General features: G+C 55.0%; 77 protein-coding genes, 1 pseudogene and 1 riboswitch (1 of these 79 cut by a window edge). Of the genes and pseudogenes, 66 read left to right on the forward strand and 12 right to left on the reverse strand.

Annotated features, from left to right (window positions below; genetic code table 11):
• Positions 1-5 precede the first annotated feature (5 nt).
• From ACKGJP_RS03265 to ACKGJP_RS03290, 6 genes are all read left to right on the forward strand, one after another.
• On the forward strand, positions 6-4889 hold the full coding sequence (locus ACKGJP_RS03265) for a DUF2341 domain-containing protein (protein ID WP_409344260.1): 4884 nt from the start codon (positions 6-8) through the stop codon (positions 4887-4889).
• 66 nt (positions 4890-4955) lie between these two features.
• Positions 4956-7709, forward strand: a complete 2754-nt coding sequence (locus tag ACKGJP_RS03270) for an FG-GAP repeat domain-containing protein (protein ID WP_409344261.1) — start codon at positions 4956-4958, stop codon at positions 7707-7709.
• Between the two features lie 104 nt (positions 7710-7813).
• Positions 7814-8437 carry a carbohydrate ABC transporter permease gene (locus ACKGJP_RS03275; RefSeq protein WP_409344262.1) on the forward strand — a complete coding sequence of 208 codons (624 nt, stop codon included), beginning with the start codon at positions 7814-7816 and terminating at the stop codon, positions 8435-8437.
• A 10-nt stretch (positions 8438-8447) separates the two neighbouring features.
• Positions 8448-9929 carry an arylsulfatase gene (locus ACKGJP_RS03280; RefSeq protein ID WP_409344263.1) on the forward strand — a complete coding sequence of 494 codons (1482 nt, stop codon included), beginning with the start codon at positions 8448-8450 and terminating at the stop codon, positions 9927-9929.
• 699 nt (positions 9930-10628) lie between these two features.
• Entirely contained in the window at positions 10629-11438 is an 810-nt protein-coding gene (locus ACKGJP_RS03285; RefSeq protein WP_409344264.1) for a Cof-type HAD-IIB family hydrolase, read from the forward strand.
• A 21-nt stretch (positions 11439-11459) separates the two neighbouring features.
• Entirely contained in the window at positions 11460-12065 is a 606-nt protein-coding gene (locus ACKGJP_RS03290) for a phosphoribosyltransferase family protein (RefSeq protein WP_409344265.1), read from the forward strand.
• Positions 12066-12414: 349 nt separating this feature from the next.
• On the opposite strand, the gene ACKGJP_RS03295 is transcribed toward ACKGJP_RS03290, so the two are convergent.
• Positions 12415-14250: a right-handed parallel beta-helix repeat-containing protein gene (locus ACKGJP_RS03295; RefSeq protein WP_409344266.1), complete on the reverse strand. Its 1836-nt coding sequence runs from the start codon at positions 14248-14250 to the stop codon at positions 12415-12417.
• Between the two features lie 333 nt (positions 14251-14583).
• Here ACKGJP_RS03295 and ACKGJP_RS03300 point away from each other — a divergent pair, with 333 nt between their 5' ends.
• The 9 genes from ACKGJP_RS03300 to ACKGJP_RS03340 all read left to right on the forward strand — a co-directional run bounded on the left by ACKGJP_RS03300 (position 14584) and on the right by ACKGJP_RS03340 (position 25212).
• Positions 14584-15345 (forward strand): DeoR/GlpR family DNA-binding transcription regulator, encoded by a 762-nt coding sequence (locus ACKGJP_RS03300; RefSeq protein WP_409344267.1) that lies wholly within the window; start codon positions 14584-14586, stop codon positions 15343-15345.
• 38 nt (positions 15346-15383) lie between these two features.
• Positions 15384-16478: a zinc-binding dehydrogenase gene (locus tag ACKGJP_RS03305; protein WP_409344268.1), complete on the forward strand. Its 1095-nt coding sequence runs from the start codon at positions 15384-15386 to the stop codon at positions 16476-16478.
• Between the two features lie 233 nt (positions 16479-16711).
• Positions 16712-18322 (forward strand): hypothetical protein, encoded by a 1611-nt coding sequence (locus ACKGJP_RS03310; RefSeq protein ID WP_409344269.1) that lies wholly within the window; start codon positions 16712-16714, stop codon positions 18320-18322.
• A gap of 72 nt (positions 18323-18394) precedes the next feature.
• Positions 18395-19294, forward strand: a complete 900-nt coding sequence (locus ACKGJP_RS03315) for an ABC transporter permease (RefSeq protein WP_409344270.1) — start codon at positions 18395-18397, stop codon at positions 19292-19294.
• 13 nt (positions 19295-19307) lie between these two features.
• Positions 19308-20183 (forward strand): carbohydrate ABC transporter permease, encoded by an 876-nt coding sequence (locus tag ACKGJP_RS03320; RefSeq protein WP_409344271.1) that lies wholly within the window; start codon positions 19308-19310, stop codon positions 20181-20183.
• Positions 20184-20196: 13 nt separating this feature from the next.
• Positions 20197-21708: a CehA/McbA family metallohydrolase gene (locus ACKGJP_RS03325; RefSeq protein ID WP_409344272.1), complete on the forward strand. Its 1512-nt coding sequence runs from the start codon at positions 20197-20199 to the stop codon at positions 21706-21708.
• Between the two features lie 45 nt (positions 21709-21753).
• Complete coding sequence (locus tag ACKGJP_RS03330; RefSeq protein ID WP_409344273.1) at positions 21754-22536, forward strand: sugar phosphate isomerase/epimerase family protein; 783 nt, start codon at positions 21754-21756, stop codon at positions 22534-22536.
• A gap of 103 nt (positions 22537-22639) precedes the next feature.
• The gene (locus ACKGJP_RS03335) at positions 22640-23404 is read left to right on the forward strand and encodes a glycerophosphodiester phosphodiesterase family protein (protein WP_409344274.1); all 765 of its coding nucleotides are present in this window, start codon (positions 22640-22642) and stop codon (positions 23402-23404) included.
• Between the two features lie 122 nt (positions 23405-23526).
• A complete protein-coding gene (locus ACKGJP_RS03340; RefSeq protein WP_409344275.1) occupies positions 23527-25212 on the forward strand; it encodes a ribulokinase in 1686 nt (561 codons plus the stop codon).
• Positions 25213-25476: 264 nt separating this feature from the next.
• Here the strand turns inward: ACKGJP_RS03340 and ACKGJP_RS03345 are convergent, their stop codons facing one another.
• Entirely contained in the window at positions 25477-27054 is a 1578-nt protein-coding gene (locus ACKGJP_RS03345) for a hypothetical protein (RefSeq protein ID WP_409344276.1), read from the reverse strand.
• Between the two features lie 254 nt (positions 27055-27308).
• Between ACKGJP_RS03345 and ACKGJP_RS03350 the strand changes: the two genes are divergently transcribed.
• Positions 27309-29558 carry a helix-turn-helix domain-containing protein gene (locus ACKGJP_RS03350; protein ID WP_409344277.1) on the forward strand — a complete coding sequence of 750 codons (2250 nt, stop codon included), beginning with the start codon at positions 27309-27311 and terminating at the stop codon, positions 29556-29558.
• A gap of 256 nt (positions 29559-29814) precedes the next feature.
• Positions 29815-31287 (forward strand): ABC transporter substrate-binding protein, encoded by a 1473-nt coding sequence (locus ACKGJP_RS03355; RefSeq protein ID WP_409344278.1) that lies wholly within the window; start codon positions 29815-29817, stop codon positions 31285-31287.
• Between the two features lie 86 nt (positions 31288-31373).
• Here the strand turns inward: ACKGJP_RS03355 and ACKGJP_RS03360 are convergent, their stop codons facing one another.
• Positions 31374-33344 carry a glycosyl hydrolase family 28-related protein gene (locus ACKGJP_RS03360; protein WP_409344279.1) on the reverse strand — a complete coding sequence of 657 codons (1971 nt, stop codon included), beginning with the start codon at positions 33342-33344 and terminating at the stop codon, positions 31374-31376.
• A gap of 562 nt (positions 33345-33906) precedes the next feature.
• On the opposite strand from ACKGJP_RS03360, the gene ACKGJP_RS03365 reads away from it, so the two are divergent.
• From ACKGJP_RS03365 to ACKGJP_RS03420, 12 genes are all read left to right on the forward strand, one after another.
• The gene (locus ACKGJP_RS03365; protein WP_409344280.1) at positions 33907-35364 is read left to right on the forward strand and encodes an ABC transporter substrate-binding protein; all 1458 of its coding nucleotides are present in this window, start codon (positions 33907-33909) and stop codon (positions 35362-35364) included.
• A 55-nt stretch (positions 35365-35419) separates the two neighbouring features.
• Positions 35420-36493, forward strand: coding sequence for a Gfo/Idh/MocA family protein (locus tag ACKGJP_RS03370; protein ID WP_409344281.1), 1074 nt, complete (start codon positions 35420-35422; stop codon positions 36491-36493).
• A 76-nt stretch (positions 36494-36569) separates the two neighbouring features.
• Entirely contained in the window at positions 36570-37517 is a 948-nt protein-coding gene (locus tag ACKGJP_RS03375; RefSeq protein ID WP_409344282.1) for a carbohydrate ABC transporter permease, read from the forward strand.
• A gap of 21 nt (positions 37518-37538) precedes the next feature.
• The gene (locus ACKGJP_RS03380) at positions 37539-38375 is read left to right on the forward strand and encodes a carbohydrate ABC transporter permease (protein WP_409344283.1); all 837 of its coding nucleotides are present in this window, start codon (positions 37539-37541) and stop codon (positions 38373-38375) included.
• 102 nt (positions 38376-38477) lie between these two features.
• On the forward strand, positions 38478-41261 hold the full coding sequence (locus tag ACKGJP_RS03385; RefSeq protein WP_409344284.1) for a DUF4838 domain-containing protein: 2784 nt from the start codon (positions 38478-38480) through the stop codon (positions 41259-41261).
• A 304-nt stretch (positions 41262-41565) separates the two neighbouring features.
• Positions 41566-45093, forward strand: a complete 3528-nt coding sequence (locus tag ACKGJP_RS03390; protein WP_409344285.1) for an Ig-like domain repeat protein — start codon at positions 41566-41568, stop codon at positions 45091-45093.
• A gap of 312 nt (positions 45094-45405) precedes the next feature.
• A complete protein-coding gene (locus ACKGJP_RS03395; protein WP_409344286.1) occupies positions 45406-45603 on the forward strand; it encodes a hypothetical protein in 198 nt (65 codons plus the stop codon).
• Between the two features lie 29 nt (positions 45604-45632).
• The gene (locus ACKGJP_RS03400; RefSeq protein ID WP_409347060.1) at positions 45633-46883 is read left to right on the forward strand and encodes a Gfo/Idh/MocA family protein; all 1251 of its coding nucleotides are present in this window, start codon (positions 45633-45635) and stop codon (positions 46881-46883) included.
• A gap of 445 nt (positions 46884-47328) precedes the next feature.
• Complete coding sequence (locus ACKGJP_RS03405; protein ID WP_409344287.1) at positions 47329-47514, forward strand: hypothetical protein; 186 nt, start codon at positions 47329-47331, stop codon at positions 47512-47514.
• Between the two features lie 26 nt (positions 47515-47540).
• Positions 47541-47738, forward strand: a complete 198-nt coding sequence (locus tag ACKGJP_RS03410; protein ID WP_409344288.1) for a hypothetical protein — start codon at positions 47541-47543, stop codon at positions 47736-47738.
• A 341-nt stretch (positions 47739-48079) separates the two neighbouring features.
• Positions 48080-48952: a sugar phosphate isomerase/epimerase family protein gene (locus ACKGJP_RS03415; protein WP_409344289.1), complete on the forward strand. Its 873-nt coding sequence runs from the start codon at positions 48080-48082 to the stop codon at positions 48950-48952.
• A 233-nt stretch (positions 48953-49185) separates the two neighbouring features.
• Positions 49186-49335 carry a hypothetical protein gene (locus tag ACKGJP_RS03420; protein WP_409344290.1) on the forward strand — a complete coding sequence of 50 codons (150 nt, stop codon included), beginning with the start codon at positions 49186-49188 and terminating at the stop codon, positions 49333-49335.
• A gap of 478 nt (positions 49336-49813) precedes the next feature.
• On the opposite strand, the gene ACKGJP_RS03425 is transcribed toward ACKGJP_RS03420, so the two are convergent.
• Entirely contained in the window at positions 49814-50860 is a 1047-nt protein-coding gene (locus ACKGJP_RS03425) for a bifunctional transcriptional activator/DNA repair enzyme AdaA (RefSeq protein WP_409344291.1), read from the reverse strand.
• Between the two features lie 207 nt (positions 50861-51067).
• On the opposite strand from ACKGJP_RS03425, the gene ACKGJP_RS03430 reads away from it, so the two are divergent.
• The 3 genes from ACKGJP_RS03430 to ACKGJP_RS03440 all read left to right on the forward strand — a co-directional run bounded on the left by ACKGJP_RS03430 (position 51068) and on the right by ACKGJP_RS03440 (position 59334).
• Positions 51068-51409 (forward strand): zinc ribbon domain-containing protein YjdM, encoded by a 342-nt coding sequence (locus ACKGJP_RS03430; RefSeq protein ID WP_409347061.1) that lies wholly within the window; start codon positions 51068-51070, stop codon positions 51407-51409.
• A 1189-nt stretch (positions 51410-52598) separates the two neighbouring features.
• Positions 52599-55313: a beta strand repeat-containing protein gene (locus tag ACKGJP_RS03435; protein WP_409344292.1), complete on the forward strand. Its 2715-nt coding sequence runs from the start codon at positions 52599-52601 to the stop codon at positions 55311-55313.
• A complete protein-coding gene (locus ACKGJP_RS03440) occupies positions 55234-59334 on the forward strand; it encodes an immunoglobulin domain-containing protein (RefSeq protein WP_409344293.1) in 4101 nt (1366 codons plus the stop codon). The genes ACKGJP_RS03435 and ACKGJP_RS03440 overlap by 80 nt, the downstream gene beginning before the upstream one ends.
• 146 nt (positions 59335-59480) lie before the next feature.
• Here ACKGJP_RS03440 and ACKGJP_RS03445 read toward each other — a convergent pair whose 3' ends face one another.
• Both ACKGJP_RS03445 and ACKGJP_RS03450 read right to left on the reverse strand, forming a co-directional pair.
• Positions 59481-61049, reverse strand: a complete 1569-nt coding sequence (locus ACKGJP_RS03445) for a sigma-70 family RNA polymerase sigma factor (RefSeq protein WP_409344294.1) — start codon at positions 61047-61049, stop codon at positions 59481-59483.
• Between the two features lie 204 nt (positions 61050-61253).
• Positions 61254-62108 (reverse strand): helix-turn-helix domain-containing protein, encoded by an 855-nt coding sequence (locus ACKGJP_RS03450; RefSeq protein WP_409344295.1) that lies wholly within the window; start codon positions 62106-62108, stop codon positions 61254-61256.
• 163 nt (positions 62109-62271) lie between these two features.
• Between ACKGJP_RS03450 and ACKGJP_RS03455 the strand changes: the two genes are divergently transcribed.
• Complete coding sequence (locus ACKGJP_RS03455; protein ID WP_409344296.1) at positions 62272-63102, forward strand: phytanoyl-CoA dioxygenase family protein; 831 nt, start codon at positions 62272-62274, stop codon at positions 63100-63102.
• A gap of 109 nt (positions 63103-63211) precedes the next feature.
• Here the strand turns inward: ACKGJP_RS03455 and ACKGJP_RS03460 are convergent, their stop codons facing one another.
• Positions 63212-64780: a glutathione ABC transporter substrate-binding protein gene (locus ACKGJP_RS03460; RefSeq protein WP_409344297.1), complete on the reverse strand. Its 1569-nt coding sequence runs from the start codon at positions 64778-64780 to the stop codon at positions 63212-63214.
• 193 nt (positions 64781-64973) lie between these two features.
• A riboswitch (cobalamin riboswitch) is annotated at positions 64974-65182 on the forward strand.
• A 193-nt stretch (positions 65183-65375) separates the two neighbouring features.
• Here ACKGJP_RS03460 and ACKGJP_RS03465 point away from each other — a divergent pair.
• The 19 genes from ACKGJP_RS03465 (at position 65376) to ACKGJP_RS03555 (ending at position 92465) form a co-directional block, all read left to right on the forward strand.
• Complete coding sequence (locus tag ACKGJP_RS03465) at positions 65376-70532, forward strand: S-layer homology domain-containing protein (protein ID WP_409344298.1); 5157 nt, start codon at positions 65376-65378, stop codon at positions 70530-70532.
• An 8-nt stretch (positions 70533-70540) separates the two neighbouring features.
• Complete coding sequence (locus ACKGJP_RS03470; RefSeq protein WP_409344299.1) at positions 70541-71485, forward strand: DUF4430 domain-containing protein; 945 nt, start codon at positions 70541-70543, stop codon at positions 71483-71485.
• Positions 71482-72375 carry an energy-coupling factor transporter transmembrane component T gene (locus ACKGJP_RS03475; RefSeq protein ID WP_409344300.1) on the forward strand — a complete coding sequence of 298 codons (894 nt, stop codon included), beginning with the start codon at positions 71482-71484 and terminating at the stop codon, positions 72373-72375. The genes ACKGJP_RS03470 and ACKGJP_RS03475 overlap by 4 nt, the downstream gene beginning before the upstream one ends.
• Positions 72348-74033: an ABC transporter ATP-binding protein gene (locus ACKGJP_RS03480; RefSeq protein WP_409344301.1), complete on the forward strand. Its 1686-nt coding sequence runs from the start codon at positions 72348-72350 to the stop codon at positions 74031-74033. The genes ACKGJP_RS03475 and ACKGJP_RS03480 overlap by 28 nt, the downstream gene beginning before the upstream one ends.
• The gene (locus ACKGJP_RS03485) at positions 74015-74743 is read left to right on the forward strand and encodes an ECF transporter S component (protein WP_409344302.1); all 729 of its coding nucleotides are present in this window, start codon (positions 74015-74017) and stop codon (positions 74741-74743) included. Before ACKGJP_RS03480 ends, ACKGJP_RS03485 begins: the two co-directional genes overlap by 19 nt.
• 223 nt (positions 74744-74966) lie before the next feature.
• Positions 74967-76259, forward strand: a complete 1293-nt coding sequence (locus ACKGJP_RS03490) for a maltose ABC transporter substrate-binding protein (protein WP_409344303.1) — start codon at positions 74967-74969, stop codon at positions 76257-76259.
• Positions 76260-76272: 13 nt separating this feature from the next.
• A complete protein-coding gene (locus tag ACKGJP_RS03495) occupies positions 76273-77589 on the forward strand; it encodes an ABC transporter permease subunit (RefSeq protein ID WP_409344304.1) in 1317 nt (438 codons plus the stop codon).
• A complete protein-coding gene (locus ACKGJP_RS03500; protein WP_409344305.1) occupies positions 77590-78423 on the forward strand; it encodes a sugar ABC transporter permease in 834 nt (277 codons plus the stop codon). It abuts the gene before it with no gap.
• 67 nt (positions 78424-78490) lie between these two features.
• Positions 78491-80254, forward strand: a complete 1764-nt coding sequence (locus ACKGJP_RS03505; RefSeq protein WP_409344306.1) for a glycoside hydrolase family 13 protein — start codon at positions 78491-78493, stop codon at positions 80252-80254.
• Positions 80255-80295: 41 nt separating this feature from the next.
• The gene (locus ACKGJP_RS03510) at positions 80296-81213 is read left to right on the forward strand and encodes a LacI family DNA-binding transcriptional regulator (protein ID WP_409344307.1); all 918 of its coding nucleotides are present in this window, start codon (positions 80296-80298) and stop codon (positions 81211-81213) included.
• A 24-nt stretch (positions 81214-81237) separates the two neighbouring features.
• On the forward strand, positions 81238-82581 hold the full coding sequence (locus tag ACKGJP_RS03515) for an alpha/beta hydrolase (protein ID WP_409344308.1): 1344 nt from the start codon (positions 81238-81240) through the stop codon (positions 82579-82581).
• Between the two features lie 5 nt (positions 82582-82586).
• A complete protein-coding gene (locus ACKGJP_RS03520; protein ID WP_409344309.1) occupies positions 82587-83654 on the forward strand; it encodes an alpha/beta hydrolase in 1068 nt (355 codons plus the stop codon).
• A 220-nt stretch (positions 83655-83874) separates the two neighbouring features.
• On the forward strand, positions 83875-84267 hold the full coding sequence (locus ACKGJP_RS03525; RefSeq protein ID WP_409344310.1) for a VOC family protein: 393 nt from the start codon (positions 83875-83877) through the stop codon (positions 84265-84267).
• A 50-nt stretch (positions 84268-84317) separates the two neighbouring features.
• The gene (locus ACKGJP_RS03530; protein ID WP_409344311.1) at positions 84318-84833 is read left to right on the forward strand and encodes a DinB family protein; all 516 of its coding nucleotides are present in this window, start codon (positions 84318-84320) and stop codon (positions 84831-84833) included.
• Positions 84834-85219: 386 nt separating this feature from the next.
• Entirely contained in the window at positions 85220-86092 is an 873-nt protein-coding gene (locus ACKGJP_RS03535) for a phosphotransferase (protein WP_409344312.1), read from the forward strand.
• Between the two features lie 236 nt (positions 86093-86328).
• Complete coding sequence (locus tag ACKGJP_RS03540) at positions 86329-87246, forward strand: amidoligase family protein (protein ID WP_409344313.1); 918 nt, start codon at positions 86329-86331, stop codon at positions 87244-87246.
• A 79-nt stretch (positions 87247-87325) separates the two neighbouring features.
• Positions 87326-88096: an alpha/beta fold hydrolase gene (locus tag ACKGJP_RS03545; RefSeq protein WP_409344314.1), complete on the forward strand. Its 771-nt coding sequence runs from the start codon at positions 87326-87328 to the stop codon at positions 88094-88096.
• Positions 88093-88545 carry an effector binding domain-containing protein gene (locus ACKGJP_RS03550; protein ID WP_409344315.1) on the forward strand — a complete coding sequence of 151 codons (453 nt, stop codon included), beginning with the start codon at positions 88093-88095 and terminating at the stop codon, positions 88543-88545. Before ACKGJP_RS03545 ends, ACKGJP_RS03550 begins: the two co-directional genes overlap by 4 nt.
• Before the next feature lie 323 nt (positions 88546-88868).
• Complete coding sequence (locus ACKGJP_RS03555) at positions 88869-92465, forward strand: DUF4855 domain-containing protein (protein ID WP_409344316.1); 3597 nt, start codon at positions 88869-88871, stop codon at positions 92463-92465.
• A 398-nt stretch (positions 92466-92863) separates the two neighbouring features.
• Here ACKGJP_RS03555 and ACKGJP_RS03560 read toward each other — a convergent pair whose 3' ends face one another.
• From ACKGJP_RS03560 to ACKGJP_RS03570, 3 genes are read right to left on the reverse strand one after another with little or no spacing between them, the layout of a single operon-like run.
• Positions 92864-94084 (reverse strand): amidohydrolase family protein, encoded by a 1221-nt coding sequence (locus ACKGJP_RS03560; protein WP_409344317.1) that lies wholly within the window; start codon positions 94082-94084, stop codon positions 92864-92866.
• Between the two features lie 29 nt (positions 94085-94113).
• Entirely contained in the window at positions 94114-95601 is a 1488-nt protein-coding gene (locus tag ACKGJP_RS03565; protein ID WP_409344318.1) for an amidohydrolase family protein, read from the reverse strand.
• The gene (locus ACKGJP_RS03570; protein ID WP_409344319.1) at positions 95598-96824 is read right to left on the reverse strand and encodes an amidohydrolase; all 1227 of its coding nucleotides are present in this window, start codon (positions 96822-96824) and stop codon (positions 95598-95600) included. The genes ACKGJP_RS03565 and ACKGJP_RS03570 overlap by 4 nt, the downstream gene beginning before the upstream one ends.
• Before the next feature lie 187 nt (positions 96825-97011).
• Here ACKGJP_RS03570 and ACKGJP_RS03575 point away from each other — a divergent pair, with 187 nt between their 5' ends.
• From ACKGJP_RS03575 to ACKGJP_RS03640, 14 genes are all read left to right on the forward strand, one after another.
• The gene (locus ACKGJP_RS03575) at positions 97012-97911 is read left to right on the forward strand and encodes an ABC transporter permease (RefSeq protein WP_409344320.1); all 900 of its coding nucleotides are present in this window, start codon (positions 97012-97014) and stop codon (positions 97909-97911) included.
• A gap of 412 nt (positions 97912-98323) precedes the next feature.
• A complete protein-coding gene (locus tag ACKGJP_RS03580; protein WP_409344321.1) occupies positions 98324-99244 on the forward strand; it encodes an ABC transporter permease in 921 nt (306 codons plus the stop codon).
• Between the two features lie 274 nt (positions 99245-99518).
• Positions 99519-100559 carry an ABC transporter ATP-binding protein gene (locus ACKGJP_RS03585; RefSeq protein ID WP_409344322.1) on the forward strand — a complete coding sequence of 347 codons (1041 nt, stop codon included), beginning with the start codon at positions 99519-99521 and terminating at the stop codon, positions 100557-100559.
• Positions 100556-101548 carry an ABC transporter ATP-binding protein gene (locus ACKGJP_RS03590; RefSeq protein ID WP_409344323.1) on the forward strand — a complete coding sequence of 331 codons (993 nt, stop codon included), beginning with the start codon at positions 100556-100558 and terminating at the stop codon, positions 101546-101548. Before ACKGJP_RS03585 ends, ACKGJP_RS03590 begins: the two co-directional genes overlap by 4 nt.
• 220 nt (positions 101549-101768) lie before the next feature.
• On the forward strand, positions 101769-102545 hold the full coding sequence (locus tag ACKGJP_RS03595; RefSeq protein ID WP_409344324.1) for a sensor histidine kinase: 777 nt from the start codon (positions 101769-101771) through the stop codon (positions 102543-102545).
• Positions 102542-103240, forward strand: coding sequence for a response regulator (locus ACKGJP_RS03600; RefSeq protein ID WP_409344325.1), 699 nt, complete (start codon positions 102542-102544; stop codon positions 103238-103240). Before ACKGJP_RS03595 ends, ACKGJP_RS03600 begins: the two co-directional genes overlap by 4 nt.
• A gap of 1 nt (position 103241) precedes the next feature.
• A complete protein-coding gene (locus ACKGJP_RS03605; protein ID WP_409344326.1) occupies positions 103242-104561 on the forward strand; it encodes a transporter in 1320 nt (439 codons plus the stop codon).
• A gap of 123 nt (positions 104562-104684) precedes the next feature.
• The gene (locus ACKGJP_RS03610) at positions 104685-105623 is read left to right on the forward strand and encodes a DMT family transporter (protein WP_409344327.1); all 939 of its coding nucleotides are present in this window, start codon (positions 104685-104687) and stop codon (positions 105621-105623) included.
• Positions 105624-105702: 79 nt separating this feature from the next.
• Positions 105703-107502: a sensor histidine kinase gene (locus ACKGJP_RS03615; RefSeq protein ID WP_409344328.1), complete on the forward strand. Its 1800-nt coding sequence runs from the start codon at positions 105703-105705 to the stop codon at positions 107500-107502.
• On the forward strand, positions 107474-108967 hold the full coding sequence (locus ACKGJP_RS03620) for a helix-turn-helix domain-containing protein (RefSeq protein ID WP_409344329.1): 1494 nt from the start codon (positions 107474-107476) through the stop codon (positions 108965-108967). The genes ACKGJP_RS03615 and ACKGJP_RS03620 overlap by 29 nt, the downstream gene beginning before the upstream one ends.
• A 301-nt stretch (positions 108968-109268) precedes the next feature.
• Entirely contained in the window at positions 109269-110129 is an 861-nt protein-coding gene (locus tag ACKGJP_RS03625; protein WP_409347062.1) for an ABC transporter permease, read from the forward strand.
• Positions 110123-110983 carry a carbohydrate ABC transporter permease gene (locus tag ACKGJP_RS03630; protein ID WP_409344330.1) on the forward strand — a complete coding sequence of 287 codons (861 nt, stop codon included), beginning with the start codon at positions 110123-110125 and terminating at the stop codon, positions 110981-110983. The genes ACKGJP_RS03625 and ACKGJP_RS03630 overlap by 7 nt, the downstream gene beginning before the upstream one ends.
• Before the next feature lie 139 nt (positions 110984-111122).
• Entirely contained in the window at positions 111123-112691 is a 1569-nt protein-coding gene (locus ACKGJP_RS03635) for an extracellular solute-binding protein (protein ID WP_409344331.1), read from the forward strand.
• Between the two features lie 98 nt (positions 112692-112789).
• Positions 112790-114088 (forward strand): FAD-dependent oxidoreductase, encoded by a 1299-nt coding sequence (locus ACKGJP_RS03640; RefSeq protein WP_409344332.1) that lies wholly within the window; start codon positions 112790-112792, stop codon positions 114086-114088.
• Between the two features lie 271 nt (positions 114089-114359).
• On the opposite strand, the gene ACKGJP_RS03645 is transcribed toward ACKGJP_RS03640, so the two are convergent.
• Together ACKGJP_RS03645 and ACKGJP_RS03650 are read right to left on the reverse strand one after the other, a co-directional pair.
• The gene (locus ACKGJP_RS03645; RefSeq protein ID WP_409344333.1) at positions 114360-114686 is read right to left on the reverse strand and encodes an AzlD domain-containing protein; all 327 of its coding nucleotides are present in this window, start codon (positions 114684-114686) and stop codon (positions 114360-114362) included.
• Positions 114677-115343: pseudogene (locus ACKGJP_RS03650) on the reverse strand (AzlC family ABC transporter permease) (it continues 70 nt past the right edge of the window). Before ACKGJP_RS03650 ends, ACKGJP_RS03645 begins: the two are co-directional and overlap by 10 nt.

Raw genomic sequence — 115343 nt, forward strand, 5'->3', positions numbered from 1 at the left:
GAATCATGGTTGGCAAATGGCCTATGCGCAAAATGTTTCGAAAGCTTCAGCTGTTCGTTTGCGCCATCTTGGTTTTGGCTCTGCTCGTACCGGAAGCTGCCGCCGCATCGGCTGGGCAGCCGGAGGCAGGAAACGCTTCAGGGGCGGGGGCCGTGCAGCAGTCGGTGTACGGGTCCGTATATGACAGCGGCCCGGCATCGTCAGGTCTGCTTCCGTCGGCAGCCGGTTATACGGAGAGGGACTTGAATCCGGAAACCGGACAGCTCGGCGGCTTCGGGTATGCGTACGGTTTCCAGTTGGACTACATGTACCGCAGTATCGGAGTCGATCTCGGCTTCAGGACTACCGTCAATACGATCGAGCTTGATGTGAAGAACGAGGCGAATCGCGTCGAGAAGGTCGATCTGTCGCTGTACGTCAGCGATGACAACATGACATTCCTTAAAGTGAAGGATTGGGATTTTGTCAAAGTTGGCGGCAAAGCCATTTTGTATAATTTTTCGGAAATGGCGCGCTATGTGAAGGTGCACAATCATTTCGACGATACGACGGGTACCTTCTATGCCGACAATCTGCAGGATATGGTCAAGGCATACCATCTGCCTCCGGGCCGGTTCACGGCAGGCGGGGGCAAGAGCTGGCTGTTCCGCAAGCCGGTAACGGTGGCCAATCCGAATAACGAGACGCTATACGACCGGGCCGTTTACTTGACCAAGGCGGAACTCGGCACGGAGGAGCTGATCGCGGCGGGCAAGCTGCAGGCGGATTACCGTGATGTGCGGTTTGCGGATGCCGGCGGCAAAGAGCTTCATTACTATATGGACGACAACGGCTTCTTCGTCCGTATTCCGCAGCTGCAAGCGTCGGCGAGCGAAACCGTTTATTTCGTGTACGGCAACCCGGCGGCATCCTTCCGCGGCCATGCGCAGGAGGCGCTGCAGGTCGAATACGGCAACAAGACGCTCGTTGCTCAAGACGGAGAGATCAAGCCCGTACGGCTGAAGGACGGCACCTTGATGATGCTTGCGGGGTCGAACGACAAAGGCGTAACCGCCAGGTATTCCTATGACGGCGGCAAAAACTGGACGAACGCAGAAGCGCTTGTCCCTGCGGTGAGCAACTCCGGCATGTACCAGTTCCCGGGCGGAGCGTATGTGGATGAAGAGACGGGCGACGTCTACTTGTTCTTCGGGGTTCATTACTATTTCGGCGTATGGAGCGGCGGCAGCACCTGTCTGGACAAAAGCGTGTGCCGCAACGATATGTATTTCGCGAAATCGTCGGGCTTTAACGGGAAGAAACCGGTATTCGGAGCGACGCGGCAAATTACCGGAATCAACACGGCGTCCGGCCACCCGATTCATTATGCGCTCTCGTATACGAACCCGATCCGGTTGAGCACAGGCCGGCTTCTGGAGCCGTTCTCCTATGTAATCGGGGATGACGGCACGTTCGGCGTCGGTATCCTGTATTCGGACGATGACGGAGCGACCTGGCAGAAGAGCGTCTCCGAGCTGTCCATCCCTTCGGTCGGCGGAGAAGGAGGCGTAACGGAGGTCGCTATCATCGAGCTGGCCGACGGCACGGTCAAAACGTATATGCGCCAGCAGCGGGCGGATTTGTTCTATTTGGGTACGAGCTCATCGACGGATAAAGGAAAGATATGGTCCCAGGTGACAAACAGCGAAATCATGAGCACGAATACGTTTCCGGCTATGATCCGGGACGGCAACAAGGATATTCTGCTTACATGGTCCGGGCATAACGCGATGGGGGGCAGCAGCTATCAGCGCAGCAATCTTACCGTAGCCTACAGCAGCGACGAGACGGCATCCTGGCAAGCGTACAGGGACGTGCTCGGCCGCACGAGACTTTCGAACCCGGGATGGTTCAACGGCAACGATGCCAGAACGGTCGTGCAAGCGGATAAAGTGCCGGCGGGTGAAGACGGCTGGCTGTTCGCCTGGTCCGGACCGAACGGGGTGTATTCCTTGCTGGTAGAAGATTTCGACCGGTATTTGCGCCGCAGCCACGGTGCGCTGGACGACTTCGAGTACGAGAAGCCGGCGGCGGCTACGGATAACGGAAGCAGACTGGCGTATGACTACTGGTGGAAAACGACGGATTCCGGCGTGGTCGCGACCAGCGATGCTCGTGTCAAGCAAGGAAAGCGTTCTCTGCATCTTAACGATACGGTGAACGACAAAAAAAGAACGGCGGCATCGCGACTATTCCCGGCCGCCCGGAAGGCAAGCGTACAGTTTTCCGTATACGGAGCCAGCTTTGCGAATGAGCTGTACGTCTCGCTCCAAGAAGGCTTCTCGCAAAACTGGAACGCGCTGGGCGCAGGCTTCATTTTACAGGTGTCCCCTGACGGGAAGCTGAAGTACACGGATACCGCGGCGGATTCCTCGACATCCGATACCAAAGTAGGGTTCGTCAATCCGGATTCCGATCCGACGAAGGGGAATCTGATCTCGATCGGCGATACGGGGTCGTTTGCGCTGGATTATGTGAACAGGAGCGTCGGCGCCGATCTTGGCCGTCTTACGAAGATTAATGGCATTAAACTGACGGATAGTAAACAGTACAACAAGCCGCAAGCGGGCGGCGTACTCGGAAACCGCGTCAATAAAGAAAATCTTGAGGTATATATAAGCAATTCGAATAAAGGCGATTGGACCAAGGTGGAAGGATGGTCCTATAACAAAACGGACGGCAGCATTACGATCGGTCTGGAGGGACTGTCCGTTTCCGCGCGGTATGTAAAGGTGCATCAGAGCTTCTCCGATACGGCGTTTACCTTCGGAGGACCGCTGCAGGAAATTATGACGGTCGTGACCGATCAGAGCGCGCCGATCGTATTCCATGAGCTGCCGACACCGACAGTTCTGGCCAAAAATGCATGGTCGGCTGTCAAGCTCGACTACGATATGGATGCGGGCTCGGCGGGTGTTTATGTGAATGGCGAATTCAAAGGAACGATTGCGGATGCGCATCCGGGAAGGACGATCAATCACTTGATGCTGTCCTCCGGCACGGGAATGGGAACGGATGTCTATATCGACGAAGTGATCATTCAAGACAAGTCGCTTTCTCTCCCTCTGGCGGGCTCCGTCGGAGCCGAGGAGCAGGGACCGGAGGGCAAGGATGCGATGCCTCCGACTGTTTCTTTCCAGCCGGACGGCAATGAAGCATGGTTGAACGGAGCATCCCCCGCCGTGACTGTGAGGGATGATTGGAGCGGCGTCGACGAAGCCAAGCTCGCATACAAATGGTCGCAGAGCGAAGCGATCCCGGGCGAGGGCTGGGAGCCCTTCGTGAATGGGGCTGCGCTCATCAAGGCGAATGTATCCGGAGACTGGTATTTGCATGTGCGTGCCGCAGACCGTGCTGGAAATGAGACGGTTGTCCATTCCAAGCGCTTCCGGCTGCTTAGCCGGACGGAGTGGAATCCGGCGGCCGCGAGCATTGTCCTGACCATACCGGGGAGTGTACCGCCCGGACAGACTGCTGTTTTGTCCGGTACGGTTTATGACGTTCGGCACGCGCCGCTGGCCGGCACGACCGTTTTCTTGACGGCAACGAAGGGCGTAATCGCCTCCCGCGCGGTAACGGGCGGCGACGGCACGTTTACGGCGCAGTTCCAAGCGCCCGTTTATGGCGGAGAGATCGTGATTTCCGCATTCGTACCGGGCTCGACGGCGTTCCAAACGATCTCGACCTATCTGGCTGCCGCAGGCGGAGGCACCGATCCCGTCTACACCGGAAACGGAGGCAGCGGCACGTCAACCCCTGCACCGGCGCCAAGCGTTATCATCGATGTGAAGCCTGCCGACCTCAAGGCGGAGAACGGCGCGGTTACGCTGACTTTGGCAGCCGGCAAGGAAGGCGTTTCGCTTCCGGGCAACGTCGCCGACCTGATCGGGAAAGAGGCTTCCGTCGTTGTGCAGGCAGGCGCTATGAAGCTGGCGATTCCTGCCGACGTGCTCGCTTCCGCAGCCGCACTGCTGCCGGAAGGCGAGCGGAAGAACGGCTCGATTGTCGTAAAGGCGAAGCCGGTTACCGGATCGGCCCACCCTGATTTGGCCGCCGGCGGGCAAGCGTATGAATTGACGATTGAGGCGATCGGCATGGACGGTAAAGCTTTACGCTTAAGCTCGTTCGCCAAGCCGGTTACGATAACGATTTCTGCGCCGGATGTACGCAATCCGAAGCTGGCGGGCATTTATTACATCGATGAAAGCGGAGCGTTCCGGCTGATCGGCGGAACCTACGGGCAAGGCAGCTATACGGCGGAGGTGCGCCACTTCAGCAAGTACGGCGTGTATGCGTATACGAAGTCCTATCTGGATGTGCCGGAAAGCCACTGGGCTCATGCCGTCATTCAAGAGCTCTCGTTCAAGGGAATTGCGAACGGGATGACCGACAAGACGTTCGCGCCGGATCAAGCGCTGACCCGCGCCGAATTGACCGCCTTGCTGGTGCGGGCGCTTGGCGCCAAAGCGGAAACGGGAGCGCCGCAAGCGAAGTTTCAAGATGTGAAGAACGGGGACTGGTACGCGGAAGCCGTTCAGACCGCTCATGCGCTGGGTCTCGTACAGGGCACAAGCGAGGGGACGTTCGAGCCGGACCGTACGGTTACGCGCGAAGAAATGGCGACCATGATCGTCCGCGCCGTCGAGAAGCAAACGGGCCGTACGCTGCCGGAAGCGGACGCGGCATTTGCGGACTGGATCCAGGTCAGCGCCTGGGCGCAGCCGGCGGTCGGCAAAGCGTTCGCGCTGAAGCTGATCGAGGGCCGAACCGAGGGCCGCTTCGTGCCGAACGGAACCGCAACGCGCGCGGAAAGCGCCAAGCTGATTTTGCTGCTGGGCGAGCAAAAATAAAGAAAAGTTCAGGGGTTGTCCGAACAGGCAGCCCCTGGGGCTTTTTCTATAAACGGAGGGAACAGGATGGGCAGTGTGTGGAGAGAACGAGGCTTTGAGGAATTCGCCGATGGGACATTCGGCAATGGCGGACAAAATATTTACGTTTCACGCAAGGGCGTCCTGCAGCGTATTTTTCGTTTTGACGTAAACCGGGACGGGTATGCGGACGCTTTATTCGTAAACAGCCAGGACATGGACGAGCGTCCTCCGGTTTACGTGTACCCGAATCCTTATCGTCCGGAGGAACGGATCGAGCTGCCTTCGGCCGGCTCCTTCCATGGCGCGATCGGCGACTTGAACGGCGACGGCTACGACGATCTGGTCGTTGCCAATCAACATAACGGAACGCACTCCGACGTAACGGCTTTTATTTATTACGGCTCGCCCGAAGGGCTCAGCGAGCGTTATAAAACGGAGCTCCCCGTCCCCGACTGCAGGGCTGTGGCGATCGGCGACTTCAACGGAGACGGACTGCCGGATATCGCGTTCGCAAGCAGCGGCAAGCTGATCGTCTACTACCAGACCGCTGCGGGCTTTCGCCACACGGACAGCGTTACGCTTGACCTCGAAGCGACGCATATGACGGCCGGGGATATCGACCGCGACGGCTTTGCGGATTTATATGTCCGGGTCAAGGATAAAGAGCCGCTTGTCTTGTGGGGGAGCCGCGAAGGACTGCGCCCGGATGCTTGCACGCGGATCGGCGGGGGAGACATCGGAGAGAAGCAGCTGGACAGCACGACTGCCGGGCTGCTCGCCTCGGTGGAAGGCTGGACGCCGAAAATCGTCGAGCTTGGCGGCAAGCTGCACCTATTCCGTCAGGAGCGGGGAGCCGCATGCTTTTATCCTTGCCTTGCCAGGCGGGCGCTCGGCGAACCGCTTATAATCGGCTGCCGCGATGCCGTATCCGCAGCCGCCGCGGACTTGGACGGAGACGGCTATGACGATATCGTGCTCGCGGTTTGCGCCGACCGGGATGCGAACGAGCTGTCGTGGATTTACTGGGGCGGGCCGGACGGCTGGGGAGACGGCCGCCGAACGGGATTGCCGACGATAAGCGCGCGCGATCTGGCCATCGGCGATCTGAATGGCGACGGGCTGCCGGAGATCGCCGTCTGCCAGGGGCGGACGAATATTATGAATACGACGGAATCGCTGGTTTACAGCGTCCGCAGCCAAGAGGGCGAGGCCGGCGAACCGGTGCGGCTCGTTACGCACGACGCGCAAACCGCTTTGATCGGGCGAACGGCGGACGCCGGCCATTCCCAGCTTATTTTCATTAACCATATCTCGAGGAGAGTCAGAGGCGACGTTTCCGCTTATGCTTATCTGGGCGGCCCGGACGGCTTCGATGCAAACCGGCGGATCGAGTTCCCGGGCTGGGCGGCCGTCGACTCCATCTGCTGCGATTTCAACGATAACGGGTGGGGCGACGTGTTTATCGCCAACTGCGCGGAGAACGCCCCCTATCTGGATCCTGGTTCGTTCCTGTATTGGGGCGGGGAGAACGGGTTTCACCCGGATAACAAGCTCATTTTGCCGACGATTCGCGCGCATGGCAGCGCAGTCGGCGATTTTCGCCGCAGCGGGTATCTGGATCTGGCGGTTGTCGGCATCAGCAACCCGGAATTGCTTATTTTCAGAGGCGGCCCGGACGGTTTTGATACGGACAACCCGCAAAGAATCATGATGGACCCGAATATGACGGCTTATGTCCCTAGCAAGGAAATCCGCTCGTATAGCGACCCTGACGGGGTAGGGTACCGGGAGCCCAGGTGGCTGCTGGCTGCGGATTTCAACAACGACGGCTGGCTGGATTTGTTCGTTTCGCAAATTTTCGGCCAGAGCTTTATTCTCTGGGGCGGCCCGGACGGCTATTCGATGGAGCGCTCGCAGCGCCTGGGCTGCGACGGGGGCATTTGCGCGCAGGCGGCCGACTTGACCGGCAACGGCTGGCTCGATCTGATCGTAGGCGGACATCTCGTTCCGGGCAAGAGCGCCAGGTACGAGTCCTACGTCTACATCTATTGGGGCGGCCCGGACGGCTACCGGGAGGAGCGCCGCGCTCAGCTGCCGGCCCATACGGCTAACTCGCTTACGGTTGCCGATTTCAACCGGGACGGCATCCTTGATATTTTCGTAACCTCCTATAATACGGGACGGGAGCGCGATATCGACGCTTATTTGTACTGGGGACAGCCTGGCGGGCTCTATACCGCCGAGCACCGCTCCCGCATATTTACGCATTCGTCATGCGGCTCGGTGGCGATCGATTTCAATGAGGACGGCTGGGTGGATCTGGCGATCGCCAACCACAAGACCTACGGTGATCATGTCGGGGAATCGTTCATCATGTGGAACGGCCCGGAAGGGTTCTCGCCGCAGCGGATGACGAAGCTGCCTACGATCGGTCCGCACGGCATGATGTCGGTCGACCCGGGCAATATTGCGGACCGCGGTCCGGAGGAATTCTACGTATCCGGCGCGCACGAGCTTTCGGAAGGGGAGAACGTCACCCGCATTTCATGGGAAGCGGAGCTTCAGCCGAAAACATGGGTCAAAGCACAGCTGAGGCTGGCGGCCAGCCGGGAGGAGCTGGAGCATGCGGAGTGGCAAGGCCCCGACGGCTCGCCGGATACATGGTTCGGCAATGGCCAGCAGGCTGCGAATATGCGGCAGAACGGCCGGTTCGTGCAATACCGGCTGGCGCTCGGCGCCGTCAACGGCGGCAACAGCCCGCGAGTTACCGAGGTGGCGGTCGAGTCGGAGAACAGGTAGCAGACCGGAAGTCTGTAAGGGAACAGCGCGGAGCGGGGAGAGGAGAGGAGAGGAGGCGTCTAGGCGTCTGCCCTGCGCGGAACGATCCCGGGAGCGGGAGCCGCGTGAAAGGAAAGCGTTCGGATAGGAGCCGGTCTCCTGTCCGAACGCTTTTTTGGCGCTTTTTTGCAAACCAGGCGTATGCGATCGCGACGATGTATTTTCCCGGCAAAAATATCATCTTCCTGCTTATCTTATCTGTTATGATGATTCCAAGCCAAATCATCCTCATTCCGATGTATATCATCATGAGGGATTTGGACTGGCTGAACACGTACCAGGCGCTGATCGTCCCGGGTATCGCGAGCGCATTCGGCATCTTCCTGCTTCGCCAGTTTTTCATGTCGACGCCCAGAGAGATCAACGAGGCGGCGCGGATCGACGGCTGCTCGTTCTTCATGATTTATTGGAGAATCTTTTTGCCTCTGTCGGTTCCGGCTCTCGTGTCTCTATCGATTTTTGTTCTGATGGCTTCCTGGAACGATTTCATCTGGCCGCTGATTCTGACGAATACGACGGAAATGCATGTGCTGTCGATCGCGATATCGAGCTTTGTCTACGAATACGGGGCTGATTTTCCTTCGATGATGGCCGCCGCCTGCTTGTCCGTTCTGCCGCTCATTACGGCTTTCTTGTTTTTGCAGCGTTATTTTATTGAAGGTATCGCCATGACAGGAGTCAAAGGCTAGGAGGCAGCGAATGAAACGACCTAATGTAATTCTCTTAATGACCGATCAGCAGCGGGCGGACGCCATGGGCTGCTACGGCAATCCGGCGGTCGAAACGCCGAATTTGGACTGGCTGGCGTCGCAAGGCACCGTTTTCCGCCATGCGTACAGTCCGTCCCCTTCCTGTACGCCGACACGGGCCTGCCTGCTGACGGGTCAGGATCCGTGGAACACGGGCATACTCGGCATGGGAGCGGGACAAGGCCCGATGGGCGTCGGCTTTTCCCACACGCTTCCCGGCGAGCTGACCAAAGCCGGCTATCAGGCCGTCGGCGTTGGGAAAATGCACTTCTTCCCGCAGCGCTCCCGAAACGGGTTTGAGGAAACGATTATCGACGAGTCCGGCCGCGAGGAGGATCCGAATTTCGTCTCCGATTACCGCCAGTGGTTTCTGGAGCAGCGCACGGGGCCTTACGATATCGTCGATCACGGCATCGGCTGGAATTCCTGGATGGCTCGGCCTTACCATGCGCCGGAGCATTTGCATCCGACAAATTGGACGGTCAACGAGGCGCTGCGCTTCCTGAAGCGGCGCGACCCGTCCCAGCCTTTTTTCCTGAAGGTGTCGTTTGCCCGGCCGCATTCACCGTACGACGCTCTTCCTTACTATTTCGACATGTATATGAAGAAAGAGCTGCCTGAGCCTTATGTCGGCGATTGGGCCGCCATGCACGACAAGCCGGAGGAAGCATTCCGCCCGGATACGTGGAGAGGCGTACGCAGCAAGGAGGAGATTCACCGCGCCCGCGCGGGGTACTACGGCTCCATTACGCATATCGATCACCAGATCGGCAGGCTGTTCGAATATTTAATGCGCAAGGGGCTGTTCGGCAACACCATTTTCGTCTTTTTGTCGGATCACGGGGATATGCTCGGCGACCACAATCTATGGCGCAAAACCTACGCATACGAAGGCTCGGCGCGAATTCCGCTGATCGTCAAGCTGCCTTCTTCATACGGGGTGGCTGCAGCCAAAACGGTCGATCACCCGGTGACGGTACAGGATGTCATGCCGACGATACTCGATTTGCTCGGGCTGGACGTTCCCGCGCAGGTGGACGGAATCAGCATGAAGGGACTGATCGGCGGTGAAGCGGACAACGGGCGCGATTATGTGCACGGGGAGCACTCCACCTGCTATTCGGAAGAGCAGGAGATGCAGTATTTGACGGACGGGAAAATGAAATACATCTGGTTCCCGAGGTTCGGCACGGAGCAATTGTTCGATCTGCGCGGCGATCTGTCCGAGACCTGCGATTTGTCGGGCGATCCCGCGTACGAGCAGGAGCTGCTTCATTGGCGCGGCAGGCTGGTCTCCATCCTGGAACGGCGCGAGCTGGGCTTGACGGACGGGGGTGACCTCGTTTGCCAAGCGGGCAAGCCCTTCATCGTATCGCCGAAGTATCAGGAGCGCTTGGAGCGCTCCGAATTCAAATGGAACAAGCCGTTTTAAATATGTGGAGACACCCTTGCTTGGCGGGGGTGTCTATCTCTATGTTCGGTGCAGGTAAGCGGTAAGCGGCTGAGTGGCTGAGTGGTGGAGGCCGGCGGTGGGCAACGGAGCGCGGTTGAAGGATGGAGGGCAAATGGCTAAATGGCAGACGGCAGACGGAATACGGCAGATAGCAGATAGTAGATAGCAGAGGGCAGATAGCAGATAGCAGATGGCAGATAGCAGATAGCAAATGACAGGTGAGGGTGGAGATAGAGATGGAGATGGATGTGGGTGTAGAGAGCGTGGGGGAGCAGCGAAACGGGAATAGTGAATCTACCCTCACTATTAGTGAACCTAAATTCATTAAATCCTCCTCGGGAGTACCTAGAAGAGGAGTTAGTGAAGTTAACTTCACTAATAGTGAACCTAATAAGCCAAATTGTCTTACGAGGTTCACTATCGGCAGTAGAAGCTGCGATGCGCAACCGAATAGTGAAGTTTGATTCACTAATAATGAACCTAGGTTCATTAAGTGTGCGGAAAACCAAGGTATAGGGGAGGCTTGCTTTAGCAGTAACTATGAGCTTGCACCGCTCATTGGAAGTTTCCGTGCTCCATTTTGACCCATGGAAAATTTTTATTTACAACAAAGAGGGAACTATTCAAAATAAGTAGAGGTAAGAGACGCTGGGAACGGAACGGGGTGCATCGCGTATTTTGGTTAAGCTGATCGTTTTGGATATCGATGATACGCTGCTGGACGATAAGGGGAGCATTTCGCAGGAAACGAAAGACGTCATAAAGAAGACGATGGACGATTATAAAGTAAATGTGACGCTCGCCACGGGCAGAATGTTCGTCTCCGCCCGGCATATCGCCGAGCAGATTGGGGTTACGGCGCCGGTTATTACGTATCAGGGGGCCTTGATCAAAACGCTGTCGGACAGCCGGACGCTGTACGAACAGGCGATCGATTCGAGTGCCGTTAAGGCGGTCATGCAGTATGCCGAGCAGAAAAGCTATCATTTGCACGTATACAGCGGCGATGTCCTCTATGTGAAGGAAGCGAACGAGAAGGTGCGGAAATATTCGGATATGCACGGAGTGCCTTACGTGGTGCAGCCCGATTTTCATGCCTTGCTGGAAGCGCCCATGACCAAAATGCTCATTTTCGAAGAGTCGGATGTCGTCCATCAAGCCTGGCTTGAATTGTCGGAGCAGCTTCAGGGCCAATGTTACGTAACGAAGTCGAAGCCGTATTTTCTCGAAATCATGCATCATGAAGTAAATAAGGGAACGGCTTTGCGCATGCTGTGCGGGTATCTCGGTTATGAGCTTTCGGACGTGATGGCAATCGGCGACGGCTGGAACGACAAGGATATGCTGAAGGCGGCCGGCTTGGCGGTGGCGATGGGAAATGCGGCGGATGAAGTCAAGCTGTTAGCCGATGATGTGACGGATACGAACAATGCGGAAGGCGTCAGCAAGGCGATTCGGAAGCATATATGGCAAGCAAATGTAACCTAGCAGCCGGGGGGCGTGTAGAAGTTGGACGTTAACGGGATTATGAACTGGTTTTTCGGCATTGTCGGCGTTGTCGGGGCGGTGGCCTCCTATAATTCCGAGCACAAACGAAAGAAAGAAGAGAAAATGAGAAAGACGCTGACCTGGGCGGAGCTTCAAGCGGGCACGAACGATATATGCAAAGAGCTTCGAAGGAAGCAGTTCGAGTTCGACGTTATTTTAACGCCGAATTTGCGGGGCGGCATTATCTCGGAGCTGATTAAAGACCATTTTGACCGGCATATCCCGGTATTCGTGGGGCAAATCTTCTGGCGCGAAATGGATGGCGACATTCCTGTCATTCCCGAGCATTTCCCTATCGAAACCGGCAAGTGGATGCTGTATTTGCCCGATGCGGTCGCCAATTTTAAGGACAGCCGCTTGCTGATCGTCGACGATTTCGCGATGTCGGGCGACACGGTGTTCAACATCAAGAAGGAGCTTGTTGCAAGAGGCTTCCAGCCGAAAAATATCGGCACGTTCAGTCTAATCACGACGCCGATCGCGAAAGCGAACAACAAGGCGCCGGATTTCCACTGGCGGACGAGCGAGGACAACAGCTTTTACTTCCCTTGGGGGAAGGCGAAATAAGAGAAGGCGAAGCCATTACATCGATGGAAAATGCCGATCATTCCCGGGTTGCCGGGATTGACGGCTATTTGTCGTGCGGAAATCGATCGCGTCGGTACGCGGGGAGACCGTTTCAGCCCATTGGGCGTGACGGCAAAATGGATAATACGACCTCAGGCTTCGTCATATTCAATGACGGATGCATGACTTAACGCCGCCAAGCTAATGCCTGACGGCGTCGTTCGTGTATGCCTAGCTTCGCGTCAACTCTAAAGTTGAGAGCTAGCCGCCGCTTCCTGCCCATGCTAAGTCAGATCTTCACGTCGCTCCCTGCCCGCCTAGTTAGATCTTCACGTTGCTCTCCACCGCTCTAAGTCAAATCTTCGTACGATGTATAGGGAGCGACGGACAGGTCATGCAAATTGCCGCTTACCGCTCCGCAGCGAAGGTCGTTCTGCAAGCGGGTGAGGCTCGTTACGGTTGCGGCGGCGTTTAGTCCGTATCGGAGCTTCTTTTTGCCGCTTTCGGTGCGTACGACGTTCCCTGTCACCCGGCTCTCCGAGCTGGTTCCCGTAAGCGATATGCCGTCATAGGTGCCATCGCCGTTCTGCCCGGGATTCGTGATCGAGTTGCCGGCGATAACCGCCCGTTTCGAATTATTCGCTTGAATCCCGTTCCAATAGGTGTCGCGGATCAAGTTGTTCGTAATCATCACGTTGCTGCAGTCCGTCATATAAATGCCGTTTTTCTTGGCGCCTTCGATCAGGTTGCCCGTAACGATGCAATGATTGCTGCGTATGCTGATGCCCTGGCCGTCCATGTTTTTGAAAATGTTGTCCGCGATAATGATTTTATCTCCGCTTCCTTCCGGAAAGCCCTCTACATAGATGCCGTTATTGGTTGCGGTATCCAGTATGTTGTGCTCGATGACAATCGAGCTGGCCGGCTGAACCGGGTGGAATACGCCGTTTTCGTCCTTGGATGAAGCGGATGTCGCCGATGGCGTGGAAACAAAAATGCCCCCGGCTACCATTTTCATTTGATTGCCCGCAATAACCGAGTTTCTCCATTTGAACGGACGAATCGCCCAATAAGTCGACCGCTCCATCACATTGTCGCGCACGATGATGTGATCGAAATAAGCGCCGGGATAAGCGCCATGAGCGCCTACGCCGCAAGGCCAAGGGACGGTGCCCGGCGTGCCGCTCGGTCCGAAATAGCAATCCTTCACCGTTACGTGCTGGGTGGGTGTATGGTCAGCCGTTTGGCCTGCGAATCCCCCGATCAAGGCGGGCTCGAGTTGAATCGCTTCGACGTAGGTTTGCGTCGTAAACATGCAGCCGATATATTTGCAGCGATCGATCAGCACGTGTCTAACGCCGGTCAACTCCGTAGCATGCCCGCTTTGCGTGTCCTTGATCGTCAAGTTTCGGAGCGTAATGCGCTCTGCGTGAGCAAGCGCAATGCCGTTGCAAACCCGTGGTTGCTGGGTAGCGTTGCAGTCGAGTATGCCGCCTTCGATCGTAATATTGCCGTTGCCGCCATATTCGTAGAAAATATCGTCCTTCCGGTAATTGCGGATGACGTTGCCGTCGTGCCCGCGGAGAATGACCGTTTGCGCATCCATTTTCAGATGGGTGTTTTTGAATATGTACAGCTCCGCCGTCATACGGTAGGTGCCCGCCGGAACGATCACGTTTGCGGCAGGCCAGCGAAGCGCTTCATTCAAGGCCGACTGCAGGGCGAGTGTGTCGTCGGCTGCTCCGTCTCCTTTGGCTCCGTACCATTTGACATTAACCGTATAAGCGTCGACTGCGCGCTTGAATCTTGCACCGGAAGCGCTTACAACAGCGGTTCCGGTATTGTCCGCGGTTTGCGTATCGGCCGGGTCGTAGTAGAAGAAGCCTTCCTGCTCCCGATCGGTGATGTAATAAGCGAAGGATGAAGACGGCTGATCGTTCAATCTTAATTCGGCGATCGTAGTAGGAATGCAATAAGAGAGGTTCATCAATTCCTTCGGCTTTAGAGAAGGCTTACCGGTTTTACCGTACGTGGCTTCTGTTACGCTTTCCGCTTGAGCGCTGCTTCCGTATGCCGACATGACGGCGGCCGCTCCGGCCATCCCCATCGCTGCCAACAGCTTTCTTCTGCTAATCGGACGATCTGCTGCGGGTTCCGGTTTTGAAGATTGGACATCGTTACTCATTCATCAACTACCTCCTCAACGCAATCATTGCGTGAAATTTGCAAAAGCTTTGCTTATTTTCGCGCGTATTTGCGCACGCTTTTGCATCTAAATGTTAATATTTTGCGCGCCGGGTTGTCAATATACTACGCTCGGGTATTCTATGAATTGTTTGTAAAGTTTGCCCGAACCTATGCGGTTTGTTAAGGGAATGTAAACGAAGGAGGAGATGTTTCAAATGGAAAAATGTTGTTGACACCGATTTGCGTCTCGGCTAATCTAAAGTTATAAAACGAACACGAATGAGCAAAAATAAACATTCTGCTTTTCTATCGTGCAAAGGAGCGGAAATCGATGTTGGCTGTCGAACGGAAAATGCGCATCGTAGAGTTCGTCAAACAGAAGCGTGTCGCCACGGTGGCGGTTCTTGCGAAGGAATTTCAAGTTCATGAGGCGACCATCAGGCGCGATCTCGCGGAGATCGAGCTGGAAGGGCTGCTGCGCAGGACGCACGGTGGGGTGATCGTCGATCAAGGGGCGAACATTGAAGCTTCCTTCTCGGAAAGAGCGCATGAGCAGGTCGACCAGAAAGAGCGCATCGGAAAAGCGGCAGCCGCTTTAATCGAGGATGGCGATCACGTCATTCTGGACTCGGGAACGACCACCATGCATATCGCGCAGCATCTTCAGAACCGGTCGCGCGTTACGGTTGTCACGAACGACATCAACATCGCCGCCGAGCTGCGCGACGCGCCGGGTATTACTGTCATCGTGACGGGGGGGCTGCTGTATCGCTCCAGCTTCATGCTGAACGGGATGTTTACCGACCAGGTGCTGGGCTCGCTCCACGTACAGAAAGCCTTTATAGGGACGCCAGCCATCCATTCCAAATACGGGTTGACGCATCCTGAAGCTCAGCTGGTGCCGACGAAGCAGGGCATGATCAGAGCCGCCCAGGAAATTATCGTCGTAGCGGACGATACGAAAATCGGCAAAATGTCTCTGCACACGGTGACGCCAATCGAATCGGTGCATCAGTTCATTACCGGCTGCGAGGCTTCAGATGCGCAGGTGAAAGCGTTCTGCGATGCGGGCGTGCATGTCGTAACGGTGTGACGGTTTCCTTAAGCGGCATTGAGAGGAGGTGATATTTATTGCTTAAGGAGATAAAGAACGCCGTGCAGTCCCGCGCTTATCGGCTGATCCAGGCCGGCGTGGTGGAGGAAACGATACTGGAGCATCCGATTCCGAAGGGCCATGTAGTCGTTGAACCTGCGCTTGGCAGCATCTGCCATGCGGACCTGCGCTATTATACCGGCCAGAGAAGACCCGAGGCGATGGCGAACAAGCTGCCAATGGCACTCATCCATGAGGGAATCGGCCATATCGTTCATAGTGAAGCAGCCGAGCTGGCTCCAGGACAACGGGTTGTAATCGTTCCGAATATTCCCGGTTACCTGCTGGATGGGACGACGGCGGAAACCTGCTGTCCGGTTTGCCAGGGAGGTTTGGGCAGTACCTATTGTGCCAGAGGACGCTTCCTAGCCAGCGGAACCGACGGCATCGCCCAAAGCCGGCTCGTCGTGCCTGCGGCATGCACGATTCCCGTACCGGACGACATTCCCGACGACATCGCCGTGCTGGCTGAGCTGTGTTCCGTCTCTTGCCAAGCGCTGGGCCGGGTGAAGCATCTGCTTCCTACGGCGCGAGCGGCAGTTTTCGGCGACGGACCGGTCGGTTTTCTGACTGCAGCGATGCTGCATCACGTTTACGGCTTGAACAGCGATCGATTGCAAGTATTCGGGGCGATTGAAGAGAAGCTGAACGAGTTCGCATTTGCCAGCCGGGCAATGGTGCAGGATTATGATTTCGAAAACGGCTCGGGTGTGGATATCGCGGTGGAGTGTACAGGCGGACGATTCAGCGAGAGCGCGATCAATCAAGCGATTGAGCTGCTCAATCCGGGAGGCGTCCTTCTGTTGATGGGCGTTACCGAGGATCTCGTACCGATAAACACGCGGGATGTGCTGGAGAAAGGCATTACGCTGATCGGCAGCAGCCGCAGCTCTTCGGAGGACTTTATTCAAGTCTTGCAGGCTATGCGCAATCCGGCATACCGGACAACGTTGAGCCGATTGTTGCCGGAGCGTCGTCATCAAGTGTCGGCAGTCGAGCATTTTGCAGAAGCCATGAACGAGGCTAGCGTCCATCGTCATTGGAAAAAAACGGTACTGGCGTTTCGATGGTAAGCAACCATTGAAACTGCACAGTACCCAATAGAAAAAGAATATGCCCTTATATTGTACACGATAGAGACAAAATTCGAAACCTAAAAGCAAGAACATGTGATGTTGTAATCACATGTTTTTGCGGAAGGTAGTGGCAAACGCTTTCTTTTTGTTAAGGTTTTGTAAAGATACTTGAGCCTCAGGGAAATGGATGCAACATTTTCGTAAAAACCATATAAATTGGAGGGTTACAAATGGCATTCAAAGCGAAAAAAACGATGATGGTATCTCTCGCGACGGTCATGCTCTCGAGTATCGTCTTAGCGGCATGCGGAGGTAACTCCGACAAGCCGGCCGACTCCGGCAAACCGGGCGACACGGGAAGCGCCGCAAGCTCCAAACCGGTAAAAAAGGACATCAAGGTTCTGTTGTCCCACAATAACTCGGGATTTGCTTCCAAAGGGCCGGAAGATAAGAAAAACAAATATTATCAAGAATTGAGCAAGCTGTCCGGCTACAATGTCAGCTATGAATTCCTGGGCCATGACATCGACTTCCGCCAGCAGCTGTCGCTTCGTTTTGCATCCGGCGAGCTGCCCGATCTGGTCAGAACCGCAAGCATAGACTGGGATGTGCATCAAGGGGCCGTCGACCGCGGCGTGTTCCTCGAGCTCGGACCGCTCATCGACAAATACGCGCCGAACCTGAAGAAGAAAATTCCGGAAGCCGCTTGGAAAAGCCCGAAAGTAACCAAGAACGGCAAAATATACGGCATTCCGGCACTCACCGGAGCCGCTGCCGACCGTATTTTGTTTTATCGTCAGGACTTCCTCGACAAGTTGAACATGACCGTACCGAAAACGCTGGATGAATTCACGAAATTCGCTGAAGCGGTCCATACGAACGACGTCAACGGCGACGGCAACCCGAACAATACATGGGCGCTGTCTTTGACGGACGGCATGTCGTGGAACGATGTGTTAACCGGTTCTTTCGGAGTCAGACCGGGAACGTGGCATATGCGCAACGGCAAGATGGAGCCGGATATCATTCAGCCGCAAATGAAGGAAGCGATCGCTTACTACAAGATGCTTTATGACAAAGGCTACATCGAGAAGGACTTTATTACCAAAAAGCAGGGCGACCGCGGCGCGGATATCACCAAAGGCACAGTCGCAGCATGGGGAGCCGCTACGTACCAATACGCAGCTGTCGCAGCACAAGAATACCCGAATCAGCCTAAAGCGAGCATCACGATGGCGGTACCTCCGAAAGGGTCGCAAGGAACAAACTTCCTGGATACCGCGAAGGATCAGATTTACTTCGTATGGACCATTCCGGCATCGACGAAAAATCCGGAAGAAGTGGTCAAGTTCCTCGAGTGGGCTTGGAGCTCGCCGGAAGCGGACAAATTTTTCGCCTATGGGATCAAAGATTTCAACTATACGGAAGAGAACGGCCAGGTCAAGTTCGATCCGAAGGGTCCGAACAACTCGGAGCTTAACGAGAAAGAGTTTTTCCAGCTTTCCATCAACGTTCGCGAGAACGGCCTGAACAACCCGCTCGCGCTCAAGGTGCTGCCTAACAGCGCTACGATTCTTAAGGGATATGAGGACTCCAAAACAACGATCATTCCTAACGACGCTATGTATATGCCGCCGCTCAAGTCGATGGACGGCCGTCCTGAGCTGAACCCCGGGTTTGTGGCAGGCAGCTTGTTCTACGACTCGTTCGTCAAGATGGTTGTCGGCAAGGAAGATTTGGACAAAGGCTTCGACACCTTCGTTTCCGAATGGAAGAAGCGCGGCGGAGACGCGGCTATCAAGGAAGCGACAGATTGGTTCAACAACTTTAACAAGAAATAAGGCAAATAAAAGGAATGGGCCCTCCGGCGAACGCAGGCAAAGGGCCCTTTTCTCCAGAAGGGAGACTTCCGTTTGTTCCGAAAAGCCAAATCTCGGGATTCGATCGTGCTGCTGCTGCTTGCGCTGCCGGCGCTAGCCCATTTTCTCATCTTCAAATATATCCCGCTGGCGGGCAATGTCATCGCATTCCAGGACTATAACATATTCGCAGGCGTATTCGAAAGCAAATGGGTCGGCTTCAAGCACTTCCAATTCATGTTTCAGTATGCCGAATTCAAGTTGGTGCTGAAAAACTCGCTGAAATTCGGCCTGTATTCCATCCTCTTCGGCTTTCCGGCCCCGCTGCTTCTGGCCATGCTGCTGAACGAAATCCGCAAAAGCTGGTTCAAGCGCACGACGCAAACGCTGCTGTATTTGCCGCACTTTTTGTCGTGGGTCATCGTAGGCGGTATTTTCACCGAGCTGCTTGCCAGGGAAGGAGTCGTCAATCGGTTGCTGGGCCTGTTCGGCATGGAGCCGATCTCTTTCCTGACGGAGCCCCACTATTTCATGGGGATGGTGATCGGCCTCGGCATCTGGAAGGAAGTCGGCTGGTCGATGATTATTTATTTGGCGGCGCTCTCCGGCATTAATCCGAATCTGTACGAGGCGGCGATGGTGGACGGAGCAGGGCGCTTCAAGCAAGCCTGGCATATTACGCTTCCCTCGCTCATGCCGGCCATCATCGTGCTGCTGCTGCTGCGGATCGGGAACATTCTCGATGCCAACGTCGAGCAAATTTTGTTCTTCCTCAACCCGCTTAACCGTGAGGCAGGCGAAGTGTTCGATACTTATGTATACCGCGTCGGTTTGGCGGGCGGCCAATACAGCTATACGACGGCGATCGGACTATTCAAGGCGCTTGTCGGCATCGGCCTCGTCATGGGTCTGAATACGCTGAGCCGAAAAACGACCGGGGAAAGCATTTACTAGGAGGATACGCATAATGAAGATTCAACGCTCGGAGAAATGGTTTCTAGGGGTGAACGCCGCCTTTTTCACCGCGTTGTGCTTTACGATGGTCTCCCCCATTATTCATCTGATCTCCGTTTCGCTCAGCGACCCGAAATTTGCGAACAACAAATTGGTCGTGCTATTGCCAAAAGGCTTTCAGACGAGCGTATACGAATCGCTCCTGCACATGAAAACCATGTGGCGGGCGATGGGGGTGAGCCTCTATATTACGATACTGGGCACGCTGCTTTGCCTACTGCTGACTTCTGCGCTTGCCTACACGCTTACGCGTCCGATGATGCCGGGACGGAAGCTGCTGCTGAAGCTGATACTGGTTACGTTTATTTTTCCGGTGCCACTTATTCCGAGCTATTTGATGGTCAAGGAGCTAGGCATGATCAACACGCTCTGGTCTCTCATTATTCCCGGAGCAGTGGGAGCCTATAGCGTATTCATCATGAAAACGTTCTTCCAGGGCATATCGTCCGAGCTTGTCGACGCGATGAAAATAGACGGCAGCGGAGAAGCAGGCGTCTACTTCAGGCTCGTGCTGCCCTTGTCCGGACCGGTTCTCGCGACAATTGCACTGTTCCATTCCGTGGGAACGTGGAACAGCTATTTCGGAGCCATGATTTACCTTCGTTCGAAGGAGCTGTATCCGCTCCAGCTGCTGCTCAAAAATATGGTTGCGACGAACGCGGCGGATTCCGGATTGGACAGCATCGCGGTCACTTCCGGCGTGATGTCAAGCCCCGAGACGATCAAGGCTGCCGCCATTATTTTCTCGATGGCACCGATCATTCTCGTCTATCCGTTTTTGCAAAAATATTTCGTAAAAGGTGCAATGCTCGGATCACTGAAAGAGTAGGGAGATATGCGTGATGGAGAACTTCCCGGCGGGAAGCGTGAAGGCGCACATGAAGGCGGAAGCAATTGATTCCGCTCTTTCTTTTGAAGTAGAACGGCATGCGGAATGGATGCAGCTGCGATTCGATTACGGTAAGCCCCGGACATGGCGCCAGCTCGTCGTTCGCGATCCTGCCGGCCGTCTGCGTTATACGCATTTTGACGTTGTAGAGCCGCGGAGCGCACTGCTGCACCGGGACCCCGACCTGACAGGGGTGACAGCCGTAGCCGGCGATATTATCCCGGGCCGTTGGACGGTCGAATTTCTGCGAAATGTCCCGGGACAGTTTGAACTGGAGTGGGTAATCGGGGACGGTCCGATTCCCGGCGAAGCGGGCATTCGGGATGAAGACCGCGACGTATGGAGCGAGGGCGAAGAAGCGGGGCGGAATGCGGAATTGAACCGCTACGACTGGAAGGCGTGTCAAGCGACCGGCCGCCGCTGGTACAAAGGCGACCTGCATGGCCATACGACATTGTCCGACGGCTCGCTGTCGCCGCGCGAAATGACGAGGCAGGCGGAAGCGAGAGGGTTGGACTTTTTTTTCGTTACCGAGCATAACGTGCTCCCGGCAAGCTGGCCGAAGGGAAAGCCGCTCGTTATCCCCGGCATGGAGTTCACTTCGTTCGGCAAGGGGGATTGGAACGCCTTGGGCTTGCCCGGATGGATCGATTGCTGGGGAACCGGCCTTGAGGACGGCGGCATGCACAGCCAGGAAGGTCAGAACCGGATGATGGAGGAAGCCGCCTCGCGCGGCGCTGTGCGTACGTTCAACCATCCGCTGGCCGGACGGTTTGCTTGGCGCTACCCGGAATCGCCGCTACGTTTCGTCGACTTGCTGGAAATATGGAATAGTCCGACGAAGAAGTCGACTCCCGGGTTGACCGATAGAACGATGGTGCTGTGGAATTTGCTGTGGAACGACGGGTATCGCGTTCCGGGCGTCGGCGGATCGGACACCCATCTTCGTCCCGATCAGAGCTACGAGGAAGGCTGTCCGCCGGACACGATCGGCGATCCGGCCAGTTATGTGCTCGCCGACCGGCTGACGCCGATCGACATCTTGAACGGCTTGCGCGCCGGGCATGTGTACGTGTCCCGCGGTCCGGAGCTTGAGGTATCGATTCAGGCGGGAGGCCGGACGTTTACGTTCGGCGACGATCTGACGGAGGCGCTGGACGGCTCCGAGGACGGCAACGTCCGCTATCGATTGACGGTGATGCACGCCAAAGGGGCGAAGCTGCGCGTTGTCGAGAACGGGGAGGTCATCGATACGCAGCCTATCGAGACGGACCGCTGGGAGCTTGACCAGACTTTTTCGTGGAAAGAGCGGACTTATGTGTGGCGAAGGCTGGAAGTACGAGATGCTGACGACATGCTGCTATGCTTTACGAACCCGGTTTCGCGCGGAACGAAGGAGCATGAGCTCCTTACTTGGGGACAGCTGCTGGACAGAGCGGGAATCGCGCTGGATACGCTTGTATAAAAGGATGTTCAAGCATCCAATAATCATTCGAAGGTAGGGAATCCGATGACAACTTTTATCAACATGCTGCCATATATGAACCGGATAGAAGACTGCAAGGAGCTTCTGGAGCGGTGGTCCGGCGGCTTGGAAATTTCGATGGACGGACCGAACTGGCACGAGCCTGTCAATTGGCATGCGGAATTTGAACGTTTTAAAGGCCATCCGGGACCGTTAAGCGTACATTCGCCGATCTGGGAGCTCAATATCGCTTCGGCGCGGTTCGACTTGCTTGCGCAATATTCCGTTGATGTGTATAAGGAATGTTTGGCTTGGTCCGCACATATCGGTGCCGAACAGATGGTGCTCCACCCGAGCTTGTACTCGACGCCACTGTTTTTGCGGAAGCAATCCCAGCAGCGGTCTATCGACAACCTGAAGCGTCTAGGCGACGAGGCCCGGAAGCTTGGCATCGACTTGGCCGTAGAAAACGTAGGATTCCGCGACGGGGCGCTTTTCGATCAGGAGGAGTTTGTCCGCTTGTTTGAAGAGATTCCGACGATCACCGCTTTGGTGGATGTGGGGCACGCGCATATTAACGGCTGGAATACGCCGGAGCTCCTTCGCGCATTGGGGGGACGTCTCAGCGCTGTCCATCTTCACGACAACGACGGCGAGGACGATCTGCACCAGCCGGTCGGCGAAGGAACGATCGAATGGCAGCCGATTTGGGACGCGCTCAAAGAAATGCAACATCCGTTCCGTTCCATATTGGAATACCAGTTCGACACGCCGGTGGAAACGGTTCTGCAGCATGCAACGATGGTGGAGCGCGCGCTTGCCCGGTAATCGAATAGGCAGGTAGAGGTAAGAGCGGAGCCTTTCGGACGGACGGGAGCCAGGCCGAACCGAAGGTCTCTGATTGAATTTTGCACGAAAGGAACGATCCTTCATGATAGAGCGGCTTCAACAGAACAAGTCGATCGTCGTTGCCGGTCATAGAGGCTGGAAATCCGCCTATCCCGAGAATACCCTTCTTGCCTTTCGGGAAGCGCTCGAGCTCGGAGTCGATATGCTGGAGTTCGATCTTCGCTTTTCCAAGGATAAGACGGTCATGATCATCCACGACGAAACGGTCGATCGGACGACGGACGGCACAGGGAAAGTGAGCGACCTTACGCTCGCCGAGCTGAAACGGCTGGATGCGGGCGGATGGTTCGACAGCGTCTATGAGGGGGTGAAAATTCCTACCCTTGAGGAGCTATGTCGGCTGCTTGCCTCTTACCCGGACGTACTTCTGAACGTCGAAGTGAAATCGGGTCCCGAGGCCGGAGCGGTGGCGGCTGCGGCTATCGCCTTGCTGAAGGAATACGGGCTGCTTCCGCGATGCGTGTTCACTTGCTTTGACGCGGAGATCCTTGCCTATATTTACGATACTTACCGTTTGAAGACGCAGGGATTTCCCGGGGAGAGCATGTCGAACTATGTACCAGGCGCTGACGGCACCTTGTCCAAGATGTGGGCGGTCGGCATCAGCATGAAGCAGTTGACGCCGCAGCTGGCGAAACAGTATGAGGAATTGGGTGTGCTCCCATGGTGCTATTGTCCTGACGATGACAAGCAGGTATACTACGCACTAGGATGCGGCACTGCTTTGATGACCGTTAACAATCCGCTGCCCGCCTTGCGGATCCGCGAGCGATTGAATCTTGCGTGATGCACGGCGCCCGAAGCGGGACGAATACAACGGCCAAAACCGCGATCTTGCCTAATAAGGTGCTCGCGGTTTTTGGTTTGCTGCGTTTATCGGAAACGTTTGAATGGAACGGGGGGAGCAGCTTGGAGAAACGATATGCGATAGGTATCGATTTCGGGACGGAATCGGGCAGGGTTGTTCTTGTCGATACGGACAATGGCGACGAAATCGCCGTACATACAACCCCGTATCCCCATGGCGTGATCACGGAGCGATTGCCGGGAACAGGGAGAAGGCTGGAACCCGATTGGGCGCTTCAGCATCCCGGCGATTATGCGGAGGTGCTGAGACGATCCGTTCCCGAGGTTCTGCAGAGCTCCGGCATTGATCCGAAACAAGTAATCGGCATCGGCATCGATTTTACGTCCTGTACGATGCTTCCGGTCGATGAGCATGGGGATGCTCTGTGCTTGCAAGCCGCCTATCGGGAAGAACCGCATGCATACGTAAAGCTGTGGAAGCACCATGCCGCAGAGGAGGAATCCGCGCGGATCGATGAGCTGGCCAAGGCCAGAGGGGAGACGTTCTTAAAGCGTTACGGCGGGAAAGGCTCTTCGGAGTGGATGTTGGCCAAAATATGGCAGGTTCTGAACGAGGCGCCTCATCTGTACGACGCTGCGCACCGGTTTATGGAGGCCGGCGATTGGATCGTTTATCGGCTGACGGGAAATCCGCTTCGAAGTGGATGCAGTGCGGGCTATAAAGCATTTTGGAACAAAAAGGGCGGGTATCCGTCGCCTCAGTTTCTGGGAGCGTTGGACGCCAGACTTGAGCGATTGACGGAAACCAAATTGTCCGGCGAAGTTCGAGCGTTAGGGGCCAAGGCGGGCGAGCTGACGGCAGAAGCGGCGGCACTGATCGGCCTATGTCCGGGGACGGCCGTAGCGGTTGCCGTCATCGACGCACATGCGGGCGTTCCGGGGAGCGGGGCCGTGCGCCCCGGCCAGATGGTCATGGCGATGGGGACATCGCTGTGCCATTTGGTGCTGAGCGATAAAGAGATGGCTGTAGAAGGCGTCAGGGGAGTCGTCGAGGACGGCATGGTCCCGGGATTATACGGGTATGAAGCGGGTCAGCCCGCTGTGGGCGATCTTTTCGGCTGGTTTGTCGAGCGTGCAGTGCCGGCTTACGTTCGGCAGGCTGCAGAAGGCGAAGGGATCGGCGTTCACGCTTGGCTGGAGCGACGGGCCGGGAAGCTGAAGCCGGGCCAGCACGGGTTGCTCGCGCTGGATTGGTGGAACGGCAACCGCTCCGTGCTTGCGGAATCGGATTTGAGCGGGTTGATCGTCGGCTTGACGCTGCAGTCGAAGCCGGAAGACATATACCGCGCGCTGTTGGAAGCAACCGCCTTCGGCACGCGGAAAGTGATCGAGGCCTTCGAGGAGGCGGGGATCGCCGTGAACGAGCTTTTTGCATGCGGCGGCTTGCCGCAGCGAAATCGGCTGCTCATGCAGATTTATGCCGATGTTACGGGCCGCGAAATCAAGATTGCCGTGTCCTCGCAGACTCCGGCGCTCGGCGCCGCCATGTTCGGCGCCGTTGCCGCCGGCCCGGAGCGGGGAGGCTACGCTCATGTTGCGGAAGCCGCCGTCCGCATGGCGGGCACTCCGGTCGAAGCCTTCCGGCCGAACGCCGGGCATAAAGCCGTGTACGACCGATTGTTCCGCGAGTACAACCGGATGCACGACCTATTCGGCCGCGGAGGCAGCGATGTCATGAAGGTGCTCAAGCAAATCAAGCTTCAGCAGAATGGAGGCGGCTTGGCTTGAAACGGGCCGTATCGCGAAGACCTGGCGAAGAATCTTCCGCTAGGTTTTCTTTTTTTGTCCAGAGGGGCGTTGCTCGGCCGCGAACCGTGATCAACAACCGAATATTTGGAATCAATGGCCTCCCCTTTGCTGCGGGAGGTTTTTTCAAAATATAAGTTTATATGTTTCACATCATAAGAGCTTATATTTCAACGGTAAACGCAACGCGTCAAAAGACGCCGTCAGGCGTTTATCCTTGTGGTAGAACGCAGCCCGAACAACGGCTTATCGATTCTTGCGCGCTTCGCGGATTTTCTCCTCATACTGCCGGAAAATATTGCTTCCTTCATATAAGGTCATGACTTCTTTGCGGTATTCCGGCCAGCGCTCTCCCGATTTGTCGGAGAAAATCATTTTTACTTGCAGCTCGTTCTGCCGCGCGCGCATAATCTCCACATTTATCCCAAGGGGAGGGGTTAAAGTCGTGCCGAGCCCTTCGTATACCGGGATTGCGGTGACGGTTCGGTAAATCATTTTGTCTCGTTCGGTGATCCGCGAATCGACGACGGTAAGCCCCAGCACATCGGGCGCGTTCGGAGTGAAAAAACTCCAAATTTTTAAGAAGTCTCCTTTTTTCTTGATATCCTTCTCGAGAACATCCGGTTTTAACGTGATCGTATTCCCTTCACGCGCATAGTGCTTTCCTTCGATGCCGTAATGCGTAAGCAGGAAGCCTTCTTCTCCCGCTAGCCAGTCCAATATTTTGGCGGTTTTTTTCAATTTCTCAGGGTTCAAGCCAGCCGCGTTATTGGAAAAGACGAACGGATAATCCGGGGAAACCGCCGTGCGAAGCGGCTGATTGCCAAACGGGTTGAACGGAACCCAATCGGCGGTCGGACTGACGGCCTTGCTTCTTGCTTGCAGGCTCTCCGGATTGGAGTCAAAGGCGAAGTCCATCGTATTGCCGAGTATAATCCCGACTTTACCTTGAACGGCTTTGTCTACATGCTGATTCCCTATGTTCAGGAACCAGTCGGGGTCGATCAAGCCTTCGTTCATCACCTTCAGAATATCTGCAGTTACTTGTCCGACGCGCAAATCCATTTGCATGTCGACCAGCTTGTCATTTTCGAAGTAGGACGGGAAGATGAGCCCGTTCTTGATAAATTCCGGCCATTCCACGGAAATGCTCGTGCCGGCGCCGGCGGTCGTGAAACCGTACGTATCGTTTTTGCCATTGCCGTCCGGGTCGCGAAATGTGAACGCTTCCATCGACTTGACATATTCGGCGTAGTTTTTTGGAATATCCAGACCGAGACGCGACAGCCAATCTTTACGGATGTAATAGGAACGGTACGATTTCTTGTCGTAGGGGATCGGGGCACGCGCAAACTTGTTATGCACTTGGTATTCGCGCAGCTCCTTCTCGTTCATCCAGTACTTGAAATAGTTTGGCATCGTTAAAGGCGTTACGAAGTAGGTCATGTCCGCCAGCACGTTATCGAGCGTATACTTTGCTCCGCCGTCGGGACTGATGTTCAGCCACATATCCGGCGGGTCGTTGGCGGCGAGCAGGGAAGCGATGGTCGCATTGTATTCGTCACCCGGCGGCATGGCGGTCACGTTGAGGTTGACGTTGAATTTGCTTTCGATCGTTTTTCTGACAAAATCGTCTTCAGGCTCGGGCAGACGCGAACCGGGAGACCCGCTAATAAAAAAGTGCAGAGACAGCTTCTCCTCCGATTCCTCAATGCTCGACGCTTGCTTGCCTGTACCCGGCAAACCGTACTCCAGCCAGGCATACGTGCCGAGCGCGGCGATGAAGAGGGCCAGTCCGGCGATTCCTATTTTGGTAATTTTCATTTGTCCCTCTCCCAGCAGTTGAACCTTCTTCCTTTTATATTAGTGGTTTGGGCCTGTTAAATAAAGAGTTTCTTCCCTAACATGAGGCGGAATAAATTATTGTTCATCCTGTGATAAAATCGATGATTTACGCGGGACCTCTTCTTATCGTATATGTGATTCACCGGTTTGGCACCGATGTTTAGTGGTTTACATGAACGGAAGCAGCAAGTACTATTTATGAAAAGAAATTGATTTCACTCCGGAGGAGTCTCATGCGGAAAAATTGGTTTAACCGGCTGCTCTTGTCGTACTTACCCGTCTTGTTTGTGGTTAGTTTAAGCCTGCTGCTCATGACCTATTTGACGCTAAGCGAAATGGCCAAAAGGTCGGCCGTTCGCGCCAACGAACTACTTTCACAAAGTATTATTCAGAAAATTGACGACGTGCTGATGAGTATCGATGAAACCATGATCAGGGAAATATTGGGCAGCGACAAGCTGAAAGCGTTTTTCCAGACGGACCGTCAGGAAGACAACCAATATAGCGATTATCAGACAGTCGCGACTTTAAGAGAAATATTGGACAATAACCGTTTCATCGATTCGATTTATTTGTATCGGGTGACCGGGCGCATGGTGCTTACGCCGACAACGTTCACGGCAATCGACGATTTTGGTGACAAGGAGTTCGTCGGCAGGCATCTTACCAGTCTGACCCCTCACCGCTGGGTTGGCGCGAGATTATACCGAGAACAGCCGGGCGGGCCGCCGGTAAGCGTGATCAGTCTCGTGAAATTTTCCAACCTTGCCGATCGAAGCATGATGGTCGTCAACGTCAGAACGAACACGCTAAGTGAACTGATTCGTAAAATGTCGGATTCGAACCTGTATTTCGTAGAGCTGGTCGATGCGAAAGGGGAATTGGTTGCTGCGAAGGAGGGGCGGGATAACGTTCCCGTTTCCAAGGACGGTCTTCCGAGCAGCGGCAAACCATTATCGGCTGTGCAATCCGGTTATACGGGATGGATGGTTCGCAGCGGGATGTATCGGGAGAATATCGTAGATTGGGTGTCTTCCTTGTTCTACGTTTGGATTGCGTTCGGTTTTCTCGTCATTATTCTCGGCATCGTCTGGCTGGTTTACGTGACGCGCCGTAATTATAAGCCGATCCGCAGCATTGCCGCCCGGATCGAGGATTACGCGAAGCTGAAGCGGCAGAGCTTAAGCCGGGAAGACAAGTCGGACGAGTTCACCTATATCGAATCGGCGATCGAAGATTTGCTGGATCAGTCGAGTATGCTGCAGGAAGAGAACAAGGAAAACCTTGCTTACCGCAAGCGGCACGTGTTTCTTGCCATGCTCGAAGGGGGAGCTTCCGCTCAAGGGGTTCCGTGGAAAAGCGAAATGGACAAGCTCGGGCTGAACGGTCCGTTTGGCGGTCTCTTTGTCGTTCTGGTCGAAATGGACCGGTTCGCCGAGTTTACGAGTCAATATAACCGGCGTGATCAATTTCTACTCAAGCATGTGCTGAGTACCGGAAATCAGGAGCTTGCCGATAACGAGCCCGTTCAAGTATGGGCGGAGTGGGTCAACCAGCAGCGGTTGGCGGTGGTTTACATGTTGGAAGACGGCGCTGCCGCCGCCGGCTGGGATCCGGCGCTCGTGTGCGGGGAATTGCGGTCCTGGGTGGAGCAAAATTTGACCTTTACGGTAACGATCGGGATCGGCACCTTCCAAGAGGATATTGAGCACATTGCGGACTCGTATCGGCATGCGGTCGACGCGCTGAATTACAAGTCGTCGCTCGGATCGAACCGGTTGATCGGTCCGGCGGATCTGACCTCGATGCCGCAAGGGGAACTATTCAAGCAGCTCCATCACATACGGGCGATCTGCCAATCGTTCCGATCCGGCGACAAGGAGTGGGAAAGGCTTTTTGACGACTTGCACGTCATGGTGCGGGGGCAGTTGTTTTCGCATGACGACCTTGTCAGCCTGCTCCAATATTTAATCCACCATCTCCATAAGGAAGTGATGGAGCTGCCCGCCGAGCTGCAGGACATGTGGAATAACGCTTTTTACGACCGGCTGCATGCGATTTCGGATCACAAAGAGAATGTCGACGACATTTTTGCCGAATTTCGTCTGATTTTATCGGAAGCCTCGGAGCAAATGCGGGATGTCCGGGAACATCGTCATCACCACCACTTGATTCATGAAGTGAAAAAGTATATCGGCGGCAATTATGCGAATCCCGAGCTGTCGCTGGCCCATCTAAGCGATGAATTCGGCGTGAACGCCAGTTATTTGAGCCGGCTGTTTAAGGAGCAATTCGGCGAAAAGTTTAACGATTACGTCGCGCAGGTCCGAGTGGAGAAGGCGGTCGAGCTGCTGAAGGAGACGGAGGAAACGGTCAACGACATTGCCGTAGCGGTAGGCTATACGCATACGCTGACATTTATCCGCGTGTTCAAAAAGCTGATGGGCAACACGCCGGGCAATTACCGCAAGGATATGACGTAAGCCGCGAAAATCGCTTCGCAGCGCGGTTTGTGTACTGTTTACAGCGTAAAAAATCGTCAACGACGAATGGGGGGCTTGAATCGGCCGTTCCGTGACCGCGGGCATTGGCGGGCGGTTCGGGCCCTTCGTATGCTCGCCGAAAAAAAGAATTGTATATGCCGTGATAAAATCGTCGATATTCAGGCTGCTGCGGTCCATGATACTTTACTAGCGAGACGGCGCTTGCCGACAGACAACAACAACGGGAGGGCTTAAGTTGACATTCAAATTGAAATCGGTTGCAGCAGGTTCCGCATGCCTCATGCTTTCGCTAACGGCGCTCGGCTGCGCGAAGGAAGCGGACAAAAGTCCAGCATCGTCCGCAAGTCCTGCAGGCAGTCCCGCAGCCGCGCAGTCGAAGGAAGCGAACGTTTATCCGGAGAACGGGCTGTCGAAGGGCGAAAAAGTAACGTTGAAGATCGGGTTTCACGAAGCGGGGATGGGCCGGGAATGGTTCGACTATGCGATGGACAGTTTCAAGAAGAAGTTTCCGAACGTCGGCTTCGAGGTCGTCTATTCGCCGAAAATCGCGGACATCATCGGCACCAAAATATCCGCAAACAACGACAACGATATGTTCGACTTGTTCTCGCCCGTGCTGCCCGGAGGGAACGCTGCGCAAATTCCTCTGGTCGAGAGCGGCAAAGTGGAGCCGCAGGAGGATCTCTGGAACCATAAGGTTTATGACGGGAACGGCAAGACGGTCAAAGACCTTGCGATAGCGGGCCAGTTCGAAGGGGCGACGAGACTTCTCGGCAAGACGTACACGCTTCCGACAGCGGGAACGACGACAGGCCTCTTTTTTAACAAGAATTTATTCGAGAAGAACGGCTGGAATCAAAACCCGAAAACATGGGACGAATTCGTCAAGCTGTGCGAAACGATCAAGGCGGCGGGCATCATCCCGATCACGACGCCCGGTATGGTTCCGGACTACATCGGTCATGCGTTCGGCCCGTGGAAGCTGTTCGAGCTGGCTGAGATTAACGGCAATCTCAAAACGTTCGAAGACGATTACCGCAGCTTCCGCAACGAATACACCGGAAAAGAAAGCGTAGAGCGGTGGAACCGCGTTTATGAGCTCGGCAAGAAAGGCTTTTTCCCCGAAGGTATGGCAGCGTTAAATCATACCCAGTCCCAAATGCAGGTGCTGCAAGGCAAAGCGGCGATGGCTTCTACCGGCGCTTGGGTTCAGAACGAGATGAAGGATTCGACGCCGGCGGATTTCAAGTGGGGCTTTATGGCGGTGCCGATGGGCGACAAGCCGGACAGCGTGAAATATATTCGCGGCTCCTTCAGCAACGGCATGTTCATCTGGTCGGCGAAGCCGGAGCTGAACAAGAAGTGGGCGAAAGAATTTATCGTTTGGATGTGGAACTTGGACGTACAGACGATGATTGCGGATAAAGGCGGGCAGCTGTCGGTGCGTAAAGACTTTGCGGACGATCCGGTGCGGGCAGGGAAAATACAGGAGGTTTCGAAAGCGGTCGCCGAATACATCAAGAACAATAATGTCAGAACAGAAAGCGGCTTCCGAAACGTGACGCTGGCCGATCCCGCCTACGCGCAATCGATCAAGCTGATCAACGAAGCGATCAGCCAGATCGCGACCGGCAAGCAGGACCCGCTTCCGAAGCTGCAAGAGGCGCAGCAGCTGATCGACAAAGCGATTGCGGCCCAGAAAAAATAGTCTGCCTCAGAAGGAAGACGGCTTCCTCTAGTGCGAACAACCCGATCCTGCCCTAACCGCGCAGAATCGGGTTGTTCGCATGTTCTTTAGAAGTAGTAGTCGTAAGGCACGCCTACCTCGCTTAGGACAGGGTGCGCGAGATAAAGAGTTTTGGCGGGGCTGTCCGCGATCATGCCCACGCAGAAGTTTACGATTCCGGTATCGGGCATTTTCACTATGCTGGAAGCGATTCTCCAAGTCGTATTGGAACTGTAGCCCTGCGTATTCGCTCCGGTGCCGGTTATGAAAAGCTGTGCATTCATATTTGCCGCGGACTGTTTGACGTAAAGCCCGAAGTACATATAGACGCCGGCAAGTTCCGGATATTGCGCAAGATCGATGAAAAAGCCCCATTGATCAGGCACGCTCTCTCCCGTGAAGGCATACACCTCTTTTTGACGGTACTGCTGGGCTGCGCTTCCGAATACGCCGGGTCTGCCGAAATCGCGTATTTTCACGAAGGAGCTCAAAGCCGGGCTGTAATTGACGCGCGGAATATGGCGGATCTTGGAAGTGTGGAAGGCGGTATTGTCCGATAGCGGGACATTGTCGATCGCTAACGTCTTCAAGTTCAAATACGGCTTGTAGTTGCCAGCCACGTCATTATCCCTGAGGATGATTCCTTTGGCCATCGCCCCTAAGCCGGTTTTATTCGTCCCTGTCCGCAGCACGGTGTATTCCCGAATCGTACCGGAGTGAAGGAACGTGTTTTTCCGGATTTCCAAGCCGATTTCCACGGCATAACCCGCAACAAAATAGTCTTCATTCGCCACCGATACGAAATTGTCCGTGATCGTAACGTTTTGCGACGAGTACCGGTTTTGGATCGCTTGGGGCTCCGTCGCGGATACGTTGCCGTTCAGGATGACGGATGCTTTAACGGTCATCGCCGGATTCGTAAACGTCAAGCCGGTATCGGCATTCCCTTCGAAATAGCAGCTGTAGATGCTTAAGTTGAAGCTGCCTTTTTTTACATAAATGCCGCAAGCGGCGTTCTTTTCAATCGTACAGCCCTGGATTCGAACCTCCAGACCCTCGTGAGCCATGTGGATTCCGATGCCGGTATTCGCGAAGATTTTCGTGTTCACCACATTTAACGCATTCAGCTGACCGGCCGTGAACAACAGGCCGTCGCCGCTGTTGAACGAAAATTCGCAGGTATCGATATCGTTGCACCATCCAAAGCCGATCCCGAGCGCCGCCGTTTGAGTACCCTGAATGCATAGCCTTCGGAAAGCCGTATGCGACAGCTTCGTGGAGTAGATCCCATAGCGCATTCGTTTCGGATCGAGCCGTTGACCGCTTACGATGCCGAATTCCGTAAATTCATACCGACTGGCGCCGACCGTATCGGTGAATTTGAATATCGCTTCGAGCGGGTTCGCCTCTGTAAAATTCGGGTGAGGTTTGAAAAAAGTCGTATAAACGCCGTCTCCCGAAATTCGGATCGGCTTCGCGGCGGAGTCCAGAACGATCGGTGCGGAGATCAGATACTTGCCGGCCGGTACGTATACGGCTCTGCCCAGCTGCTGCGCGGCCGCGACTGCGGCCTGCACAGCCTGCGTATCGTCGGCGGTATCGTCTCCCTTTGCGCCGAACCACTTCACGTTCAGGTCCGCCACGGCAGTCCGTTTGTACCTTGCCCCTGTCGAGGATACAATTGTAAGGCCATTGTCGTCTTGCGTCGTGCTGTCCGTCGGGGCATAGCGGAACAATCCTTCCTGACCGGCGTCTTTTACATAGTACACATGTTCCGGGTCGGGTGTCAGCGAAGTTCTCATTTCAGACAAGGTGACGGCTATGACACAGGGGGCCGTACACGCGTCGTTCCCGTAAACCGCTTGCGTGACGGTTGCTCCTTCTCCAAAGGCGGTACGCATGGAGCCTCCTCCCAAAATCCCGCCTGCCGCAAGCGCGGCTCCGGCAACCCCAAGGGTAGAGAGCAGTTTTCTTCTGCTGATGGACACGTCCGATTTCTCGTTAGTGAACAGTTCGTTTTCGCGGAAATCTTGGCTCATTTCGATCTCCTCCAGAAAATGGTGTGGTAACGTCTTTCACGTATCCTGGCTGCAAGGCAAAGGATGTTTGTAGATCATTGACGGTCGCTGTAACCGGTTTCAATTTTGAGCTCATTTAACTTGGCATTGCTAAGCCCCCCCCCCTACATGGTTGATTGACAGGTTAAGACAACCGGTTCGATGTGAATCGTATCATGACCGTCCTGGGCTAGCCTATCGCCGATTTTATCAGGGGATATTCATTTTTTTTCTGTGCCGGACATGCGCCGGGGAACTGCCGCAAGCATATGGCGTAAGCCGCGGAAAGGCGGCGCAGTGCGGCATACGACAACCAATCGAAAATCGTATACCGCGAAAAAAATCGTCTACGGTCGACGGGGGAGCTTGAACCGGCCGTTCCTTGAAAGCAAGCATGGACGGGGTTTCGGGCTTTCGGCATGTATGCGTAAAAAAGAATTGTATATGCCGTGATAAAATCGGCGATATTCGGGCGGCATAGGTCCGTGATACGTTACTAGCGAGACGGCGCTTGCCGACAAATACAACAACGGGAGGGTTCACATTGAAAATTAGAATGAAATCGGTTGCAGCAGTGTCCGCTTGTCTGATGCTTTCCTTAACGGCGCTCGGCTGCGCGAAGGAAGCGGACAAAAGTCCCGCATCGTCCGCAAGTCCGGCGGGTACACAGGCGAAGGAAGCGAACGTTTACCCGGAGAACGGGCTTCCGAAAGACGAGAAAGTGAACTTGAAAGTCGGGTTTTCAGAGACGGGAATGGGCCGGGAATGGTTCGACTACGCGATGGACAGCTTTAAGAAGAAGTTTCCGAACGTCAGCTTCGAGGTTGTCTATTCACCGAAAATCGCGGACATTACCGGCACCAAAATATCCGCAAACAACGACAGCGATATGTTCGACCTGTTTTCGACCGTGCTGCCCGGAGGGAATGCCGCGCAAATCCCGCTTGTCGAGAGCGGTAAAGTGGAGCCGCAGGAGGAGCTCTGGAACCATAAGGTTTATGACGGCAACGGCAAGACGGTTAAAGACCTCGCGATAGCCGGCGAATTTGAAGGAGCGCCAAGAATTCTTGGCAAAACATACGCGCTTCCGAATGCGGGGACGACTGCCGGCCTCTTTTTCAACAAAAAGCTTTTTGAGAAGAACGGCTGGAATCAAAATCCGAAAACATGGGATGAATTTGTCAAGCTATGCGAAACGATCAAGGCGGCGGGCATCATTCCGATCACGACGCCCGGTATGGTTCCGGACTACATCGGTCATGCGTTCGGTCCATGGAAGTTGTTCGAACTGGCGGAGATTAATGGAAACCTCAAAAGATTCGAAGACGATTTCCGCAACTTCCGCAACGAGTATACCAGCCCGGAAAGCATAGAACGGTGGAACCGCATTTATGAGCTTGGTAAAAAAGGTTACTTCCCGGAAGGTCTCGCTGCTTTGAACGATACGCAATCGGAAATGCAGGTACTGCAGGGTAAAGCGGCTATGGTTTCGACGGGAGCCTGGGTTCAGAACGCGATGAAGGATTCGACGCCGGCGGATTTCAAGTGGGGCTTTATGGCGGTGCCGATGGGCGACAAGCCGGACAGCGTGAAATATATTCGCGGCTCCGTCAGCAACGGCATGTTCATCTGGTCGGCGAAGCCGGAGCTGAATAAGAAGTGGGCGAAAGAATTTATCGTTTGGTTGTGGAACTTGGATGTGCAGACGGTTATCGCGGATAAAGGCGGGCAGCTGTCGGTGCGCAAAGATTTTGCGGACGACCCGGCGCGGGCCGACAAAATTCAGGATGCTTCGAAAGCGGTAGCCGAATACATCAAGAACAATAACGTCAAGATGGAGAGCGCCTTCCGGAGCACTACGCTGTCCGATCCTTCCTATGCGCAAGCGATTAAACTGATCAACGAAGCGACGAGTCAGATTGCTTTGGGTAAGCAAGATCCACTGCCGAAGCTGCAAGAGGCGCAAAAGCTAATCGACAAAGCGATTGCGGCGAAGAAATAATATCGATCAAAAATATGCACAGAAATGAACGGACCAACTGGGAGGCAAGAAGCTAATGGATAAAATACGTCTCGGTGTTATAGGATGCGGCAATATGGCCGGCGCTCACGCAAATGGCTATAAGGAATTAGCCGATCGTATGGAAGTTACGGCAACATGTGACATTGTACTGGAACGGGCGCAAAAGGCCGCCGAAGCAATCGGAGCCAAACTTGCCGTCGCCGATTACCGGGACTTGCTTGACGCAGTCGATGCGGTTCTAATCGTGTTGCCGCACGATCTGCATTTCGAAGTCGGGATGGCTTGTCTGCAAGCAGGCAAGCATGTGCTTATGGAAAAGCCGATGTGTAACACGGAAGCGGAATGCCTGGAGTTAATTCATACGGCCAAAAGATTGAACAAAGTACTGATGACGGCGTATCCGGTGCGTTTCTGGCCGGTTGTTCAAAAGCTGAAGGAACTGATCGATTCCAAAGCATACGGCGATTGCTTCCAAATGTCCGTCTGGACCGAGCAGTATACGCATTACGAGGAAGGCCATTGGGGGTTGTCGGCCAAACGGCTTGGCGGAGGCCAATTTTTCAGTCATGGCTGCCATTACGTCGATTTGCTTCTTTGGTTCATGGGACGCCCGGTGAGAGGGACGCATATGGGAACGAATTTCGGCACGCCATGGATGGAAAAGGAAGGGACAAGCAACGTAATCATCGAATTCGAGAACGGCGCTATGGGTTATCATTTTGGTACATGGGGAGCAAGAGGGACCCGTATGGGCTGGAGCCTTCAAGCCCACTGCACCGAAGGGATGCTGGAAATCCATCTTGGCGAACAGAAGCTCTACGCACGCACCAATATTAAGGAAGAAAAAGCGAATCTTGATACGGAGTCTCACACCGAGGTGCTGATGGATATCGATACGATCAGTAAATTTACGCATTTCGAAATCGGCCATTTCGTCGATTGCATCCGGAACGGCATCGATCCGGTTACCGACGGACCCAGCAGCCTGCAGGGACTTCGCGTCATATGGAGTCTGTATGAGGCGGAGCGCAACAATACGGTTGCCGACTTGCGCGGATTGGGACTCGAGGACGATTGGGAGCATGTCGCGAGCGAAAAGCTCCTCTGATTCCCTGTAAGTTGATTGTCTAGGGGAGGAAGGCGGCTTCCTCCCTGACATTTAGAATGAAAGGAGCCGCATCAACTTGAGCGAGACGAACCGATTGACGAACCAAGCCTTGCCGGTGCAAAAGGGGTGGATGCAGAAGTCACGAAGCCAAAAGCGGATTTTCCTGTTTCTTGCGATTACACCGGCATTCGGCGGCTATCTTTTGTTTACGTTATATCCCAATCTGATGTCCATCTATTATTCCCTGCTCAACTGGAACGGCATTTCCGAGCCTCAATTCGTCGGGCTGCAAAATTACGTGACCTTATTCCAGGACAAATACGTATGGCGGGCGCTGTACCATAACTTGATCTACATGATTTTCGTTCCGGCGCTCGTTATCTTGATTTCTCTGCTGCTTGCCTATCTTCTAACGAATAAAGGCTATAAAGGAACGCCGCTTTTCAAAGTGCTTTTCTTCTTCCCGAACGTGCTTTCGAGCGTCGTAGTCGCGCTGCTGTGGGCTTTCGTTTACGACGGAAGCTTCGGCCTTCTTAACTCGCTGCTTCGCCTTGTCGGTATTAATATCGGGGACTTTTACTGGCTGGGCGAAATCAAGACCGCGCTGTGGGCGATTATTCCCCCTTACGTATGGGCGGGAGTAGGCTTCTATATCGTTATTTTTATGAACGCGATGATCACGATTCCGAAGTCGCTTTACGAGTCGGCGATTCTGGATGGGGCTACGCCCATGACCCGACTGTTTAAAATAACGATTCCGCTCATTATGCCGATTATTCGGGTCGGCGCACTATTCCTTGTGCTCGGTTCTTTAAAGGGCTTCGAGCATGTGTTGATTTTGACCAACGGGGGACCTGCGGGCTCGACGGATGTCATCGGACTGTACATGTTCAACCTGGCGTTCGGTGCCGAGTATCACAACTATGGTTACGCTTCCGCAGTGGGCATGTTCCTGTTCGTCGTGCTGGTCATTGCAAAATTCATAACGGACAAATATATGACGAACCGGTCGGTGGAGTATTGATTGCTGAAAGGATGAACGATTGTGACAGAAAGGCGTTCGGTTATCGACGTATTTTGGTGGATGGCGCTTGTGGTCTGCGCTTTGACGGTCCTGTTCCCGCTTGTTTGGATCTTTTACCAGTCGCTGAAGACGAACCGGGAATTTTTCCAGGACGTGTGGACCTTGCCGGAGACGTTGAAATGGATCAATTACAAGACGGCCTGGGTGAAGTACAATATCGGCTCCGCTCTGCTGAACACCTTGTATTACGTCGGCGCAAGCCTGATTATCGGCACATTCCTGACTACCGTGAACGCCTATGCGTTAACGAGGCTCGAATTCAAAGGAAGGAAGCTGATTTGGGGCACGATCATGCTTTCCTTATTTCTGCCGGGCATCAATGCGCTAATTCCGCAATACGTCCTGATGCGGGATTTGCATTTGACGAACAGCATTACGGGGCTGGTCATTCTCGACAGCTTCGGGGAAAGCGTATTTTTTCTGCTGCTGCTCGGCGGGTTCATGCAGTCGCTGCCGAAGGAGCTGGAGGAGAGCGCATTTATGGACGGCGCTTCGTTGTTCCAGGTATTTATGCGGATTATCGTGCCGCTTGCCATGCCGGGGATCGTAACGGTGGCGATTTTCAAGTTTCTCAGCTTGTATAACAACTTCCTGGGGCCGTTCATCTATTTGAGCGACCAGAAAAAATATACGATCGGCGTCAATATGTACCAGGCCAACCAAATGATGCAGCATACGTCGGATTGGGTGACCATGTTCGCCGGCGTGCTGATCGCGATGGTGCCGTCCATGTTCATGTTCGTCTTCTTCCAAAGATGGATCATGGAAGGCGCTACGCTCGGGGCGGTCAAAGGATAAGTGATCATTAGACGGGAATCTTGACCCTATAAGTAGTATCCGCAGTGATATCAGCACTCTTGCCGGAATCGCTGCGGTCTATTTTTGAATCGGAGGTTGGCGATGATGCAACGGATTCGCATGAAAAGGACAAGGTTACTTGTTGGATTTATAACGGCTTTATTGCTTGCAGCTTTTGGAGGGCTGACGATTTCGGCAGAAATGGCGAATGCGCAATCCTTACAAATCGTTAGTAACGGGCAAGCGAACGCAGTTGTTGTCGTAACCGAGAACGCGGATGCGCAAACGACTAAGGGCGCAAATGTATTAGTGGAATACGTGAAAAAATCGACAAATGCGGAATTGAATATAATAACCGAAGATCAGTTCACAATTGAAAGCGGAATCATTCCAATATTTATTGGAGAAAGCGCTTTTCAAAAAGATCCGTCTTTATCGACGAAGCTGGAGGACATAAAGCAGGATGGTTTTATTATCCGGTCTTATGCGGACAGTATTGCTTTGGCCGGCAAGGATTCATGGGGAACGCTGTTTGCGGTAAACGAATTTCTCGAAAGGCACGTTGGCGTGCGCTGGTTGATGCCGGGCGAGAACGGCGAGGATGTGCCTGCCCATGCCAACCTCAACGTGCCTCAGGAGGAAATCGTAAGGGAGCCTGCTTTTAAGGACCGGATGATCAGCCCTATTCTGCCAGGCGCCAATATACGCTTTCCCGTACAGGTGGAGTGGGCGGAGCGGAATAACACGCATTATTCCATCACCTTTTCCCATGCATTATTTACCTATTTCCCTGCTTCGTTATACGGAACGACACATCCCGAATATTACCCGAAGCGCAACGGCGTGCCGTATATTCCGCCGGCAAGCGCAACAACGGGATGGCAGCCTTGCTTTTCCGTATCGGGTACTGTAGATGCTGCGGTGCAGGGCATTTTGAGTTATTTTTCTAAAAATCCAAATGCAACCACTGCATCGCTTGGCGTCAATGACGGCGGCGGTTATTGTGAAGAGGATGTGACGAATCCGAATAAGAGTGTTTCGGACATTTATTACGATTGGGTAAATCAAGTGGTGACGAAGGTGCTTCTTACTTACCCGGATAAAAGGTTCGGGTTGCTCGCATACGGGCCTATCGAGAATCCTCCGACCTTTGAGCTGCATCCGTCTGTAACCCCTTTCATAACGAAAGACCGGATGGCATGGAGCGATCCCGAGACAGCGGAAGCTGATCAAGCCATGGTTGAGGCATGGGGGGATGTAGCAGCGAACATCGGCTGGTATGATTATACCTACGGCTCGTCCTATTCATTGCCGCGTGTATATCCGCATTTAATGGCTCAATATTACCAAATGGCAACAGACAATCATGTTTCCTCTCTATACAACGAATTGTACCCGAATTGGGGTGAAGGACCGAAGGGATGGGTCATGTCCAAATTGATGTGGGATCCGACGCAGGACGTAGACGCATTGCTTGACGAATGGTATGAACGTGCCGCCGGCGCTGCCGCTGCCGCGGATCTGAAAGCGTACTACGATCATTGGGAAAAGTTCTGGATGGAGCGCGTGCAGGGAACCCAGTGGTTTCAGGCGAGCAAACACCGGATTAATCTAGAGTTTGCCAACTCGGCATATCTCGGTATTGTGACGGAAGAGGAAATGGAGATGAGCCGTCAGTTACTGGAATCGGCCTTGAGCAAGGCGGTGACCGATCGGCAAAAAGCACGCGTTACTGTTCTCCTGAGGGAATTCGAGCAATATGAAGCAGCGGCATTGAGCTATCCAAAGGAAGAGTCAGCGCCAGTCGACTCTGCACAAGCGCTTGCTGCTCTTCAACGGATATCGGCTACACTGGATACAAAGCTCGATTGGGCTGTAAAGCGCAAAGCAATACTCGCCGGCTTGCAAGCCGATCCGATCCTGATGCTTCCGTTCGCGCCTCCTACATGGTCGGGATGGAACAGTTACGATTTCTGGCAGTTGATCGATTACCTGAAGCAGCAAGAGCCGACCAGTGGGCCGGTACGCGATAAGGTACGGGAATTGGCGGAAGGATCCGTTTCGCCGAATATCCGGCAGTTTGCCAAAATGCTGCAATATGTAAGCGGAACGCCTTCCTCGTTGGTAAGCAACTCTTCATTCGAGGAAGGAAACGCGCAGCCGACGGATTGGCTGCTATGGAACGAATCGACCGGAACGCTTACACGGGTGGAGGAGAATGCGCATTCGGGAGAAGCGAGCCTACGGATTAACGATATCCAGCGCGGCGGTCCTGCGCAAATTTTTCCTGTCCATTCCGGCCTCCTTGCTTCCAAAGTATTTTACTATACGCCCCCAGGAACTTCAGGCGCAGGATCGGTGCAGTTGGCCTTTAACATGATGGATGCGAATAAGACTACGCTGTACAGCCTTCGGAGCGATCAAAAAACGATTGCTGAAACGGCGGGACAGTGGGCAAGCATCAACTATTTGGAAGAAGTGCCTGCAACGTATCAAGGGAAGGAAATTAAATTCGTTCAAGTGGTAGTCATTATTGATAAAATACCGCGGGAAACATGGCTCTATTTAGACGATATCGGCGTCTACCAGTACGAATTGCAAGGGGATGGCGGTCTCGCCTCTTTGAGCGTGAATGGTACGCTTCTTCCATCCTTCGATCCGGAATTGACGACGTATGCGGTAGAGGTCGATAACGAAATTACCGCTATCGATATCATGGCGAGAGCATCGGATAGCGCAGCTCTGATGATGGTCTACGGCAAGCCTTTGAACGGCGGAACGCCTCGCACGTTCAATCTTAAGGATGGGGGAAATACCATTCCTATCCTCGTGGTAGCCCCGAATGGGGCAATGACAACGTATAAGATCGAAATCATACGAAAATGATCCCTGAATTCGCCTGGACGTACTCAATGGAACAAGGAAAGGATTTGAGAACGTGAACCTTCAAAGCACCGTTAGGAACCGCTTGGTTTCCATATTGCTAATCGGGACATTGCTTATTGTCTTGCTTGCCAAGCAGGCTGACGCCGCTGCTTCGGGAACAACGATCCCGGCAGGAGCAAATCCGTACGCTATAGCGGCAAACCCTATGACAAACAAAATTTATGCAGTTAATAATAAGGGAAATAGCGTAACCGTAATCGATGCCAATAACAATAGCACGGCCACTGTGTCAACGGGGGAAGCGGTGAACGGCAAACAACCGTTGCCGGTCGCCGTTGCCGTAAACCCGGCAACGAACCGGATATATGTGGCCAATTCCGGAACTGCTACAGTAACCGTGATCTCTGGGGAGGATAACGCGACGGTGCAAGTCCCCGTCGGCTTTAATCCGCAGGCCGTGGCGGTTAATCCGATAACCGACAACATTTATGTGGCGAACCGCGACAGCAATACGGTTACGGTGATCGACGGCAGAACGAATAGCCCAGCCGCGATATCGCTTAAGGTAGGCACGATTTCTGCCACGGGGCCTCAAGCGTTGGCTGTGAATCCCGTCACAAATAAAATCTATGTGGCCGATTTCCTCAGTAATATGGTCACGGTGATTGACGGCGAAACGAATAAAGCGATCAAACATGTAACAGTAGGAAACCGTCCTACCGCTGTCGCTGTCAACCCGGAAACCAACCGGATATATGTGGCCAATGCGGTGGGTAATTCCGTAACGGTCCTTAACGGAGCGGATGACAGTGTTGCTCATGCGGCGATACCGACCGGTACGAAGCCAAGCGCCATTGCAGTGAATCCGAATACGAATCTGATATATACGGCCAATTTCGATAGCGGCAACGTGACGGTAATCAATGGAGCAAGTTTTCATACCTTTACTGTCGGCTCCGGAACAAACCCAAAAGCAATTGCAGTCGATACGGGTACGAACAAAGTGTATATTAGCAACTATGGAAGCGGCAACGTGACGCAGATTGACGGAACCTCGGAATCGGCGGCTACCACTGTTTTAAAGGTAGGACCGACACCGTTCGCTATAACAGTCAATCCTGTGACGCATAAAGTATACACGGCCAACAACGGCGGGGCCAGCGTATCTGTTATCGATGGAGCGGATCTGAAGATGGATAATATTCCGCTCAGGACGCATCCCTCCGCGGTAGACGTGGATCCGATCGCGAATAAAATTTATGTAGCGAACAAAGACAGCGACGAGGTTACAGTGATCGACGGCGTATATGGGACGACGGCGACCGTTCAGACGGGAAAGGCGCCATCGGCGGTAGCCGTGAACCCGGTAACCGGCAAATCCTATATAGTGAACTTTAGCGGCAATAACGTGACAGTAATTGACGGCGAAACGGGCGACGCCACTACTGTCGAAGCAGGCATTAACCCGCAAGCTATAGCCGTGAACCCTGTGACGAACAAGATTTACGTGGCGAATTTGTTTAGTAACGATATCACGGTAATCGACGGAGACGACAATAGCACGGTGACGGTACCCGCCGGGCAGGCGCCGGTGGCGATTGGCGTAAATACGGCAACCAACAAGATTTACGCAGCGAACTATGATAGCAATTCCGTTACGGTAATCGATGGAGGGAATCATCACACGGCTACCGTTACGGTTGGAGAAGCACCGTCGGCAATAGCTGTGAATCCGAAAAACAACAAGATATATGTAGCAAACTTCAAGAGCCATACGGTAACGGAGATTGATGGAGCAGAGAACACAACGATGACGGTGTCGCTTGGGACGGGTCTGACAGGAGGAAAGGGTCCGCAAGCATTAGCAGTAAATTCGCAAGCCGGTCGTGTCTATGTGGCGAACGTAGCCAGCAATAATGTGACGGTGATCGACGTCGCAACTCATCAAACGGCATCAGTTGCTGCCGGAATTCATCCTTTTGCCGTTGCGGTTAATCCTGCGAGTAACAAGATCTATGTGGCGAACTACAGCAGCGGCGATATGACGGTAATAGACGGTACAACGGCAATGACTTCCTCGCCTCTTACCCAAACCGTACCGACAGGGAGCAACCCGCAGGCGGTTGCAGTAAACGCAGGGCTAAGCAAGATTTATGTAACGAATAGCGGGAGCAATAACATAACGGTAGTGTCGGAGCAAGCAGAAGTTTCCGCTTTACCTGAAGTAACGGTGTCTCCGCTTCCGCAGCATACGTCTGATACTCAAACGCCGACGTTTGGCTTACTGGCTGCGGGCAATAACGTAAAGCGCATTTACTATCAAGTGGATTCTTTGACAGGTCCGTGGCTCTCCGCTTCGCCTGACGGGGCCAGCGGATCAGGCGCTGTACCGGCACTTGTCAGCGGGATGCACACATTATACGCTTTTGCAACTGATGGCATGGAAGCCAGCTCCATCAACACAGGCGGGGGCAATGGCGCCAAAATCGGAAAAATCAGCGCGTATCCGTTTCTTGTTATTCCTCCGAAGTCAGCGACAGAGACAGCCATTGCAAGCTCTGTAAGCTCGAGCGTTTACGGGGAAGCTGTAGTGTTCACGGCTACAGTGGTTGCGAAATCTCCTGGCAGTACAATGCCGACCGGAAAGGTAACGTTTAGGGAAGGTTCGACGGAGTTGGGGACGGCAATGCTTGCTGCTGGCGTCGCTAAGTTGACGACATCGGTATTAGAAGTCGGAGAGCACGAGATTACGGCTCATTATCAAGATGGGCGTTCCTTCTTCGGAAGCGTTTCATTACCTGAAACCGTCCAAGTCGGTAAAGCGAAGACGGGGATAGACGTCCAAAGTGTAACGCAGGTCGCCTACGGGACATCTTTTACGTTGACAGCGTCGGTAAATGTCGTTAGTCCGGGAGCAGGATTACCGGCCGGTATGGTTAAGTTCGAAAGCGAAGCCGGTACCTTGGGAAGTGTGCCGCTTGATGCATCGGGGAATGCCCGGCTCTCGATCGAGCGCTTGTCGATCGGGACGCATACGATAACCGCTGCTTATTCGGGCGATTTATCGTTTGAAGGAAGCTCTTTGGGCAAGGTCGTGTATGTGTACGATCCCTTGTCAGCGTTGTTACTGGATGAAACGGAATATACCTTAAGAGTGGGTCAAACCCATGCGACGATCGCTACAGCGGTTTACGGCTCGGCGGAACAGTACGATGTAACCCGTCAATCGCAGTATTCGTCGTCTAATACGGCCGTAGCGATAGTCGACGAGTTCGGAGTCGTTCAAGCCGTCGGGGCGGGGGCAAGCGACATATCGGTCCGTTTCGGAGACGCTTCGGCGACGGTTCGCGTCGTTGTATTAAGCGACAATGCGGCGCTTGCTGCGATTACCTTATCGGAAGGGAGTTTGGCGTTCGATCCGAATACGCTGAGCTACATGCTGAAGGTCGGAGCTAACGTAAGAAAACTAAAGGTAACAGCTGCGGCGGCGAATCCGCAGGCAACGATTCAAATAGGAGCCAACCTGCCGGCTTCCGGAACGGCGATGGATGAACTCATCTTACATGTAGGTACAAATGTCGTCACCATCACGGTAACTGCCCCGGATGGGCATTCCGTCCAAAAGTACACATTGACTATTATTAGAGGGCGGGATATTCCGGGGAACGGGGGCGGCCCTGATAAAGGCGCGGAGCCAGGCAATGGAAACGGCAATAACAATAATAACAATCGAAATGGAAATGGCATTAGCAGAGGAAACAACAATACGAAACCGGATACGGCATGGATCATGTCAAAAAAGGCTGATTCGCGGATCATGAAACGGTGGTGATTTTCAAGTTTCTCAGGTTGTATAACAACTGTAATCAGGCATTCCGCAAAAGCGGAGTGCCTTGCTCTATTTTTAAACGATTCCGCTGATTGTTCCATTTCCCGGCCTCGCTTGTCTTAAAAGACAACGCAGCCGTTTATCCTCGTCGCTTTTGACATTTGGGCGTATGAAGATCGAAATCTATTTCCATTCGCTGCAAATCGTATTAACATAGACAAAGACGATGACAACGAATTCTATGGTCATTCCATGCAATCAAAATCCGTGCGGCCCGCGAAGGCAAATAAGTCACGATATGGAACGAGGGAAGACATGCGCACGAACTGGTTCAACAAACTGCTGTTATCCTATCTTCCGGTTTTTTTGGCGATCAGTTTGACGCTTCTGTCGCTTGCTTATTTGTCGTTGAACGAAATGTCCAAACGCGCCGCCTTCACTGCGAATCAGTCGTTATCCAACGATTTGATGCAGATGGTTGACGCTTCGCTTTCCGGGATTCAGGCAGCGTAATACCGGCCAATCGTCCCGTAACCGCCGTAATCGTAGGGGCGGGACATCGCAGTATCGTGTATGCCTCCTATGCGGAGGAACACCCGGAGGAACTCAGCATCGTTGCGGTCGTCGACCCGGATCCGGTGCGCAGGCAGCTCGTTGCGGATAAGTATACGCTGGCGCCAGACATGTGCTTCGAATCGGTAGAACAGCTTATCGCGAAGCCCAAGCTGGCCGATGCCGCGATCAACGGGACGATGGACTCGGTTCATGTGGCTACCTCACTGCCCTTGCTGGAAGCCGGCTATCATCTTTTGCTGGAGAAACCGATCGGCGTATCCGAAGCGGAAACGATGGCATTATTGGAAACGGCCAACCTTTACGGCCGGCAGGTGATGATCTGCCATGTGCTGCGCTATGCGCCTTTTTACGCCGCAATCCGGCAAATCATCGAGGATGGCGAAATCGGGGGCATCGTCAATATCCAGACATCGGAAAATGTCAGCTACCACCATATGGCTATGGGGTATGTGCGCGGGAAGTGGAACCGCAAACTTACGGGCGGATCCTCAATGCTGATGGCCAAATGCTGCCACGATCTCGATCTGATCACCTGGATGAAGGGCGGTGCGAAGCCCGTGAAGGTCGGCAGTTTCGGCGGTTTGCTGCAGTTCCGTCCCGAGAAGGCGCCGGAAGGGGCGGGAACGCGCTGTCTCGTCGACTGTCAAATCGAGGAGTCCTGCACGTATTCCGCGCGCAAACACTATGTCGAGCAAGGCTTGTGGGTGCCGTACGTTTCCTACAACGAGCATCTCGGGGTGCAGCAGACACCGGAGCAAATACTGGAGTCGCTGCGGACGGATAATCCGTACGGCCGCTGCGTATGGCGCTGCGACAACGATGTCGTCGACCACCAGACCGTCATCGTGGAGTTCGAAGACGGCAGCACCGCATCGCATAATTTGAACGGGGCTACGTCCAAGCCTTGCCGATCGATTCATATCGTCGGCGAGAAGGGCGAAATCCAGGGTGTGCTGGAGGACGGTTATTTTGTCGTCAGGCATCCCGACCCGCGTGCGGGCAGCGAGTTTAAGGAGCGCAAAGTGGAGCTGAACGTATCCATGGACATGCACGGAGGCGGCGATCTGCGGCTAGTAGCCGATTTTGTGAACGCGCTCCGGGGCGGAACGCCTTCGATCTCGTCGACTTCGTTGGAAAAGTCGATTTACGGCCATTTGGTCGGCTTCGCCGCGGACCGGTCGCGTGAAGAAAACAGAAGCGTTTCGCTGTTTGCCTAGTGGTAATTTTGTAAGGCGTGCGTTTGCATAGACGCTGCGCAACTCATCAGGCTTAGAGGGTAATGCCTGTCGCTCAAGGCGGGCAATGTTCCTGATCACTCCATATTTGACGGAAGCACATGCGATTCGTTCTTGCCTTAATCGGCTGAATGTCATGCAGCCTCGTTTCCCTGCGGGAAGCGAGGCTGTTTTTGTGCGTGCTTCCAAACGGAAGGCAGGCTGTGATCCGCATATCGTTACATAAGCTCTCGTTCCGCCGATAGAACGGACGTCTGAAACGGATGTCCGTTCCGTGTTTTTTCGGGGGTATGCGGAGCGAATAAAAGGGAAAGGAAGCGCGTAAGATGGGGGTTGTCAGGGGATTTGTTGATTTTGTTTGTTTGCAGGTAGGAAAAGGCTTACATCATAGAGAACCAAATAAGAAGATAGAGAGAGGCTGATTGCGATGCTGGGCTGGGAAGCCGGAGATTTGCGGATCGAAGTGGATGGTCGAGGGAACGTTAGCGCGCTGAGCAGGAAGGGGGATGGAAAGGCGGTACTGGCTCCGGCGCAAGCGTCGCCTCTGCTGCGCATCGTTCCCAAGGAAGGCTGGCGGAACCAACTTCGGCTGCTGCGAATGGAACGAAGCTGACGCTTACGTTCGGCGGCGAGTACCTCGTGTTCGACGGCGATGCGGTTTGCCGCGTGTACGACCGCAACTGGAGCATGCTTCGCGAGGCGAAGGCGCTGACCGGGCCGCCGGTGCTGCGCAGCAGCCACCAGGTCGTTTCCTTCGGCTGCCGCTTCGAAGGGGGAGCGAAGCCTTCGGTTGCCGCGAAGTTTTTTACCCGCGGCGAGCCGGAGCGCGTCGGGTAGATACACTACGTAAACCGCCAGACTAAACTCCGACAACCGCCAGAATGCACCAATCAGCTGATTAGAAGACGTTGGGGGCTCTTATTTTAGCCGGAAACCTGTTTTTTAGATAATTAGAAGACGCTTGGGACTGCTAATCCGGACTAAAGCGCAGAAATTGGGCAAATGGACTGAAATAGAAGTCTTTGGCGTCCTCTAATTTCGTACAAATGGCCGATTCGGGACCAATAGGAGTCTCTAGAGGCTCCTATAGTCGCCGGGAAGAGCGGTTGATCGTTCGCAGACAAACAAAACGTTAACGGCATGAACGTTTACCAATCCTAATAATCGAGGTGCGACAAATGAAAATCGGACTCAGCACATACAGTTTGCTGAAAGCGATCAAAGCGGGAGAAATGACGGTGCTGGACGTCATCCAGTGGATAGCGGACAACGGCGGCGAGCATATGGAAATCGTGCCGTACGGCTTTACGCTGGTCGACAATCCGGAGCTGGCGGATGCGGTGCGGGAGAAAGCGAAGGAGGCCGGAATCGCCCTGTCCAACTACTCGATGCCGGCCAACTTCGTTCAGGAAACCGACGAGGCATTCGAAGCGGAAGTGGCGCGCGTCAAGGAGCATGTCGATCTCGTGCACCGGCTCGGCATGAAGCATATGCGGCATGACGTGACGGCCTTTACGCTGCCGCCGGAGAAGATGACGATCGAGTGGTTCGAGGACAGTCTGCCGCTGATCGTCAAGGGCAGTCGTCTGATCGCCGACTATGCCGCGCAATTCGGCATTACGACGACGATCGAGAACCACGGCTTCTCCGTTCAGGCGAGCGACCGGGTGCAGCGCGTGCTACTCGCGGTGGACAGACCGAACTTCAAGACGACGCTCGACGTCGGCAACTTTATGTGTGTGGATGAGCATTCGCTGGTAGGCGTGAAGAAGAACCTGCCGTACGCTTCGCTCGTCCATTTCAAAGATTTTTATTTCCGTCCGTACTATCAGCACCCGGGCGAGGGCGAATGGTTCAAGACGGCGAACGGCAACTTCCTGCGCGGCGCCATCGTCGGCCAAGGAGATATCGAGATACGTGAAATCGTGAAGCTGGTCAAGCAATCCGGCTACGACGGCTACATCACGCTCGAATTCGAAGGCATGGAAGAATGCAGGATCGGCTCGAAGATCGGGATGGACAATTTGCGGCGTTTCTGGAACGAGTGCTGACAGGGTGATAAGGGGAAAGTGGCGGAGAGGCACGAAGGGTACACCCACGATACGGTCGGCGGGAACTGGTCGCTCAAAGACGGCCGACGAGAAAGCGGGCGACATTTACCGGACGCTGCCGTCCTCGCTGCGGCTGCTGCCGGACTCGTCATAGGCTGTCTTTCGACTACAAAGCCGAGCATGAAGGCCAGTACGCCGTTGTCGTGCGCTCCGACAAGGGCGGTGAGGAAGCGGTGAACGCGCCGCTTGCGCAAGGATCGCAATCGTTTGCGGCCACGTTCCGCACGGCGGGTTTCGGCGATTCTTATATCGCCATCGTCAAGCACGACAGCAAGCCGGGTGTTCTGGCGATCGACCATGTTGCCGTTGATGCGCTGCCGTAACGAAAGAGGAGGAAAGCCGGATGCCTGGAGGCATACCGGCTTTTGGTTGTTGAGCTGCTTGGATAGGGAAGAACATGTTTTAGAATAAGCCGGCGGACCTTTGCTAACTAGGTGTTCAATCATAATTGCTCTACCCTTTACGTGATCCACTAACTGGAAAACCTGCAGCTCATATTGATCTTAATGGCTTCGTAGCTGTATCTAACTGGAAAACCTGCAGCTCATATTGATCTTAATGGCTTCGTAGCTGTATCTAACTGGAAAACCTGCTGTTCATTCGGAGAATATCCCCATCAGAGTAGGTATCTTGCGGAATGAGATGGAGAAAATCCATTTCGTTCCGAACCGCGGATCAAACCGGCGAAAGGAACGGGAGCTTTTCCAGTTCCTTGATCCGTGAAGAGCGTATTTAGGAGCAAACGATGATTCAAATGTAAGAGTTGATTTACGGGACTTGCAGATAAAACGGTGAACCTCGTCAAAGGTCTCGGCTCTCCAAATCCAACAACCACTTTTTACGCGCTAGGCCGCCGCCGTAGCCGCCCAATTCGCCATCCGCGTTAATGACCCGGTGACAGGGAATGACGATGGCAAGCTGATTGGCGCCATTAGCCTGAGCGACGGCGCGAAAGGCGGTCGGCTTACCGAGCGAAACGGCAATGTCGGAATAGGAACGGGTTTCCCCCGGCGGTATTTGCATCAGCTGCTCCCATACGCTTTTCTGAAAAGGCGATCCCAGCAAAAAGAGGGGCGTTTGGAATCGGGTCCGCTTACCGTCAAAATAGTCCGCAAGCTCTCCCTCAATCGATCGAATCGGCTCCGTCATACCAGGGATAATCGCCATTTTCGTCCGTATTCTAAGCCGTTCCACCTCGCGCTCCAGACCTCGGCGGTCGACAAATTCGAGAAGATAAAGTTTGCTTTCATCCCCGATAGCAACCATGGGGCCGAGCCGCGTATCGATCCAAGCTGCCTTTAGAACCTTACTGTCTTCCAGCAAAGTAGGCGCCGCCCCCATAATTCGCGAAAAGGCGTCTCTAAAACCGCTGCTCGATTCATAGCCGGCCGCAAGCTGCGTATCGATGACCGTTTCGCCGGCTCTGATGTTCTTCAAAGCCAGGCCCATTCGGCGGGCTCGCGCGTATTCGACGAATGTCATGCCGAACCGCTTTTTGAACTGACGGCGTGCCGTCGATTCGTCAATCGAGAGGTTTTTGAAATCTTGTTCTTTCCATCGCTTCTCGGGGTTGTTCTCGACGGCTTCCACCAGCAGACGGACGATGTCCGAAACATGATTCGGATGCGATAACGGACGGCATCGCTGGCAGGGCCGGAAGGAAGCCAGAAGCGCCTGCTGCGCCGTCTCGTAAAACTCGCAGTTCTCGAACTTCGGCTTCCGGGCCGGACAAGTCGGTCGGCAAAATACGCCGGTCGTTTTAACTCCTACATAGAATACGCCTTCATAGTCCGTTCTTTTTTCAATTAATGCCTTGTAGTATTCTTTCGTACGTTCGCCAAGTATCATGCTTGCACCCCTTGGACCTTGAATTATAGTCCTATTATAGGCTTTCCGGTTCTAGGTCGCAGCCGAAAATCAGGCGCCGATTTTTTTCTCTGGATGAAATCTTGCCGTTTCCGATGGCCGGAGTTGGAGCCGAATTTGTCAAGATCTAAGGACTATGGCAGAATATAGGCTTATACGAAACTTATCAACGAATCGAGGAATGAAATGATGTCGAATTTACCGAATTGCCCCAAATGCAACTCAGAATACACTTACGAGAATGGAAGCTTGCTGGTTTGCCCGGAATGCGGCCACGAATGGACGTTAGAATCCGGCGCCGAAACAGGCGATGAGCCAAAGGTAGTCAAAGACGCAAACGGAAATATCTTAAACGACGGCGATTCCGTAACGGTAATTAAAGATCTTAAAGTTAAGGGAAGCTCATCCGTTCTTAAAATAGGCACAAAAGTGAAAAATATCCGATTGGTCGACGGCGATCACGATATTGACTGTAAAATCGACGGCTTTGGAGCGATGAAATTAAAATCGGAATATGTCAGGAAGGCGTAACGCCCGGCAAAACGACTAATTTTTGAGCAGGATGGATGATGTTTCCGCCGTTTCTTGCATACTGGTCTTAACACGAAACCATGCAGATCTTTACTCTATCCCGGGAGATGATGACGTGATTTTTGCAAGACCTCCCTGCAAATCGCTTAGAAACTTTTGAAAAAGTACTGGGCCGGCTGCACGCGCTCGATCTCGTCTCTATTATCCTTGCGGCTTTGAGCGGAAGCTTATTGGCAAGCCGTTTCGGGTATGCGTTCAATTATTGGATCTCTTTAGCCGCAATGCTTGGTTCTCTGTGTGTAACGGCGCTGCTCGTCGAACCCGCTAGGCATGGCAATATGGATGACGGTCGGCCGGTTCCGATCCGAGCCTATTAAATATTGGAACCATGAAGGACGTCTGATGCCTGCGGAAACGTTCGCTTTTAGTGTGGAACGGGACCGAAGAGCTGCGGGCTAGGGAATGAAGATGATCGGAAAAGCAAAGGCCTTCCTGCAAAGGGAGGCTTTTTCGTATTTTCCATTACACAGCGAGAAGGGCGGTATTCCGGGAAACTTGGATTCTAAAGATTTGATAAAATCGATGATTTTCGACTAATCCCTGCAAGGGGTTTGGGTATATTTGTCGAATGATGAATTATTGTTTTTCTCGGGATTTCATGACTAGATGCGCTATAGCGGAGGAAGAACATTTGACGGATATAAGAAAGGGGGGACGAATCAAAATCTTGGTTCATAACCTTAGGTGAGGAGTGGTTACTATTATAAGATCGTTAAAAGTTTGTAAGAGGGCATTTGTGATTCTATTAAGCTTTATGTTGCTTTCCGGAAGTTTCTTCATGAATCGATTTGCGGGTGTCGCCCATGCAGCTTCTTCGACGACCGTGACGTTTTCCTCTAACGAAAGCAGTAAATGGAACGATGGGATCGCAGAGGATAACGATGGCGGATCAGCTGATATCCCCGGTAAGACTTTGGAATTCTACAATATTAGTGACACTGCCGGGACACCGATTTCAAAGCAATTGGTGCATGGACATTCCACGAAGAGTGACCTGTTCTATGCACTGACAACTTATGATTCAATCCTCTTAAATAGCGGTTGGAAAGGTATGGGGATTAAGTCGGCGGATGGAACGGAATTTCAGATCAACGGCTTCTTTTACTCAAATTATGGCGAAGGCCCGATTATGATTACCGTAAAAGGTTATCGCGATGGAACGGAAGTTGCCAGCACTTCATTTATAGCAGACAGTTTAGTTAACGATTTTTATTCGAAGAACGTCACCCTGAACGCGACATTCGATAACGTAGACAAGGTACTTCTGTACTCGTCGGGCATGAGTTGGCATGGGATCAATAATATTATGATCGACAACGCTGTCACTACGCCGACCAACGCTGCAACGCCAACTATTACCACGCAGCCGTCGGATCGGACGGTGAACGAGGGCGGTAATGCGACCTTGAGCGTAGCGGCGAGCGGGGGAGCGGTACTGAGCTACCAGTGGTACCGCAATACGGCAAACAGTACCAACGGCAGTACGCAGATTATGGGAGCAACGAATGCCTCGTATACTCCGCCGACGTCGACCGCCGGTACAACGTACTACTACAGTGTGGTAACCAACACGGATGCCAGTGCAACCGGCAACCAGACGGCAACGGTTACGAGCAACATCGCGAAGGTCACGGTAAATGCGCTAACTCATGCGGCAGCGCCTAGCATCACGACGCAGCCGTCGGATAGGACGGTGAACGAGGGTGGTAATGCGACCTTGAGCGTAGCGGCCAGCGGGGGCGTAGCATTGAGCTACCAGTGGTATAGGAACACCACGAACAGCACCAACGGCAGTACGCAGATAATGGGAGCAACGAATGCCTCGTATACTCCGCCGACGTCGACCGCCGGTACAACGTACTACTACAGTGTGGTAACCAACACGGATGCCAGTGCAACCGGCAGCCAGACGGCAACGGCAACGAGCAGCATCGCGAAGGTCACGGTGAATGCGTTGACTCATGCGGCGACGCCTAGCATCAATACGCAGCCGTCGAATCAGACGGTTAACGAGGGCGGTAACGCCACTCTGAACGTAGCGGCAAGCGGAGGTGTGATACTGAGCTACCAGTGGTACCGGAACACCACAAACAGCACCAATGGCAGCACGGCGATCAACGGCGCAACGAGCGCTTCGTACACCGCGCCGACGGTAGCAGCGGGAACGACGTACTACTACAGCGTGGTGACCAATACGGACGCGAGTGCAACCGGCAGCCAGACGGCAACGGCAACGAGCAGCATCGCGAAGGTCACGGTAAATGCGCTGACCCATGCGGCAACGCCTAGCATCAATACACAACCGTCGGATCGGACGGTGAACGAGGGCGGTAACGCCACCTTGAGCGTAGCGGCTAGCGGGGGCGTAGCATTGAGCTACCAGTGGTATAGGAACACCACGAACAGCACCAACGGCAGTACGCAGATTATGGGAGCAACGAATGCCTCGTATACTCCGCCGACGTCGACCGCCGGTACAACGTACTACTACAGTGTGGTAACCAACACGGATGCCAGTGCAACCGGCAGCCAGACGGCAACGGCCACCAGCAGTATCGCGAAGGTCACGGTAAATGCGCTGACTCATGCGGCAGCGCCTAACATTACGACACATCCGTCGGATCAGACGGTGAACAAGGGTGGTAATGCAACCTTAACCGTGGCAGCCAGCGGGGGCGTAGCGTTGAGCTATCAGTGGTACCGGAACACCACAAACAGCACAAATGGCAGCACGGCGATCAACGGCGCAACGAACGCTTCGTACAGCGCGCCGACGGTAGCAGCGGGAACGACGTACTACTACAGCGTAGTGACCAACACCGATGCCAGTGCAACCGGCAGCCAGACGGCAACGGCAACGAGCAGCATCGCGAAGGTCACGGTGAATGCGTTGACTCATGCGGCGACGCCTAGCATCAATACGCAGCCGTCGGATCAGACGGTGAACGAGGGCGGTAACGCCACTCTGAACGTAGCAGCCAGCGGGGGCGTAGCGTTGAGCTATCAGTGGTACCGGAATACCACAAACAGCACCAATGGCAGCACGGCGATCAACGGCGCAACGAACGCTTCGTACAGCGCGCCGACGGTAGCAGCGGGAACGACGTACTACTACAGCGTAGTGACCAACACCGATGCCAGTGCAACCGGCAGCCAGACGGCAACGGCAACGAGCAGCATCGCGAAGGTCACGGTGAATGCGTTGACTCATGCGGCGACGCCTAGCATCAATACGCAGCCGTCGGATCAGACGGTGAACGAGGGCGGTAACGCCACTCTGAACGTAGCAGCCAGCGGGGGCGTAGCGTTGAGCTATCAGTGGTACCGGAATACCACAAACAGCACCAATGGCAGCACGGCGATCAACGGAGCAACGAACGCTTCGTACAGCGCGCCGACGGTAGCAGCAGGAACGACATACTACTACAGCGTAGTGACCAACACCGATGCCAGTGCAACCGGCAGCCAGACGGCAACGGCAACGAGCAGCATCGCGAAGGTCACGGTAAATGCGTTGACTCATGCGGCGACGCCTAGCATCAATACGCAGCCGTCGGATCAGACGGTGAACGAGGGCGGTAACGCTACTCTGAACGTAGCGGCAAACGGAGGTGTGGTACTGAGTTACCAGTGGTACCGCAACACCACGAACAGCACCAACGGCAGTACGGCGATTCTTAACGCAACAAGCGCCTCGTACACTGCGCCGACGGTAGCAGCGGGAACGACGTACTACTACAGCGTGGTGACGAACACCGACGCCAGTGCAACGGGTAGCCAGACGGCAACGGCTACGAATCGCGAAGGTCACAGTAAATGCGCTGACCCATGCGGCAGCGCCTAGCATCAATACGCAGCCGTCGGATCAGACGGTGAACGAGGGCGGTAACGCCACTCTGAACGTAGCAGCCAGCGGGGGCGTAGCGTTGAGCTACCAGTGGTACCGCAACACCACGAACAGCACCAACGGCAGTACGGCGATTCTTAACGCAACAAGCGCCTCGTACACTGCGCCGACGGTAGTAGCGGGAACGACGTACTACTACAGCGTGGTGACGAACACCGACGCCAGTGCAACGGGTAGCCAGACGGCAACGGCAACGAGCAGCATCGCGAAGGTCACGGTAAATGCGTTGACTCATGCGGCGACGCCTAGCATCAATACGCAGCCGTCGGATCAGACGGTGAACGAGGGCGGTAACGCTACTCTGAACGTAGCGGCAAACGGAGGTGTGGTACTGAGTTACCAGTGGTACCGCAACACCACGAACAGCACCAACGGCAGTACGGCGATTCTTAACGCAACAAGCGCCTCGTACACTGCGCCGACGGTAGCAGCGGGAACGACGTACTACTACAGCGTGGTGACGAACACCGACGCCAGTGCAACGGGTAGCCAGACGGCAACGGCTACGAGCAGCATCGCGAAGGTCACAGTAAATGCGCTGACCCATGCGGCAGCGCCTAGCATCACGACGCAGCCGTCGGATCGGACGGTGAACGAGGGCGGTAACGCCACGCTGAACGTAGCGGCAAGCGGAGGTGTGATACTGAGCTACCAGTGGTACCGGAACACCACAAACAGCACCAATGGCAGCACGGCGATCAACGGCGCAACGAACGCCTCGTATACCGCACCTACGGTAGCAGCGGGAACGACGTACTACTACAGCGTGGTGACGAACACCGACGCCAGTGCAACGGGTAGCCAGACGGCAACGGCTACGAGCAGCATCGCGAAGGTCACAGTAAATGCGCTGACCCATGCGGCAGCGCCTAACATCACGACGCAACCGTCGGATCGAACGGTGAACGAGGGCAGCAATGCGACCTTAACCGTAGCGGCCAGCGGGAGCTCGGTACTGAGTTACAAGTGGTACCGGAACACCACGAACAGCACCAACGGCAGTACGGAGATTCTTAACGAAACGAGCGCTTCTTACACCGCGCCGACGGTAGCAGCAGGAACGACGTACTACTACAGCGTGGTGACCAATACCGATGCCAGTGCAACGGGTAGCCAGACGGCAACGACAACGAGCAACATTGCGAAGGTTACGGTAAATGCGCTGACCCATGCGGCAGTGCCTAACATCACGACGCAGCCGTCGGATCAGACGGTGAACGAGGGCGGTAATGCCACGCTGAACGTAGCGGCGAGCGGAGGCGCGTTGCTGAGCTACCAGTGGTACCGCAACACCACGAACAGCACCATTGGCAGCACGGCGATTCTTAGCGCAACTAGTGCTTCGTATACCGCACCTACGGTAGCAGCGGGAACGACGTACTACTACAGCGTAGTGACCAACACCGATGCCAGTGCAACCGGCAGCCAGACGGCAACGGCAACGAGCAGCATCGCGAAGGTTACGGTAAATGCGTTGACCCATGCGGCAGCGCCTAACATCACGACGCAGCCGTCCGATCAAATGGTGAACGAGGGAGGCAACGCGACCTTAACCGTAGCGGCTAGCGGGGGCGTAGCGTTGAGCTATCAGTGGTACCGGAATACCACAAACAGCACCAATGGCAGCACGGCGATCAACGGAGCAACGAACGCTTCGTACACCGCGCCGACGGTAGCAGCGGGAACGACCTACTACTACAGCGTAGTGACGAACACCGATGCGAGCGCAACAGGAACCCAAACGGCAACGGCTACCAGCAGCATCACGAAGGTTACGGTCAATGCGCTGACTTACACGATCGCGGCGATACCCGATCAGACGGCAACAACGCTGACGGAAGGGTACGCATCAGGCACGCAGCAAACGAAAACGATCAGTATAACAAATACAGGCACGGGGAATTTGACCAATCTTTCAGCGGCGATTACCGGCGCAGATTTTGTCATTACGCAGCCTCAGGCCGCACTAGACAGCGGAGCGCCGGCAACAAGCTTTACGGTCAAAGCGAAAGACGGCTTGACGGTTGGCACATACACCGCAACGGTTACCCTATCGGCGGCCAACATGACGAACGTGACGTTTACGGTCACGCAAGCGGTGAATTTGCCGAATGCGCCTGCCAATCCGCAAAGCCTTGTTGCCACCGGGGCGGATCGTCAAGTCACCTTGAACTGGAGTACAGTAACGGGAGCGACTTATTACCATATTTATATGGGGACTGCTTCAGGGCAATACAGTGATACCGTTTTTGCCACAGTGACGGACAGTACTTATCGCGTACGAAGCCTGACGAACGGAACCCTCTACTACTTTATTGTGAAAGCGGGTAACCGTGGGGGCTTGAGTGCAGCTTCCAACGAAGACAACGCAACTCCAGCAACCGTTCCGGCAGCTCCTACGCATGTATCGGTGGCCTCTGGAGACGGGCGCGTAACCATTGTCTTTACGGCTCCGACCGACAATGGCGGCAGTGCGATTACCGGATATGCGGTAACAGCATCGCCAGGAAACATCACAGTGACGGGAACAGCCAGTCCGATTACGATTACTGGGTTAATCAACGGAACAAGCTATACATTCACGGTGAAAGCGATTAATGGTACCGGAATCGGTGCTCCTTCAGCCCAATCCAGCGCGGTCATTCCCAGATCGCCGTCCAGCAACGATGACAGTAGTGCGCCTGCAGCGGAAACGGCCGATTCCGGAGTGGAAGTGCTAGTTCTAGTCAATGGGAAGCCGAAGAGTGCGGGGAAGGCCACGACATTCAAACGTAATGGCCAAACCGTAACGAAGATAACCGTTGACCAGAAGAAGCTGGACGACATGCTAAAGGAGGAAGGTCAACACGCGGTCGTTACGGTTCCGGTGAACGGCAAGTCGGATGTTGTCGTTGGAGAACTAAACGGTCAGATGATTAAAAACATGGAAACCAAGCTAGCGGTATTGGAGATCAAAACAGGACGTGCAACCTACACGCTTCCTGCTTCTCAAATCCATATCGGAGCCATCTCCTTACAGGTCGGGAACTCGGTAGCCCTGCAAGATATCAAGATACAGATCGAGATCGCCGCACCGACATCGGAAACGGTGAAAATAGTGGAGAATGCGGCCGCTAAAGGGACGTTCACGCTTGTCGTACCGGCAATTGACTTTACGATCAGAGGAACATATGGAGATAAGACCTTCGAAATCTCGAAGTTCAACGCCTATGTGGAACGCACGATTGCCTTGCCGGATGGGATAGACCCGAACAAGATTACCACAGGAGTTGTGGTCGATCCGGATGGAACGGTGCGCCACGTACCGACCAAGATCGTGAACATCGATGGGAAGTTTTACGCGAAAGTGAGCAGTTTGACCAACAGCACGTACTCCGTCGTTTGGCATCCGCTCGAATTTAGCGATGTACGGGATCATTGGTCGAAAGACGCGGTCAACGATATGGGATCGCGAATGGTTATCGAGGGTACCGGAAACGGCGTATTCAATCCCGACCGTGATATTACGCGTGCTGAGTTTGCAGCGATTGTCGTTCGCGGATTGGGACTTAAGCTTGAAAGCGGAGCAACGCCTTTCTCGGATGTGAAGGCATCCGATTGGTACGGCAGTGCGGTTAACACGGCGTACTCGTATGAGTTGATCAATGGTTTTGAAGACGGCACATTCCGTCCGAACGACAAGATTACGCGAGAACAAGCTATGGTTATCATCGCCAAAGCGATGACGGTCACCGGTCTGAAACCGAGGCTGGCTTCCGAACCGGCGGAAAAAATACTGCACCCTTATTCAGATGCGACGGATGCGTCGGAGTGGGCGAAGAGCAGCATCGCCGACAGCATTCAGGCAGGCATCGTCTCGGGACGAGGCGGCGCCGAGCTTGCCCCTCAAGCGTTTATTACGAGAGCCGAGGTTGCGGCGATTGTACAGAGGCTCCTTCAAAAATCGGAATTGATCTAAGCTGCTAAACCGAACAGGGCTATCCGCTACCCGTTGTAGTTTCAACGGCGCGGATAGCCCTGTTTTGTTCTGTTATGGCAGTCAAGATGATGGAGAAGGATGCGCCCAATTCTCGTCAAGCTCCTCCATTTCGCAGGATCGAAACCTCACATTGTCCCGGACACCAGCTTTTGCTGCGACGTATCCCACCGCCACGGCACGGCCCTCCCATGAAGGTGCACGCCTCCATACCATTCGTCGATTCCGTTGACGGCAATCCAGTCCTCTTTCCCTTCCAGCACTCTCAAGCCGAGCTCCGTTAAATCGACGCGGCTGCGATGAAAAGACGGCGCGGGGTCCTTGAAGTCGGGAAAAGCCTGCGAGCCGTCGATAGCCAGCAGCGGCTTAGGTCCTTGCGACAATTTGGCCAAGCAGTGCCAATACTGCAGATCGCCCATGCCCAGCTCATGGAGCCGGTCTCCTGCGTGCCGGAACAGATCGAGCGGCGTGCCAAGCCCGTTCCGCACCATCTCCAGCGTCGTCTGTTCCACGATGCCCAGCCCGTTATGCACGGAAGGGAAGCGCGACAGATGAAGCCGGAACGCGTTGTTCGCAAATGGCAGAGCGCTCGTATCCTTCTGAAGCAGCTCGGCCAGCTTGCCCGGATCCGGAGAGCAATAAGCTTCCCACAAGGCTTTGCCCAGCTTCAATTCCTCTTGCCCGACCGTTTGCCATGTTCCCGACAAGGTTTCCAATTGTTTCACGGACAGCTGACCTAACCCCCGAAACAATTCGATGCCCGGGTACGTCCCGATGCACAGCAGGCTTAGCTTCGTTCGGCCCGGCGGCCGCTCCGCGAACCAGTGGAGCAAATAGCATAACATCGTCTGATCGAACAAATCATGTTCGAACCATAGCACGATCTCGTCGTACTTGCGAAAGGAAGCGAGCGTTTGTTCCTGCTCTTCGCTGCCGCGCACAAAGACCTCGCTAGGAACGCCCATAGCTTTCTCTAAGTATTGCGCGCGAACCGTCCGGTTTGCCGCTGCCGCCGCATCAAGGAACACGGGGCCTTCCGAGTAAACTTCCCGCCAAGCGAGAATATCGCCTTGCACGACGCCTTGCCGCAGCTTCTCCGCTACGGAATCGCCATTCGTAATATGCAGCACGTTTGCCCCTCCTTCATATAGGTGATGGAACACAGAGACGAAATCCGCTACCGGGAGTATGCCTTTCAGTTTGCTGCGAGCGTCAAAGAGCCGTTTCTTCCATACCGGTACGGCCGTGCCCAAGCAATCGGAAATTTCCTGAAGCGAATAGCCGTAAAAATAAAACAATTGAACCGCAATCCGCATATTCGGCGATAAAGCGGCGATGGAATCGTGAAGCAGCTTACGCATTTCTTTTCTTTCGACAATGTCGGGTATTCCCCATTCGTTACGGGCCGTCCCCTCGGCTTCATGAAGGGGTACCGTCGGGTGCTTTTTTTTGCGCAGGAGACGATGGCATTGGCGCACGACAATCACCTTGAACCAGCCCGGGAAGGCGTCCGGGTCCTTCAGCTTACCCAAGTGAAGGAACGCTTCCGTAAACGCCTCCTGAACCGCGTCCTCCGCCAAATGGGTATCACGCAGTTTTTCGTACGCGACCGAGTGCGCCATAGCCGTATAATGCCTGACGATCCGCTCGAATGCCGTTCGATCGCCTTCCTGCGCCTGTTCGATCCGTTGCCTCACTTGCCCTGGCTCCTTTCTTTCGTGCTCTATATAGAAGTGCCGACGAGGCGAATAAAGGTTACGAAAAGTTTATGAACATGGAAAAATAGTTTATGCCGGTAAGGATAAGCTGCGTTAAAGGTTCGCTTTCGAGGGGGGAGAGAGTCCTTACCGCTTATCGGCTTTATCCTCGTCCTGGAACGTGGAGCAAAGCACGAGACAAGTTTATCCCTTGTGGGGCCTCGACGCTTTCTCATTCCGGCGGAAATGCGACGGCGGGACGCCGTACAAGCTTCTGAACAGCTTGCTGAAAAAATAAATGTCGTTGTACCCGACCGCTTCCGCCGCCTGCGTGATGTTCATCGACGTTTCGGCCAGCAGCAGCTTGGCCCGTTCCATGCGCATACGGGTGATATACGCCTTAAGCGAATGGCCGGTATACTGCTTAAACAGGTTGCTTACATAACGCGGGGACAGCCCGGCGAGCTCGGCCAATTCCCGGTGGTCGATCGGCTGGCCGATCCGGTCGCGAATCCGGTCGATCGTATGATGCACGAGCTGCTTATGCTTCAGGGAGTGCCGGTCATGCGCTGCCGGACGGGCACCGGCACGGCGAAGCTGCAGGAAAATGAGCTGCATCAGATGATGGAATTCCTCGGCGGCAAACGGCTCCGGCCGGTCGGGTAGCTCCAGCAGCCGGTGCAGGTCGCGTTCGAAATGGTACGTATCGTCCATCAAAGTCAGACGCGGCGGAAAACCGAGAGTTTCCGGATCCAAGGGGACATCCCGCGGCCCCGTCACGCTAAAATGGATGAAAATAACGCCAAGCCGGTCGTCGGGATGCTGTGTCGCCGATACCCGGTCGCCGGGACGGAGCAGGAAGCAGGCGCCTTTATGCACGCGGTGCGGCGTACCGTTAATGAAGATCTCGCCTGTGCCGTTCAGCGCATACCACAGGTCAAAATCGCGCATCGGAGCCGGCCGCCAGCTCCAGCCGGGCTCGCAGCGCGCTTTGCCGCAGTTCATGCCGCTATGGAAAGCAAGATAGCCGAACGGATCAGGGACAACCGCTTCGTTCATCGGGAACCCCTCCTTTCCCTCCTAGAATAACACAAGGCTGAAAAGAACCGTTATGCATTTACATACAAAAAAAGCGCAGTTGCTGCCATTCTCCGGAATACGGGAAAATCGTAAGCTGAAAGCAAGGAAACGAATCCTATTTTCCAAGCCGGAGGGGTTAACGATGAAACAGAAGCTGGAAACGCCGGAAGAGATCAACCGCTTGCTTTACAGTTATTCCAAAGTCCACCGAAGCTACGGCTCCATGAAGGAAATGGGCGAGGATCAGGTAAGGGAATATAGACGGCAGGGATTTTTAGCGGCCGATAACGTGCTGGGGGAAGCGGAAATAACCGGCGCGGTGCAAGCGCTTATGGACAATCTTTTTGCGGAGAAGTCTGCGTTTAAAATTCAGTATACGAAGCCGAGGGAGACGCTTTCGACGAATCAGGAAAAAGAGCTGGCCGTACGGAAAATATATGAGTTTGTCGAGCATTCGGAAGCGCTTAGGGCGATCGCGTATCATCCGGACATCGTCTCGTTAGTGGAGCGGCTGATGGGGGAAAAGCCGAAGCTCATTCAGGATATGGCGCTGTTGAAGCCGCCGTTCGGGGGAGGCGAGAAGCCTTGGCACCAGGATATGGCTTACGGCGGTTTAACCTACGGGAAGCCGGTCGTCGGCGTCTGGATCGCGCTCGATGAAGCCGGCGTCGAGAACGGCTGCATGCAGGTCATTCCGCGCTCGCATATGGACGGCGGCATTCCGCATTATGCGGTCCGCGACTGGCAAATTTGCGATGCGAACGTGCCGGTGGAGCGCAACGTCATCGTGCCGCTGAAGCCCGGCGGAGCGCTGTTTTTCCACGGGCAGTTGGTGCACGGCACGGCGTATAATTTCTCGGACAAACGCCGCCGCGCGCTGCAGTTTCATTATGCGCCGGCCACGGCGGAGAAGGTGTCGCCGCAGGAATACAAGCGGATGTACACGAATGAAATGTCGGGGGCGGAATGCTAAGCTTCGTTAAAGCGAAGTTAGCAATGTCCGATAGCGATGCATAAAGCAGAAACGAAAAAGATGGCACGCCGCTTGAGGCGCATGCCATCTTTCTTTTTGTCGCACACTGTTATTGCACGGTAACGTTATCCAGCATCAAATATCCGATCGGATTGAGCCAGAAGCCTTTGACGCTTTTGGAGGAAACGGCAATGTGGTCGATCGTGCGGATCGGCACGACCGGCGCTTCCTTCATTTCGATTTCCTGGGCTTGCCCATAAATCGTTTTGCGTTTCTGTGCGTCCTTCTCGCGGCGTCCTTCCTCAATCAGCTTGTCCACTTGCGTATTCGTATAGAATGCAAGATTGCCTTTGCTGCCGTGGGAGCTGCTGTGGAACACGTTGTACTGGTTGTAATCCGCATCGCCGGTCGCATTGCCCCAGCCGCCATAGAACATGGCGTGATCGCCCTTGCCGGTAATATCCAGATAAGCGCCGTATTCCACGACTTTCACTTCGAGGTCGATGCCGATTCCTTTCAGCTGGGATTGCAGAACCTCGGCCACGTTTACGCGCTCTTTGCGGTCGTCGGTGACGATGGACGTTTTCAGCCCGTTCGGGTAGCCGGCTTCGGCCAGAAGCTGCTTCGCCTTATTGATGTTGTAGTCGTAATCCGTAAGGCTGGAGTTGTAGCCAGGCATTTTCGGCGAGAGCGCCGTCAGCGTCCGGCTGCCTACGTTATTGAATACGCCCTTGATAATGGAATCGCGCTCGATCGCATGGGCGACCGCTTGGCGGACGCGTACATCGTCGAACGGCTTCTTCTTGGTGTTAAAGCCGATATATTCGACGCCGAGACCTTCCGCCCGCGCGAGGGCCAGCGTGGACGACGATTGAACGCGGTTTAGCTCCGTAACCGGCAACTGGTCGGCGATTTGCGCTTCGCCGGCTTCGACCATCGCGACGCGCGTCGTGTCTTCCGGCACGACTTTGTACTGGACTTTGTCTACCTTCGGCTTTTCGCCCCAGTAGCCGTCGTTTTTGACCAGTACCATCTCTTGTCCCGGCGTCCACGACTGGAATTTGAACGGCCCGGTGCCGATCGGGTTTTTGGCCAGCTTGTCCGACTGCTCGGCGATCGCTTTCGGGCTCAGAATGCTGCCCTCGTTGCTTGCCAGAATGGAGAGCAGAGGCGTGTAGGGATAAGCCAGAACGAACTGCACCGTGTGCTCGTCGACGGCTTTGATTTCTTTTACCATCGAGAATTTGCCCGCGAGCGGCGAATTGACCTTCGGATCGAGCGCCCGTTCGAACGTTTTCTTGACCGCTTCCGCGTTAAACGGCGCGCCGTCGTGGAAAGTAACCCCGCTGCGCAGCTTGAATTCCCAAGTGACGTCGTCAACCGCTTTCCATTCCGTTGCGAGCGAAGGCTGGAATTCCATGTTTTTGTCGGTTTTGATCAGCCCCTCGTACACTTTGCCGAAAATGTAGTTGGACGACGGAATGTTCGTGATGAACTGCGGATCCAGATTGTTCGCGTCCGCCTTCCGTGCGACGACCAGCGTTCCGCCCGTTTTGGCCGTGCCGCCGGCATTGCCTTTGTCCGCATCCGTTTCCGGCTTGGACGCACATCCTGCAAGCGCTGTCGTAAATACGAGCGACAAGGCGAGGACGCTGCCAAGTACATGTTTTTTCTTCATGAAGATGCCCCCTAGTCCGTTTTTCGGCATATCTTCCATATGCTTAGCTGTATTATAAAAAATATTCTGACTTTTACCTTTCACGATCTTTACGTGTATTTACACTATCTTTACTTGTTGGCCGCCGGGGACGCCAAGCGACCGCAGTTCTAAATGACAAATGAAGGCTTATAAGATATGATTAGCAGGAAAATTGAATATAAGCTACTCAGGTGCCAATCATGATGATGCAGTTCGATAGGGAATCATGGATTGGTTAAAAGGGAAGCGGGTGAGAATCCCGCACGGTCCCGCCGCTGTATGAGAGGAGTTCTTGCTGGATGCCACTGGTGAATAAACCGGGAAGGCTGCAAGGGCGTTGATACTCGAGTCAGAAGACCTGCCTGGGAGGTACACCGATTGCTCTACGAGAGATAGGGGGGTGTTTATTTCGTGACCGCTTCTTTTTGCGTTCCATGGAGATAGCCTCTTAACGTTTTCAAGTTAAGGGTTTTTTTATGTTGGAAAGCATATTATCCATATTTCGGTAAACGTCCGGTGCCAAATGGCGGTTATTCTTGTTGCGATTTTTAGAAGTGAAAGGTAGGGAAAGAAAGTGAAGCAACGTAAATTATTTACTTGGCTGCTGATTGTCAGCCTGTTCTTATCCATGTTCCAAATAAACGCATGGAAGACCTACGCCCAAGAGTCCGGATCCGGGCCGAAGGGATTCGTCACCCTGTCGGTAGAGATATTCACGTTAGGTCAAGGCTATTACCGGGAACCGATGAAGGTGCCGTTCTACGAAGGAGACAACGGGGCCGCCTTGCTGGTACGCGAGCTCGGCCAGAACAATATAAAGAACACGGGAACCGCCGAACATTACTTTTATCTGTCCAAGGTCAAGGATGTTACGAGCAGCGTATATGTGCCCCAATACATCGTCGACCAAGTCGCCTTAGGCGGTGGACAAATCGAATCCAAAAGGGACCCGGAGTGGTTAGGGGAATTCGACTATACGCCGATGTCCGGTTGGATGTACGCGGTCAACAATGTATTTCCTAACGTCGGCTTTTCGGATTACATTCCCGAAGACGGAGACGTCATTCGTACGCAATTCACCGTTTATGGGTTCGGCTCCGACCTTGGGAATACATGGGGCTCCGGCTATATCGATACCGCCAACAAAGACGCGTTAACGGCGGTAATCGCGAAGATCAACAGCGCCCCGAATAAGGATGCGCTGCTGGCCGATCCTGCCGTCAGGTCTTCGTACGAGCAAGCGTACGGCGTACTCGCAAATATGGAGAGCACGCAAGCTAACGTCGATCTTGTGATGTCGAAGCTGGACAATGAATTGGGATGGGACCATGTCAAACCGGAATTGTCGATTCAAGGCTTATCGGATCAACAAGAATTTACAACCAAACGGATTTCCTTCCAAGCTAGCGCAACGGACAACGTCACATCCGGCATCGTTCCGGAAGTAAAAGTAAACGGTAACGCGATTCCGGGAACGAGCGGAGTATTCCATGCCGATCTGATCGATGGAACGAATACGATCGACATAACGGCGGCGGATGCCTCGGGCAATCGGGTTAAGCAAATCTTCACGGTCTACTACAACATCGGGGCCGTTACGAACGACCAGCTGAATAAAAATCTTGCCTATATGCTTGGCACGGTGACGAATCCGACCTTCGGAACGCTTGGGGGAGAATGGTCGATTCTATCTCTGGCCCGCGGAAATTATTCGGTGCCGAACAGCTACTACATGACCTACTATAAGAACATCGTAAACAAGGTCAAGGAATTGATGGCCAAAAACAACGGTGTCCTGGACAAAAACAAAAGTACGGAACATGCCAGATTGATCCTTGGCCTGGCTTCCATCGGCATCGATTCGCGGGATGTTGCGGGCTACGATATAACCAAAGCGCTGTCCGATTACGATTACGTCCTGAAGCAAGGCATTAACGGGCCGATTTTTGCGCTAATCGCCATGAATGCCGTAAATTACGAATTTCCTGCGGCTGACGCAGGGAAGAATCAAGCGACTCGCGAGAAGCTGATTGATTATATTTTGAGCAAGGAAGTCAACAAAGATACGGCGAATGCGGGCGGTTGGGCGCTCGGGGTCGCGAAGGCCGATGTAGACTTGACGGCAATGGCCCTGCAGGCGCTTGCTCCCTATTATTTAACGAACGATAAAGTGGCTGCCGCAGTAGAACGCGCGCTTACTTGGCTGTCTTCCGTTCAGAACGAAACAGGCGGATTTGCGAGTTACGGGACCGTAAACAGCGAAAGCATCTCGCAGGTTATCGCCGCGGTATCGGAAATCGGGTTCAATCCTTCCTCCGATCCGAGATTTGTTAAAAACGGCCATTCGGCGGTTGACGCTCTGCTGACATTCGTCGCGCCTGAGGGCGGCTTCAAGCATGTCATGTCGGAAACGAAAGCAAATAGCATGGCGACCGATCAGGGGACCTATGCGCTCGTATCTTTCAATCGGATGACGCAAGCCGCCAATCGGCTTTACGATATGACGGACGTGCTTCCGTTCCCGCTGCCGGGGAATCTCGACGAGATCGAAATGGCTTTGTCTGCAGGGGATCGGCCTAACGTAAACGTTCCGCCTAGCGGGTACGTATATTCGTTATCAATTACCGAAGCGGATTCGAATAAAGACATAACCGTCCAAGTTCCGGGCGATTCGTCATCAACCATTAAACTGAATGTGCCCGCCAACACCGGCCTTCCGGCGATTTCGGCGGTAAGAGGCGGCACAGCGGCCCATATCCCGAAAGGGACGTCACTCGTCAGCGGCAGCCCGCTTTCGGTTGAATTGTTATCGAAGGCGGACGTAACGGACACGGTCCGGCAGCTCGTCAACGGTATCGTTCCGGATGGAAAGAAACTCGATTCGATTGCCGCCGCGTTCAAGATGGGCGGTACGTCGGGCATTACGTTCGATCGGTTCATTACGTTAACGTTCTCCGGGATGAAGGGGAAAGATGCCGCATATATCCAGAACGGGACGGCCCGCGCCATACAGAAGTTTGCAAACGATTCGGATGGAAGCGGCAGCGGTAAGAACGAGTATGCCTTTGACAGCGGCAACGATCTAATTGTTAAGACCAAGCATTTTACCGACTTCGTTGCATTCGCAACAAACGTTGTCGGGACGCCGGGCGAAGGCGGAGGAACCGACCCTCAGCCTGTAAAGCATGTCACTCTATCCGTAGATAAAGCGACAATCCATAAAGGATATGTCATGAATCCCGCATCCGTGGAGCTGCAGTCCGGAGATACGGTATGGAGCGTACTGCAAAGAGAGCTGAATGCAAGAAGCATCCCTTACGCCTTTACATGGACTCCGAAATACAATAGCGTCTATGTGCAATCCATCGCAGGAGACGGCGAGTTCGACCATGGCAGCGGCAGCGGATGGATGTACAACGTAAACGGTACCTATCCGAACTATGGGGCGAGCGTTTACATCCTTTCGGGCGGCGATACCGTCCAGTGGCGGTATACGACGAATTTGGGCGAGGATTTGGGAGAACCCCCTTATGTGCCGACAGACCCAAGCCCGAACCCCAACCCAAACCCAGGCCCGAATCCGAGCATAGACCCGAGTACAAAACCTGGTGACAAGACGCCTATCATTGCCGTACCGGCGGATTTGCAAAAGGATTTTATCCAAACCATCACGAAGCAGCAGCAAGGAACCGACAATATTACCCTGACGATTCCCGATGTGAAGCCGAAGGTCATTCTGAATGTGAAGGATGTTCAAGACGGCATCCCGATGATTACGGTACAGAAAGGGGAGCTCTCGCTTGTCATCGACAAGGGCACGAGGCTGAAGGCGGGGGACGGCGGCATCGAGCTCTTTACGACGGTAAATGCCGAAGATGCGTCCTTGTTGGCGCAGGTCAAGGGGAGCTTACATACCGGCGATCGGCTGGAGAAAATAAGCCATGCCTTCATCATGGGAGGCTCGAATCAGTCGTACTTGTTCGACAAGCCGCTTACCTTGACGATCAAGGGAGGGAAAGGGCAGCAGGCCGGGTTTATCGAAGACGGTACATTTACGCCGATCGTTATGTATGATTCCGAGGAACAGGGCGAACAAGCGACCAAAGGCAGCGAGAAAATCACGTATGCTTTCGTCAAAGGCAACGATCTCGTGATCAAGACGAACCACTTCACATCGTTCGTCGCGTATGCGGCCAGTCGACTGGAAGCGGCGGGCGGTATGGATTTGACGAAGCGGTATTCGGATGCCGGCGAGATCGCGAGCTGGGCGTATGGCCCGATCGGCGAGGCGACGCAGCGCGGATTCGTCGAAGGCAGCGACGGCATGCTGAAGCCGAAATCCGCCGTGACAAGAGCGGAGTTCACCAAGCTGCTTGTATCAGTATTGGGAATGGTAAAGCCGGCGGGCGATCCGTCCCGATTCGAAGATGTCAAGGCAGGCCAGTGGTTCTATCCTTATGTAAACGCCGCTTATCAAGCCGGATATATCGACGGATACGATGGCCGGTTTTATCCGGACGATACGATTACCCGCGAACAAATGGCCGTCATCGTGAATCGGGCATTGGGCATGCAGTCTTCGGCATCGGCCATCGCGCTGAATGATCTGGACGAAGTCTCCTCGTGGGCAAAAGCGGATGTACAGACGATTGCCGCTCATGAATTGATGACGGCGGACTTGGACGGTCGCTTCCATCCAAGCGGCACGGTGACGCGTGAAATGGCAGCCGTCGTGGCGATGAGGGCATTCGATTATGAACGCACCCACGCTAAAGACAACCAAGCGGACACCCGCAAGCAGCAGGCCGTGAAGAAGCAAATTGAGGCAACGGCCGTCTACATGCAGCAGACGATAACCGATCCGGCCGTAGCCAGCATCGGCGGGGAATGGACCGTACTGGGATTGGCGCGTTCCGGCGTTCAAGTTCCGGACTCCTATTATGCCAAGTATTATGCCAATCTGGAGCAAACGCTGAAAGAGAAAGCGGGTAAACTGCACGCGGTCAAATATACGGAATACGACCGCGTTATACTGGCGCTGACTGCCATCGGCAAAGGCATTAACGACGTGGCGGGGTATTCGATGATCGAGCGTCTCGCCGATTTTGATACCTTGATTAAACAGGGCATCAACGGACCGATCTTCGCGCTGATCGCTTTGGACAGCAAAAAGTACGAGATCCCCGCCGTTCCGGGCGCCAAAACGCAGACGACCAGAGAGAAGCTAATCGACTTCATTCTGAATCGCGAGATTACGAACGGAGGATGGGCGCTTGGCGAGAATGCCGCCGTACCGGATCCGGACATCACGGCAATGGCGATACAAGGACTGACTCCTTATTATGAATCGAACAAGACGGTGCGGGCCGCTGTGGACAGAGCAGTCGCCTGGCTATCCCAAAATCAACAAGCGGACGGCGGGTATGCCAGCTGGGAATCCGCCAACTCGGAGAGCGTGGCTCAAGTCGTCGTCGCGCTGTCGGGCTTAGGCATCGATCCGCATGCCGATCCGACATTCGTGAAGAACGGCCGCTCTGCGGTCGACGCTTTGCTTGGCTTTGCCGCGAAGGGCGGAGGCTTCTACCATATCATGCCGGGCGGCATCGATAATGGCGGCGCCAAACCGGGGGATGTCGACCCTATGGCGACGGATCAGGCGATGTATGCGCTCGTCGCCTACGACCGGTATTTGAACGGTCAACCCCGCCTTTATGACATGACGGACGTATGAAACCGACAATGAAAAAATGGCTTGCAGCCATAGGCATCGTCTGTCTGCTAACGATCGCGTTCTTCTGGGGCGGTACCGGTCGCGACGAGAAGGCGCAGATCGCCGACAGGGGGCCCGAAACGAAGGCCGTACAGGCGACAGCGTCGCCCCAGCCTACGGCTGCGCCGGCCGTTACCGAACAGCCTAAGGCCGATAACGGCCAAACGCCAAGCGATTCCGGGAGGAGCGGGGAAGAATCCCCGGCTTCTACCCCGGCTCCTTCGACGGAATCTGTCCCTGAGAAGGCGCCGTCGGCAGCGCCGGGAGCGGAACTAAAGCCTGACCCGGCTCCGGCCGGCACTAAGGCTCCTGTGAAGGATGCCGCGGATAAAACGGATGAGACGGCGTCCGCTTCTTCGTCCGCGAAGCCGCCGGCTGAACAGCCGGGCGAGAACGCATCGGACAAAAAAGACAAATATTTGACCGATCCGGTTCCGGAGGGCAAGCCGAAGCCTGTCGAATGGCAGGACGTCACCGTCGATAAGAAAAAGCCGCTGACGGCTACCTTGTCCGTCACGAGCAAGACGATTCTCGATCATCTCAAGCAGTTTAACAAGGATAAACTGGAGGTTCTGCCGGAGGACGGCGTTATCTACAAATCCCAGACCGTCACGTTTTATGAGGGTGAGTCCGTATTCGACGTGCTGCTGCGAGAGATGAAAAAAAACAAGATCCATATGGAATTTTCGATGACGCCGATCTATAACAGCAACTATATCGAGGGCATTAATAATATTTACGAGTTCGATTGCGGCGAGTTAAGCGGATGGGTGTATAAAGTAAACGGCTGGTTCCCGAACTATGGATGCAGTCGGTACATGCTTAAGGACGGCGATGTTGTCGATTGGGTGTACACCTGCGATTTGGGCCGGGATATCGGCGGCGACCAAGCGGCGACGGGGGCAGTGAAGTGAAGAGAGACCCGTTCGCCTCGTTTCATCCTTTCGTCAACTTCGCTTATTTCGCGGCAGTGCTCGCATTCGGGATGTTTTTTACGCATCCCGTCTTTCAATCGATCTCGCTCGTAAGCGCCGTTGTTTATTCGGTCTTGTTGAACGGCAGGAGAGCCGTGAAGTTCAATTTGCTCTATTTGCTGCCGCTGCTGCTGATCATGGCCGTCCTAAACCCGGTATTCAACCATGCCGGCGTAACGATTCTATTCTATCTCAAGAACGGGAATCCGGTTACGCTGGAATCCATCCTGTACGGCTTGTCGGCGGCATGCATGTACGTGACGGTCATCGTTTGGTTTTCGTGCTATAACGCCGTCATGACGTCGGATAAATTCATCTACTTATTCGGCCGGATCATGCCGGCCTTATCGCTGATTTTCTCGATGGCGCTGCGTTTCGTTCCGAGGTACCGCAGCCAAATCAAAGCGATATCGAATGCGCAGAAATGCATCGGAAGGGACGTATCGCAAGGGAGCATAGGAAGACGCGCGCGCAACGGGATTCGCATACTCTCGGTCATGACCACCTGGGCGCTGGAAAATGCGATCGAGACGGCCGATTCCATGAAGTCGAGAGGCTACGGGCTGCCGAACCGCACGAGCTTCTCGACGTTCCGGTTCGACGACCGGGACAAAGCGGTGTTCGCCATCTTGGCGGGCCTTGTTGCGCTCGTCCTGGCCGGTGCCGCGGCAGAGGAAAACACGATTCGGTATTTCCCTTCGATTCACGCGAAAGAGCGTTCGCCCTTCGGCATTGCGGTATTCTGCGCCTATTCCGCACTCTGTCTCATGCCTGTGGTAATTCGGATCGTGGAGGATATCAAATGGAAATATATCGCATCAAAGATGTAAGCTTCGCTTTTCCCGGGCAAGAGAAGAATGCGCTGTCCCATATCCGGCTTACGATCGGCAGCGGGGAATTCGTCGCGATATGCGGCATGTCGGGCGGCGGCAAGAGCACGCTGCTCAGGCACCTGAAGTCATCGCTTGCCCCGCATGGACGGCGCACCGGCGGGATCGACTTTCTGGGGAGGCCGATCGAGGAGGCGGACCAGCGAACGCAAGCCTCGCAGATCGGGTTCGTGCTGCAAAGCCCCGACAACCAGATCGTGACGGATAAAGTATGGCACGAGCTCGCCTTCGGCCTGGAGAGCTTGGGCTGCGATCAGCAAACCATTCGCTTACGTGTGGCCGAAATGGCCAGTTTCTTCGGCATTCAGACCTGGTTTCATAAGCATGTGTCCGAGCTGTCGGGGGGACAGAAGCAGCTGCTGAACTTGGCTTCCGTTATGGCCATGCATCCGTCCGTACTGATTCTCGACGAGCCGACCTCGCAGCTGGACCCGATTGCGGCCGTAGACTTTCTGGAGACCGTCAGCAAAATCAACCGCGAGCTCGGTACGACCGTTATCATGACCGAGCACCGGCTTGAAGAGGTGCTTCCGATCGCGGACAGGCTTATCGTGCTCGACGAGGGAGCCGTGATCGCGGACGATAGGCCGCAGACGGTGGGGGAGCGGCTTCGCGCGGAACGGCATCCGCTCTTTGCTTCCATGCCCGCTCCGATGCAGATTCATGCGGGTGTTGCCGATTTCTCGGCAGCGGGCGCGCCGGGGCCCCTGACGGTCAAACAGGGACGCCAGTGGCTGCATGCGTATTTGGACGGTAAGTCAGGGCAAACGGCCGGTGTGGAAGAAGCTGCGGAAAGTCCAAAAGAGGGACCGGTCGCGATCCGCTTCAAGGACGTCTGGTTCAAATACGAGAAGGACGGGCCGGATACGATTAAGGATTTGTCGCTGGACGTGCGGGAAGGACAATTTTATTGCCTCGTCGGCGGGAATGGCACGGGGAAGACGACCGCCCTGTCTCTCATAAGCGGCATACTTCGTCCTTATCGCGGGAAAGTGCTGATCGACGGCCATAACCCGGCAGCGATGAGCGCAGCCAAGCTGTTTACGAACCGGCTGGGCGTCCTCCCGCAGAACCCGCAATCGTTATTCGTCAAAAAGACGGTGGAGCTCGATCTATACGAGATGCTGTCCGACTCGAAGCTGACGAAGGAGCAGAAGACGGATAAAATCCGTTCCGTCGTCCGTTTCGCCGAGCTGGAGCATGTGCTGCCCATGCATCCGTACGACTTGAGCGGCGGAGAACAGCAGCGAGCGGCGCTCGCCAAGGTGCTGCTGCTGGAGCCGCGAATATTGCTTCTCGACGAGCCGACCAAAGGGCTGGACGGCTTTTTTAAAGAGAAGCTGGGTTCGCTGCTTAAGAAACTAAACAAAGAGGGCGTCACCATCGTCATGGTCTCCCACGATATTGAATTTTGCGCCAAGTATGGGGAGGTGTGCGCGATGTTCTTCGACGGAAACATCATGACGTCGAATTCCACGAAGAAGTTTTTTGCGGGAAACAGCTTTTATACGACGGCGGCTAACCGGATGGTACGCCACATTTGGCAAGACGCCGTGACGATAGAGGGCGTGATCGAGCTATGCCGGAACAGCCGGTAAACGAGCACCGCCTGAGCAGGCGAACCTTGCTCGCGTCGGCGCTTATCCTCATCGTCATCCCGGCTACGATTCTGCTGGGGATATTCGTGCTGGACGACCGCAAATATTACTTTATCAGCTTGCTTATTTTGTTATACACGATGCTTCCTTTCGCTATGGTATTCGAGAAACGCAAGCCGCAAGCCCGGGAGCTCATCCTCATTGCGGTGATGGCTTCCAATGCCGTGGCCGGCAGGGCAGCGTTCTTCATGGTACCGCAATTCAAGCCCGTCGTCGCCATCGTCATTATCGCCGGAGTAAGCCTCGGCGCGGAAGCGGGGTTTCTTACCGGAGCGGTCGCGGGCTTCGTCTCGAATTTTTTCTTCGGCCAAGGGCCGTGGACGCCTTGGCAAATGTTTTGCTTCGGCCTGATCGGGTTTCTGGCGGGCATATTGTTCAAGAAAGGATGGCTTAAGCGTACGCGGCTCTCCTTGAGCCTGTTCGGCGGTTTTTCCACGTTCATCGTATATGGGGGCATTATCAACATCGGCTCCGTTATGATGTTCACGCCGATATTTACTTGGGAGACATTGATTGCGGCTTATGCTTCGGGCTTCTGGTTCGATATGGTGCATGCGATCGCCACCGTGTTCTTCCTCTGGATTCTTTCGCGGTCGATGATGGAGAAGCTGGACCGGGTTAAAAGCAAGTACGGGTTAATGGAGCCTTAGAAAAAAGCGTTGCCTAAACAATCCAAGAGCGCCGAACGGCGCTCTTATTTCGGTTATCGGCGCTGTGAAAACAATTCATTTTTAAATCCTGTATCTGCCATTGACTTCGTTCTGCTGACACGTTATGATAGGTGCAAATATAACTTAAACGTTTCAGTAAAGACATTACTTAAACGTATAAGTAATACTTAAACGATTAAGTTAAATCATTGGGGGGAAACGTATGTCTAAACGTTCTTTGATTATTACCGCACTTGCCGTCCTTACCAGCGTTTCGGTTTTACCCGCCTGCGGCAAGAACGTAAGTCCGCCTGCCGCTCAAGAGCAAGGCAGTCCGTCCGAAGGAACCGTCAAGCAAGAAGGGCTGAAGCCGGAGACCGGCGCGCAATTACTCGTTTGGGAATCGAAGGGACCGGAATTGGATTATTTGAAAGCGGTCGCAGAACAGTTTGAGAAAGAGTACGGAGTCAAAGTGAAGGTGGAGCCCGTTCCCGCCATCGATTCCGTGAAGAAGCTGACGACGGACGGTCCGGCCGGAATCGGCGCCGACGTCTTCTCCGCGCCGCACGATCATCTCGGCAATGCCGTAATGGCGGGGCTCGTGCTGCAGAACGACGTTTTCGACGAGAAAGCCAAGAACGAATACATGGCATCGGCCATCGAAGGCGTCAGCAACAAGGGCACGCTGTACGGGTTTCCGACGGCGATCGATACGTACGCGCTTTTCTACAATAAGAGCCTCATGCCCACGGCGCCCAAAACGTACGAGGAAATCGTCAAATTCGCCGCAACGTACAACGATCCGAAAAACAAAAAGTATGCGTTCATGTGGAATGTCGGCCAGCTGTATCAATCTTATTCGTTTCTTGCCGGTTACGGCGGGTATGTGTTTGGCAATAACGGTACTGACGCGAACGATATCGGCTTGAACAATGAAAAATCGGTCGAAGGCGCAAAATACGTACAGTCGCTTAAGCAAATCCTTCCTTTAAATACGAATGACATCAACGACAATATCATTACGGGCTTTTTCCAGGAAGGGAAGACGGCTGCCGTGATCAACGGACCGTGGCTGCAATCGAGCCTGACCCAAGTAGGGTTCGAATACGGCGTCGCTCCGCTGCCGCTGCTGCCGAACGGCCAGCATCCGAAAAGCTTCTCGGGCATTCGCGGGCTGTACGTCAATTCGTACACGAAGTATCCGGCCGCGGCAAAGCTGTTTGCGAGCTATGCGACGAGCAAGCCGAATTTGTCCAAACGTTTCGAGATGACGAAGCAGCTTCCTCCGAGAAAAGACTTGATGGACGATCCGATCATTACGAAGGACGCCAACGCTTCCGCATTCCTGGAGCAAGCGAAGTATTCCACCCCGATGCCGTCCATTCCGGAGATGGGCAACGTGTGGGTGCCGGCAGGCACCGCGCTAGCCACTCTATGGAACGACAATAAAGACCCGGGCACCGTCTTGAACAGCGCGGTAGACCAAATCAAAACGGCAATCAAGACGAAGAAATAAGGCGGTTTTGCGTATGCAATCGAATCAAGGCGCTTGGCGGCACCGGACGAAAGCCGCCTTCTTTTCCGCAATATTCATCGGGCTAGGCCAGCTTTACAACAGGCAGTACGTCAAAGGCTTGTTGTTCATGATCATGGCGCAGCTGTTTTTCTGGAACTTTTACCCGATCGCCTACAAAGGCATTTCCGGTCTTATTACGCTAGGGTCGGTTCCTACACGGGTGGTCGGCGGCAAAATCGTTCAGGGTGACCATTCCATCTTTATGCTGATCAACGGACTCATTACGCTTGTTATCGTCCTGTTGTTTGCGGGCTTCTACGCGATGAACATTTACGACGCCCGCAAGAACGGAGGCATTCGGGATGAAGGAAAGCGTGTCCCGGGGTTCGGCGACTCGCTCCAAACGGCCAAATTTCGGCATCTGCCCTATTTGCTGCTCTTGCCGGCCGTCGGCTTCGCGCTTTTCGTAACCGTGATTCCGCTGGTGTTCAATGTGCTGATCGCCTTTACGAATTATTCCGCGCCGGCCCACATTCCCGACCGCTCGCTGGTCGATTGGGTAGGGCTCCGAACGTTTACCGATCTGTTCGTCCAAGAGGCGTGGAGATCGACGTTTCTCGGCATATCGGTCTGGAACATCGCCTGGGCGGGGGCTTCGACCGCTACGGTTTTTTTCGGCGGCCTGCTGCTGGCGATGATGGTGAACCACCCGGGCATCCGGTTCAAGCGGTTTTGGAGAACGGTTTTCATTTTGCCGTGGGCGGTGCCGCAGTTTATCTCGATTCTCGTGTTTCGGGTGCTGCTCAACGGGTCGTTCGGTCCGGTCAACGATATGCTGGTGAAGCTCGGTGTAGAGCCGGTGCCCTGGCTGTCCGATCCGGCAATGGCGAAGGTGACGGTCGTACTCGTCAACATGTGGTTCTCCACCCCGTTTCTGATGGCGCTGATGTCGGGCGTATTGACGACGCTGCCTCGCGATTTGTACGAAGCGGCCGAGGTGGACGGAGCCTCCGGACGGCAAAAGTTTGTCGGCATTACTCTGCCTCTCGTGTTGACGGCAACCGCTCCGATTCTCATCATGCAGTTTGCTTTTAACTTCAACAATTTCAATCTGATTTATTTGCTGACAGACGGGGGCCCGGACAACACCGGCTATTATTACGCGGGAAGCACCGATCTGTTGATCTCGTGGATTTTCAAGATGACGCTGAACCAGAGCCAATTCAACATGGCTTCGGCCGTGTCCATCCTGATGTTTCTGTTCATCGCGGCGTTTTCCTTATGGAATTACAGGCGAATGAAGTCTACCCAAGAAGAGGATATGGTCTGAATGTCGAAGCTGAAAAATAAGTTGGTCGTAGCCGGCATTTACGCGATTTTCGTGCTGCTGCTTATAGCGATTTTCTATCCGATCGTGTGGGTCGTCGGAACGTCGCTCAATCCGGGCACGGCGCTGCTGGTCAGCAGCATGTTTCCCGCCCATCCGACGATCGGTCATTACGTCGAGCTGATCCGCCAAACCGATTTCGTGCTGTGGTACGGCAACACGATCAAGATCGCCGTTTCGAACGCGGTGTTGTCGACGGCATTGGTTGCCGTGACGGCATACGCCTTCTCCCGGTTCCGGTTCGCAGGCAGGAAACAAGGCTTGATGGTGCTGCTGATTTTGCAAATGTTTCCCGGCTTCTTGTCCATTATGGCGATTTTTGTGCTGCTGCTGCAAACGAAGATGCTCGATACCCATCTCGGCATCGTGCTCATTTACGCCGGGGGAGCCGTATCGATGGGAACGTGGGTGATGAAAGGCCATTTCGATACGATTCCGCGAAGCCTGGAGGAAGCGGCCTTTTTGGACGGGGCGACGCATATGGACATCTTTTTCAAAATTATTTTCCCGTTGTCGCTGCCGGCCATTACATTCGTTGCGCTGAACAGCTTTATTACGCCGTTTATGGATTTCATTTTGCCGCAAATCATCTTGCGGTCGTCCGACAAAATGACGCTGGCCCAAGGCTTGTACAATATGGTCGCCAACGAGACGAACTCCAGCTTCCCCTTATTCGCCGCCGGCGCGGTACTCGTAGCCCTGCCGATTACATTCCTTTATATGTATTTCCAAAAGTATTTGATCGGCGGACTTGCGTCGGGTGCCGATAAAGGCTGACGGGAAGCGGGGGAATAAGCGTAATGGACAGAGAGAATTTTGCGAATGGATGGAGGGAGGAGTAACCATGCTCGTTGAAGCGATTTATCATCGGTCTGCGGACAGCTATTGCTATGCCTACGACGAAAATACCGTCCATATTCGGCTGCGCGCCAAAAAAGACGATCTGTACGCCGTCAGAGCTTTATACGGGGATAAGTACGATTGGGCGAACACCGCCTCGGAAACGCATCTGCACAAGATAGCGACCGACGAGCTGTTCGATTACTGGCAGGCGGAGCTCGCGCCTCCGCATTTCAGGCTCCGGTATGCGTTCGAGCTCGTTTCGGGCAAAGAGAAGCTGTGGTATACGGAGCAAGGCTTTTCGGAGCAAAAACCGCAGGATCCGCTCACCTTTTTCGATTATCCGTTTATTTGGCCGACCGAGGTGCTGCAGCCGCCGGATTGGGTTAAAAAGGCCGTCTTTTATCAAATTTTTCCCGAACGGTTCGCGAACGGCGATAAGACGAACGACCCTGCGCATGTTCGCCCTTGGGAGCAGGACGATCCGGGTCCTTACGATTATTACGGCGGAGATCTGCAAGGCGTGCTGGACCGCATCGATTACCTGCATTCGCTCGGCGTAGGGGCCGTATATTTTACGCCTCTATTCGAGGCAAACACCAACCATAAATACGATACCGCCGATTATTACAAGGTCGATCCGCATTTCGGCGACGCGGCGTTATTGAAGAAACTCGTTCAAGCCTTTCACGCGCGGGGCATACGCGTCATCTTGGATGCGGTATTCAATCATAGCGGAGGCGGGTTTGCTCCATTTCGGGATGTGCTGGAGAAGGGCCGGGAGTCGGTCTACTGGAATTGGTTCCATATGAAGGACAGCCCGGCAGCCGACGGGGCGACTCCGTCCTATCACTGCTTTGCGTTCGAGTCCCATATGCCCAAGCTGAATACGGCCAACCCGGAAGTGCGGGCCTACTTGCTCGACGTTGCGCGGTATTGGGTCAAGGAATGTGACATCGACGGCTGGAGACTGGATGTGGCGAACGAGGTCGACCACGAATTTTGGCGGCATTTTCGCCGGGAGCTGAAATCGCTCAAGCCCGACTTTTATATTTTGGGCGAAATATGGCATGACGCGATGCCGTGGCTGCGGGGAGATCAGTTCGATGCGGTGATGAACTATCCGGCGACGGAAGCCGTTCTTCAGTTTTTTGCCAAGGACGACATCGATGCGGAAACGTTCTCGTTCCGAATCAACCGGCTTCTGGCGAGCTATCCGCAGCAAGTGAACGAAGCGGCGTTCAATATCGTCGGCAGTCATGACACGCCCCGCCTGCTCACGGCCGCGCACGACGAACGTAAGGCCAGGCAGGCCGTATTGTTTCAGTTTATTTTGCCGGGCGCGCCGTGCATTTATTACGGAGACGAAGTAGGCATGACAGGCGGAGCCGACCCCGACTGCCGCAAACCGATGGTTTGGGATACGCAGAGACAGAACGGCGAGCTTCTCGGCTTTTACCGTGAGCTGATAGCGCTGCGTAAGGCGCATCCCGCCCTGCAGGAAGGCTCGTTCGAAATCGTTTACGCCCGGGACCGCCAGCTTGTGGCTCGAAGACGGCACGCAAGCGAGCACGTTTACGTTTGTTTCAATCATAGCGACGGTGAGAAACGGCTGACGTTCGCAATCGAACCGCAAACGCCGCCTGTTCCGATCTGGGGCAAAGGCAAAGCCCGGATGGACGAGGCTGCGATGACCGTAACCTTGCCGCCGTTCGGTTGGCTCGTACTTGCTGCACCCGGAGCGATTGACAAAACGGATGTCGTGTGATTAAATCGACTGAAACGTTTAAGCAAGGGCGGATGAAGAAGATGAAAAAAGCGACAATCAAAGATATCGCAAAAGCGGCCGGCGTATCGATCGCGACGGTTTCCTATATATTGAACGACGTCAAGACGCAGTCGATTTCCGACGAGACGCGTGTCAAGGTGCTGAAAATCGCTCAGCAGCTGCACTATGTGACGAACCGGAGCGCCCGTTCCTTGAAGCTGCAAAAAACCGGGCTGATCGGTATTTTATTGTTCAAGGATTTGGAACCGAAGCCGTGGTCCGATCTGAATTACGTCAAAACGTTATACCGGATCGAGCAGCTGTGCGGCGAGCGGGGTTACCATGTCATTTTTATGCAGATCGACGGGGACGCTCCGTCCTACGACATGATTCGAGAACGGAATTTGGACGGCGTCTTCCTGATAAACGTAGATCAAGAGCGGTTCGCAACCATATCCCGTTACTTCGGGTTCGGGATTCCGGTGTTTGTCGTGGACAGCCATATCGAAGATACGCTATTTCACAAAATCATCCCCGATTTCGAAAAAGGCTTTCGGTCCGCGAACGCGAGGCTCGGCGAAACGCCGGAATTTCTGGTGATGGACGCCTATAACGACGCGGCGCTCGTCGGCATCGTCAAGCGCCTGTCGGGCTTGGACGAAGCGAGGATTCACGTGTACGAAAGCAAGGAGGGCTTGAATGCCTTTCTGTCCAAAATTCCCGAGGGCAGTCCCGGGATCGTCGTTAACGAATTTTTGGCGAACGAAGTGCTGTGGACGCACGAGCATATAGCCGTTCTATGCACAAGCCATTACCCGGACATCGTGCCGGCGAAGGTTGCGAAAATAACGTACGAGTTGAACTTATATAAACAGGTTGTGGACATGATGGACCGCAACATTCACGATGCGGATTACAGCAATCCCGACAAATTTATCTATTTGTCCGTTTCATCGTGAGGATCGGATAGGAGGAAGCACCCGGTGAAGGCATCGCGGTTAATCGAAATCAAACATTTTCATTCGGCTATTTTGAATAACGATCGCGATATGTTCGTTTATTTGCCCCCGAGTTATGAAGGTCAGGCCGAGAAACGGTATCCGGTTCTGTACATGCATGACGGGCAGCACGTTTTCTTTCAAGATCGGAAGGGCGAGTCTTGGGACGTTCATCTTGCCGTGGACCGGCTGGTTGCGGAAGGGAAGATGCGGGAAATTATCGTAGTCGCGGTTTCGCATGTAGAGGATGCAAGGATCGCCGAATACATGCATGCAAATCCCGGCGGGCATAACGTGTTCGATACGACGAACCAAGGCGAGCTGTACGAGCAATTTCTTCTCCAAGAAGTAAAGCCCTATATCGACAGGGAATTCCGGACCTTGCCGGACAAAGCGAATACCGCTTTGATGGGATCGTCCGCCGGCGGACTGGTGTCGTACAATATCGGCTTCCGCCATCCGGACATTTTCGGCATGATCGGGGCGTTATGTCCGTTCTTCGTCAGCGTAGATTCGGCCACCATGGAGGAGCGTTGGTTAAGCGAGGTGTACACGGGGAAAGGGGCCCGGAAAATTTGGATGGACGTCGGGGATTCGGAAGGGTTTACCGTTATGGAAAAGCATGTGCGCCATGTCGCAGAGGTTCTCGTTCAGTCGGGCTACAAGCCAGGAGACGACTTCATGTACTTCCTTGCGGTCGGATCCGGACATTCCCAGACGGATTGGGCTGCCAGGGTCCATGCACCGCTTCTCTACTTCTTCGGTGATATCGGTACTCCGGTGCGCATCGAGCTGCACGGTCCCGGTGTCATCGGACTGGAAGGGCCGAGAGGTACGCTGAACCCGGTCGTCCATTATGACAGCGGCTTTATGATGACGGATTTGGACGCCCGCTATGAAGTGTCCGTTCCGGGGATCGTCGAGGTAAGCGGGGACGGTAACCTGCTGCCTAAGAAGACGGGCAGTGCGACGGTCACTTATTTCGGGCATCAATTGACGGCGAGTCTCGATATCGCTGTCGTTCCGTACATTTCCGATACGGTCACGGTTCAGATGTACGTGAAGGTACCGGAAAATACGCCGCCGACTGAACAATTGTATGCCGGCATCGAGCTGCCTCCGATTCGCGAAGGGCTGTTCGGCGGAACGTTCGAGGTGCCGAGAAACGTTTCTTTCGTATTTCGTATTTCCCGGGGGCTCGGCAAGCACGAGACCGATCGGCAAGGCAGGGAAATTCCATATCGGACGTTTACGGCGGACGACGGATTGCTGCTGCACTACGAGGTGGAAAACTGGGTGGATTTCGTAGCCGAGCGCTTATTGGGGTGATGACGATGACTAATGGATCGACGATTTTGCGAATCGAAAGCTTTTATTCGGCCAGCTTGGACAACCGGAGAGATTTGTTCGTCTATTTGCCTCCAAGCTACCGGCATGACACGGCCAAACGGTACCCGGTCCTGTATATGCACGACGGACAAAATATTTTCCATCCGGCATTCAACGGGTATTCCTGGAACGTGCATGCAACGGTCGACCGGCTGGCAGCCGAAGGCCTGATGGAGGAAATTATCGTGGTCGGCATCTCGAATATGGGCATGGAGCGGGCCGACGAGTTTACCCATGACCTGGAAGGGGTGCTTTATCCATCCGATAAAGTGCCGATCCGGCCCAAAGGCCATTTGTACGAAAGCTTCGTAATCGACGAGGTGAAGCCTTACATCGATTCGGTTTTTCGGACGAAGGCGGGTCCTGAGCATACGGCTTTGATGGGGTCGTCTCGAGGCGGGCAGGTGACTTACCATATCGGGTTTCGCAGTCCGGACATTTTCGGAAAGCTGGCTATCGTATCCCCGTATTTCTATTGCGTAGACCCGGAGACATTGGTGGAAGTTCCGCTGCTGCATATTTTCCGGCAAAAGCAGCCGATTTCCCGCATCTGGATCGATCTCGGCGGCCGCGAAGGAACGCTGGTGATGGAAAAGCATGTCCGCGCAGTTGCGGAGCAGCTGCTGGATTTGGGGTATACGGAGGACGATGCGCTTGCGTATTACTGCGATCCCGATGCCGAGCATGTGGAGAAGGACTGGGCGGCAAGGCTGGCCTCTCCGCTCATTCATCTGTTCGGGACTGGAGTCAAGGGGAACAGCCGGTCGCTGACCTTGTGCGGCTGCGAGAACGTAAGCCTTGAGGGTCCGGCTTGCCGATTGAATCCGATCGCCGAGCAGGAAGACGGGTTTACGAGGTCTGTATTGCGGCCGGCCTATACGGTAGAGGATCATACCGTTCTGGATGTACGGGAAGACGGAACGATCGTGCCCAAACAAAGTGGAGAAACGTTGGTCACGGTCGAGTATCGAGGCATGTCGGCTTCCAAACTCGTCCGTGTTTCCGGCGAGTAGGTTCAAAAAACGCCCAAGGTGCGCCTTGCGGCGTTTTTGGTTTGTCTTGAACGCAGAGTCTTCCTCCCGGAAGCGGAATGGTCCTCCGGGCAGCCCGTATGCTTGATCGGCCCCGGGCCGGCGGACGGCCGGTTCTATGGAAAAGAGGATAACGGGCAGTTGACGCGAATATAAGGGTAGACTCTAGGAATATCCACATTTTACCTTTATGGAGGGCGGGATGAAGTTGACGGTGATGAACGAAGCTGTGGTAAGCTTAAAAGGACCCTCGATGGTTTTGCTGGTGGCCGATTTGGCCGAGGCGTCGGCGTTCTACGAAAGCATCGGATTTACAGCCGAAAACATCGGCGGTCACATCCACATGCAGCGGGAAGCGGTAACTTTTATTTTGCACCCCGCCAGGCGGGCGGAAGACGTCCGACCGAATTCCTCCGTCGAGGGAGGCCTTTATTTCGATGCCTTTTGCTATTCCGATGCTGCCGGATTAAAACAGCTGTACGAGGAGTTTCGTTCCAAAGGCGTCGAGATCGCGCGCGGGCCGAATTGGAGCGACGGATGGAGCGAATTTACGATTCGCGACAATAACGGCTACCGGATTGCTTTTGGCGGGTAACGTTGCTTAGGGACGAGGTTTTATCAAACCGATGAAGAGGAGATGCTTTCATGACCGTTCGACCTGCGAGAGAAGAATATGCCCCATACTACGATACATACATTCGCTTGGTTCCCGAGGGGGACATCACGGATATGTTATCCCGGCAGCTTGAGACGATAAGCGGTTTTTTTGCGGCGCTTCCCGAGGATCGGGCGTTGTTCCGCTATGCGCCAGGCAAATGGAGCTTGAAGGAAGTGCTAGGGCATATAACGGACACGGAACGGATCATGGGCTACCGTCTGCTACGCATCGCGAGAGGAGACAAGACGCCGCTTGCCGGATATGACGAGAACGACTATGTGAATGGCGCCTCTTTCGATTCGTCGCCGCTAACCGGGCTGATCGAAGATTATACGGCAGTACGCCGATCTACGCTGACCCTGCTTCGCGGGCTGCAGGAGGAAGCTTGGTCGAGAATGGGAGTTGCGAACAACAGCGAGCTGTCCGCAAGGGCGCTGGCTTACATCATAGCCGGTCACGAGCTTCATCATCTTAACGTGGTTAAGGAAAGATATTTGGGGTAGCTTCAGCTCGAAACACCGAATAGCGAACTGTAGTTCCGCATTAGGCAAGTATCGAGAGGGAATGTTGGAAATAGCGTACCTACGTTCCTCTTGCATAGGTGGGCATTCACGAAAGAAGTTCATCTGAGTTTTCTGCAACTGGGGCGGCGCAGCTTACAGTGGCCAAGCTGCCGTTCATCGGCGGCTTTTTTAAATATTAAGAATTTATATGTTTCACCTATCAAGTGCTTATATTTCAACGGTAAACGCGCTCGTCCAGAAGGACGGCGAAGCCGTTTATCCTTGTCGGTCCGCGAGTACAATCAAGTAAACGGAAACTTTACCTTGTGATTCGTCAGGAGAGATCCTATGGTTAAAGCATACGTCTTGATTTGGGGGAAACGAGCATGTCCGATAGCCGACTCATTCGCGAAATCGTCAGCGAGCTTCAGGTAAAAGGAGTCATCGAATATAACGAATATGTTATAAGTGAAAGGAAAGGGACGACAGACGGAAGCGTCTACGTATTGGCGGCGAACGGCGAGCCGAAATATGTTTTGAAGCTGGACAGCCCGCAGCAGATCGCTATGGCGGAACGGTTTTATTTTGCTTATTCCGGAACGGACCTATTGCCTAAGCTGCTCCACTCCAATTCTGCGGAAGCGCTTCTTCTATATGAATACCTGGCAGGCGAAACCCATTACAATAGAGGACCCAAAAACGAATGGCTGCCGCTGCTGGTCGAAGGGCTGCTCAATCATTATCAAAAAGTTCCGGCTGAGGAAGAGTGGGGCAGGCTGCAAATTCCGCGCCAATCCTGGCGGGAATTCCATGAGCGGAGCGTGGAAGGCTGGCGAAGCCGTGCCGGGGAGCTGCTGCCGGCGGAAGATTTGGAATGGGTACAAGCGCTTGTTGCAAACATTACGGCTGACGACGAAGAAAAGCTTCTGCTGCACGGCGACACCGGCGTCCACAATTTCGTGTTCCGGTCGTTGAGGCTGAAGGGCGTGATCGACCCTTCGCCGATGATCGGTCCTGCGCGCTACGATCTGCTGTATGCCTTCTGCTCGTCGCCGGATGATTTGAGCCTGGAAACGCTGCTTGCGGCATACAAGCTGCTCCGGCATGAACATGTGGAAACGTCAAGGCTGATCGAAGAGACGGCGATTCAGCTCTATTGCCGCATCGGCATCTGCTCCTTGCATCATCCGCATGATTTGCCGGGGTATTTGCAGGCATGGGACTACTGGAAAGGTCTGCTGAGCCGCCACGGCCAGTAGTCTTCCGCACCGCATACCACGAGGTTAATGGTTTATCGGGTTAACGGGTAGATTTTACTTCCCTGGACTCGGCGTAGTTGGTAGAATATAGGTAATTTAGCAGGCACAAAAGAGAAGAAGGAGGGATTGCCTTGTTAAGAGAGAAAATCCCCCGTTAATGCCGAGGTCCGCCTCTCCTCATGCAGAACAAATCATCTTGTTATTAATATCTGACAAATGAGGGGACGGACTTCAATATGTGGCCAAAAGCGATCGATTGGCAAGACCTCCGATTCGGAGTGGAAATCGAGTTTATAGGCGGGGCTCCGGAGAGTACGGAACTGCTTCCCGGCTGGGAAATGTCGCTGGACGAAAGACAGATAGACGAGACGGGAAACGAGTCGGGCAGCGAGCTGAAGCCGCCGCCGCTGCGCTGGGAAGAGCGGGAGCAAATTCGCGAAATGCTGAACCGGCTGAAGCTGCAAGGGGCGGCGGCGAATTGGAGCTGCGGGCTTCATGTTCATGTCGACCTACAGCAATGGGGACAGGCGATCGTTCGGCCGCTTCTCGAGACGGCATTAACCGCTCAGGACAGTTTACAGTCGCTGCTCGGCATGAGCGAGCATAGGCGTATATACTGTCCGCCGGTTACCGAGGAGATGACGAGGCGGTATTCGGCCGAACCCGGTCCGGACGCTCTTCGCTATCGGAACGGTCGGCCTCAGTCCCATCGCTGCGGCATAAACGCTGCCGCTTGGTTCGACATCGGGACCGTAGAAATCCGATATGCCAACGGCTCTTTGGACTATGACGAAATTGTCAGAACGGTTGAACTGTGCCTTCGCTTCGTCGCGGCGGTCGGAGCGGGCCGCCGGCTTCCCGGTAATCCGGAACGGTTGGCGGCCGAGCTGGGAGCTCCTGCTGACGGTTACCCCGCTGCCGTTTGTCCGCCTCAATGGTACAAGGAGCGCATATGGCTGGAGGAATCGCTTCTTCCTGTCCTAACGCCCATTGCGAACCGGCTGGTACCGGAGGGAGAGATTCATCACATCTTACCGGTGCCCGGGGGGATTGTCGTTGCGGTCGAAAACCGGGAGGGGCATTTGTCCACGTACAAGTTTTTGCCGTCCGCGGACGGCTGGGAGCTAGCGGGTTCCTTCCCTGCAGCCGAATAAGATCCGGCGCCTCGAGGAGGCGCTGTTCCCCTTTCGGGCTAATCGCTTTTAGGTAATCCATCGCAGAGGAGAAGAAGCCGTGCCGTACATACAGGTGAGCGATCTGGACATGTTCTACGAACAAATGGGATTCGGAGATCCCGTCATCTTTTTGCACAGCGGCTATTCGAGAGGAATTCTGGCGTTCGCCAGTCAACTGCTCGACTTTCAGAAGCGTTACGCATGCTACTATCCGGATTTCCGCGGACATGGGCGTACGCGCTGCGACAGCCTCGAGTGGAGCACGCCGAAGCTTGCGGACGATATCATCGATTTTATCGATGCGCTAAACATCCCGCGCGCGCATATCATAGGCTACAGCTTGGGTGCGAGTGTGGGCCTGTACCTGGCGGTGAATCGTCCCGAACGGGTAGCGACCTTGACGACGATCGGCACGAGCGGGTTTGCGGATCCGTCTGGGGTGGAGCAATTTGAACCGGAATGGCTTCTGCAGAACGGACCCCGAGAAACGATAGAATTCGCTAAGGAACGGCATGCGGAAGCGCACAGGGGGGATTGGCAGGAGTTTATGCGCCAAAGCGCCATCGATTGGCGCTTGTATCCGCAGCTTACGGAAGAGCAGCTGCGTTCGATCCGTTCGCCGTCCTTCTTTATTGCGGGAGAGCACGATCCTTACGTAGGCGAGGAGAAGCTGAAGCATCTGAGCGCTCTCGTGGAAGGATCGCAATACATGAACGTGCCGGGCGGCAGCCATAGGCCGCATATGCAGAGGGAATACCCGACGCTGGTCAACGATGCCATTCTTCAGTTTTTGGAAACCTATTCGATCGAGGGGAGGACTGCAACGTGAGTGAAGCCGTCAATATTCAGGATGTCGTTCAAGTGAGGAACGTGACGATCGGAGCTGTCCGGCTTATCGGAATTCAAGGCGGGAAGCTGGAGGACCAGCATGACTTATTTGCGCAGATGGAAGCGAGAGTAGGCGAAATAGCGTCCAGAAAAAGCGATCATCCCTACTTGATCATTCTGCCTAACGGCTTGGTTCCGCTCGTGGCCGTAGAGGTCGAGCCGGCAGGCGAAGTGCCGGAAGGCATGGTCGCCTACACGCTACCTGAAGACGAGTATGTCCTCTTTCATTTTGCGGAAGCGCATATCGGCGAGTTTTGGGGGTCCATCTGCAGCGAGGAAAATCAGGTGAGATACGGTATCGACTTATCCAAGCCGAGATTCGAAATGTTTGCGCCGAATCTTCAGCCGAAGGGCATGGTGGAGTGGTATTTGCCCGTTAAGCGGGGCTAAGCCGGGTAACCGTAACCTTCAGACAGCGATCGAAGCCTTTAACAGAGAAGCCGCGTAATCCGCGGCTTTTTTTGTCGTCATGCTAGAACGTTTCGCACCGGCCGGAGGGCAAGGTAAACAAATGTATACGAAAGTAATGACTAGTCTCTTTGCTTCGCGAGGCAAGTTTCTTAATGTAAATAGTACAGACACAATTGAAAGCGCTTCTACGATTTATCTGATGATTGTGTTAATGGAAGGAGGAAAGAGCCTCGAATGAAGTTGGAAGCGAAAGCATGTCATTAGGTTTGACGGTTCTTTACTCCAAATAAAGAGGGAGCTAGATGATGAGAATAAATAAGAAATGGGTAACGATGTCCGCCATAGCGGCTATGTTAGTATCCGCGGCGCCGGCAGCGCAAGCGGAAGAAGGGCAGTCCGCGCCTGCGATTCGGAATCTCGCCTTGGGCCTCGATTATCAATGGTCGGAACAGCCGGAAGCAAGCCGGCCTGACGGCAGCAAAAAGCTGACGGATGGAAAGCGCGGCGCATTGAATATGTCGGATCCGGCTTGGGTAGGACATCAGAAAAAAAAGACCCGCGAAGTGACGTTCGATTTAGGCGAGTCCAAATCGATTTCGCAAATCAAGGCAAGGTTTTTGCAGGACTGGCCGACGGGTGAAGCGCTTGTCCCTCTGACGGTTTCGATGTACGTCTCCGACGACAACATCCATTGGGGAACGCTTTCGGACAATGCGACGCAGCTGTTGTGGGGAGACGGGCCGCCGAGGGACGAGGTTTATACGTGGGATGGAAGCAACGACAAAAATCCCAATGCCGAGATGGCTTATGCCCGTTATGTGAAAGTGACTTTCTCCATGCACACGAGAGCGTGGACGCTGATCGACGAGATCGAGATTATGGGCGCGGACGGTAAGCTTGCCGGTGCGGAAACCGTTCTTCCCGACACAACGGGTTTCCTGCAAGCGGGAGAAGCTACGGGGGGCATCCGCAACCTGGGACTGCTCTATAACGGCCATTATGCAGGAGGCAAAGGCGACTGGAGCAAAGAAAAAATCATTCCCAACATCAGCTATGTCAACAAATCCGGCGAGCCGGTGGATTGGATGTTCGACGGCGTTCTTTATTTGGGGTTGAATACTCCGGACGGTACGGGATTTAATGGAAGCGCCAACAAAGCGGATTGGACCTGGTATCTGGACAAGACGTTTAAAAACGACGGCGACATGGATCATTTGAATGCCGCAACGGTTGAAGTCGGCGCGAAATTGGGTCAACCGGATCATAAAACCAAAGTCGTTCTGATGATTCCGGATCCGGGCGAGTATAAGAGCGATTTCGGCGACGTTGACGGCGACGGCGTAAGCGAAGACTTCAGGGAATCGATTGGAGCTCAGAAAGCGGTCGAGAACAGAGCAAAGGCCGTTCAATGGTATGTCGATCAGGCGCAGCAGAAGTGGGCGGCCAAAAATTACTCCAACCTTGAGCTTGTCGGCATGTATTGGCTGGAGGAGCAAATCAGCACGTCCTCGACCGGCCCTGCCACGCTGAAAGCGGCGAGCGATATTGTTCACGCCAAAAACTTGAAGCTGTTCTGGATTCCGCACTCCCTGGCTTACAAATCGTATATGTGGAAAGAGGTAGGGATTGATGCGGTAAACTTCCAGCCTAACTATTTCTTTGAGGAAATGGACTACAGCCGGCTTGAAGACGCCGCGAACATTGCCAAACAACACGGGATGTCGCTGGAGCTTGAATTTGACGACCGGATGATCAATGACGGCGTGTTCCGCCAACGCTTTATCGATTACTTGAACAGCGGCGTTGAAACAGGGATTATGCAGTCTTCCTTTAAGGCCTATTACCAAGGAAACAATGCCGTGTACGATTCCGCAGTCAGTTCGGTTCCTGCAACGCGCGTCTTGTACGATTGGCTTTATCAGTTTGTAAAAGGTACTTATCAAATCAAAAACGAGGCTCCGCCTGAAGTCAATGTCCAATTAAACGGACAAGCGCTGCAAAGCGGCGTCGTCGTACCGGATACGGAGAAGGTTCAATTTACATGGGCGATCAAGGACGACGATGGAAGCGGTCTCACGCAAGTAACCGCCAAATTCGACGGCAAGCCGTATACGGCGGGAACGCCGATTGACCTGACAGGCAAAGCGGGTAAGCACGAGCTGGCCATTACGGCAGCGGCAGCCAAAACGCAGACGACCACTTACGTGATCCAAGCGGGCATGAACGCTTCCAGCATGATGAAGCTGGTTGGAGATTTCAAGGCGAGCAATCAAATCACGAACGCCGACGGGGCTCGGGCTCTAAGCACCCATTTGGAAATGATGAAACGCTTCGAAGGCGTGGATGCAGCCCAAGTAACGAAGTATCTCAAAGGCTTCAACGAAACGCTCGATCTTCTGAAGAAAACGCAAGGCATTGCAGGCGGCGCATACAATACGCTGAAAGAAGGCGTGTACTTCCTGGTCGGAAGCTTGGCGCAGGATAAACCGGCTGAAGCATCGTCGGTAGAAGCCGCGAGTCTGGCGCCAGGCAAGGCGGTCGACGGTTTCCCCGCTACGCGCTGGGCGAGCAATACGGTTGACAATACGTGGTTCCAGGTTGATCTTGGCGAACCGACCGAGATGGATACGGTAAGAATCGATTGGGAATACGCCCGCGCCAAAACGTTCAAGCTGCTTGTATCCGACGACAAGCAAACTTGGAAGAGCGTCATAGCGGAAAATAACGGGATTATCAATGCGCAAGACGGCAAAAATACGATTCTATTCGAGCCGGTTAAGGCAAGATACATCAAGTTCCAAGGTCTCCAAAGAGAGACGTTCTACGGCTATTCTTTCTACGAATTCGGCGTGTACAATCTGGCGAAGAAAGAAGCCGTCAAAACGATTGACGGGCTGAAAGCAACGGTAAATGCGCCAACCAAAAACGTAACGATTAAGGGTCTCGCCATGAACGGCAAGATTGCCGATGTGAATGTAAAAGTGCTCGACCCGCAAGGCCATATTCAATACCAAGGCAGGACTGCCGTTACAGAATCAGGTGACTTCCAGATTGCCTTTACGCTTACTGGTAATGTCGAAGGAATCTATGAGGCTCAGCTGGCAACAAGCGATATGACCGAACCGGCAAAAGTTGCGTTCGAGTACAAGAAAGTCGATCAAACTCCTCCGGTCACAACGGCAGTTGTCTCGCCGGAACAGCCGAACGGACAAAATGGGTGGTATAAGCAGCCGGTTACGGTAAGCCTAACGGCGCAGGATGCTGCGTCAGGCTTAGCGCAAACGGTATACAGCACGGATGGAGGAGCGACATGGCAGGTCTATACGGCGCCCCTAGTCTTTGATCAGGATGGGAAGTACAACGTTAGCTACAGATCGACGGATCGTGAAGGAAATGCAGAAGAGCCGAAAATTGTTGTTTTTTCTATCGATAGTACCCCTTCCGTCATTACTGTCACGGCGCCTATCGAAGGGACATACTCCACCGCCGATCTTGTAACGCCGCAGTTTACGGCAACCGACAGCGTTTCGGGCATTGACGCAGCGAAGACGGTTACGTTGCTGGACGGGAAAACGGTGCAGTCCGGAACGGCGCTTGACCTGTACGCTTTGGAACCCGGAACGCATGAACTTACGGTTAAGGTCACCGATTTGGCGGGCAACGAGACAAGCCGGACGGTCCGATTTGAAACCGCCGCAAGCCTGGAGAGCTTAAAGGCGCTGGTGAAACGATTCCAAAGCAGCGGTTGGATCGACAATAACGGAATTGCAAATGCCCTGTTAAGCAAGCTTGATGGAGGAAATGTGAAAAGCTTTATTAATCAAGTGGAGGCGCAAGCCGGCAAGCATATATCGAACGAGGCGGCAAAAATTTTGCTTCGCGATGCCCGTACACTGTAAAAAGAATATAGCATGACTGAAAAGCGGGCCTGCTTGGACTAAGGGGTCCGCTTTTCAGCGTTCGACACCTGTCTAGGTATATCGTACCGATTCCGGGGGCGTTACCATTTTAGGCGTAGTCCCGCTCCAAAACGGTCCAATAAGAACGCGAAAATCCGTTATACCCCCACAATCTGTATCCCAAAACGGGGGAAGAAACCGCACACACACACGCCGCCCCCCGCCCCATTCCCTCCTCCATCTGCAGAACCGTTCGAGGAGCGAAAGCCGATGCGTAGCCGCAGAACGGCTAGCCTATCCTGCATAGAAAATGGAAAAAGCCCCCGGCGGATTCAAGGATGAAGCGCCGAGGGTTTTTCTCAATTTATCAGTGAAGCCGTTTAACTTGTGTCAAACCATTACAGAGAGCCGGACACGATGTTCCCGCGGAACAGCACGGCTTGGCGCTTCGCCCGGCGGGCGACCGTTTCCGCCGAGCAGGTGGCGTGGACGAGCACCGCGTCCGCCTCGTCGCCGACGAGCGGCCACAGGCGCTCGCCTTCCTTGCTGAGCGGCAGCTTGCCGCCGGTAATGAAGCCCAGCGTCTCGGCGAGTGCGCGCTCCGTGCTCCAGCGGAACCGCTCGGCGAGCCGGCCCGCGCGTTCCAGACTGTCTCCCTGGCCGAACGGCGACCAGTGGTCGGTGATGCTGTCGTCGCCGAGCGATACGTCCACGCCTTGCTCCCGCAGCAGAGGGAACGGAATGGTCGCCCGGTTGATCGGCACGGTGGACGTAACCGCGATGCCGAGGCGTGCGAACAGGGCGGCGACCTCCTTCTGCTCCTCCGGAGACACGTCGGCGAGTCCGAGTCCGTGGCTGACCGTCACGCGGCCTTGCCAGCCGGCTTCTTCGGTAAGAGCGGCAAGCCTTTTGAAGGTGAACGTGCCGAGATGGCCCGGATCGTGAAGGTGAACGTCGATGTCCGCATTCGCTTCTACCGCAAGCTCCATGATCGTGTTCAGCGATTTCTCGATGTTCAGATCGACCGTTGCCGGGTCGACGCCGCCGACCATGTTCGCGCCCATCAGCAGCGCCTCGCGGACGAGCCCGACGGAGTTGCTGCGAAGCAGGCCGTGCTGCGGGAAGGCGACGATTTCATGCGTCAGCTTGCCTGAGAACGATTCGAGCGCGAGCAGCGTCGCTTCCAGGTTTTTGAGCCCGATAATCGGATCGACGTTGCAGTGGGTGCGGATGTGAGTCGTGCCGTTCCGCCTGAGCAGCTCGACCATTTGGGCGGCCCGTTCCTGAGCCGTCGGCAGCAGACGCGGAAGCAGCTCGACCTCTTCGTTCAGCCTCGTAAAAATGTTGACCGGCGGCGTACAAGCCTTCCATGGCCCGCCGTAATACGTTTTATCGATGTGGATATGCATGTCCCGGAAAGAAGGCAGCAGGAGCAAGCCTTTGGCGTCCTGCGTCGGCAAGCCGTCCTCGAGCGTTTCGCCGGCCGCTGCGATGCGGGCGATTTTGCCGTCTTCGATAAGGAGATGGCAAAGCTCGGTTTCCGTACCGGCGATCGCCCCGTTTTCATACCGGTATCCGCTCTCCAGCGTTACATTCGTCAACCAATAGGCCGTATTCATGAACGTCATCCTCTCGTAGTTCGAATAGGTTAAACCAGATCGCCCGGATCGAATCGTTTCTCATCCAGGTAAGCCCTCGCGTGTCCCCAAAAATATTTCGTCGGCTGCATATATTTCTGCAAGCCCGCCCGTTCGACCGTGCGCTGCGCCTCGGCGTTCGCTTCGTCGATCGCCAGCCCCTCGTCCACCGTCAGCACGTTCCGGTTTTCCATCACGATCCTGCCGTCGACGATGACGTTGTCGACATCGCTTGCGACCGCTTGATGCACCAGCCGGTGCACGTACATAAAAGCCGGAGTCAAATGCGGCTGCCGCATGTTGACCGTGATTACGTCGGCCTTTTTGCCGGCTTCGAGCGAGCCCAGCTCGTCATCCCAGCCGACACAGCGCGCCGCGTCGATCGTCACCATCTCCAGCAGCTTGCCGGCAGGCAAATAATAATAGTCCTTGAGCGCGGCCTGGTGGATCAGCTGCGTTTTGCGCATCGCTTGGAACATGTCGAAGCTCGCAGCAGGCGCCGTGCCGTCCGTCGTAATCGCGACCGTTGCGCCGAGCTCGATCAGCTCGGTAATCGGCGTTCGCGCGTTCACTTGCCCGAAGCCGGGCGCGGAGCTGACATTCGTGCCGGTTTCGGCGAGGATGCGCGCCTCGTCGAACGACAGGCCGCGGCAGTGCTGCAGATGCACGTCCGGCCCGAGCAGGGCGTTTTCCTTGTCCTGTATGGCCAGATGCACCATTCCGCCGAACGCGTCCGAATGGATGCGCGTGTCGTACTTGCGGGCGATTTCCCGGATCCGTTTAGCCTGGTAGCGATCGTGATCCGTTAGTCCGTACAGTTGGTCCGCCGGCGTAGGTGCCGATGGATTGACGGAGGTAACAATGACGAACGGCGTAATGAACGCGCGGATACGGTCGTCGTGCGCATGGTTGAGCGCTTCAATCACCGCTTCGGCTCCCTGGAGCACTTCTTCGTAAGTGACGTCCCGCGTGATGCGCTTGCCGTCCACCCAGCGGCTGAACGAATGCGGCCACGGCGGATTGCAAGGGCCGGTGCAGACGATTTCGCGCACGCCGACTTCGGCATACGCCTTGGCATGATTGAGCGCGAAGACCGGGTCGTCCGAGCGCGGCATCGAGCCGAGCACGCAGGCGCCTGTCGTAATGCCGGCCTTCAGCCGCTCCAGCGCGTTGATTTTACCTTCGTAATACCAGAACTCGTCGGTCACGAAATGCTTGTACGTATGCGTCATAACGGGCATCCAGAAGCTCGGGCTGTCCATCGCGATCGTCTTGAACATCGAATGGCCGCCATGGCCGTGGGCGTCGATCAACCCGGGCAGCACGCAGTGATGCTTGCAGTCGATCGTCCGCTCGGCCTCGTATTTCCCGCGCAGCAGCTCCGTTTCGCCGACCTCGACGATCCTTCCTTTATGAATCGCCACGGCGCCGTCTTCGAGAATGCGCCTTTCCGAATCCATCGTAATGACGACGCCGTTCACGAGCAAGAGATCGATCATTCGCCCAGTCCTCCCGCCACTAACGCTCCCCGGAAAAAGACGGCCTTGCGCTCCGCGCGTCTTGCGACGGCTTCCGCCGAGCAGCTTGCGTCTACGAGAAGCATACTCGCCTCGTCGCCGACGTTCGGCCATGCGCGTCTGCCTTCCGCGTCCAGAGGCGTCCGGCCGCCCGTAATGAACCCGAGCGACTGCCCGAGCGACCGCTCGTCGATCCAGCGGAACCGTTCCGCCAGACGTCCGGCACGCTCCAGCAGGTCGCCGTTGCCATAAGGCTGCCAGGTGTCGAAAATATTGTCGCAGCCTACGGCGACATTGACGCCATGGTCGCGCAGCAGAGGCACGGGCGGAATGACGCGGCTATGCGGCACGCTCGTGATGACGGTGATGCCGGCCTCGGCCAGAACGGCCGCAAGATCCGCCGCTTCGCCCGCAGGCACGTCGCCGATGCCGAAGGCGTGGCTGACCGCGACTCTTCCTTGCAAGCCGGCCTCCATCGTTAATGCCGCTAATCTTCTCATCGTATAGGTGCCCAAATAATCCGGATCGTGCAAATGCAGATCCACGCCTGCGTTCGCCTCGACGGCCAGCTCCATCATTTGCTGGAGCGAAGCCTCGATATCGCCGTCGACCGTTGCGGGGTCGACGCCGCCGACCAGGGTAGCGCCCTGGCGAAGCGCCTCGCGGACGAGCTGCGTCGCATGGCTGCGTAGCAGGCCGTGCTGCGGGAAGGCGACGATTTCGGACGAGAGCTTGCCCTCGAACGTTTCCAGCGCCTGTTGAACCGCTTCCAAATAGCGCAAGCCGGCGTCAGGGTACAGATCGACATGCGTACGAACCTCGGTCGAGCCGCTCTTAAGCAGCGTATCCAGCAGCAGCTCGGCGCGCGCTTTGCTTGACGTCGGCAGCGACGGAAGAATGCGCTTCTCCACCTCGCAGCGTCCCGCCACGCCCGGAGCGGGAATGACGGCGCGCCACGCGTCGCCCAGCAGCGTTTTATCCAAATGAACGTGTTTCTCGATAAAGGACGGCAGAAGCAGCAGCTCCCCGGCGTCCAGCCGAGGCAGCCCGGTAATGAGCGGAGCCGCGGCAGGCGCGATCTCGCGAATAATGCCGCCTTCCATGCGTAAATGACAAATTTCGGTTTCGGTTCCGGCGATTGTTCCGTTTTCCATCCGGTAGCCGCTTTCCAAACGAACATTGGTCAGCCAATAAGCGGAGCTCACGAATCGTTCACCCTTTCTCTTCCAAAATAAGGTTTGCTAACAAGTACAAGCTCCATTATAGACAAATTCCCGCCAATTTTTTTAATAATCTTTACCTGTATTTGCAGGATCTTTACGCATTGGCCGAACCGTATTTACTTGGGCCCGTTTTCTGATAACTTTAAGGACACGAAGGGGGAAATCGATCATGAATGGACAGCTTGCCGAACAAAAGCAATCGTTTTCAAAGCAGCCGGCGTCATTGCGACCGGGCAAATGGAAAGCGTTTTATTACAAATTCCGCAAAAATAAACTCGCTATGGCCGGCGGGGGCGTCATCGTCTTTTATTTGCTGGTGGCTCTGCTCGCGCCGCTCATTGCGCCGCACGATCCGTACTTGGTCGATCTGGTGAACAAGCTGAAGCCGCCATCCGCCGAGCACCTGCTTGGAACGGACGATAAGGGCAGGGATGTGCTCAGCCGTCTGATATACGGCACCCGCCTTTCGCTGGCGGTAGGATTCGTTGCCGTGCTGATCGGCGCGTTCTTCGGCATCATTCTGGGATTGCTTGCCGGCTACTATGGGAAATGGGTCGATACGATCATCATGCGGGTAGTGGATGTCCTGCTTGCTTTTCCGGGCATATTGCTTGCGCTAGCCATTGTAAGCGCTCTTGGGCCGAGCTTGGTCAATGTCATGATCGCGGTAGGGGTGTTCTCGATTCCGATGTTCGCCCGCATCGTGCGCGGTTCCACCTTAACGGTCAAAAAGCTGGAATATATCGATGCCATCCGCTCGCTTGGCGCGGGGGATGTGCGTATCATTTTCGTTCATATATTGCCGAACATCATGTCTCCGATCATCGTGCAGGCGACGCTGCGGATCGCGACTGCGATTCTTTCCGCGGCCGGGCTGTCGTTCCTCGGGCTTGGCGCACAGCCGCCGATGGCCGAATGGGGGGCCATGCTGAGCAACGGCCGCGACTTCATGTTCACGGTGCCGACGCTGGCGCTGTTCCCGGGAATCGCCATTTCGACGCTCGTCATCGGTTTCAACGTATTCGGCGACGGGCTGCGCGATGCGCTCGATCCGCGGATGAAGCAGTAAAGCTTTGGAATGTTTCGACGCTGCTGCGGTGTTTTACGGCGTGCGGTAACGGGCTTTGAAGGCGTTATTTCACCAAAAAGCCTGCATGGCGTGCAGTAACGAATTTTGAAGGTTATTTCGCAAAAAGCCTACATGGCATGCAATAACGGATTTTGAAGGCGTTATTTCACCAAAAAGCCTGCATGGCGTGCGATAGCGGATTTTGAAGGCGTTATTTGAGCGAGATCGACGGACCGGTACCTGAAACCGGGCATCTAAGTCCCTGAAAATCCGCTATTTTTCATGATTGCGCTGATGTGCGCCGGATAACGCCCCGAAAGTCCGTTAAGCCGCGAGCGGCGGCCGAGTCGTTATTCCCATTACTGACCGCCCAGGTCATGAACGTTCGCGAGGAACTTAGAGGAGGAACAACATGTTCATTTATATCATTCGACGATTGCTCCAAATGATTCCGGTTATGCTCGGCGTCATACTGGTCGTCTTCCTGATCATGCAGCTCGTGCCCGGCGACCCGGCGGTACTGCTTGCCGGCGAAGGAGCCTCCACGGAGACGGTGGAGCGCATCCGTCATCAAATGGGATTGGACCAGCCGCTGGCCATGCAATATGTGCACTATGTCGCCGACGTGTTCCGGGGCGATCTCGGTACTTCCGTGCGCTCAAGTCTGCCGGTATCCAAAGAGATCATGATCCGGCTGCCGATTACGATCGAGCTGGCGCTCGCCAGTATTTTCATCACGGTTGTGCTCGGGATGCTGGCCGGTATCATTTCCGCCACCAAGCCGTACACGAAATCCGATATCACGATCATGATCATCGCGCTGATCGGCGTTTCGATGCCGAGCTTCTGGCTCGGGCTGACGCTCATCTATTTCTTCTCGGTTAAGCTGCACTTGCTGCCGGTTGCGGGCTGGGGGACGTGGAAGCATATGCTGCTTCCGGCCATCACGCTGGGCACGTCGGGCGCGGCGATCGTCGCCCGGATGACGCGTTCGAGCATGCTCGACGTCATTCGCCAGGACTATATCCGAACGGCCAAAGCCAAAGGGCTCAAGGACCGCGTCATCGTCTATAAGCATGCGCTCAAGAACGCGCTCATTCCCGTCATTACGGTAGTCGGCCTGCAGTTCGGCGTCCTGCTTGGCGGCACGGTGCTGGTGGAATCGGTATTCGCGATTAACGGCCTCGGCCGGTTGATCGTCGACGCCATTCGGATGCGGGATCTGCCTATGGTGCAAGGAGGCGTCCTTGTAGCCTCGCTCATTTTCGTTCTGGTCAATCTGGTCGTCGACGTGCTGTACCGCTACTTTAACAAACGGATTAAGCTGGACTAGTGGCAAGCTCACAGGCAGCAAATTTTTTTGCTGAAAGCTTTGTAAGGAAGATTGCTGTAGGGGTGGCGGGTGTCTCCTGAAGGAGCGTGAGCGTTCGCCTTTGTGTTCAGGAAATGTCCGCATTAACGCGGCTTCCAACCAAATTTCCTGAACACAAGAGCGACCGTAAGGAGATACCTGACAAACCGGATAGCTTATCTTCAACTATCTTTCACTTTCACACTTGTCACTTACGAAGCAGCTTTCCTGACGGAAAGTTTAAGGAGGAATCCATATGACGAAACCGATAATGAACGAAAAAGTGTTGGAGGTCCGCGGGCTGCAGACGCACTTTTTTACCGGCGAAGGGGTCAGTAAAGCGGTCGACGGCATCGATTTCACCTTGCATAAAGGGGAAACGCTCGGCCTGGTCGGCGAGTCCGGCTGCGGCAAAAGCATCACCTCGCTCTCCATTTTGCGGCTGATCGCAAGTCCCCCCGGCAGGATTGTCGGTGGCGAAGTGCTTTTTAAAGGACAGGATCTGCTGAAAAAGACGGACGAGGAAATGCGGGCCATTCGCGGAAACGACATTTCGATGATTTTTCAGGAGCCGATGACGTCGCTGAACCCGGTGTATTCGGTCGGCGAGCAGATCGCGGAGGTCTTCCGCGTGCATAAGAAGCTCGGGCGCAAAGAAGCTTGGGAGCAGGCCGTCGACATGCTGCGGCTGGTCGGCATTCCGTCGCCGGAGAAGCGGGCGAAGCAGGAGCCGTTCGAGCTGAGCGGCGGGATGCGGCAGCGGGTCATGATCGCCATGGCAATGGCGTGCAGCCCGGAAATCCTCATTGCGGACGAGCCGACTACGGCGCTGGACGTAACGATTCAAGCGCAAATACTGGAGTTGATGAAGCAGCTTCAGAGGCAGCTCGGCATGAGCATGATTATGATTACTCACGACCTCGGCGTCGTCTCCGAAACGTGCGACCGGGTGGCTGTCATGTATGCGGGCAAAGTGGTGGAATATACGACGGCCGACGAGCTGTTTGCGAGTCCGAAGCATCCGTATACGATCGGTTTGCTCAACTCGCTGCCTCGTCTCGATCAAGATATGGAGGAGCTTCTGGCGATTCCCGGGAGCGTGCCAAGCCCGTATGACATGCCGCAGGGCTGCCGGTTCGCACCGCGCTGCGAGCATGCGAAAGCGATCTGTACGGCCCGGATGCCGGAGCTTGTCGATGCCGGAGGCGGCAATCAGGTGCGCTGCTGGATGGCGACGCCGGAATGGGATGCAGGCGCGGAAACGATAATCCAAACGAAAGTCGGTGGCATGCGATGACGGCAACCGTAAAAAAGGGCCAAAGCAAACGCGTCCTCGCGGATATCAAGGGACTGAAGCAGTACTTCCCGATTAAGGGCGGGTTTTTCGGACGGACGGTCAACCATGTTAAGGCAGTCGACGACATCAGCTTCACGATTTACGAAGGCGAAACGCTCAGCATCGTAGGCGAATCCGGCTGCGGCAAATCGACGACGGGGCGGGCGATTTTGCGGCTCGACGAGCCGACGGCGGGGGAAATCACCTTCCAGGGGCAAGATGTGCTGCGTCTGTCCAAAAGCGGCTTGCGGGCGATGCGCAAAGACATGCAGGTCATTTTCCAGGATCCGTTCGCATCGCTTAACCCTCGGCAAACCGTACGGCATATTCTCGGAGAAGCGCTGACGATCCAGCAGGTCGTTCCCAAAGAGCGTCAAGCGGACAGGATATTGGAGCTTCTGTCCTACGTAGGCTTGCGGGCCGATCATATCGACCGGTACCCGCACGAGTTCAGCGGCGGCCAGCGCCAGCGGATCGGCATTGCGCGCGCGCTCGCGGTGCAGCCGAAGCTGATGATCTGCGACGAAGCGGTCTCAGCGCTCGACGTATCCATTCAAGCGCAAGTGCTTAACCTGCTTAAGAAGCTGCAGGAGGAGCATAAGCTCACCTACTTGTTCATTTCCCACGATCTTGGGGTCGTGCGCCATATTTCCGACCGCGTCATGGTCATGTATCTCGGCAAAATCGTCGAAATCGCCGACAAGAAGTCGCTGTTCGAAAACCCGCAGCATCCTTACACGAAGGCGCTGCTGTCGTCGATTCCGACGCCGGACCGGAAGGAAAAGCGGGAGCGCATTCTGCTGAAAGGCGATATTCCTTCGCCGATCGATCCGCCGCAAGGCTGCCGCTTCCATACGCGCTGCCCGCTGGCGATAGAGACTTGCCGTTCGCAGGCGCCGGAGCTGCGCCAGGTCGGGGACGAGCACCGGGTCGCGTGTCATTTGGTGTAGCCTGCTGAAGTGCAGCGATCGGCTGTGGACTGCATGCGGCGCGGCATAAACGGCTCCGCAAGCTCGGTTCGTTGCGCTATTCGCTGCGAGCTTTGAACCGGCGGACGCTCCTTTACGGGAGGAACGGAACGAACGGACGCGCCCGAACGCAACGTATAGTTCAAGGCTTACTGGAAAATAGTAACGGTAGCGGTTAATCGCACGGTAGAAGGGGTTCCCTGTGTTAAGCTTCGAAGGATTTACGCTGCTTATTTTATTATTTATTTTGGCGCCGATCCTGGGGGCGATCACGCTCTTGTTTCTGTTCGTCTTCGAGAAACGGATCGACCTGCTGGAGAACAAGGCGAAGAAGATCGAGCTGGAGAAAGAGCTGCAGCAATCGCTTTACCACCAGCTGAACAGCCAGATTCAGCCGCATTTTTTGTTCAACACGCTGAACGTCATTTTGACGCTGGCCAGGCTGGAGCGTACCGAGCAGCTGGTACGGGCGCTCGAGGTGTTTTCGCAATTTCTCAAATTCAAATATCATACGAGCGAGCCGCTCATCCCGCTGCGCGAAGAGATCCGCTACACCGGCCATTATCTCGAAATCCAGAAGCTGCGCTTCGGCGACCGCCTGATGGCGACGATGGTCTGCGACGAGGAGAGCAAAGGGGCTCTGATCCCGCCGTTCGTTCTCCAGACGATCGTCGAAAATTCGTTCAAGCACGGACTGGAGCGGAAGGTCGGCGAAGCGGTTCTGCATGTTCGCATATGGCGCGAGGGCGACGACGTCAACCTGTATGTGCTCGACAACGGCACGCTTGAGTCTCACCAGCACGCCACCGACGCCGGGGAGAAAAGCGGACACGGCCTCGACAACATCCGCCGCAGGCTGCAGCTGTATTTTGCCGAGCGGGCCGGCGTCGATATGCGCATGATTGAGGGGAGCGGTACCGAAGTGCAGGTCGTATGGCCTTATGTCCCCGAATCCGATGCAAACGAGGTGCCGACATGAACGTTCTGCTCGTCGACGACGAACCGCTGGAGCTGGAGCAGCTGGAATATTTGATTCGTCCGATCTTTCCGCTCTGGACGCTGTACAAGGCTTCCGACGGCAGCCAAGCGCTGGCCGTCAGCCAGAAGGCCAAAATCCATCTCGCCTTTCTCGACATCAACCTGCCGGGAAAGTCGGGACTCGAACTGGGCGAGGAGCTGCGGAAGCATTATCCGTCCATGGATATCATCATTGTAACCGCTCACCAGAACTTTCATTACGCCAAGCAGTCGATCCGTCTCGGCGTGGTCGATTACATGACGAAGCCGCTCATCCGCAGCGAGCTGGAGGAACTGCTGGCCAAATACCGCGCAAGCGGCCCCCAATCGGACTACTCCCCGATTATCCACGATGCGCTGACGATCATTCACGAGCGTTTCGCCGAACGGCTGACGCTGGCCGATCTGGCCGCAGGGGTTCATATCAACCCGACGTATTTGAGCCGGCGCTTTCACGACGAGGTAGGCGTTTCGTTCTCCGAATATTTGATGCAGTACCGGATCAAGCTGTCCAAGACGTATCTGATCAGCCATCCCGGCTGGAGCATCTCGACCGTGGCGGAGAAAACGGGATTCAACAGCCAGCATTATTTCAGCACGATCTTCCGCAAAAGCGCCGGGATGACGCCGAAAGAATACCGCGAGAGGGAGAAGTGACTTGGCGTATCAATCGTTTCGGGAATACGCGCTGGGCACCGCCAAGATCGGCATCGGCCTCGGGGTCGTGTCCGTGCTGGCGAGATGGGTGACGGGCAATACGATATTCGCTTCTCCTGAAGCGCTGATCAAATACGGCATTTTCGGCGGCATCGGCTATGCGCTGATGGGCGCGTTAGCCTTGGCGGCGTTCGGATGGGTCGGGCGAAAGGTGCGCCGCACGTACCCGGAAGGGGAGACCATAGGCGACTTTTTTCGGTTGAAGCTGAACCGGACGGGCTATTGGATCATGATCGCCATCCTGCTTACGATCAGCGTAGAGGGCATGTTCATGCAGGGAATGGCGGGCGGCCTCCTGCTCAATATTTTATTCGATGTGCCGATTTCGCTGGGGATGCTGGCGTTTTTTCTGTTTTGCGTCGTTTATGCCGGCTTCGGGGGGATCGTGGTCATTCACCGGATCGCCTTCTTTCAGGTCATCATCGTGTTCGTGGCCGCGATTTTGATCCCGCTTTATTTTTTTATCGAAAAAGGGGTCGAGCACGTGTATGCCGGCATCCGGCTCTATCATCCGTATTTGCTGGTGACGAACAATCATGAAGGAATGTTTTTTATCGTGACGGGCCTCTTGATCGGATGCGGCCAGGTGTTTGTCGATCAGGCTTCGTGGCAGCGTCTTTACATGGTCGAGACCAGGAACGTCGTGCCGACGTTTTTGCTGTCGGGCCTCATCTGGGCGACGATCCCGCTCGCTTTCTCGGCGATGATCATGATCGTTATTTTTACCGGCGGGTTTCAAAACATTTATTCGCTGCTGTTCGACCTCATTCGTAAAATCGACTCGTTTCCGCTGCTCATCCTGTTCGTGCTAAGCGCGTTTCTGGCGGTGACGTCCGCCTTCGGGGCCGGGATTCATTCCCTGATCAGCCTGATCGTCGGCAACGTGTATCCGCTGTTCAAGCCGGAAGCCGGCGAGAAGCAAAAAATCCGGATGGGCTATATGCTGGCGCTGGCCATCGGGCTGCTGTCGTTCGTGCTCACGTTCCTTCTGGAGCCGACGCTGCTGGAGCTGCTGTTCTTCTTCGGCATCATCTATGCAGCGCTGATCGTCCCCGTGCTCGTCATCGTGTTCAGCAAAGGGAAGACGAGCAACGTCATTCCGTTCTGCGCGCTGCTTGGCTTGACGGCAGGCTACGCAAGCCGGGTAGAGGCGGGCCATATGAACGCCATTTGGGTGAGCGCGATCGTTTCGGCCGCCGCGGTCCTCGCGTACGAGGGCGGCAAAGTGCTGCGGCACCGGCTGCAATACCGGAAGCGGTAACCGGCTGCGGGGCTTCCGGACGGGCGGCAGGTGCCGTCTGCATTCCGACGGCCGTGATGCAGCAGCGGCGAAGCTCCGGAGGCGCCGCCCAGCGAACAACCGATTCAAGGAAAGGAAATGTCCATGCTTCGATCCTACATGCTGTTAACGTTCTGCGTCGCCGTTTGGGGAAGCAATTTCGTATTCGGCAACGTACTTGTCAAATCGTTCTCCCCCATGTTCCTTGCCGGGGCCAGACTTCTGTTCATCACTTTGTTTCTATTCGCTTACGTGGGGCTGCGGTACTGGCAGATGAACGGAAACGGCATGAAGACTTCCCTATCGGCGATCGGCCGCCGGGAGTGGATGCTGCTCCTGCTGCTAGGGCTGGTCGGCGTATTCCTCAATCAATGGTCGTTTTACAGCGGTCTGCAAACGGCCGATCCGACCACATCCGCGCTAATTTTGGCGCTTACGCCGCTCACGACCGCCTTCCTGGCGGCGCTCTTCCTGAAGGAGCGCGTGACGCCGAGCATGCTGGCCGGCTCGCTGCTGGCGCTTTTCGGCGTCTTCTTCGTCGTCTCCGAAGGGGCGAAGCCGGAGCTGCACGCCGGCCATCTTTGGATATTCGTCACGATGCTGACCTTCGCCGGCTCGATCGTAATCGTGCGGCTCCTCGCCCGTACGCTGCCTCCGCTCATCACGACACTTGTGTCGACGACGGCCGGTTTTGCGATGATGGTGCCTGCCGTTGCGGCGAGCGGTTCGGTTTGGCGGATCAGCCACGAGGCCTGGGCTTGGGCGCTGCTCATCGCGACGGCCATCGCCATGCACGGCATCGTGACGCTCATTTGGAACGGCCAGCTGCAGAAGGTCGGCGCAGCCAAAGCGGCCATGTTCTCCAATTTGGAGCCGTTCGTCGCCATGGTCGTCGGATACGCGGTGCTCGGCCTGCCCGTCACGCCCCGGCAGCTGCTCGGCTCGCTGTTCATCGTCGGCGGGGTGACGCTCGCTTCCCTGTACGTATCCAAACGCAAAACGGCCGTGTCCTCCCCGAATACCGGAGCGGAATGGAAAGGTTAAATTGTAGGCAAAACGAAACTTCCTTTTACCCCCCTATTGCGGTAAATTAACATCAAACTGCAATGCGGGGGTGTACGACGTGAAAGTCAAGCCCGGCTTCTTCGCTCTTTCTTCGCTGAAAAACCAGCTTTTTCTCGCCTTCCTGCTTCTCATTCTTCTACCCTACGCCTTCCTTCAGTACTACAGCATCCGTCAAGTCGAACAATCCGTCGAACGGCAAGTCATCGAGCAAAACAACAAACAGCTGGAGCAGCTCAAGCTGACCTTCGAGGACCTCCGCGGCACTGTTTTTCGCATTGCCATCCGGCTGGAAAAGGAGCCGGCCGTGATCGGCTTGCTAAGCGGTAAAGGGCTCGCCGGAGAAGAAGACCGCCGCAAGCTTATGGACGGCATGTGGAACGAGCTCAAAAGCAATGCGCTCTCCTCTCCCTTCGTGTTCTATTCGCTTACCGATCTGGAGGACCGTCAGTATGCCTCCTATATCCCGGCCCGTATGCTTTCTTATAAGGCCTCCCTGGAGCAGAAAGGACTGGAACCGCTGAGGAAAGGGGAGGCGGGCTACGCGTGGGTGTCGGATCAGGAGAGCGATCTGCGTCAGGAGGACAGCAAAAGTCCGCGTCTCGTCACCTTATACTCGCTGCTTCGCGACGATCAGGGGCGCGAGGCGGGGCTGCTGCGGATCGGCATCGATTTTCAGACTTGGCTCTCGTCGATGGCCAAAAGCTTTCCGATTACCCAAGATTTTTTCCTGCTCAACGAAAAAGACGCCATGCTCGGCGGGACGGGGGACCGTTCGGACGATGTGCTTGCGGCGTTCGTCCGGGCGAGCGCAGGCACCGAACAAGGGGCTTACCTGATCAAGGGCGCTTATTTGTACAACCGGATGCCGATTCCGGCGATGCAGTGGACGCTCGTCAGCCGGTTTCCGGTGCAGCTGTTTTTCGGCGACATCGAGCAGACGAAGCAGCGGATGGTTTCCACGTTTCTCTTTTTTACGCTGGTGTTCGTCGTCATTACGTTCTTCATCCTGTCGACCATGACGCGGCCGCTGCGGCTGCTCCAGAAGAAGATGGCGGAGGTGGCGGACAAGCAGTTCCAGACGCAGCTTCCTACGCGAAGGTATAAGGGCGAGCTGCTGGCGGTGGCGCAGGCGTTCAATAAGATGGTCAGCGATCTGCATGCGCTCCTGAGGCGTTTGAAGGAGGAGGAACGGCAAAAGGAGGCGGTCCGCTTTCAAATGCTGCTTTCGCAAATGAACCCCCATTTTCTGCTGAATACGCTTAACGTGGTGAAGTGGAACGTGCTGGCCAAGGGCGATGAGGAAACGGCGGCAATCTGCATGTCGCTGGGCCGGCTGCTCGAAACAAGCTTGAACGAAGAAGCGGACCTGATCCATTTTCGGACGGAAAAAGAGCTTACGGAGGCCTATGTATCTATCCTTTCATTTCGCTACGACCAGCAATTCGAGCTCCACTGGGAATGCGACGACAGGATTGATTATGCGCTCGTTCCGAAGCTCAGCTTGCAGCCGCTTGTGGAAAATGCCATTTTTCACGGCTTGTCTCACAAGGATAAGGGAGGGGCGGTCTGGATTCGCGCGTATGCCGAAGGAGGCCGCTGCTATTTGGAGGTGGAGGATAACGGCGCAGGCTGGAATCCCGCCTCGGCTCCGAACCCTGCCCGCAAAAGGAAAAGCATCGGGCTGACGAATATCAAGGAGCGCTTGGAGCTGCTTTTCAAGAAGGACGGCAGGCTGGATATCGAGCCGCTGCCCGCAGGGACGCGGGTGAGACTCGGCTTTCCGCTGCTGATGGCCGAACCGTATACCGATGCCGATAGGGGGAGTAACGATGTGGAACGTGCTGCTCGTGGAGGATGAGGTTTTCGTCAGACGCTCGCTCAAAAAGCTGATCCGCTGGGAGGAGATGGGCTTTACGATCGCCGGGGAGGCCGGGGACGGGCGGGAGGCGCTGGCCATGATGCGGGCGAACGCGCCCGACCTCGTCATTGCGGACATCGTGATGCCCGGCATGGACGGGGTGGAACTGCTCAAGCAGGCAAGGGAAGAAGGCCTCGAGTCTTCCTTCGTCATGCTGACCTGCATGAACGAATTCGAGTACGCCCGTCAGGCGCTGGAGTTCGGCGCTTCGGCCTACATGCTCAAGCTGTCGATGAACGGCAGTACGCTGGCGGAAACGTTGGCCAAGGTCAACAGAGAGCTGCTGCGCAACCTGCAGATGCGCTCTCAGGCGGTGTCGCATCCTTTTCAGCAACTGTACCGCGAAGTCTGGCAGTCGTTTCACGCTTACGGCGGGAATCCCGAAGAGGCGGAGGAACGCAGGCTGCCGCCGGACGCTGCTGTGTGGCCCGACGCGAAATTCGAGTCCGTGTGGATCGGATCTTTCCTGCACGGCGCGAGACGTTTCACGCTCGACGATTTCCATGGGCTGGACCTTGTGACGCCGGGCGGCCGGTCCGTGATTCACACGTTTACGCATTCGGGCCAAACGACGGTGTTCGTCTGGAACCCCGCAGCCGTACGGACGCGGGAAGAAGGGGACGGCCCGTTTCCGTGGACGGCTGCATGCTCAGATGTAGCTGGGGCCCGCGAAATGCCGGCGGCGTGGCATCGCGTACTGCGGACGCTTGACCGGGCCTGGTATGAGGAATGCTCGGGCCTTCTCGTTAGCGGCGACGCCGGTCTCGCTCCTGTCTCGTCCGCCGCTCTCGCGTGGAAGACCGAGCGGGAGTGGCTGCAAAGCTTCGAGCAGCACAGGCTGGAGGAATTCCGGCAGCGGCTGCAGGCCGGCTGGAAGTCGATCGAGGAACGCCGTCTGCCGATGGCGGTCGTGAAGGACATGGCGCTGCGCGTCGACCGAAGCGTCTCGCGCATTGCGGGATACGGCGGCACGGACGAGGAACGGCTGCTCGCCTGCGTCAGCCACCGGGAGCTCGGCGAGCGTCTGCTGGCGAATGCCGACCGCTATGCCAAGCGGAGCGGTGCCGGCGTTCAGCCGCTAACGAACCATCCGGAAATCGACAAGGCGCTTGGGTACATTCACCGGCATTATGACCGGGACGTCACGCTCCGGGCCATGGCCGTTCTGGTGGCGATGGATGAAACGTACTTCAGCGGACTGTTCAAGAAGAAGACAGGCGTCACGCTCATCCATTACATCCAGCGGCTGCGGGTCGACATGGCCAAGAAGCTGCTGGCGCAGACGGAGCTGCCGATCGCGGAGGTCGGGGAGCGGGTCGGCTTTCCGAACGCCAATTATTTCATCAAAATATTCAAACGCTGGACGGCGCTTACCCCGAGCGAATATCGTTCCCGTCCCAACTAACAAAATTTGTTCTATCAGAAGCTGAAATCTGTTCCTTATACCGTTCGGATCCCCGTGTTATCGTAAGAATACGAAATGAGAAAGCGCTATCAAATGCCGCGGGCCCTCCGCTTCGCTTGGAGCGAAGCGGGAGCGCTACGCCGCAGCGAGTCCGTTCCGCCTTCAACCCCTGGAAAGGATGTGAGCCGCGTTGCAGCCTAAACCACTGGAAGCAAGTTCAAGCCGATCGGTTCCCCCGGCCGCCGGTAAGCCGCTGCGGAAGCGGGTGAAGGCCGTTTGGGCGTACAAAGAGTTTTACCTCATGCTGCTGCCGGGCGTCATCTATTACCTCGTTTACAAATACTTCCCGATGTACGGCGTCGTGATCGCATTCAAAAACTTCGACATGATGGAAGGCATATTGGGCAGCTCCTGGGCGGATCCGTGGTACAAGTATTTTCAGCAGTTTTACGAATCGCCGTATTTCGGCCAGCTGTTGACGAATACGTTTCTGATCAGCATTTACAAGCTCGTCTTCGGAATGATCCCGCCGATTGTGCTGGCGATCCTTCTCAACGAATGCAGGGTCCGCTGGTTCAAAACGCTGGTCCAGACGCTCAGTTACATGCCTCATTTTCTGTCATGGGTAATCATTTACGGCATTCTGCTTATGTTCCTGTCTCAAGATTCCGGCATCGTCAACCGCTGGCTCATCGACTCCGGCCAGAGCGCCGTCCCTTTCCTGACTTCGACCGAATGGTTCCGCACCGTGCTCGTCGGCTCGGAAATCTGGCAAAATCTCGGCTGGGGCGCGATCATTTATTTGGCGGCCATCGCCGGCATCGATCCTACGCTCTACGAGGCGGCCAGGGTCGACGGCGCGAGCCGGCTGCGCATGGTTTGGCATATTACGCTGCCCGGCATCCGGCACGTCATTATTCTTCTGCTCATCCTTAGACTGGGGCACATGCTTGACGCCGGCTTCGAGCAAATCTACATCCTGTACAATGTGCACGTGTATCCGGTTGCGGACATTCTCGACACCTGGGTATTCCGAACGGGGCTCGAGCAGTGGAATTACAGTTTGGCATCGGCCGTCGGCTTGTTCAAATCGGTCATCGGGTTCATCCTCGTGTATATTTCGAATTCCTTGTCCAAGCGTTGGGGGGAAAGCATATGGTGAGAAACGCCGAAGACAAACTGTTTCAAGCGTTCAGCTATACCATCCTGGCGGTCGTCGGGCTCGCAGCGGTCATTCCCTTGCTGTACGTGCTTTCCGTATCGCTGACCCCGTTCGCAGTCGTGCTCAAGGAAGGCGGGTACGTGCTGTTCCCGAAGGAGCTGACCTTCAACGCCTACAAGAAGCTGATCGGCACGTCCACGATTCCGCGTTCCTTAGGCGTCACCGTCTACATCACCGTCGTCGGCACGGCGATCAATCTTATCCTGACGACGCTGGTCGCCTACCCGCTCAGCCGTAAACAGCTGCCGGGCCGGAACGGATTTCTGCTGATGGTCGTCCTTACGCTGCTATTCAGCGGCGGCATCATTCCGACGTACCTCGTCGTCAAGGCGACAGGCCTGATCGACAGTTTGTGGGCGCTTATTTTGCCGACGGCCGTTTCGAGCTTCAACGTGCTTATTATGAAAAGCTTTTTCGAGCAGCTGCCCGAGGAGCTCTTCGAATCGGCGCGGATCGACGGCGCCAGAGAATTCGGGATTCTGTTCCGGCTTACGGTGCCGCTGTCGCTGCCCGTCATGATTACGGTCGGCCTGTTCTATGCGGTCGGCCATTGGAACTCTTTCTTCGCGGCGATCATGTACGTGACCGACCGTTCGCTCTATCCGCTGCAGGTCGTCGTCCGCGAAATTCTGATGCTGTCGCAGCAGCCGCTCGAGAACGCCGAGGACCAGGTACCGACCGTGACGATGCAGATGGCTGCCGTCATGTTCGCGAGCCTTCCGATTATCGTGGTCTATCCGTTTCTGCAAAAGCACTTCACCAAGGGAATGCTCTTAGGCTCGATCAAAGGTTGAACGGCCGGCATCGTCCGAATCTCAGAAAGTAATCCTCCGCTGATTGTTCGATTCTCGGCAAACGTCTGGTTTCAATGCGCCGAAAGGCGTTTATCCTAGGCATTCAATAATCGATTCGAGAAGAAGGAAGGGGTAGCGTATGAACAGAAAAACGTGGGTACCTATCGGACTTGCTGCAGCGCTTACGGGAAGTATGTTAGCGGGTTGTTCCTCATCGGATGGCGGTAAGAAGGGCAGCGAGCCCAGCGCCGCGAAGGGGGCGGAAAGCGCGTCACCGTCCGCGTCCGCGTCTCCGCCGGCGGCTTCAGGACCGGTGAAGATACAAATGGCGATGGCGGCTTCAGGCTTGCCTGCGGCGGACGCCGACGACATCAAAAAGACGATCGACAAGAAGCTGGGCGTCGATCTTCAACTGACGGCGATCGCCTCCGGAGACGATTACAAGAATCAGATCCGCGTCCGGCTGTCGGGCGGCAACTACCCGGATCTGTTCTCGGTCGATTTCTCGGACGTGAAGGAATTTTCGGATAAAGGGCTTCTTCTCGATCTGACGCCTTACATGGATAAGGATATGAAGGCGGCCAAAGACTTCGTCGTCGGGCTGACGCCGAACATCATGAAAAAGGTGACGATCAACAATAAAATTTTTGCGGTTCCCCGGATCGGCGACGTCCCGTTTTCGTCCATGTGGGTTCGCAAGGATTGGCTGGAGAAGCTTAACTTGAAGGTGCCGAAGACGATCGAGGAGTTTATGGCCGTCGCCAAAGCGTTTACCGAACAGGACCCGGACGGCAACGGGAAGAAGGACACGTACGGCTTTACCGGAGCCAAGCTCGACAGCTTCGCTACTATTTTCGGCGCATACGGCGTTGGAGCACCCGGTTCGTTCTACGAGAAGAACGGCAAAGTCGTGAATGCTTACTACGACCCCGCTATGCCTGAGGCGCTCAAGTTTATCAAATCGGTATTCGACTCGGGGGTTGTCGATCCCGAAATTATGACGAATAAAGGGAATATCGAGGTACAGAAGGCGTTCCAGGGGAAAGCGGGCTTTATTTTCAAGGGCTGGACGGATATGGCCAAGGACGAGTTCGTCGCGCAGTACAAAGCGATCAACCCGCAGGCGGAGTGGATTCAAATGGAGCCGCTTAAAGGGCCGGGCGGCCAATTCGACGGATCGTACGATTTTGACCGGCCGTCGCGCTATTGGGTCATTCCGAAGGCGTTGGAGAAGGATAAGGCAAAGCTGCAAAAGGTGTTCGATCTGATCAACTACGTATCCGGCCAAGAAGGCAACCGGCTCGTCATGTACGGTCTCGAAGGCAAACATTACAACATGAAGGACGGCAAGATCGTGCCTACGGAGCTAATGGCGAAGGAAGGGAACTATTTTAACCTGTATCAAATCACGGGCCGTCCGAACAAAGAATATTTGGCCATCAAGTTTCCGAACCAAGCGGCTGCGACTGAGTTTGCGATCCAAACGCCGCGAATCCACAGCTTCGACAGCTCGGTCATTCCGCCGACCGATTTCAACAAAGCGGATGCGGACCGGTTCGCCGAAGAGGAAATGATCAAATTCGTCTCGGGCAAGCGGTCGATCAACGAGTATCCGGATTTCCTGAAGACGTTTGAGACGACGTTCAAATACAAGCTTTATGTGGATACCGGGGAGAAGCAGATCCGGGAGCAAGGATTTGTGAAATAGCATCGGGATAAGAGCTGACGGCTGAATGAGGTTATGTTCGGGTGTAAGGCCCTAGCGGCTGAGCGTGGCGAAGTTCGAGAGACTAAGGAGGAGATCGAGTGAGCAAGCAAACGTATGACGTCATCGTGGCCGGCGGCGGCCCGAGCGGCATAGCCGCGGCTGTAGCCGCGGCCCGGATGGGCGCGGAGACGCTGCTGGTGGAGCGGTACGGATTTTTGGGCGGTGCGGGAACGGCCATGATGGTCAATCCGTGGATGTCGTATTGGGCATCGGGCGGCAGCAACGTGCAGCTCATTTTCGGGGTGCTGCAGGAGCTGATCGACCGGATGACGGAGATGGGCATGTACGGGCATCCGAAGCAAAAGACGGCGTTCGATCCCGAAGCGCTTAAGGTCGCGGCGGAGCAGCTATGCCTCGAAGCCGGCGTTACGCTGCTGTATCACTCCTTCCTTGGCGAAGCGAGGATGGACGAAGCCGGAACGCGGATCGAAACGGTGCGGTTCGCGAACAAAGCGGGACTCGTCGATCTGAAAGCGGATATGTATGTCGATACGACCGGCGATGCGGATCTTGCCTCGTTTGCCGGCGCCATCGTCGAGAAGGGGCGGGCGGTGGATAGCCTGAGCCAGCCGATGACGCTCAATTTCCGGATGGCGAACGTCGATATGGAGCTAATGCCGACGCGAGCGGAAATTACGGAGCTGTATTTGGAAGCGAAGCGGCGCGGCGATATCGATTGCCCTCGCGAAAACGTCCTGTGGTTTTACGCGAATCAGCCCGGCGTCATTCATTTCAATACGACAAGGGTTCTTCGTAAAGACGCGACGAATCCGTGGGAGCTGACGGAGGCGGAAATCGAAGGGCGGCGTCAGACGCAGCAGCTCGTCCGCTTTCTCAAGGCGGAAGTGACCGCCTTCCGTGACGCCTACCTGCAAACGACCGCGCCGCAAATCGGCGTGCGCGAATCGCGCCGCGTCGTCGGCGAATATATGCTGACGGCCGAGGAGCTGCTCGCTTCCTGCCGGTTCGAGGACGTGATCGCCCGCGGCGCTTACCCGGTCGACATTCACAATCCGGACGGAGCGGGCACGATCCTGCAGCACTTGCCGGAAGGGGAATGGTACGACATTCCGTTCCGCACGCTCGTGCCGAAGAGGATCGAGAACCTGCTGATCGGCGGACGTCCGATCTCGGCGACGCACGAGGCGCACTCGGCGATCCGCGTGCAGCCGATCGCCATGGCGATCGGTCAGGCGGCCGGTACGGCGGCGGCGCTTTGCGCCAAAGAGCAAGTGCTGCCGCGCGAACTCGACGTGCGCAAAGTGCAGGAAGCGCTGACCGCACAGGGAGCGGTGCTCGGCTTCGCCGGCGGCGTTTCGAGCGCGGCGGGAGAATAAAGCAAAGCCGCAGCCGATGTTAATCGGCTGCGGTTTTTTTTCGGTTTGCGACAAGTGTGGCGATCAATGGATGTTTCGCGCAAGCGGAACGTCAATGCCTTATTCTTTGGCGTTGCCGGCAATTTCGACTTTTCGCGGAACGAGAGTATCTTATTTGGCGGCAAATCGCCGTTTGGAGGCTGGAAACGGACGAATAACGCACTCTAGTTCCGCAGTAGGCAGGCAAGAGGGCGAATCGCTTGAAATCGCGCATCCACGTTCCCTCTGTAACTTACAGGAAGGAACGCAAAACCATCAAAGCGGCGACCCCTACCACCACGGTCGCAAGTATACTGCGCGTCCTGACCGCAACGAAAAACGCAGGCAAGGCGGCGATAAGCTCCGCGTTGTCGGTTAACGGCGGCATTTTGCCGTCATGCAGGAAGAGCTCCTGGCCGATCAGAGCGGCCATAACCGAAATCGGCACATAATTCAGCCACCGCATGGCCCAGCCCGGCAATTCGAAACGGCTTAGAATCATTAACGGAACAACCCTCGGAATGAGGGTGACAAGAGAAGCTCCGATCACGATCAAAAAAACGCTCCATCTTATTTCCATTTTTTATCCACCGCCATTCCTGCCGTCGCTGCAACCAAGGTCGCCGCAATGATGCCAAGGCTGCCGGACATGAAAAATGAGCTCCCCACGGCTACGAAGGCGGCAATGACCGCAACGGCCAGATCGGGCTTGAGCCGCTTTCTGCCCGCACGGAGAGGACGAACAGTCCGATAAACATGCCCGCCAAGGCAAAATCCAGACCGAATGTTTCCGGGCTCGAAATCCACTGTCCTGCGATAGCCCCTGCCATATTGGCAACCCACCAGCCGAGGTAGGCGGTCAAATTCAGCCCGTGCATCCATTTCTCGCTGATTCTCTTCGTAAGGACGGTCTTGTTCATGGCGACGCCGAAGGTTTCATCCGAAAGAAGGGCACCCACCAGCATGTTCTTGAGCGGAGTCAGATGCTTGAAATAGGGCGATACCGCCGCACTAAGCAACAAATAACGGGCATTGACGAAAAATGCCGTAATCGTAATCGCCGTAATCGAGCTGCTTGACGCCATCATGCCAACCGCAATAAATTGCGCGGACCCGGCATACAGGAGCAAGCAAAATAAAGTGATCTCCATCATGCTGAGACCCGCAGTCGTCATGACAATGCCCGCGGCAATTCCGATGCTCGCGTAGCCGAGCAAGGTCGGCAAACAATCTTTGA

The sequence above is a fragment of the Paenibacillus litoralis genome (assembly GCF_046244365.1).
Classification (GTDB): Bacteria; Bacillota; Bacilli; order Paenibacillales; family NBRC-103111; genus Paenibacillus_V.

What these genes read in the sequence shown, in the direction of transcription:
- ACKGJP_RS03645 (WP_409344333.1), bottom strand. Translation starts at nt 114,686, where the DNA reads ATGGAAATAAGATGGAGCGTTTTTTTGATCGTGATCGGAGCTTCTCTT.
- ACKGJP_RS03350 (WP_409344277.1), top strand. Translation starts at nt 27,309, where the DNA reads ATGCGGAAAAATTGGTTTAACCGGCTGCTCTTGTCGTACTTACCCGTC.
- ACKGJP_RS03580 (WP_409344321.1), top strand. Translation starts at nt 98,324, where the DNA reads ATGTTCATTTATATCATTCGACGATTGCTCCAAATGATTCCGGTTATG.
- ACKGJP_RS03555 (WP_409344316.1), top strand. Translation starts at nt 88,869, where the DNA reads ATGATGAGAATAAATAAGAAATGGGTAACGATGTCCGCCATAGCGGCT.
- ACKGJP_RS03525 (WP_409344310.1), top strand. Translation starts at nt 83,875, where the DNA reads ATGAAGTTGACGGTGATGAACGAAGCTGTGGTAAGCTTAAAAGGACCC.
- ACKGJP_RS03300 (WP_409344267.1), top strand. Translation starts at nt 14,584, where the DNA reads ATGTTGGCTGTCGAACGGAAAATGCGCATCGTAGAGTTCGTCAAACAG.
- ACKGJP_RS03415 (WP_409344289.1), top strand. Translation starts at nt 48,080, where the DNA reads ATGAAAATCGGACTCAGCACATACAGTTTGCTGAAAGCGATCAAAGCG.
- ACKGJP_RS03470 (WP_409344299.1), top strand. Translation starts at nt 70,541, where the DNA reads ATGAAAAAATGGCTTGCAGCCATAGGCATCGTCTGTCTGCTAACGATC.
- ACKGJP_RS03520 (WP_409344309.1), top strand. Translation starts at nt 82,587, where the DNA reads ATGACTAATGGATCGACGATTTTGCGAATCGAAAGCTTTTATTCGGCC.
- ACKGJP_RS03535 (WP_409344312.1), top strand. Translation starts at nt 85,220, where the DNA reads ATGTCCGATAGCCGACTCATTCGCGAAATCGTCAGCGAGCTTCAGGTA.
- ACKGJP_RS03310 (WP_409344269.1), top strand. Translation starts at nt 16,712, where the DNA reads ATGGCATTCAAAGCGAAAAAAACGATGATGGTATCTCTCGCGACGGTC.
- ACKGJP_RS03265 (WP_409344260.1), top strand. Translation starts at nt 6, where the DNA reads ATGGTTGGCAAATGGCCTATGCGCAAAATGTTTCGAAAGCTTCAGCTG.
- ACKGJP_RS03330 (WP_409344273.1), top strand. Translation starts at nt 21,754, where the DNA reads ATGACAACTTTTATCAACATGCTGCCATATATGAACCGGATAGAAGAC.
- ACKGJP_RS03490 (WP_409344303.1), top strand. Translation starts at nt 74,967, where the DNA reads ATGTCTAAACGTTCTTTGATTATTACCGCACTTGCCGTCCTTACCAGC.
- ACKGJP_RS03460 (WP_409344297.1), bottom strand. Translation starts at nt 64,780, where the DNA reads ATGAAGAAAAAACATGTACTTGGCAGCGTCCTCGCCTTGTCGCTCGTA.
- ACKGJP_RS03600 (WP_409344325.1), top strand. Translation starts at nt 102,542, where the DNA reads ATGAACGTTCTGCTCGTCGACGACGAACCGCTGGAGCTGGAGCAGCTG.
- ACKGJP_RS03510 (WP_409344307.1), top strand. Translation starts at nt 80,296, where the DNA reads ATGAAAAAAGCGACAATCAAAGATATCGCAAAAGCGGCCGGCGTATCG.
- ACKGJP_RS03450 (WP_409344295.1), bottom strand. Translation starts at nt 62,108, where the DNA reads ATGAACGAAGCGGTTGTCCCTGATCCGTTCGGCTATCTTGCTTTCCAT.
- ACKGJP_RS03485 (WP_409344302.1), top strand. Translation starts at nt 74,015, where the DNA reads ATGCCGGAACAGCCGGTAAACGAGCACCGCCTGAGCAGGCGAACCTTG.
- ACKGJP_RS03635 (WP_409344331.1), top strand. Translation starts at nt 111,123, where the DNA reads ATGAACAGAAAAACGTGGGTACCTATCGGACTTGCTGCAGCGCTTACG.
- ACKGJP_RS03270 (WP_409344261.1), top strand. Translation starts at nt 4,956, where the DNA reads ATGGGCAGTGTGTGGAGAGAACGAGGCTTTGAGGAATTCGCCGATGGG.
- ACKGJP_RS03585 (WP_409344322.1), top strand. Translation starts at nt 99,519, where the DNA reads ATGACGAAACCGATAATGAACGAAAAAGTGTTGGAGGTCCGCGGGCTG.
- ACKGJP_RS03280 (WP_409344263.1), top strand. Translation starts at nt 8,448, where the DNA reads ATGAAACGACCTAATGTAATTCTCTTAATGACCGATCAGCAGCGGGCG.
- ACKGJP_RS03430 (WP_409347061.1), top strand. Translation starts at nt 51,068, where the DNA reads ATGTCGAATTTACCGAATTGCCCCAAATGCAACTCAGAATACACTTAC.
- ACKGJP_RS03530 (WP_409344311.1), top strand. Translation starts at nt 84,318, where the DNA reads ATGACCGTTCGACCTGCGAGAGAAGAATATGCCCCATACTACGATACA.
- ACKGJP_RS03425 (WP_409344291.1), bottom strand. Translation starts at nt 50,860, where the DNA reads ATGATACTTGGCGAACGTACGAAAGAATACTACAAGGCATTAATTGAA.
- ACKGJP_RS03610 (WP_409344327.1), top strand. Translation starts at nt 104,685, where the DNA reads ATGCTTCGATCCTACATGCTGTTAACGTTCTGCGTCGCCGTTTGGGGA.
- ACKGJP_RS03540 (WP_409344313.1), top strand. Translation starts at nt 86,329, where the DNA reads ATGTGGCCAAAAGCGATCGATTGGCAAGACCTCCGATTCGGAGTGGAA.
- ACKGJP_RS03565 (WP_409344318.1), bottom strand. Translation starts at nt 95,601, where the DNA reads ATGATCGATCTCTTGCTCGTGAACGGCGTCGTCATTACGATGGATTCG.
- ACKGJP_RS03560 (WP_409344317.1), bottom strand. Translation starts at nt 94,084, where the DNA reads ATGAATACGGCCTATTGGTTGACGAATGTAACGCTGGAGAGCGGATAC.
- ACKGJP_RS03625 (WP_409347062.1), top strand. Translation starts at nt 109,269, where the DNA reads ATGCTGCTGCCGGGCGTCATCTATTACCTCGTTTACAAATACTTCCCG.
- ACKGJP_RS03480 (WP_409344301.1), top strand. Translation starts at nt 72,348, where the DNA reads ATGGAAATATATCGCATCAAAGATGTAAGCTTCGCTTTTCCCGGGCAA.
- ACKGJP_RS03620 (WP_409344329.1), top strand. Translation starts at nt 107,474, where the DNA reads ATGTGGAACGTGCTGCTCGTGGAGGATGAGGTTTTCGTCAGACGCTCG.
- ACKGJP_RS03360 (WP_409344279.1), bottom strand. Translation starts at nt 33,344, where the DNA reads ATGAGCCAAGATTTCCGCGAAAACGAACTGTTCACTAACGAGAAATCG.
- ACKGJP_RS03395 (WP_409344286.1), top strand. Translation starts at nt 45,406, where the DNA reads ATGCGCACGAACTGGTTCAACAAACTGCTGTTATCCTATCTTCCGGTT.
- ACKGJP_RS03500 (WP_409344305.1), top strand. Translation starts at nt 77,590, where the DNA reads ATGTCGAAGCTGAAAAATAAGTTGGTCGTAGCCGGCATTTACGCGATT.
- ACKGJP_RS03295 (WP_409344266.1), bottom strand. Translation starts at nt 14,250, where the DNA reads ATGAGTAACGATGTCCAATCTTCAAAACCGGAACCCGCAGCAGATCGT.
- ACKGJP_RS03495 (WP_409344304.1), top strand. Translation starts at nt 76,273, where the DNA reads ATGCAATCGAATCAAGGCGCTTGGCGGCACCGGACGAAAGCCGCCTTC.
- ACKGJP_RS03630 (WP_409344330.1), top strand. Translation starts at nt 110,123, where the DNA reads ATGGTGAGAAACGCCGAAGACAAACTGTTTCAAGCGTTCAGCTATACC.
- ACKGJP_RS03320 (WP_409344271.1), top strand. Translation starts at nt 19,308, where the DNA reads ATGAAGATTCAACGCTCGGAGAAATGGTTTCTAGGGGTGAACGCCGCC.
- ACKGJP_RS03455 (WP_409344296.1), top strand. Translation starts at nt 62,272, where the DNA reads ATGAAACAGAAGCTGGAAACGCCGGAAGAGATCAACCGCTTGCTTTAC.
- ACKGJP_RS03335 (WP_409344274.1), top strand. Translation starts at nt 22,640, where the DNA reads ATGATAGAGCGGCTTCAACAGAACAAGTCGATCGTCGTTGCCGGTCAT.
- ACKGJP_RS03505 (WP_409344306.1), top strand. Translation starts at nt 78,491, where the DNA reads ATGCTCGTTGAAGCGATTTATCATCGGTCTGCGGACAGCTATTGCTAT.
- ACKGJP_RS03385 (WP_409344284.1), top strand. Translation starts at nt 38,478, where the DNA reads ATGATGCAACGGATTCGCATGAAAAGGACAAGGTTACTTGTTGGATTT.
- ACKGJP_RS03370 (WP_409344281.1), top strand. Translation starts at nt 35,420, where the DNA reads ATGGATAAAATACGTCTCGGTGTTATAGGATGCGGCAATATGGCCGGC.
- ACKGJP_RS03435 (WP_409344292.1), top strand. Translation starts at nt 52,599, where the DNA reads ATGATTACCGTAAAAGGTTATCGCGATGGAACGGAAGTTGCCAGCACT.
- ACKGJP_RS03325 (WP_409344272.1), top strand. Translation starts at nt 20,197, where the DNA reads ATGGAGAACTTCCCGGCGGGAAGCGTGAAGGCGCACATGAAGGCGGAA.
- ACKGJP_RS03405 (WP_409344287.1), top strand. Translation starts at nt 47,329, where the DNA reads ATGCTGGGCTGGGAAGCCGGAGATTTGCGGATCGAAGTGGATGGTCGA.
- ACKGJP_RS03345 (WP_409344276.1), bottom strand. Translation starts at nt 27,054, where the DNA reads ATGAAAATTACCAAAATAGGAATCGCCGGACTGGCCCTCTTCATCGCC.
- ACKGJP_RS03590 (WP_409344323.1), top strand. Translation starts at nt 100,556, where the DNA reads ATGACGGCAACCGTAAAAAAGGGCCAAAGCAAACGCGTCCTCGCGGAT.
- ACKGJP_RS03575 (WP_409344320.1), top strand. Translation starts at nt 97,012, where the DNA reads ATGAATGGACAGCTTGCCGAACAAAAGCAATCGTTTTCAAAGCAGCCG.